We start from the raw sequence: 112251 nt of genomic DNA, 5'->3' as shown, positions 1-112251 counted from the left end.
CCACCGTCACCGCCACCCCAAGGTGTCACGATCATGGAGATGAGGGGGTAGCTGTCGCGGAACCAGAGCCGGGCGCGGTCGGAATCACCGCTCAACAGTGACGCGATGGCCAGCACATGGGTCATGATCTGGAACCCGTGCGAACTGAGTGCGAACTGCTCCAGATTTCCGTGGTCGTTCAGCATGAAATAGTCGAAGGCCGGTTGCGTCCTGTCCTCGATATGACGCTGGACCCGAAGCTGGGTCTGACGGTCCATGTCGCTCTTCAGGATGTCGTAGGCACGGGCCACGGTCTTCGCCAGCCGGATGTTCAGCAGGTCATTGCCGTCGTGGCCGGTGCGGCCCAGCGGGTTCTCCCCGATCAGGTTGTCGAGATAGAGCAGCGCCACCTGCGTCGCCTGCCGGCGAACCGCCTGCTGCCGATGCACCTTCGCGACCGCCAGGGCATCGTCGATCCTGCGCATGATCTGGCGAAGGGCGGAACGGCTGCCGTCGCTGCGCTGCCGGGCGAAGGCCTCGGCTTCCGGGGCCTCCTTCAGAAAGCGGCGGGCGACGGTCTCGAACACCTGCCATTGTGCCGGGGTCAGAAGCGCGGGGTCGAACCGACCGCTCGCAGGGTCCGCAGGCAGTGACCGCGGGCGCTTGCGTGCCTTGGCGCGGTCGAAGGCGTCCCAGACGGGCGGGACGGAGAGGTTTATTCCATCCTGTCGGACTTCGAAGATCCTCGGTGTGGACCAGCCTTCGGGATCGGCGACCCGGCTGCTCCTGTCGGGCAGGGGGCGACCGTAGGAATCCAGCCGTCGCACCTGCCAGGTATATCTGCCCGGTTCCATCGGACGGTCGGGCCGGAACGCGGTTGCCTGCGTCACGAACTGCATGTAGCGCTGGCCGTCGCGCGCGATCCGGACCTCGAAACTGTAGCGGTCCTGCCCCGAACGCCAGCCGAAGGCCGGTGGGTTCTCCAGCGCGACCAGATTGTCCTCCGGCATCTCCCGCATTTCCTTGCCACCCTGCGGGGTGATCCAGTCCTGCAGGCTGCGCGGCAGGGTCGGTGGATTCTGGTGCGGGTCGTACCAGCCGTCCGCGACAGCCGGGGCAGGGAGACCCGCAGAGAGACCGGCGGTCAGAGCCGTACCGACAACCAGATGCCGTAACAGGCTCCGCATCAGTTGTCTCCGCCGGACTCCGCCTCTGCGGCCGCGTCATTGGCTTGCACCAGCGCCGCAATGACCGTGCGCCGCCAGGTCTTCTCGGCTTCCGGCCAGAGCTGTTCCAGTGCCTGCTCCGGCGTGCGCGCGGCCCGATGGGCACGTTCGCTGATCAGGGCAACATAGGCGTTCGCCAGGGAGACGATCTGGGCCGGAACCAGCAGGTTGTCGCCACTGACCCCGTTCGGTCGACCACTGCCGTCCAGACGCTCCTGCATCTGACGCAGGGTCTCGACCACCGGTCCATCGAAGGGAATACCCTCCACTAGATCTGCGGAATGCAGGATGCTGTCGCGGACCTCGGCCAGTTCATCGGGGGTCAGCCCCTCCGTCTTGGTCAGGATCGCCGGATCGATGCGCAGCTTGCCCAGGTTCATCAGGCGTGCGGCGGTTTCCGCTGCCACGATCTGCGGTCTGGGCAGCTTCATGGCTTCGGCCATCCGCCGCGAAAGCCGTGCAACCCGATGCGAATGGTACGCGGCAAACTGGTCACGGGCGTCAATCAGATCGACCAGGACGTTGACCAGCGCATCAAGCTGTGCCGCCCGCGCTTCCCGCTCCACGACGATCTCGGTCAAGTTCTCGGCGACAATCAGCACGCCATCGTCATCCAGCGGCACATGAATGCGCTGGATCACGGAACGATTCGCCCCGGCCCCGTGGTCGTCCACGTACCGCATGGTCTGATGGCCTTCCCGCACCATGGCGTTGGCCGCATGCAGGGGGGCGCTGCCGCCGGGGCCGAGCAGGTTGATCAGCGGCATGCCCTCCGCCTCATTCGCCGGGATACCGATGTGGTCGAAGGCGGCGCGGTTGCCGAACAGTACCTTCTCCTCCCGGTCGACCGCTGTGATGCCGTTGGGGACAGCGTCTGCCACGTTGCGCAGCAGACGGCTCAGGCGGTCGGATTCCTTCAGTGCGACCGACAGGTTGCTCGCCGCATCCGCCAGCCGGTCGCTGATGGCGTGACGCCAGACGGCGACTACAGTGGCGGCTGCCAGCAGCAGCGCCAGCAACAGGGTGCCCGAGATCAGCCAGATGCGGCGAATGCCACCGGACAGGGCCTGGTCGCTCGGGATCTGCCGGATCAGTGTCCAGCCGGTACCGATGATCTGTCGGCTGACCGCCAGTACCTCATCACCGGCATAGCCGACGAAGCTGCCACTGCCGGCCGGCATGCCCTGCAGGGCGACCGCCGCCCGCTCGGCCATGGAGGCCGGGATCTGGCGCGTGAGCGGCGCGGCCCCGTCGTCGAGAGGACTCAGATAGCGGATATGGCTGTCGTTGAAATCTGTCAGGAAGGTCTCGGCACCGCTTGTCGTGTCGCCGGGTTGTTCCAGCCGATGAAAGAAGTCATCACCGAGCGGTCGGATGGCCACAAGCAGGCCGATCCCGCCATCGGTGCTGCCTTCGGGGGCGCTGATGGCACTGAACAGCGCGATCATGGCCGTGCCGTCACCCGCCGCGAACGGGGGCGAAACCCGGACCTGGCCGGGTCGCAGACTGTCCGGCAACAGGGATGTCGGATCAGGTGCGCCGGGGGTCTGGGCGACAATGTTGTTGCTGGCATCCAGCAGGATCAGACCACCCTGGGCAGACGTATCGTGGCCAGCCGTCGCCACCTGACCGCGCGGCGACAGGTAGCCGCCACGTTCTGCCTCTGACGTCATCAGCCCTTCGATATAGAGGCGGCTGCTGTCGGTTTCCTCCCGCGCCAGTTCCGGGTCGGCAAGGTCGACCAGATGGAACTGCACGGTGCGGTTTGCCGCCAGTCGGAGCACTTCGCCGCGACGTTCGTTGAGCCAGTCCTCCACGGCCGCCTTGCGACTGTCGGCCACCAGGCCCAGGCGGATCTCCCATTCGGCAGTCAGGCGGTCACGTTCACTGTCCGCGAACCAGACAATGCCCAGCACCGCCACGATCGCCACGAGCAGCAGCGCCACAAGGGCCCGCGCGGCGCGCCGACGCATCTGGCGCCGGTCACCGCCTATGGCATCGGAAATCGCGGAAACGCTTGTTTCGGTCATGACAGGTCCAGCCTGAAAGGTGCAGACCAGTGTAGCGCTAACCAATCATGCTGAACAAAGCGTTTACCAGTGAATGGTGATGGCGGTCAGGTGGCCGGACCTTTCAGTTCGACGACATTGCCGTCCGGGTCGGTGAGGTAGATCGACGGACCGGCGCCCTCCGCGCCGACACGTGTCCTGGTCTCGCCCACCGCCACACCGTGCGCCGCAAGGTGGTCGCGGATGGCCGTCTCGTCCCATGGATCCACGCGGACACAGAAGTGATCCATGTTCCGCGCCGCCGGGGTGGAGGCTTCCGGATCACGGCCAGGTACCAGGTCGATCATGCTGGCCCCGGCACGCATCTGGACCAGCCCCAGGCTCTCGACCGTGCGGGCGACTTCGCAGCCCAGGACATTGGTGTAGAAGTCGAGGGCGCGGTCCATCTCGCTGACGTGAAGGACAACATGATCGATCCTTGCGATACTCAGTGACATGAACGGGTTCCTCTTCTCGCTGCTGGTTGCAGCTTCTATCTGGTTCACGCCCGCCCGTCCGGCAATGGCGGAAGACATGCCTGACCGGCCCGCGCCGCCCGTATCGGGCCATGCGCTTGCGACCCCCGCTGTGCAGGAGATGCAGCGCGACAGCTTTGCCAATCCGGCACTGTTCTGGCTGGAGCGGGGGCAGAGTGCCTTCAGCCGGGTCGAGGGTGCGGCGAAGAAGGCCTGCGCGGACTGTCACGGCGCTGCTGATCTGCGCGGTGCCGCCACGACGTTTCCGAAGGTGGTGGATGGGGCGCTGACCGCGCTGGAGGGACAGATCAACCGCTGCCGGACGGTGCGCATGTCCGCACCTGCGCTGGCGCTGGGGTCGGAGGCCATGCTGTCGCTGATGCTCGCCGTGCGGGAACGCTCCGACGGGATGCCGATGGCCGTGCGCGTGGATGGCGCTGCCCGTCCCTACCTCGATCGCGGTCGGGCCCTCTATACCGAACGGCGGGGCCAGATGAACCTGGCCTGCTTCCAGTGCCACGACGAACGCGTCGGCCTGTGGTTGCGGGGGGAGCAACTGACGCAGGGTCAGACCAATGGGCTGCCCGGGTACCTGCTGCGCTGGGGAGAGGTCGGGTCGGTGCATCGCCGCTTCCGGTTCTGCGACGACCAGCGTCTGGCGGAACCTGGCGCACTCGGCTCCGACGATTATCTGGCGCTGGAGCTCTATGCCGCCTGGCGCGGCAACGGGCTGCCGGTGGAGGCGCTGGCCGTCCGGCGATAGCGGAATGGCCACTATCGCCGCAGCACCGATTCCATCCCGTGCGAGAACCATCTAATGTGCCCGGCAGCCACCGGCATCCGGGCCGGAAACCTGAGGGGGAGAGCAAGACCATGATGTTTGATCTGCGCGGCAAGACCGCCATCGTTACCGGTTCCACGAAGGGCATCGGCAAGGCCATCGCGGAGGCCTTCGCGAAGCAGGGTGCCAATGTCGTCGTCTCCAGCCGCAAGGCGGACGCGGTGGAGGCCGTCACCAAGGACATCAATGCCAACCACGCCGCAAATGGCGGCAGGGCCATCGGCATTCCGTGCAACATTTCCTACAAGGAACAGCTGGAGCAGCTGGTTGCGGAAACCCGCAAGGAATTCGGTCCCATCGACATCCTGGTCGGCAATGCGGCGGTGAACCCCTACTACGGTTCCTCGCTCGACATCCCTGACGATGCCTTCGACAAGATCATGAACGTGAACATCAAGTCGAACCATTGGCTGTGCTCGATGGTGATCCCGGAAATGATCGAGCGGAAGGACGGCGCGATCATCATCGTGTCCTCCATCGGCGGGCATCGCGGATCGAAGGTGATCGGCGGCTACTGCATCTCCAAGGCCGCCGACATGCAGCTGGTGCGGAACCTGGCCTGCGAGTTCGGCCACCACAACATCCGTGCAAACGCCATCGCGCCGGGCCTGATCAAGACCGACTTCGCCCGCGCGCTCTGGGAAGACCCGAAGTTCCGCGCCCGCTCGGAGGCGCAGGCGCCGCTGAACCGCATTGGTGAGCCTGAGGAGATCGCCGGCCTCGCCGTCTACATGGCGTCGAAGGAAGGCAGCTTCCTCACCGGTCAGACCATCAGCGTCGATGGTGGCGTGACCATCTCCGGCGGCTGAGGCCCCGACACGGCGCTCGCGGACCTGATCCGCGAGCGCCGCTGTCCGCAATGGGTCGGGCGGTACAGGCCTGGCTCAGATTTCCAGCGCGATCTTGCCGAAGTGCCGACCGGCCTGCTGGTGCGCCATGGCTTCCCGGATCCCGGACAGGGGGAAACTGTCGGAGATGACGGGATGGATGTCATGCGCCTCCATCGCCTTGTACATCGCCACATGCATTTCCCGGCTGCCGACGGTGATGCCCTGGATGCGGCTGTTGGTCATCAGCACGAAACCCATGTTGACCTCGCTCTTCTGCCCGGCGAGCACACCGATCATGGCAATGGTGCCGCCGATCCGCACAGCGCGGAGTGACTGGCCGAGCGTGCCAGCGCCGCCGACTTCCACCACCAGATCGACACCGGCACCGCCGGTCAGGCTCTTTGCTGCCTTGCCCCAGTCGGTGATGTCGCGATAGTTCAGCACCTGATCCGCGCCAAGCTCACGCAGCTTCGCGGCCTTGGCATCGGAGGAGGTCGTGGCGATCACCCGCGCGCTCATCGCCTTGGCGAACTGCAGCGCGAAGATGGAGACGCCGCCGGTGCCCTGGGTCAGGACCCAGTCGCCGGGCCGGATGCGACCCTGTTCCACCACGGCCTGCCAGGCGGTCAGCCCGGCGCAGACAGTGCTCGCAGCCTCGGCATCTGAAAGGAAGGTCGGTGTCCGCACCAGTCCATGTTCGGGAAAGCACTGGAATTCCGCTGCACAGCCCTGCGCCGATCCCCCCAGCGCGCGGGCCATGCCCTGTGCCGTCGGCTCCCCGCCCAGCCAGTCGGGGAAGAAGATCGGCGTCACCCGGTCACCGGGCTTGAAGGCGGTCACGCCTGCCCCGACAGAGGCCACTTCGCCCGCGCCATCGGACAGGGGGATCAGCCCGTCCTGCTTCTGCTTCGAGCCGTAGCCACCCTCCACCGTGATCAGGTCGCGGTAGTTCAGCGAGCTGGCGCGGATGCGGACCTTGACCTCGCCGGGTCCCGGCTCCGGCTCCGCCACGTCGGTGATTGTCAGATTGGCAATGCCGGGCGTCGTCAGCAGTGCAGCCTTCATGTTGTTGTCTCCCCGTTGTGGTGTTTGTCCATGGACCGCAAACGACTCAGTCAGCGCGCAAGTGACTCAAACCGTTTCCACGCCGCACCAGTCGGCCATGAACAGCGCTACCGTGCGCGTGACCTCCCGCGTCGAGCTGATGCTGACGCGTTCGTCGAAGCCATGGATATGTTCCGACACCGGCCCGTAGACAAGGGCGGGCGTGTCGTCATAGAGCACCGCCACGCGCGCATCCAGGTAGGCGGGAATGGTCGCATCGGTCAGGGCCACGTCCCGCACGCGCTGGTGCGCCGCGGCCAGGCAGGCCTCCGCATCCGAGCCAGGTTCCAGCGTATAGCCCTCCGCCGTGAAGCCATTGTAGGTGACGCTGGGCGGATGGTTGGACAGGAACGGATCGTCGATGCAGGCCGACCGCAGGGCCTGCTCGACGCGCTGCTTCGCCTCCTCCACCGAGGTGCCGGGATAGATGCCGGCCCGCACGTCGAAGCGGCACCACGCCGGGACGGAGGAAGCCCAGTCTCCGCCCGCGATCTTGCCGATGTTGATGGTGATCGGCTTGGCCATGTCCTCGAAATAGCGGTGCTCGCCCTTCTCCGCATTCATCTCGGTTTCCAGGCCCTGCAGGGCGTTGATCAGGCTGTAGGCGGCGATGATGGCGCTGGAGCCGACGGTGGATTCATAGACATGCGCCGGGCGGCCCCGCACCTCCACCTGGAACCAGAGCACGCCCACATTGGCGCGCACCAGGCAGTCGTGTGTCGGTTCCGTGATCAGCACCGCGTCGGCGTGATAGCCGCGTGTCAGACAGGCGAGAGCGCCGTTTCCGGTGCATTCCTCTTCGGTGACCGACTGCATGTAGACCGTCGCGGCAGGCTGCACCCCGGCCCGTTTCAGCGCATCCAGCGCGAACAGGTTGGCGGCGATCCCGGCCTTCATGTCGCCGGAACCACGACCATACAGCCAGTCGCCATCGATGCGCGGCTCATAGGGTGGGGCGGTCCACATGTCGAGGGGGCCGACAGGGACCACATCGACATGACCGTTCAGGATCAGGGACCGGCCGGTCTTCTGACGCGGGCGATGGGTGCCGACCACATTGACCGCATTGTCGTAGGAAACATTGACTGGGGAGAAGCCCGGATGATGCTCGATGTCGCCCACGTCGATGGTCCATCGGTCCATCTTCAGGCCACGGTCGGCAAAGGCGTCATGCAGGAAGTCCTGGGCGGTATGCTCCTGACCCCGCTGGGAGGGGAAGCGGACAAGGTCCTGCGTGAAGGCGATCTGCGCGTCGAAGCCGCGATCCACCTCCGCCACGATACGTTTCGCCAGTTCCTGGTCGACCATTGCACGCCTCCTCCGCGTCGATTGCCATTGTCTGTCGGCTGTGCCCATACTCACCGCCAGAGACATGTCGCGACAAGGGAGGAATCGCCATGGCTGCCCACAATCCGCGCACCGATCTGGCGACGCATGACGTCTTCAACCAGCCGCCGCCGCTGGAGGACTACAATCTCTGCCGCTCAGACCCGGCGCTGGTGGAAGCCCTGACGCGGGAAGGTGCGGCGGCGCACGCCGGGGCAGTCGATGCCTATGGTGCCGAACTGGGACTGTCGGAGACCCTGGAGCACGGCCGACTTGCCAATGTCTTTCCGCCGGTGCTGAAGACCCATGACCGCTACGGCCAGCGGGTGGACGAGGCGGAGTTCCATCCCGGCTACCACGCCCTGATGGCGCTGGGCATGAAGCATGGACAGCACTCCATTGCCTGGGAGGGCAAGCCCGGCGGTCACGTGGCTCACGCGGCCATGCTGTACATGATGTATCAGGTGGAGGCGGGGGTCTGCTGCCCGCTGACCATGACCTACGCCGTGAAACCCGCCCTGCAGCACCAGCCGGAGGCGACGGCCTTCTGGCAGGAAGGTGTGATGAGCCGGTCCTACGACAGCCGCTCCATCCCCGCCGCGCAGAAGTCGGGACTGACCATGGGCATGGCGATGACGGAGAAGCAGGGCGGGTCCGACATCCGCGCCAATACCACGCGTGCGGTGGCGCGCGGCCGTCAGGGGCCGGGGGAGATCTATGAGCTGACCGGCCACAAGTGGTTCTGTTCCGCCCCCATGTGCGATGCCTTCCTGACCCTGGCCTATACGGAGGAGGATGCCGGTGTTTCCTGCTTTCTGGTGCCGCGCTGGCGTCAGGACGGCAGTCGCAACGCCATCCAGCTTCAGCGCCTGAAGGACAAGCTGGGCAACAAGTCGAATGCCTCCAGCGAGATCGAGTATCACGGGGCCGAGGCGATGATGGTGGGGGAGGAAGGGCGCGGCGTCCGCACCATCATCTCCATGGTCACCCACACGCGGCTGGACTGCACCATCGGCCCGACGGCCCTGATGCGGCAGGCCGTGATTCAGGCCGGACACCATGTGGAGCACCGAATGGCGTTCCAGCGGAAGCTGTCGCAGCAGCCGCTGATGCGCAATGTCGTCGCCGACCTGTCGCTGGAGCAGGAGGCCGCGACCATGCTGTCCATGCGCCTTGCCCGCGCCTTCGACGAGGGCGCGAGCGATGAGCAGGCCGCAGCCTTTGCCCGCCTGGGCGTCGCGGTCGGCAAGTACTGGACCTGCAAGCGCGTCGGCGTGGTGGTGGGCGAAGCCATGGAGTGTCTGGGGGGTGCGGGCTATGTGGAGGAGACCATCCTGCCGCGCCTCTATCGTGAGTCACCGCTGAACGGCATCTGGGAGGGGTCGGGCAATGTCATCTGCCTGGACGTGCTGCGCGCCATGCAGCGGGAGCCGGAATCGGTGGAGGCCTTCGTGGCCGAGATCAGTGCCGCGCGCGGACGCGATACCCGCCTCGACCGGGCCATCGACGGTCTGATGGCGGAACTGGGACGGCTGGAGGATATCGAGTTCCGTGCCCGTGCGGTGGTGGAGCGGATGGCGCTGACACTGCAGGCCACGCTGCTGACCGCCCACGCGCCGACAGCCGTCGCCAACGCCTTCCTCGCCAGCCGCCTCGACGGCAACTGGGGCCACGCCTTCGGCACCCTGGAACCGGGTCTGGAGCTGCAGCCGATGATTGATCGCGCAACCCCCGTCGCGGCGTGAGGGGGCGACACGTCCTGCTGTCCGGCGACCGCGCCGCCGTTCAGATGCGGCGGGGCATCCCGGCCCAATAGGGTTCTCGGATCTTGCGCTTGAAGATCTTGCCCGAATCCTCGCGCGGCAGGGCTTCGTCGATCACCACCTTGCGGGGTACCTTGAACTTGGCCAGGTGCTGGCGCAGGAAGGACTGCACGTCCTCCGGTGCCAGGCTTGGGTCCGTGACCTCGATATGGGCGGCCAGGGACTCGCCGAACTCCGCGTCCGGAATGCCGAAGACGGCGCAGTCCCGCACACCGGGGCAACCGATCAGCACCTTCTCGATCTCGGCGGGGTAGATGTTCACGCCACCGGATATCACCATGTCGTTCTTGCGGTCGGCCAGGAACAGGCAGCCGTCCTCGTCCAGCCAGCCCATGTCGCCGTTGGTCAGGAAACCGTCGATTTCCATTTCCTTCCGCGCGGCATCACGCTTGTTGTAGGTGAAGTCGGTGCGGTTCGGGCGCCAGATGTAGACCTCGCCGATCTCGCCCGTCGGTACATCCTTGCCGTCATCGTCCAGGATTCGGATGACATTGCCCGCGATCGGCTTGCCCACCGTGCCGTGCTTGGACAGCGCCATCTCGCTGGTGACCACGGTGACGATGCCGTTCTCCGTCGAGCCGTAATATTCGTAGATCACCGGTCCCCACCAGTCGATCATCTGCTTCTTCGCATCCGGCGGGCAGGGGGCCGCGCCATGGATGACGTGCACCAGGCTGGAGACATCGTATTTCGCGCGAACCTCCGGCGGCAGGCGTAGCAGGCGGACGAACATGGTCGGCACCACATGCATGTGGGTCAGCTTCAGTTCGTCGATCATCCGCAGCAGGTCCTCGGCATCGAAGCGCGCCTGCAGGTAGATCGTGCCGCCACCGCGGGCCGCCGCCAGGCCATAGGCATTGGGGGCACTGTGGTACATCGGCCCGGTCATGGCACAGCGGATGCCGGAGGAATCGGCGGGAACGCCGAAGCCTTCGAAGACCATCTGCGTGGTCTGGGCCTGCGCGTCCTCGTCCATCGGATCACGCCGCACGCCCTTCGGGTTACCGGTGGTGCCGGAGGTATAGATCATGGTGCCACGGCTGGCAGGCGGCAGTTCGGTCCAGGGTTCCCGGTCGGCAATGAAGTCCGACCAGAGCACCGCGCCCTCCGGCAGGTCCACCGCTGCATTGACGCCATAGGCTGCCGCGATCTCGTCCGGTGTCGGCACCACGACGACCAGCACGCCATCGGGGATCGAGTCCTGGATCGGCGGCAGCAGGTCGGAATGGATCACCACCACCTTCGCGTCGCAGTCACGCAGGATGTAGGTGGCTTCCTCCGCCGTGTAATGCCAGTTGATCGGGGTGGCATAGGCACCAATCTGGGCGCAGGCGCCCGAGGCCTCGAAGAAGGGAAAGTCATTGCGCAGGTAAAGTGCGACGCAGTCGTCCAGGCCGATGCCTGATTCATGCAGCGCCCGCGCCGCCCTGGCCGTGTTCAGCGTCCGCTGTTCCATGGTCAGAACCCGGTTGCCGCTGATGATCTCTCCCGTCATGCCGATCCATCCTCCCCGATCGTGAGTGCCGTTTTCGCACAGCCTTGCCGCCGGACCTTGGATGGTCCGTATCAGGCAATGCACCCTGCCACGTTGTTCAGTCGTCCACCACGCTGAAACGACGGCTGTCGAAGACACGCAGCACTGCATCGAGGTCATGGCCCCGTTTCAGCACGCGGCCGTCGCGGGAGAGTACCTGAAAGGCACCCTGCTTGCGGTCCAGTTTCGGGGTCTTGGTGATGCGGAACAGCGGCGATTCGGCTGCGCGCTGGAAGACGGCGAATGTCGCCTGCTCCGGCCCGTGGGCGATGGCGTAGTCGCGCCAGTGGCCGTTCGCCACCATGTTGCCATAGACATTCAGGATGCGACCGAGTTCCCGCCGGTCGAAACAGACATCCATGGTGCCGGCGCTGTTTCCTGACTGTCTTGTTGCGCCCGGCACGGATGCACGTCCCCGCCGGGCTTCGGTACTGTAGTCGTCGAGATTGACCACCTCTCCCATCAGCAACCCCCTTGCAACAGTGTGAAGGAATGATGACAGGCCGGGCCGGGCAGGGGAAGGGGGCCAGCGGTTTGTCCTGTCACATTCGCTGTTCCGTCGGCGCGTCAGGGAATCGGCCAGGGTCTGCCGGCGCAAGAGCCGATATGCAGGGAAGGATCTGACGCAGGACTGGCTGGTTCAGCCGTTTGACCGGGCTGGCATCAACGCCCCGGCGGACCGCCGCCCCCGCCCCGCAGACCACGTGCGGGGGAATAGATCCACAGCGCCGCACCGGCGAACAGCACGAAGGCCAGCAGGGACCAGCCCAGGTGTGCGGGCGCCGCCTGCCAATAGAGCGAGAAGCGGATGAATTCCACCACATGGGTGAAGGGATTGATCTGGCAGATCCAGTAGAGCGTCTCGCTGGTTTCCTGCATCTTCCACAGCGGATAGAGCGCGGAAGACAGGAAGAACATCGGGAAGATGACGAAGTTCATGATCCCGGCGAAGTTCTCCAGTTGCTTGATGGCGGCAGCCAGCACCAGACCGAGGCTGCCCAGCATCAGCCCGCCCAGCAGCAGCGACGGCAGCACCGCGATCAGGCCGCTGACGGGCAGATCGACGCCAAAGGCCAGCGCGATCAGCAGGAAGGCGTAGACCTGCAGGATGGAGACGAAGGATCCGGCCAGCAGGCGGCAGAAGATCAGGTACCAGCGCGGCAGCGGCGTCGTCAGCAGCATCCGCATCGACCCCATTTCCCGGTCATAGACCAGCGACAGCGAACTCTGCATGCCGTTGAACAGGATCACCATCGCCGCCAGCCCGGGCACGATGTAGACCTCGTAGGGGATGTATGTCGTGTAGGGATCGATGATCGACAGGCCCAGCGCGGTACGGAATCCGGCGGCGAAGACGATCAGCCAGACCAGCGGGCGCACCAGTGCCGCCAGAAACCGCTCCCGCTGCTGGAAGAAGCGCAGGGTCTCCCGGATCAGGATTCCATGCATGCAGCGCAGCCAGTGATTGGTCATGCCGCCCCTCCCGCATCCTGCCGGGTCAGGCCCTTCAGCGGGGCCTGTGGCTTGCGTTCGGTCAGCTGGTTGAACAGCGTGGCCAGGTCGTCGCAGTCATGTTCGTCCAGCAGGGCACGCGCCTCCCCCTGCGTCCGCACCGCCCCCTGATGCAGCAGCACGATGCGGTCGCCGGCCCGGGCCTCGTCGATCAGATGCGTGGCCCAGAGAACGGTCGCCTGTCCGTCGCTGGCAAGGTCATGCACATCATCGACAATGCGCTGGCGGGTCGGAATGTCCAGACCGACGGTGGGCTCGTCCAGCAGCAGCACCTGCGGCTGGTGCAGCAGGGCGCGCGCGATCTCCAGCCGCCGCCGGTGACCGCCATTCAGCGCCCGCACCCGGTCTCTTCGCCGGTCACTCAGGGACAGGCGTTCCAGCTGCGCGTCGATGCGGCGGCTGGCGTCCTTGCCGCTCATGCCCCGCAGGCGGGCGAAGTAGCGCAGGTTCTGTTCGACGGACAGGTCGAGATCCAGCGTCTGGGCCTGGAACACGATGCCAAGCCCGGCCAGCGCGGCGCGGGGGGCGGTCGAAATGTCGTGTCCGGCGATGGCGATGCGCCCGGCCTGCAGGGGCAGCAACTGCGTAAGCAGGGTATAGAGGGTCGACTTCCCCGCCCCGTTGGGACCAAGCAGCAGGGCAAAAGACCCCTTCCGGACCTCGAAGCTGACGTCGTTCAATGCCTGCTTCGCGCCGTAGTGGTGGCTGACCCCGGCAATGGACAGGATCGGGGACATGTCCGGTGCCGGGCTCACAGCGTGCCGGACCGATGGCCCTTGCGCTGCACGATATTGGCAGGGGCCTCAAGGTCGGCGAAGCCGGCTTCCTGCTTTGCCATCTGGGCCTGGATGGCGGTCGGGACATCGTCGCCGATCAGCATCGCCGCGTTCCAGGTGGCGACATAGTTCAGCGCATCCGATACCGAGTGATCGCGGGCATAGTTCAGCATCTCCTTCACGCCTGCCATGGCGAGCGGGGAGCGGGCGGCGATCTGTTTCGCGACATCCATGACATGCGCCATCATGGCTGCCTGATCGTCAAAGACCTCGTTCAGCAGGCCATGGCGCATCGCCTCCGATGCGGGCATGCGCCGGCCGGTGAAGGCCAGTTCCCGCGCCACCCCCTGCGGGATCAGATGCGGCAGGCGCTGCAGCGTGCCGACATCGGCGGCCATGCCGATATTGATTTCCTGAATCGCGATGAAGGCATCGGCGCTGGCGTAGCGGCAGTCACAGGCGGTGATCAGGTCAACGCCGCCACCGATGCAGGCTCCGTGGATCGCGGCCAGCACCGGGACCTGGCAGCGTTCGATGACGTTGAATGTCTCCTGCATCTCCAGCACCGTGCGGCGCAGGCGATGCCGCTCCCGCGCCGGTTCGGCCTTGCTGTTCGACTGGAACAGCGTGGCGAAATCCTGCAGGTCGAGGCCGGAGGTGAAATGCCGGCCACGGCCCGAGATCACCACGCAGCGCACATCCGTCCGCTCCCCGATCTCCGCGAACACATCCACCATCTCCTGCCAGAAGGCCCGGTTCATGGCGTTCATCTTTTCCGGCCGGTCGAGTTCGACCAAGGCGACGTGATCGGTCACGGAAAGGACAAGGCTGGTGTAGGTCATGGCAGGACTCCGGCAGGCAGGTTCAGTCGATAACAACGGAAAGGCGCCCACAGCACAAGTCTGCGGACGCCCCCGGAAAAGGTTTCGCGATGCGGTGCGGGCGGTCTATTCGGCCGCCGCCACCCCGACCTCGCGCTCGACGAACTTCTTCGCGTCGAAGTCCTCGGCAACCTTGTTGTCATGTTCCAGCAGGGCTTCGGCATCGATCTCCGAATACTGGATCACGCCCATGTCGTTGTAGGCCTTGCGGACACCCTCGCCCCAGAGGCCGATGTCCTTCACGGTCGGCACGATGCGGGTGAACAGGCGCTGGCGGAACTGGCCCATGACCTCGCTCTTGTCGACGACCTTGGCGATCTCGGCCTGTGAGAAGCCGATATTCTCCCAGACCTCGGTCTGCAGGAAACGGTCACGCATGTGGTAGCAGGCTTCGACCACGAATTCCTCGCGCTCCTTGCGCTCGGCGTCGCTCAGTTGCGGATAGTAGTCGCGCAGTGCCAGCCGCCCGAAGGCCACGTGCCGGGCCTCGTCCTGCATGACATAGGCGTTGACGGCCTGGGCCAGCGTGTTGCCGGCCTGATCGCGCAGCCGCTGGAACGCGGCCAGCGCCAGCCCCTCGATCAGGATCTGCATGGTCAGATAGGTCATGTCCCAGCGACGGTCGGTCAGGCCCTGTTCCAGCAGGGTCTTCAGGCCGGGCGTGATCGGATAGGCAAGCTGCACCTTCTCGTGCAGCAGGCGGGAAAAGGCCTCCACATGCCGCGCCTCGTCCATCACCTGCGTCGCAGCGTAGAACTTGGAATCCGCATCCGGCACCGTGGCGACGATCTTCGCCGTGGCGATCAGGGCACCCTGCTCACCGTGCAGGAACTGGCTGATGGTGCCCGACTGCAGGTGACGGCGCACTTCCGCCTTGTTCTTGTCGTTCATCTTGTTCCAGGCGTCGGACCCGAAGATGGCAATGCTTTCGTCGGGCAGCGACATGGGGTTGTCCCAGTCCACTTCCTCCGACCAGTCAATGCGCTCCGCCGCATCCCACTGCTGCTTCTTGCCCTTGTCGTAGAGCTGCAGCAGCGTTTCCCGCTCGTCATCATATTCCCAGGTGAAATTGATCTCCGTGGCACCGTCGAAATGCCACTGGGTCTGCTCCACCGGAAGGGTGTAGAGATGCCTTGTCGCCATGATTGTCTCCCAGATTTGCAAGTTTCTTGATTGCCGTCATGCTGACCATCAAATGACTGCCGGTCAACAGTTCCGGAAGCCAGCCTTAACCCTTCATTCAGCTTGATCGAAGAGACTGCGACGCAACCGGGAGACCCCGTTCTCCATTGATCCGACAACCGCGTTCGCAGGGCATGATGGCAAAGATCAGCGAGGGACCGATCACTGACGACGGGCATGGGCTGATTCTGGAGGGACGTTACCTCATCCGGACGGACCAGCCCCTGTCCCAGCTGTCCCGGCCCGACGCCCAGGCCTGCATGGTGAAGGACAAGCAGGATCCGGATGCGGACCTGTTTGCCCTGCTGACTCCGCCGGACACCTTCGTGCGCCACGACATGGTCGCGGTGTTGCAGGAGAAGCCCCTGAAACGCATGCGCGGACCACAGGCGTCCGGCATCCTGCGCCAGGGCAATGGCAAGCATGTCGGGGCCATCGTGTTCAATCACCGGTCCGCAATTCCCGTCATGCAGGGCATGCCGAAAGTGCGCGAAGCGGACCTGATGGGCACGATCATTCCCGGGCTGATACCCGCGATGCAGGAACTGCAGCAACGCGGCCTGGTCCATCGCAGCATCCGGCCCGAGACCATCCTGCTGACCCGTGGCGGGGACATCCTGCTGGACCAGTGCCTGGTTGGCCTGCCGGGGATGTATCAGCCACCCGTGTTCGAACCCATCGGCATCCAGCTGGCCCAGCAGACGGGACGCGGTGACGGCCTGTCTTGTGACGACGTCTTTGCCTTCGCCGTCTCCGTTTTCCAGATGCTGACGGGCGAACAGCCCGCCAGGGGGATGAAGCCGGACGAGCTCTATGCCCAACGTGTCCTGCGCGGGTCGTACGATGTGCTGCTGAAGCGGCGCAAGTTCGCCACCGCCATCCAGGTGATGTTCGCGGGCAGCCTGCGCGACGAGGATGACCGGCGCTGGACCCATGATGACCTGAACCGCTGGATGAACGGCATCTTCGACATGCCGCGCCCGTCGGGCGGCGGTCGACGCGCCACGCGTCCCTTCATCTTCCGCGATGCCGAGTTCTTCTCGCCGCAGCTTCTCGCCCAGGCGATCCAGAAGAACCCGGAGGATGCCGTTGCCCTGATCCTGAACGGGCGTGTCGAGAAATGGCTGCGCAATATTCTGGTGGATGAGGCGGGGGCTGACATCGTTCGGCGTGGCCTGGAACTGGTTTCCCAGACGAAGTCGGTCACGAAGGAGGAGAAGGCGGATCTGGTCTGCCGATCCATTCTGGCGCTCGATCCGGGGGGACCGATCCGGTATCGCTCGGTCAACTGCACCAGCTCCGGTCTGGCTGGCGGTCTCTGGCATGCCTTCACGAGCAACGATGCGGACTGGCGCGATGACTTTGCGCGTCTGGTGAACTCTTCGCTGCTGGATGAATGGCTTCGGGTTGGCGGACGGGCGGTGCGTGCCGGGCTGCCGGCCAATATCCTGACGCGGATCCGTGCCGTCGCCAAGGAATCAGGTCGTGTCGGCTTCGGGGTTGAGCGGGTGCTCTACGAATTGCTGCAGCGCCAGCCCTGTCTCGGCCCGGAAGTCATGTCGGAGATGCCGCGCACGCCGGGCGAACTGATGTCGGCCCTGGATCGCAAGCTCTCGGACGATGCCGATGCGGACTTTGCGCTGGCCCAGCACTCGGCCGCTTTCCTGGCAGCGCATGACCGGCGGCTGGAACGCAGCCTGCGGACGATACCCAACGGTGACAAGGGTATCGACGGGCTGATCCGGGCGGCCCGGTTCATGGCTGAACTGCAGGAGATGCATCACCGGGTCCCGGTGCCGGGAATCACGCGGGCTTTCGCCAGCGCTCTCGGGCCGGTGACAAAGACGCTGCAGAGCAGGGTGCGGCGCATGGTGGTCGAGAAGAAGATCGAGAGCCTGGTCAAGCGCGGCGACCTGTCGGCCCTGCTGGCGGAACTGGACCTTCTCCGGACCCTGGACCAGGACAAGGCCGAGTTCGAGCAGGCGGTGGCCCAGTACAATCATCTGGAGCATGTCATCGCCCAGCTTTCTGAATTCGGTCCCGGACAGCGCGCACTGGCGATGCATCGCGGCTATCGCTACGCGCAGATGTTCAGCCTTTCGGTCTGCTTCCTGACAGTCTTCTACTTCTCGATGGAGGCGATCCTGTGAGTGCCGCGACAGCAGATGCCAATCCGAAGGCGAAGAAGGCCAAACGGGAGAGTGGCGGCAGGACCACGCTGCTGCTGATGTTCGGCTCCCTTCTGCTGCTGCCCGTCGCGCCGGCAACCTTTGCCCTGATGATGATCTACATGCTGCCGACCCTGCTGCTCGCCATGACCCGCATGCTGCGTGTGCCAGGGGCCATGGCGACGGTCTTCGGCATGAACCTTTCCGGTGCATTGCCCGGGATCGTGGCGCACTGGAGCGGTGACGGGACCTTCGACGGTGCATTCCGCCTGATGGTCGATCCTGAGTACATGCTGATCAACCTGGCCGCATGCGCCATCGGTTTCGCCCTGCTGTTCGCCGCGCCCTTCATTGCCCGGGCCTGGGTCGATATTGCCAGCGCCCGCCTGCGCTCCAGGGCGGTTTCGCAACGCAAGCGGCTGCTCGACGAATGGGGTGACGCGGTGCGCGGCGACCATCCGCCACCGGAGAAGTAGGGCAACACGCCAGGACCCCGTTTCAGCTGGCGTCCCGGCTCCACGGCAGTCACACCAGACGAAACCGGCCCGCGCTTCCGATGAAGCGCGGGCCGGGGCCGTTTCAGTACTGAAGCAGCGTCATTGCAACATCAGATTTGGCAGCCAGAGCGTGATCTGCGGGAACAGCACGACGAAGCCGAGGCCGACGAGCTGCAGCATCACGAAGGGGATGATGCCCTTGTAGATGTCCTGCATCTTCACTTCCTTCGGCGCCACGCCCTTCATGTAGAAGAGCGCAAATCCGAATGGAGGTGTCAGGAACGATGTCTGCAGGTTCACCGCCACAAGTATGGCAAACCAGTAGATCACCTGATCCTGCACCTGCTGGAAGGGCAGCCCCTCCAGTCCCAGATGTCCGGCGAACTCCGGTGCGAACGCCCGGATTACGGGGGAGAACACCGGAAGGATGATCAGTGTGATCTCAAGGAAATCGAAGAAGAAGCCCATGATGAACACGGTGAACATCAGCAGGAACAGCAGCGGCCAGGGACCGAGCTCCAGCCACTCGATGAACTCGATGATCAGGTCCTCGCCATAGACGTTGCGGAACACGGTCGAGAAGGCCGTGGCACCAACGAAGATGAAGAAGATCATCGCGGTCGTCAGGCCGGTCCGGTGACAGACCTCGCGCATCACACTCCAGCTCAGCGTGCGGTTGAACCAGGCCAGAACCATGCTGCCGAAGGCACCGATGCCGGCGGCCTCCGTGGGCGTCGCCCAGCCGGCAAAGATCGAACCCAGCACCATCATGATCAGGAAGATCGGCGGCACGAAGCCCTTCAGGATGCCACCGAAAATGGTGTTGCCTTCCTTTCGGCCTACCCACATGGCGACCACGAAGATCGCCAGGAATGCCAGCAGGCTCCAGTTGATCTGGTCCAGTCCGAGCTGTTCCAGCAGGTACATGGCAACCAGTATCGCGCCGACGTAGGCGAAGAAACGGATGACATTGGCCCGCTTCGTCGGATCCACCTGGATGAGTTCGTCAGGCAGCGGCGGTGCGCATTTCGGGTTCAGGGTGGCCCGCGTCATGATGTAGGCGAAATAGAGGCCTGACAGCAGGAGACCCGGCAAGACGGCACCGATGAACAGGTTGCCCACGGATACCGCCAGCAGATTGGCCATCAGCACCAGCATGATCGACGGCGGGATCAGGATGCCGAGTGTGGCGCTGGCGGCGATCGTGCCTGTCGCCAGCGCATGCTCGTAGCCGCGGTTGATCATCGTCGGCAATGCCAGCAGCGTCATCATCACGACCGAGGCACCGATGATGCCTGTGGTTGCGGCCATGATCGTGCCCATTGCGGTGATCGAGAGCGCCAGACCGCCGGGGACGCGTTTCAGCATCACCTGCAGGATGTGCAGCAGATCGGCCGCCACCTGCGACCGTTCCAGCATCGTCCCCATGAAGACGAAGCAGGGAATGGCGACAAGTATGGGGTTCTGGATCGCCCCGGACGCGCCATCGCCGCCCCAGACCCGGTTGATGACCTGGAAGAAGACCGCGAAGTCGATGATCTCCAGATAGATGCCGACCAGACCGAACAGCAGGGAAATGCCGCCGAGGGCGAAGGCGACAGGCAGGCCCGTGAACAGGGTCAGGGCCAGTGCCAGGAACATGTAGGCGCCGAGATAGTCGTACAGGTGGTCGTCAAGGAACCATTCGATGAATTCCATGGATCAGCGCTCCCCGGCCGGCTTGGCGAGGATGTCATCCTCCAGTGAAACCTTCGGCAATACGGTCTTGTCCGTGAAGTACTGGATCTCCTCCTCGGCGCGCGTGCTGTTCTCCTCCGAACCATAGAGAAAGACGATGGTTCGGATCAGCGTCGCAACGGCTGCGGCGAGCACCAGGACAAAGCCGATCGGCATGCAGCTCTTGATGACATAGCGCCAGGGGATACCGACAAGGGATTCGGACCCCTCACCCTGATGGTAGGACAGGGTCACCATGTCGACCGATTTCCAGATCATGAGGCAGAGGAACGGCACAGCCATGAACAGCAGCCCGAAGAGTTCGATCTTTGCCTGGGATCGGTGGCTCGCCATCTCGCGAAAGATGTCAACGCGCACATGGGCGTTTGTCAGGTAGCCGACGCCAAAGGCAAACATCAGCAGGATGCCGTGGATGTGCCACTGCATGTCCTGAAGGATGAAGGAGACCGAATAGCCGGTCTGGATCGTGATGTCCGCGGACCAGTGACGGATGATGTCGATCTTTCGCGTGATCACATCGAACATGATGATGAAGATAAGCGGCACGATCAGCCAGCTGACGGCGCGTCCGGTGGACCGCGCAAGCCTGTCAACGGCGTCTGCAAAATTGAGCATGTTAAGCGCCCCGTCCCTGTTCTATTCCGGTCATATCTTCCCCCCGAGGCGCAAGGGTTGCGCAGCAGGGACAAGTCGCCGGTTTCATTGGCAGAAGAAACGACCGGCGCGGGGCGCGCGCCGGTCGCGACAAGTCACGTGTCGCTGCGACCCGATCACGAGACCGGGTCGCAGGGCACGAAACATCTTACTTCAGGTAGCCGCGCTCGCCCCAGGCCTTGTAGCTCTCGTGGAACTCGCTGTAGCTGGCATAGAGACGCTTCACGTCCGGGTTGGCCGCCTGCTCTTCGGCAAGGACGGTGGTCCAGGCTTCACGAAGCTGGTCCAGCACCGCGTCGGGCCAGGTGACGTTCTTCACGCCATCAGCTTCGTTGGCCAGCATGGCCGCAGGCTGCAGGGCCTCACCCTCGGCCATTTCGACCGCGATGTTTGCCTTGCAGGCCAGGTCGAAGATTGCCTTCTTCTGGTCGTCCAGTTCATCCCACTTGCCCTGGTTGATCAGGACTTCGTTCGTGGTCGACTGCTGATGCCAGCCCGGATAGTAGTTGAACTTGGCGATCTGGTAGAAGCCAAGGGTCCGGTCGATGGCAGGCATCGAGAACTCGGTGGCATCGATCGTGCCCAGTTCAAGCGCCGGATAGATGTCGCCTGCGGCAAGCTGCTGCGTCGACACACCGAACTTCTGCATGACCTTCGCGCCCATGCCGAAGAAGCGCATCTTCAGACCCTTGAGCTCTTCCAGGCTCTTGATCTCGGTCCGGAACCAGCCCGACGTCTCCGGCGGGATCATGCCGCAGTAATTGTACTTGATGCCGTCGCGACCGTAGAGCTCCTCACCGATCTCGACGCCGCCGCCATACTGCAGCCATGCATTGAACTCCAGCGCACCCGGACCGAACGGCCAGGTCGAAAGGAATGCGAATGCGGAATTCTTGCCCTGGTTCGCGCCCGGCGTGCCGTAGCCCGCCTCGAACGCGCCCTGGCTGACCGGATCGTAGTAGGCATAACCACCGGCAAGCGCGCCCGGCTCGAACACCTTGATATCGAAGTCGCCGTCGCTGGCCTTGTTGACCCAGTCGGCGATGCGATAACCGACCGGGCCGATAACGGCCAGATTCTTGCCGAATGCCGAGTGCATCTTCCAGCGGACCTTCTTGGCCTCCGCGTCCCCAGCGGAGAACGACAGCGCCGCCACCGCAGCCAGTGCCATCACACCAGCAGATTTCATGATTCCGGATTTCATTATTGAACCCTCCCAGACTTGTTTTTTTTACGACCCAACTATTCCGGCTGAACAATGCTGTTTTGTCAAACTCCTATCGGGATGGATCGTTATTCAATGATCGGGAATTGCCTGTGTGACGGGCATCCGGCCATACTCCGCAAGGTGGTGCAGGGGAGGATCGGCGCATGCAGAACGGTTTCACGTGGGAGCCCACGCAGGAGTACATCGACAATGCGGAACTGACCCGCTTCGTCGAAAGGCTTGGCTGTCGCAGCGAGAGTGACTTGCTGGAGCGTGCCGCGGCGGAACCGGACTGGTTCTGGGACAGCGCGATTCGCGCACTGGATATCCGATTCGACCAGCCCTACACGCAGGTCCGCGATGTCTCGGACGGATTGCCCAACGCACGGTGGTGCGTCGGTGGAACGATGAACTTCTGCGACAATGTCCTGGACCGTCACCGTGGCACGGACGTCTGGGAAAAGCCGGCAATCATCTGGCACGGGGAAGACGACAGCCAGCGCACCCTGACCTATGCGGAGATGGATCGGCAGGTGCGCGAACTGGCTGCCGGACTGAACGCCCTGGGGATCGGCCCGGGGGATGCGGTCGGGATCTACATGCCCGTGCTGCCCGAGACGCCGGTCGCGTTCCTGGCCGTGGCGCGGATCGGTGCCATCATCTCTCCCCTGTTCTCGGGATTCGGCGCCGAAGCGATCGTGAAGCGGCTGAACGATGCGGAGGCGGTGGCCGTGATCACCGCCGACCAGGCCATTCGGCGCGGCAGCACCATCCCGATGAAACCGGTAATCGACAGCGCCGCCAGGGATGTGCCGACGCTGCGCCATACCATCGTGCTGCGCACCGGCGACGGGGATGTCGTCATGAACAGCGGCCGGGATGTCTGGTGGCATGACCTGGATGTCACGTCGGCTGACAGCACGCCGATGCAGATGGTCGATGCCGACCAGCCCCTGATGATCGCCTATACCTCCGGCACCACCGGCCGTCCGAAGGGGACGGTACTGACCCACTGCGGGTTCACGGTGAAGGGGGCGCTGGATTTCGGTGTGTCCTTTGATCTGAAGACCGAGGACAGGCTGTTCTGGTTCGCGGATTTCGGCTGGGTGACCGGTCCCTATTCGATGGCGGGAACCTTTGCCCGCGGTGCGACCTTCATCATTGCCGAAGGCGTGCCGGACTGGCCCGACGCGGGCCGTATCTGGCGGCTGGCCGCCGCGCACAAGGCGACCTTCTTCGGGATCGCGCCGACCGCGATACGGAGCCTGATGCGCCATGGCCCCGAACATGTCGCCGCGCATGACCTTTCAGCCATCCGCATCCTGGCATCCACCGGTGAGCCATGGACGGAGGAAGCCTGGGTCTGGTTCTCCGAGCATGCCGGTGGCGGGCGCTGTCCCATCATCAATGTCTGCGGCGGTACCGAGATCAGTGGCGGTTTCATCGCCGGAAACGTGCTGACGCCACAGCGCCCCTGCTCCTTCGCCGGACCCCTGCCGGGCATGGCGGCGGATATCGTGGATGCGTCCGGCAACAGCGTCGGACCGGGGGAGGTGGGTGAGCTGGTCCTGCGCGACGTGTCCATAGGCCTCAGTCGCGGCATCTGGCGCGACCCGGACCGCTTCATCGAGACCTACTGGTCCATGTATCCCGACATGTGGCGCCATGGGGACTGGGCCAGCCGGGATGCGGATGGCCTGTGGTACGTGCACGGCCGTTCTGACGATACGATCCAGGTTGCGGGCAAGCGGGCCGGACCGGCGGAGATCGAGGGGCTGGTCATGGCGACCGGCCTGATCGCGGAGGCTGCTGCGGTGGCCCTGCCCGACCCGGTGAAGGGGGAGGCCGTTCTGGTCGCCGCCATTCCCGCTGCGGGCGTGACCGTGGACGATGCTTTGGCGAGCCGCCTGTCGGTCGCCGTCACCGACGGTCTTGGCAAGGCGTTCAAGCCGGCCCGGATCCTGTTTGTCGATGATCTGCCCAAGACCCGGTCGCTGAAGATCATGCGCCGGGTGATCCGCGCGCTGGTCCTGGATGAGCCGCCGGGCGACCTCTCCGCCCTCAGCAACCCTGACGCCATCGACGCCGTGAAACGTGCGGCAGCCGGCTGATTTGCCGAAAAATCAGGCATTTCGGGCCGCGGCTGTCGCAATCAGGACAGAGTCCGCCTAGGCTCGGTGCCAGCCTGTTGGGCATGTTCCGGCAAGCGGGGCCCGAGATTTCCGCACCCGGGACGGTCAGGAGGCTCAGTGCCTGGCCCGTTTGAGGGCGAGGCGATGGGATAATCGAGAGGGAGGTCTTCAATGTCTGACATTGTACCTGATTCCGACTTCGAACCCGGACAACACAACGTGCAGATCATGGGACTGGATGTTCACAATCCGGTCTTCTTCGTGTCTGCGGTTCTGATTGTCGGGTTTGTCATACTGGTGCTGATGTTTCCGGCCGGATCGGCCGAGTTCTTCGGTGATCTGCGGCCCTGGCTGACATCGACCTTCGACTGGGTCTTCATGGGTGCGGCGAATATCTTCGTGTTGTTCTGCCTGTTTCTTGTGGTCTCGCCGCTGGGCAGGATCCGACTGGGGGGCAAGGATGCCAGGCCGGAGTATTCCTACACCGGCTGGTTCGCCATGCTTTTTGCTGCGGGCATGGGCATCGGCCTGATGTTCTTCGGCGTGCTGGAGCCCGTGAACCACTTCCTCAGTCCGCCGCTGGGGGTCGATCCGGCGGATACGGAGGCAGCCATGTCCATGGGCATGGCGGCGACGATATTCCACTGGGGTCTGCACCCCTGGGCGATCTATGCCGTGATCGCGCTGGCACTGGCCTTCTTCACCTACAGCCGGGGACTCCCCCTGACCATCCGCTCCGCCTTCTATCCGATCCTGGGGGAGCGTGTCTGGGGCTGGCCGGGCCATGTCATCGATACGCTGGCGGTCTTTGCCACCCTGTTCGGTCTTGCGACCTCGCTCGGCTTCGGGGCGGAGCAGGCAAGCGCCGGTCTGGATTACCTGTTCGGCATTCCCGCGACGGATCTGACCAAGATCATCCTGATCGCCGGTATCACCGCAGTGGCCCTGCTTTCGGTCCTGGCGGGACTGGATGGTGGCGTGAAGCGGCTGTCGGAACTGAACATGGTGCTGGCGCTGATCCTGATGCTCTTCGTCATCGTTGTCGGGCCGACGCTGTTCATCATCTCCGGCTTCTTCAACGGCCTCGTCGACTATGCGGTGGCGCTGCCAGAACTGAGCAACTGGGTCGGGCGCGACGACACAGGGTTCATGCATGGCTGGACCACGTTCTACTGGGCCTGGTGGATTTCCTGGTCGCCGTTCGTCGGCATGTTCATCGCCCGCGTTTCCAAGGGGCGGACGGTGCGTGAATTCATCATCTGCGTCCTGATCGTGCCGACCATTGCCTGCGTGCTGTGGATGAATGTCTTCGGTGGCACGGCGATCTGGCAACATGTGGAGAATGGCTACGGCGGCGTCGTGGACACGGTGACCAACTGGCAGCCGGAACTTTCGCTGTTCAAGATGGCGGAGGTACTGCCGCTGACCAATGTCGTGTCCTTCATCGGCATCGTGCTGGTGATCGTCTTCTTCGTGACCTCGTCCGATTCCGGTTCGCTGGTCATCGACACGATCACGGCAGGTGGCAAGATTGATGCGCCGGTGGCCCAGCGGGTGTTCTGGTGCGTCTTCGAGGGGCTGGTTGCCATCACCCTGTTGCTCGGCGGTGGCCTGGGATCACTGCAGGCAGCGGCGATCGCAACGGGCTTCCCCTTTGCGATCATCATGGTGGTGATGTGTTACTGCATCTACAGGGGATTGAGCGCGGAGCGAAAGCTCGGCCTCTGATCCGTTCCATGGACCAGCCGATCAGGGGTGCCGGTGGCGATCACCGGCACCCCTTCTTTCTGCGGGGCATCCGCCGATGGAAATCAGTAGGGCGCTTCGACCGGGCCCAGGCCGACATGCACGCTCTTGGTCCGCGTGTAGTACTCGATGGCCGCATGACCGTTCTCGCGCCCCAGACCTGACTGCTTGACGCCGCCGAAGGGCATCTCGATGGGGGTCAGATTGTAGGTATTGACCCAGACCGTCCCGGCCTGAAGCTGCGCCGCGACCCGGTGCGCGCGGCTCAGGTCATTCGTCATCAGTCCCGCCGCCAGGCCGAATTCGGTGGCATTGGCGCGGGCGATCACCTCGTCCTCGTCCTCGAAATCCAGCACCGACATGACGGGGCCGAAGATCTCCTCCTGCGCGATCACCATGTCGTCGCGGACTCCGGCGAAGACCGTCGGCCGCATGAAGGCACCACGGTCATAGATGCCGCCCGTCAGCCGTTCCCCGCCGGTCAGGACCTGCGCGCCCGCCGCCTTGCCCTGTTCGACATAGGCCAGCACCTTCTCCAGATGCGCGGCGGAGATCATCGCCCCGACATGGGTTGCCGGATCCTTCGGGTCGCCGACGATCATGGCTTCCGTCCGGCGCACAAGCTGTTCCAGGAAAGCGTCGCGGATGCTTGCGTGCACGAAGACGCGGGTGCCGTTGGTGCAGATTTCCCCCTGGGTATAGAAGTTGGCCAGCATGGCAGCCGAGACAGCGTCGTCCAGATTGGCATCGGCAAAGACGATCAGCGGCGACTTGCCGCCAAGCTCCATGGTGACGGCCTTCAGGCTGTCGGCGGCCCCGGTCATGACCCGCTTGCCCGTGCCGACCGAACCGGTGACGGAAACCTTGGCGATGCCGGGATGGGTAGCCAGGGCCGCCCCGACGGTCCCCGCGCCATTGACGACATTGTAGAGGCCCCGGGGGACACCGGCCTCATGAATGATGCCGGCCAGTTCCATCGCGGTCAGTGGAGTCATCTCGCTGGGCTTGAAGACCATGGCGTTGCCGCAGGCGAGGGCGGGCGCCGCCTTCCAGCTCGCGATCTGGATCGGGTAGTTCCAGGCGCCGATGCCGGCACAGACTCCCCATGGCTCGCGACGGGTGTAGATCAGCGTATCCGGCAGGTCGATGCTCTCCCCGCGAATGCTGCGTGCCACCCCGGCGAAGAAGCGGAAGCAGTCCGCCGCACTGTCGATGTCGGCCTCCGGCGCTTCCGAGATCGGCTTGCCCGTATCGGCGACTTCCAGTTCCGCCAGTTCCTGCCGACGGTCGGTCAGGGCGTCGGCGATACGGTTCAGGATCGCGGCCTTGTGGGCGCCATCCGTGGCCTGCCACTCCCGTTGGGCCGCGGCGGCGGCGGCAACAGCGCTGTCGATGTCATCCGCCGTTGCGGTGGAAACCGTCGCCAGCGTCTCACCGGTCGCCGGATCAATGCTCTCGAATGTGGTTCCGCCGCTGTCAGGCACTGCCTGACCGTCGATGAACTGACCGATCCTGCGCATTGTCGTCTCCCGTTCCATGTCGATGCAGCCATGCCGGGCCACCGCCGCCAAGGCAAGCGGATTGTGCAAAGAGGCTTTGACAACAAGGGGCGGGAAGCCGATGCAGGCGGAAACGGGCAGGGTCGTGCAGGCGAGACCTTGAAGGGGAGTGAGACCGGATGCGCATGGGTGCGTTGGAGTGGACGATGATGCTGGCGCTCTCGCTGCTCTGGGGGGCGACCTTCTTCTTCGTCGAGATTGCGCTGACCGAGGTCGGGCCCTTCACCCTGGTGCTGGGGCGGGTGGCCTGCGGTGCCACGGTCCTCTGGATTGTCGTGCTGGTCTCCGGTGTTGCCTTGCCGCGCACACTGGCCGACTTCCGGGACCTGCTGGTGATGGGCCTGCTGAACAATGCCATACCCTTCACGCTGATCTTCTGGGGCCAGACCTGGATCACCGGTGGTCTGGCCTCTGTCCTGAATGCCACCACACCGCTCTTCGTCGTGATCGTTGCGCACCTGCTGACACAGGATGAAAAGGCAACCGTCACGCGGACTGCCGGGGTCGTCCTGGGCATGGGGGGCGTCGCGGTGCTGGTGGGTCCGGATGCCTTTCACGGGCTTGACGGCAGCCTGATTGGCCAGATCGCGGTGCTCTGTGCCGCGCTCTGCTACAGCTTCGCCGGTGTGTATGGCCGCCGTCTGAAACGCTTTGCCCCGACGGTTTCCGGGGCCGGCATGCTGACGTCGTCCACCCTGATCATGCTGCCGGTCGCCCTGTTCGTGGAGGGGGTGCCGACGGCGGTGCCGGGCGTCGGCGTCCTGCTGGCCTGGGTGACGCTCGGGACGTTCTGCACGGCGCTGGCCTATATCCTCTACTTCCGCATCCTGGCCACCGCCGGGGCGACCAATCTCATGCTGGTGACCATCATGATTCCGCCGAGCGCCATGGCCCTGGGTGTCATCTTCCTGGATGAACAGGTCACGCCGTCCACCGCCGTCGGGTTCCTGCTGATCTTCGCGGGTCTGCTCTGTGTCGATGGCCGGGTCTTCGACAGGTTCATCCGGGCATGAACGTGCAGGACTGGAACAGGATCCGATCGGAGCTGGACCAACGCGGGTTTGCGCGGTTGCCGGGCCTGCTCGATACCGGGGAAACTGCTGCCCTGCGTCCCCTGTTTGCCGAAGACAAGCCATTCCGCAACCATGTGATCATGCAGCGGCATGGCTACGGACAGGGCAGTTACAAGTACTTTGCCTATCCGCTGCCGAAGGGTGTGGCCGACCTCCGACGCCACGCCTATGCCGAACTGGCGCCATTGGCCAACCAGTGGATGGACCGCATGGGAAAGGCCGAACGGTTCCCCGACAGGCACGAGGACTATCTGGCGGCCTGCCACCAGGCGGGTCAGGTGCGACCGACACCGCTGCTGCTTGACTACGGACCCGGAGACTACAATCGCCTGCACCAGGACCTGTACGGGGAGATGCATTTTCCCATCCAGCTTGTCGTCATGCTCAGCGCGCCGGACGCCTACAGGGGCGGGGCATTTGTCCTGACTGAAGCGCGCCCGCGCATGCAGTCCCGCGCGGAGGCAATCATGCTGGACGAAGGCGAAGGCCTGCTGTTTGCGGTCAATCAGCGGCCCGTGCCGGGCAAGCGCGGGGATTTTCGCGTGACCATGCGCCATGGTGTTTCCACCGTGACTGCAGGACACCGCCAGACCCTGGGCGTGATCTTCCACGACGCCCGATAGGGCCAGCGGTCGGGGGCCGGGAGCTTCAGTCGTCCATCCGCGCGCTGAGCGCCGCCAGCACGTCGGCGAACATTTCCGCTGTCAGCCGGTTGGTGTTCACGTTGTAGCGGGAGCAGTGGTAGCTGTCGGCCAGCAGCAATCCGTTCGGCAACAGATGCATCGCACCATGGCCGAAGGCATGATCCTTCTGCCGCAGTCCGAAGGTGCGGATCACGGCCTCATGGGCGAACCGGCCCAGCGCCAGCAGCGCCTGAAGGTTCGCCATTGCCGCGATCTCGGCCACCAGGTACGGGCGACAGGTCTTGGCTTCGTCCCCGGTCGGCTTGTTGGCCGGGGGAACGCAGCGCACCGCGTTGGTGATGCGGCAATCCGCAAGTTCCAGCCCGTCGCCGGGATGCGCGCCATAGGTCCCGCGTGCGAAACCGGCATCGATCAGCGACGGGTAGAGCAGGTCACCCGCATAGTCGCCGGTGAAAGGCCGAGCGGTCCGGTTCGCTCCCTTCAGCCCGGGGGCGAGTCCGACCACAAGCAAGCGTGCCCCGATATCGCCAAAGGCCGGGACCGGACCATTGTGAAAGTCGGGATAGGCAGCCTGGTTGTCCTGCCGGAACGCGACCAGACGCGGGCACAGGGTGCAGTCCGGGGCCGGTTCATGCGCGGTCATGGCCGGATGTCAGCTGACCAGTTCATCATCGTAGTCGTCGTCGTCCTCATCATCGCGGACGGTGCCGCGCGGGGCATCGTCACGGCGCGGATTCTGCGGGCGCACGAAGCCTTCCCGCCCGATCAGCGGCTGCAGCGTCTGCAGTTCGATGAAGCGGTCAGCCTGCCTGCGCAGCTCATCGGCGATCATCGGCGGCTGGGTCTTGATCGTGCTGACAACGGTGCAGCGCAGGCCACGGCGCTGCACGGCCTCCACCAGGCTGCGAAAATCGCCGTCGCCGGAGAACAGGACCGCGTGATCGATGAAACCGGCCATTTCCATCATGTCGATGGCCAGTTCGATGTCCATGTTGCCCTTGACCTTGCGTCGTCCGTCATGGCCGACGAACTCCTTCGCGGGCTTCGTCACCATCGTGAAACCGTTGTAGTCCAGCCAGTCGACCAGCGGGCGCAGGGGAGAATATTCCTGATCCTCCAGCAGCGCCGTGTAGTAGAAGGCGCGGACCAGATTGGTGTGCCTGGCGAATACCGTGCGCAGCTTCCGATAGTCGATGTCGAAGTTCAGGGTGCGGGCTGCGGCATAGAGATTGGCACCGTCAATAAAAAGGGCCACCTTCTCGGAAGGGTAAAATCCGAGGTCGAGATCAGACATTTGCAAAACCGTTTCAATGAATTATCCATGGCGCTCCGCGTTCCACCGGATCGCGACACCTGATGGCGCAATCGAGCCGGTTCAGGACCTTTGTCGGAGCTATCCCTGCATAGGCTGGAAGGCTTGGAAATGCCAGTGAAAACCACGCCTGACGGACAGGGTGAACGGGCTGCGCGCCGGGAGGACGGGATGATCTTGATAGGACTGGGTGGCAACCTGCCCCACCCCGACTACGGACCGCCGGAGAACACGCTGGAGGCAGCGCTGGAACGCCTGTCGGATCGTGGGGTTCATGTCGCGGCGCGATCGCGCTGGTACGTCACGCCGCCGTTCCCGCCGTCCATCTCGCCGCAGCCCTGGTACGTCAATGGCGTGGCCCGGCTGGAGACGGCGGAAGAGCCGGGGCGGCTGCTGCAGATCCTGCACGAGATCGAATGGTCGTTCGGGCGCGTGCGGCAGGAACGCTGGGCACCGCGCTGGATCGACCTGGATCTGCTGGCCCATGGCACCAGTGTTCTCAGCGCCACCGGTATCCATGGCGTGCCGCAGCTGCCACATCCGCGGATGGCTGATCGGGCGTTCGTGCTGCTGCCCTTGCGGGAGGTCGCACCGCACTGGCGGCATCCGGTCTCTGGCCAGACCGCAGCCGACATGCTTCAGATGGCCGACGCCAGTGGTGTGAGCCTGCTGGAAGCCGAAAAAGAAGTTGCAGGCGCGGCGGCGAGCCGTTAGAGACCCTGAACTTTCCAGAATTGCGCAACCTGTGCCGGAGGTGCCTTCATGGCCCGCGTTACCGTTGAAGACTGTATCGACAAGGTTTCGAACCGTTTCGATCTCGTGCTGCTGGCCGCCCAGCGTGCCCGCGCGATCTCGAGCGGCTCGGAAATTCTGGTCGAGCGCGACAACGACAAGAACCCGGTGGTCGCCTTGCGTGAGATCGCGGAGGAGAAGGTCAGCACCAAGGAACTCGGTGATGCCCTGATCGCCAGCTACCAGCGCCATGTGGAGCGCGACGAGCCGGAAGAGGACGACCTTGCCACACGCATGCGTCGTGAACTTGCTGCCCTGGCCGCAGGCGACCAGAGCGGCGGCTGATGACGCCGCATCGGGTGATGCGATAGGCTTCGCCCCATGATGCGCCAGATGCAGCTGGTGGAACGGGTCCTGAGCTATGACCCGAAAGCCCGCGAAGACCTGATCAACAAGGCCTATGTCTTTGCCGTGCGTGCGCACGGCAGCCAGAAGCGCGCGTCCGGTGATCCCTATTTCAGTCACCCGGTCGAGGTCGCCGGAATCCTGACCAACTACCGGCTGGATACCGAGACCATCGTCACCGCGCTGTTGCACGACACCATCGAGGATACGCTGGCAACGCCGGAGGAAATCGAGCGTGAGTTCGGTCCGCATGTGGCGCAACTGGTCGATGGCGTCACCAAGCTTTCCAAGATGGAACTGAAGTCGGATCAGACCCAGCAGGCGGAGAATTTCCGCAAGCTGCTGCTGGCCATGTCCGATGACATCCGCGTCCTGGTGGTGAAGCTGGCCGACCGGCTGCACAACATGCGCACGATCGGTTACCTGAAGCCGGAGAAGGCGCAACGGATCGCCCTGGAAACCCGGGAGATCTACGCCCCGCTGGCCGAGCGCGTCGGCATGAACGACATCAAGGAAGAGCTGCTGGACCTGTCCTTCCAGGTTCTGGACAAGAAGGCCTGGGACTCGATCGACGAGCGGCTGAAGCAACTGCGGCGCCAGGCAGGCAACCTGATCCTGCGCATGCAGCTCGCCTTGCAGGAGACGGTCAAGACGACCGGCCTGATCGCGGAGATCAAGGGGCGGGAGAAACGCCACTTCTCGATCTGGCGCAAGCTGCAGGAAAAGCGGATCACGTTCGAGCAGCTTGCCGATGTCTATGCCTTCCGCATCATCGTCGACGACGCGGATGCCTGCTATCGCATGCTGGGCGCGATCCATCAGCGCTATCCGATGGTGCCGGACCAGTTCGATGACTACATCTCGATCCCGAAGCGCAATGGCTACCAGTCGCTGCATACGGTCGTGCTGGGGCCGGAGGGGGTCCGGACGGAGATCCAGATCCGCAGCCGGGAGATGCATGAACGCGCCGAGTTCGGTGTTGCGGCGCACTGGCACTACAAGTCCGGTGGCGGCAAGGGATCGCAGCCGAGCGCGGAGCAGGAACGCTGGTTGCGCGAACTGCTGGAGATCCTGAACGAGGCATCGGATTTCGACGAGTTCCTGGAGAACTCGAAGCTGAACATGTACGCCGACCAGGTCTTCTGCTTCTCCCCCAAGGGACGGCTGATCCAGTTGCCGGCCGGTGCGACGCCGGTCGACTTTGCCTATGCGGTGCATACCGATCTGGGCGACACCTGTGTCGGGGCGAAGGTCAACGGTCGCGTTGCGCCGCTGCATGCCCAGCTTCGCAACGGCGACCAGATCGAGGTGCTGACCTCCACCGAGCAGTCGCCGCAGCCGCTCTGGGAGGAATTCGTCGTCACTGGCAAGGCCCGCAGCGCCATCCGCCGCGCCACGCGCCAGAGGGTGAGGGCGGAACATCAGGAGGTGGGGCGTCGGCTGCTGGACACCACGTTCCAGGCGGCGCGCCGCAGGCCCACGGCGAAGAACCTGAAGACCGTGCTGCAATCCCTGCGGCTTGATTCCCTCGGTGAGCTCTACGAGGGCGTCGGGACCGGCACGATTTCCTCCCGCGATGTCCTGGGTATGCTGTACCCGAGCGAACGCTCGCGGCGGCGCTCCCTGGCCCGCCCGAAGAAGACGGTTGCGAATGATGCCGTTCCCGTCAGGGGGCTGACGCCGGGCGTCGGTGTCACCTTCTCCACCTGCTGCCACCCGATCCCCGGCGACCGGATCGTCGGTATCAATGACGCGGGCAAGGGCATTCATGTCCATGCCATCGATTGCGCCACGCTGGAACTCTATCAGGACGTGCCGGAACGCTGGCTCGACGCTGCCTGGACCGGCGATGCGGCGGCGTCGCAGAATTACGTGGCGCGGATCGAGGCGGAGATCGCCAACCGCCGCGGCATGCTCAGTCGTACCACCAGCCTGATCGCGGAGCAGGACGGCAACATTGCCAACATCAGCACCAGCCGCCGCACCGACGACTTCTTCCGCATGGTGATCGACATCGAAGTGCGCGACGTGCAGCACCTGACGGACATCATCAGCGCGCTGGCGGGCGAACCCGGCATGTCACGGGTGGAGCGGGTGCGGGGGTAGGCGAGCGCCTGCCTGGCGGTACCGGCTACTGCGCGTTGCCGTTCAGCCACTTCGCCCGAACCGTGACGTCCTGCGCCTCGTACCCGAGACGGTCGTAGAACCCCAGCGCCGCAGTATTGTCGGTGCGCACCATCAGTTCGACCTTGGGGCAGCCCTGGCCGCGCAGGAAGTCCTCCGCCACCGCGACCAGCGCCCTTGCGATGCCCTTGCCGCGCTGCGCGGGGTCAGCGGCCAGATAGTACATCCAGCCACGATGGCCGTCGTAGCCGACCATCAGGGTCCCGGTGATGCGATCCGCGTCCCTGTGGATGAACAGTTCCGATGTCGCCGTATCCAGCGAACGCAGAATGTCCGCTGCCGGATCGTTCCAGGGCCGGGTCAGACCGCAGGCGGTCCAGAGGTCGATGACCTGATCGCGGTCGTCGGTCCGATAGGGGCGGATGGCACCGCTGTCCGTTGGCTCAGTTGACATTGACCGCGGTGCCGAGGGTAGGCCCGATCTCCGCGTTCAGCACCAGATCGGCAAAGCGGTCCAGGTCGGTGGGGTCGCGGTTCAGGATGACCAGCCCGGCGCCATTCTCCTTCGCCAGTCGCGGGAATCCGGCAGCGGGATAGACCACGAGGGACGATCCCAGAACGATGCAGAGGTCGGCGGCAAGCGTTTCGCGCTCCGCCCGCTCCATCTCCGCGATCGGCATGCTCTGTCCGAAGGAGATCGTGGCCGTCTTCACGATGCCGCCGCAGTTCCTGCAGTGGGGCAGGGTGCCGTCTGCCTCGAAGTGTTTGCGGATCAGGTCCAGTTCGTGACGCAGCCCGCAGTCCAGGCAGGTGGCATAGGTGGAGTTGCCATGCAGCTCGATCACCTTCTCGTCCGGCACGCCGCTGGCCTGATGCAGGCCATCGACGTTCTGGGTGATGATGGCGCTGGCCTTGCCGTCGCGGATCAGTTTCTCCACGGCCCGGTGGCCCCGGTTGGGTGTTGCACTGGCGAAGGTTTCCTCCATGGCGAACTTGCGCCGCCATGACTCGCGGCGCATGTCCTCCCGCGCTATGAAGTCGCCGAAGTCGATGGGCTGGTTCTTGGTCCAGAGACCGCCGGGACTGCGGAAATCGGGAATGCCGGACTCGGTGGAGATTCCGGCCCCGGTGAAGAACACGATCCGGTTGGCATCCCTGATCAGGGTCTGGAGCGCGGCAACATCGTCCGCACTGGCGAAACCTTCCATGGCCATGCCTCCCCCTTCCCGGAATTCTCCGGGACTACTTGCTGTTCTGGGCGCGCAGCCTGACCAGCAGGGCCTCGACATTGCCGCCATTGTTGGCAATGACGGCGCCGAATTCCGAGCGCTGGCTGATCGCCATGCTGACACCTTCCACCAGCACATCGACGATCTTCAGTTCACCGCCGCGATCCAGCACCCGCCAGTCGACCTTCACAGGCTCGCCCTGGGGCTGTTCGATCACCGAACTCACCATTGTCTCATTGTCGCTGATCGGGTTGGCGCCGGTGATGCGCAGGGTCTGGCCGGCATAGGAATTCAGACGGTTCGCATAGGTATTGATCACATAGTCCTCGAACAGGCTGACGTACTCGGTCTTCTGTTCCGGCGTTGCCACCCGCCAGTAGCGGCCAAGCACGATGCGGGCGACCAGTGGCAGATCGAAGCCCCTGGTGAACAGTTCCGCGAATTTCTGCGTCCGCGCGCTCGGGTCTGTATCCGGGTCTGCCAGGATCATGACCGCAGTCCCGCCCAGCCGCTCGACCATCTGTTTCGGCGATTCCGCAGACATGACCGGTGCGGTGGCAAACAGCGCGAAAGTCATGAACACCATTGCCAGCGGTCGAATGAGAGCATTTCGAGTCATGGTCCGATGATTCCCTGATCCGTTCTGGGCCGGATGAAACGTCGAACAGGTCTGTCAGGTCAAGGTCCGCGAGGCCCGGAGGCGTACCTGAGATCACTTGAAAAGCCCGGTACACCCGATCTGTCGCGCTGGAGCCACAGGATTGCTCTTGTGAATATAAAGAAATGTGCATATCCTGATTTCATGGCTGAACAGAAACATATCAGGCTCGACTCCGGAAACGTCACGCCGTCGCCCGCGCCGCTGGCACCCAGGACGGGTGGCAGCATGCCCATGGCGGATCTGGTGCTGGCGCTGAAGGCGGCGAGTGACGAGACCCGGCTGAAACTGCTGGCGCTCTGCCGCCGGTCGGAACTGACCGTGTCGGAACTGGTCTGGATCCTCGGCCAGAGCCAGCCGCGGGTTTCACGCCATCTGAAGCTTCTCTGCGACGCCGGCCTGCTGGAACGCGCGCGGGAAGGGGCCTGGGTCTACTACCGGCTCTCCCTCGACGGGGCGCACGCTGTTCTGGCCAGCGCGCTGGATGACCTGATCGAACAGGGCGACCCGGATCTCGCCACCGAGCTGGTGCGCCTGGACAATGTCCGCCAGCAGCGCGCCAGCCGTGCCCAGGACTATTTCAGCCGTAACGCCGCCCGCTGGGACGAAGTGCGAAAGCTGCATGTCAGCGAACGTGAGGTGGAGACCGCGCTGCATGCGGTGCTGGGCACCGACGACATCGACGACATGCTGGACCTTGGCACGGGCACCGGTCGGCTGCTCTCCGTCCTTTCCGGGCGGGTGGAACGTGCCGTCGGCGTTGATCTGAACCCTGAGATGCTGTCCATCGCCAGGGCAGCACTGGACACGCCGGAACATCAGCATGTGCAGGTGCGGCAGGGCGACATCCTGCGTCTGCCCTTCGCACCAGGCAGCTTCGATCTGGTCACCGCGCATCAGGTCCTGCATTTCATGGACGAACCGCGCCAGCTTGTCGCCATCGCGGCGTCGATGCTGCGGTCCGGCGGACGGCTGGTCGTCGTCGATTTCCTGCCGCACACGCAGGAGGACCTGCGCACTGAACACGCACACCGTCGCCTCGGCTTTGGCGACGACGAGATCCGGGCCTGGTTCACCGAGGCCGGCCTGACACCCGAACACACCCTTCACCTGCCGGGCAGGACGCTGACGGTCGGACTCTGGTCCGCCACCCGCGCTGCCGGGGATCAAGAGGCATGAGCATGTTGATGAAGAATGTCGCCAGCGGACCCGCGCTGGAAATCTCGCTGGAGTTCTTTCCGGCGAAGACCGAACAGGGGGCGGCAAAGCTGCCCCGCATCGCGCGGGAGCTTGCGACCACGGCACCGGCCTTCTTCTCGGTCACCTATGGTGCGGGGGGAACGACCCAGACCGGCACACTGGAGACCATCCAGGCCATCAGCGGCGCAACCGGCCTCCAGGGTGCCGCGCATCTGACCGCCGTGGCCCAGTCGAAGGCAACGGTGGACGCGGTGGCGCGTGACTATCTGGCTGCCGGTGTCAGCCGCATCGTCGCCCTGCGCGGCGATCCGCAGAACGGTGACACGACCTACCGCCCGCACCCGGAAGGGTACGCCAACGCCGCCGATCTGGTGGCCGGCCTGCGGCGGATCCATGACTTCGACATCTCGGTCGCGGCCTACCCGGAGGTTCACCCCGACTCCCGCGACAGCGCCGCTGATCTGGACAACCTCAAGTCCAAGTTCGACGCCGGAGCCAACCGTGCCATCACGCAGTTCTTCTTCGATGCGGATGCCTATCTGCGGTTCCGCGATGCGGCGACCGCGCGGGGCATCTGGCAGCCGATCCTGCCCGGCATCCTGCCGATCCGTGATCTGGAGCAGTTGCGGCGCTTTGCAGCCGGCTGTGGCGCGGTGATTCCGGACTTCGTCGTGCGCCGGATCGAGGCGGCGGGCGACAGCCGCAGGGATCGCCAGCGGGTCGCCGTCGATCTGGCCGCCGAACTGTGTCAGCGGCTGGCCCGGCACGGTGTTCCCGGCTTCCATTTCTATACCCTGAACCAGTCCGACATGGTGACGGAGGTCTGCCGCCGGATTGACGTGGCGCAGACCGGCGACCGGATCGCACTTTCCGGGACGGAGGCATCGGCGCGGGCATGAGTGATCTGATCGAGGCTCTGAAGAGCGACGTCCTGCTTTGTGACGGCGCCATGGGCAGCCGTGTGCAGGCCATGGGGCTGGACATTGAAGTCGACTACGGCGGGCAGGAAAACTGCACCGAGATCCTGAACCGGACCCGGCCCGACATCGTGCGGGAAATCCACCGTGGCTACGTCGAATCTGGTTCCGACATCATCCAGACCAATACCTTTGGCGCGTCGCCCATCACGCTGGGCGAGTTCGACCTGACGGATGAGGCATTCGATCTGAACCAGCGCGCTGCCCGGCTGGCGCGGGAGGTGGTGGACGAGGCGCGGCAGGCGGATGGCGTCCGCCTCTACGTGCTCGGCTCCATCGGTCCCGGCACCAAGCTGCCGAGCCTGGGCCATATCGCCTATGACGATCTCGAGGCGGCCTATCGCCTGCAGGCCGATGGGCTGATCTCCGGCGGGGTCGATGGCATTCTGATCGAGACCTGCCAGGATCCGCTGCAGATCAAGGCGGCGGTGAATGGCGCGAAGGACGCGCGCAAGGCTGCCGGTGTCGATGTGCCGGTGATTGTCCAGGTCACCGTGGAGACCACGGGGACGATGCTGGTCGGCGCCGACATTGCCGCCGCCGCGACCATCCTGAAGGCGATGAGCGTCGATGCCATCGGTCTGAACTGCGCCACCGGCCCGAAGGAGATGATGGAGCACGTCCGCTTCCTCTCGGAAAGCGTCGATGTGCCGATCACGGTGCAGCCGAACGCCGGACTGCCGGAGCTGATCGACGGGGAGACGGTCTATCCCCTGCGCCCGGACGAACTGGCCGAATGGCTGCGCCGCTTCGTCTCGGACTTTGGCGTCAATCTGATTGGTGGCTGTTGCGGCACCACGCCGGAACATATCCAGGCGCTGGACCGGATGCTGAGCGATCTCGGTCGCAACCGCCGTCGTCCGGAACCGGCCCCGCGCACGCCCGAATGGACGCCGTCCATTGCATCACTCTTCACCCAGACGCCGCTGCGCCAGGAAAATGCTGTGCTGGCCATCGGGGAACGCTGCAACGCCAACGGGTCGCGCAAGTTCCGGGAACTGCAGGCGGCGGAGAACTACGACGCCTGTGTCGCCATGGGCCGTGATCAGGAAGGCGAGGGCAGTCATGCCATCGACCTCTGCGCCGCCTATGTCGGGCGCGACGAGATCGCCGACATGACGGCATTGCTCTCGCGCATGCGGGGCAGCCTGACGGCACCGCTGGTGATCGATTCCACCGAACTGCCGGTGCTGGAACACGCCCTGAAACTCTATGGCGGCAAGGCGGTCATCAATTCCTTCAACTTCGAGGACGGGGAGGAACCGGCCGACGCCCGGCTGACCCTCGCGCGCCGTTTCGGGGCGGCCATGATCGCCCTGACCATCGACGAGGACGGCATGGCCAAGCGGGCCGAGGACAAGCTGCGCGTGGCGAAGCGGCTGCACGATGTCGCCGTGAACCGCCATGGGCTGCCGGCCAGTGACCTGATCATCGACCCGCTGACCTTCACCATCTGCACGGGCAACGAGGATGACCGTAAGCTGGGCCTCTGGACCCTGGACGCCATCGAGCAGATATCGAAGGAACTGCCCGACTGCCAGATCCTGCTGGGCCTCTCCAACATCTCCTTCGGCCTGAATGCGGCGGCGCGGCATGTGCTGAACTCGGTCTTCCTGGACCACGCGATGAAGCGGGGGCTGAACGCCGCGATCCTGCATGCGTCGAAGATCGTGCCGCTGCACCAGATCCCGGAGGCCGAGGTGAAGGCCGCGGAGGACCTGATCTTCGACCGCCGTGCCGAAGGCTATGATCCTCTGGAAGCCTTCATGGAACTGTTTCAGGACCGCAAGGTCGCCAAGACCGTGAAACAGCGGGCGGAGACGGTGGAAGAGCAGCTCAAGGACCGGATCATCGACGGTGACGGGCAGGGCCTTGCGGAAGATCTCGACACCGCCATGAAGACCCATCCGCCGCTCGACATCATCAACAACATCCTGCTGGGTGGCATGAAGGTGGTGGGTGAACTGTTCGGTGCGGGGAAGATGCAGCTGCCGTTCGTGCTGCGCTCCGCCGAGGTCATGAAGGCCGCGGTGGCGCATCTGGAACCGCACATGGAGAAGATCAAGGGGCAGGAGAAGGGCACCATCGTCCTCGCCACCGTGAAGGGTGACGTGCATGACATCGGCAAGAACCTCGTCGATATCATCCTGACCAACAACGGCTACCGGGTCGTCAACCTGGGGATCAAGCAGCCGCTGAACAACATCGTCGATGCGGCGAAGGCGGAGAAGGCCGATGCCATCGGCATGTCGGGCCTGCTGGTGAAATCCACCGTCATCATGCGCGAGAACCTGCAGCAGATGGCAGCAGAGGGGCTGGATATCCCGGTCATCCTCGGCGGTGCGGCGCTGACCCGGAAATATGTCGAGCAGGATTGTCTGGAGGCCTATGGCGGCCAGAGGGTTGCCTATGCCCGCGATGCCTTCGACGGGCTGAAGATGATGGACCTGATCGGCACCGGCACGTTCGACGACCATGTCGCATCCGCGTCGGAGACCCGTGCGGCGCGACCCTCCACCCGCAAGGCCGTCGGTCGCCCCTCCGAAGGTGTCACCCGGCCGGTGGACTTCGAGGAGATCAGCCTGCGGCGGGCAGAACTGCACCAGGATCACGTACCGCCGAAGCCGCCGTTCTGGGGCGGACGCCGGATCGATCACGTCGATCCCCGTGCGCTGCTGCCCTATCTGAACGAGACCATGCTGTACCAGTTCCAGTGGGGCTTCCGGAAGGCCGGGCGCGACCGGGAGGACTATCGGAAATGGGCGGAGCGTGAAGTCCGACCGATCATGCATCAGATGCTGGCGCGCTGCCGGGAAGAGAAGATCCTGACGCCGAAGGCGGCCTATGGATACTGGCCCGCCGCCAGCGAACGCGATGATCTGGTGCTGTTCGACCCGGAATCGGAGAAGGAAGTCGCCCGTTTCTCCCTGCCCCGGCAGAACCGGGAAGGGGGACTCTGCATCGCCGATTTCTATCCGGAGGCGGAGACGGGGCGCCGGGACGTGATCGGGCTGCAGCTCGTCACCATGGGCACCCGCGCCTCCGACGTGGCACGGGAATGGTTCGCGCAGGACAAGTATCAGGACTACCTCTACCTGCACGGCCTGTCGGTCGAAATGGCAGAGGCGATGGCCGAGATGGTCCATGCGCGCATCCGGTCCGAACTTGGTTTCGGGTCGGAGGACGCGACGGACCCGCACGCCCTGCTCAAGCAGGGCTATCGCGGCTCCCGCTATTCCTTCGGCTACCCGGCCTGCCCGAATCTGGAGGATCAGGCCGCTATCCTGGACCTCGTCGGCGCATCAGCCATCGGCGTGGAGGTGGCGGAGGAAGGCCAGCTGCATCCGGAGCAGTCGACTTCAGCGATTGTGGTTCTGCATCCGCAGGCGAAGTACTTCTCGGTCTGACCCGACGCTCCCACTCCTGCTCTGACGCTCGCGGACCTGATCCGCGAGCCCGGACGCCCACGTTTGCGCGGCACCATGGGTGCCCGGATCAAGTCCGGGCACGGCGTCGGTGGGATGGAGATGTGGTTCCCGACTTCGCCCCTTCGCGACGCTCGCGGACTTGATCCGCGAGCCCAGTCTCCCACGCTTGCGCGGCGCTGCTGGGTACCCGGGTCAAGCCCGGGCACTGCGAGGTGGAAAGTGGGACCGTCGGGTCATCCTCTCCACCTCTAACGACTCCCGAGGACCCGAGTTGCGGACCGCGAAGGGCCGCTACCGGTCCAGCAGCAGTTCGGCGAAGGTCTCCAGATCGCCCTCCGCCTTTGGCCAGACCATCAGGCCGGTGACGGGGCTGTCGTCCCAGGCGGCGAGTTGCTGGCGAATCCGATCCTTCGGTCCGACCAGCGCAATCTCGTCCACCAGTTCGTCAGGGACTGCGGCCACCGCCTCCCGCTTCTTGCCGTCCAGAAAGAGGTCCTGGATCTTGCGGGCGGCGTCGGCGTAGCCCATGCGGACGATCAGTTCGTTGTGGAAGTTGCGGTCCTTCGCCCCCATGCCGCCGATGTAGAGGGCGAGGTTCTTCTTCACCTCCAGCCGTCCGGCCTCCAGATCGTCCGTGATATGCAGCTTCATCGGATAGAGGATCTCGAACCCTTCCGGCCGGCTGGCGATGTTCTCCGCATAGACCTCCTGCCGCCAGGGTGAGTAATAGAGCGGATACCAGCCATCACAGGTCTCTGCCGCCATGGTGACGTTCTTCGGCCCCTCGGCACCCAGAAAGATCGGCAGATTGGCGCGCAGCGGATGGGTGATCGGTTTCAGCGGCTTGCCCAGACCCCAACTGCCGGGTGCGTCCGCCGGGTAGGGCAGCGTGTAATGGGGGCCGGGGCCGACCACCGGCTGCTGGCGCTCCAGCACCTGGCGGATGATCGAGATATATTCGCGGGTGCGGGACAGGGGCTTGGCGAAAGGCTGGCCGTACCACCCCTCCACCACCTGCGGACCCGAGACCCCGAGGCCGAGGATCATGCGACCCTGGCTCAGGTGATCCAGCGTCAGGGCATGCATCGCCGTGGCGGTCGGTGTACGGGCTGAAATCTGCACGATGGCCGTGCCGAGCTTGATGGTGCTGGTATGCGCGCCGACCCAGGCGAGGGGCGTCAGGGCGTCGGAGCCATAGGCTTCCGCCGTGAAGAATCCCCAGTAGCCCAGCTTCTCCGCCTGTTGCGCCGTGCCGATGATGTTGGCGGGCGGTTCCGCACCCCAGTATCCGGTCATCAGTCCCAGTTTCAGTGACATGTACCTGGCCCTCCCCGGCCGATTGCCGTTCTGTCGCGGCTCAGCGACTGCATTTCCTGCAGGCTGCAAGCTTGAATGCTGCACTGCACAGGCGTACGGTCCCGCCGCGCGGTGATGCCGCGTCGCGCCCGGTGCAAGGTCTGCGCGGGTGCGGTCCACGGACCATGGAGCAAGAACATGTCCATCCTCGCCTCTTCCCTCAGCCGCATCAAGCCATCGCCGACCATCGCGGTCACTGCCAAGGCCCGTGAGCTGAAAGCGGCGGGCAAGGACGTGATCGGGCTTGGTGCCGGGGAACCGGATTTCGATACGCCGGACAATATCAAGGAGGCGGCGATCGCCGCCATCCGTGAAGGCCAGACGAAGTACACGGACGTGGACGGCACGCCCGCGCTGAAGCAGGCCATCGTTGCCAAGTTCAAGCGGGAGAACGGGCTGGACTACGAAACCAGCCAGATCACCGTCGGCACTGGCGGCAAGCAGATTCTCTACAACGCGCTGATGGCGACCATGAACGAGGGTGACGAGGTCCTGATCCCGGCCCCCTACTGGGTGTCCTACCCGGACATGGTGCTGCTGGCCGGCGGAACCCCTACCTTTGCCTCTGCCGGCGCCAACGAGGGCTTCAAGCTGCGCCCCGAGGTGCTGGAGGAAGCGATCACGCCGAAGACCAAGTGGCTGATCATGAACAGCCCCTCCAACCCCTCCGGTGCCGGTTACACCCGTGACGAACTGGCGGCCCTGGGGGAGGTGCTGAAGCGGCATCCGCATGTCTGGGTCATGACCGACGACATGTACGAACACCTCGTCTATGACGACTTCGAGTTCACGACCATCGCCCAGGTGGTGCCGGAACTTAAGGATCGCACCCTGACGGTGAACGGTGTCTCCAAGGCCTATGCCATGACCGGCTGGCGCATCGGCTATGCCGCCGGTCCCGTGGAACTGATCAAGGCCATGGGCAAGATCCAGTCGCAGTCGACCTCCAATCCCTCATCGGTCAGCCAGGCCGCGGCGGTGGAGGCCCTGAACGGGCCGCAGGACTTCATCAGCGAACGCCGCAAGGTCTTCGAGCAGCGCCGCAATCTGGTCGTGGAAATGCTGAACGCGGCGGAGGGGCTGCACTGCCCGACGCCGGAAGGGGCCTTCTACGTCTATCCGTCCTGCGCCGGTTGCATCGGCAAGAAGACGCCGGAGGGCAAGGTGATCGAGACCGATACCGATTTCGTTACCTACCTGCTGGAAAGCGTCGGTGTGGCCTGCGTGCAGGGTGAAGCCTTCGGCCTCGCCCCGCATTTCCGCATCTCCTACGCGACCTCGACGGAAGCCCTGACGGAAGCCTGTTCCCGCATCCAGAAAGCCTGCGCCGCGCTGGTCTGAGGCCACTTTCCTCAAACGAGAGCTGCCACCCACAACGACGTCGCCGCCGGACTCGATCCGGCGGCCCAGCGGTGCTGCGCACAGGTGGGAGACTGGACACCCGGGTCAAGCCCGGGTGAGGCGTGGGATGGTGTGGAGATACACGTCAGGCCAGCCATGCCCGCCACCCACACTGACGTCGCCGCCGGACTTGATCCGGCGGCCCAGCATTGCCGCTCAGGTGTCAGAGACCGGATACCTGGGTCGAGCCCGGGTGCGGCGTGAGGTGGTGTGGCGGCGGCCCGATCGGCGGTACCCTATCCCTTCCGGCGCTGGTTGAGACCGATGTGGCGTCCGGCTTCCGGCGGGGGTGTCAGCTTGCCGTGGACTTCCGCAATTTCCGCCAGACGCTGCTGGACCACATCGGCCATGGGCGCGGTGCGGCGGGTGGCGCGGCTGACATGCAGCGACATCAGTTCGTTGGTGGCGGCGCGAAAGCCTTCCCTGCCGTGGATCATCTCGTGGATGTAATGGATGCGCTTCGCATCGTGGCCCAGCAGGGTGGTGCGGAACGTCAGCGGATCACCCTCCCGCACTTCCTGCAGGTAGTTGATGTGGGCCTCCAGCGAGAAGGTGCTGACCTGCTCCGCCTCCCGGTGGGCCGGGGTCAGGCCGCAGGCGTCGAGAAAGGCGTCGGTCGCATGGTCGAACACGACCATGTAATAGCCCATGTTCATGTGGCCATTGTGGTCGATCCACTCGGGCCGGACATGGTCGGTATGGATCTCGAAGGGTGCGGTGATAGGGATCATGCGCGTTTCTCCTTTTCCGCAGTCAGCGCGATACGACGGGCCTCCGCCTGTTGTGCAATCTCCCAGCGGCGGTCGTCGTCGGCACGGGACCATTCACCGATCTCGGCGCGGTTGCGGTAGCAACCGATGCACATGTCCCGACCGGGATCGAGAATGCAGACGGAGATGCAGGGGGAGGGGACGGTGGCGCGCGCCATCAGCCCTTGTCCATTCCCGCCTTCGCCCGCAGGCCGGAGATGGTGGCCGTGGGGGACAGCACGTCCGGGTCGATGCGGATCTCGATCAGGCTCGGTCCGCTTGCGGCCAGCCCTTTCTCCAGCGCGGGGAAGAAGTCTTCCGTCTTCTCCACCACGGTCCCGTCCATGCCATAGGCGTGGGCGATGGCGGCGAAGTTCGGGTTCTTCAGTTCCGTCGCGATCTCGCGGCCGGTGTAGTCCCGTTCCTGGTGCATGCGGATGGTGCCGTACATGCCGTTGTTCACGACGATGAAGACGATGGGCAGATCGTACTGCACGGCTGTCGCGAACTCCTGCCCGTTCATCATGAAGCAGCCGTCGCCGGAGAAGCTGATGACATGGCGGTCGGGGTGGGTCAGCTTCGCCGCCACGGCGGAGGGCACGCCATAGCCCATGGAGCCGGAGGTGGGGGCCAGCTGGGTGCGCCAGCGCTTGTGGCGCATGAAACGGTGCACCCAGGTGATGCAGTTGCCGCCGCCGTTGGTGACGATCGTGTCCGGGGGCAGGTTCTCGGAGATGTGGTGAATGATCTCCGCCAGTTGCACGTCACCGGCCATGGGGATCGGCGTGGACCATTCGAGGAACCGCTGATGCGCCTCCGCGATCACGCCCCTGTCCGCGCGGACAGCCATGCCCTCCACGGCGCGGGCGAAGGCGGCGGGGGTGGCGACCAGCCCCAGATCGGCCTGGTAGACCCGGCCGATCTCCTCCGGATCCGGATAGACGTGAATCAGTGTCTGCTTCGGGCGCGGAATGTCGAAGTGGCTGTAGCGTCCGGTGGTCATTTCCCCCAGCCGCGCGCCGACACAGATAACCAGGTCGGCGGTGGTGATGCGGCGCACCAGTTCCGGGTCAGGCCCGATGCCGGAGACGCCCATGTAGGCCGGTGCCGTATTGTCGATGAAGTCCTGACAGCGGAACGACGTGCAGACCGGCATGTCGTTGGCGGCGCAGAAGGCGGCCAGCCGGTCCGCCGTGTCCTGTGACCAGCGCGACCCGCCGACGATCATCACGGGCCGCTCCGACCCCGCCAGCATTTCCTCGAACCGTTTCATGTCCTCTGGCGTCGGTGCGATCTCCGGGGTGCGCCACGGGGTGCCGACCGCCGCCTCCACCGCGTCCCGCAGCATGTCTTCCGGCAGGGCAAGGGCCACCGGGCCGGGGCGGCCGGCTGTGGCATTGTGAAACGCGCGGCTGACATATTCCGGCACCCGGACCGCATCCTCGATCTGGCCGGTCCATTTGGTCAGCTGTTCGAACAGCCGCCGGTAGTCGATTTCCTGAAACGCTTCCCGATCCACCTGCTCCCGCGCTACCTGGCCGATGAACAGGATCATCGGTGACGAGTCCTGAAACGCGATGTGCAGACCGGGGGAGGCATTGGTGGCACCCGGGCCGCGGGTGACGAAACAGATGCCGGGGCGGCCCGTCAGCTTGCCATAGGCCTCCGCCATCATCGCCGCGCCACCTTCCTGGCGACAGGTGATCAGCCGGATGGAAGGCTGGTCGTAGAGGGCATCAAGCGCGGCGAGATAGCTTTCGCCGGGGACGCAGAACGCCAGATCCGCCCCGTGCTTCGCCAGGCTGTCGACCAGCAGTTGCCCGCCCGTCCTGTGATTCGTGGCCATGTGATGCGCTCCCCCCAAAGGCTGCTGCCCGTCCCGGACAGGCTGTTTGTCGGACGCTATGGTTTTCGGCCTGTCGGTGCAACATGCGACGGCCAGGGCGGGTCATGCCTGTCATCCACCGGAGGCAATTGACCGTATGCGGGTGACTGCTAGGTTCAGCCCAGACAACGGGGAGCGTGACGATGGGTTTCTTCAATTTCGAACCGGCCACATTACCGCCGGAAGCCGAGGCCTTGCGGCCCGAGGTGCGGGCCTTTCTGGCCGAGGCGCTGAAGGACAAGCGCCCCGTGGACCGGGCCTGGAACTGGATGGGCCACGATCAGGACTTCAGCCGCAAGGTGGGGGAGAAGGGCTGGCTCGGCATGACCTGGCCAACGGAGTATGGTGGCGGTGGCCGCACCTTCTTCGAACGCTATGTGGTCATGGAGGAGATGCTGGCCGCAGGCGCGCCGGTGCAGGCCCACTGGGTTGCCGACCGCCAGAGCGGTCCCCTGCTGCTGCGTTTCGGTACCGAGGAGCAGCGGAAGTTCTTCCTGCCGCAGATCATCAGCGGCAATGCCTGCTTCTGCATCGGCATGTCCGAACCGGACTCCGGCTCCGATCTCGCCGCCACGCGCACGAAGGCGGAGAAGGTCGACGGCGGCTGGAAGGTCAATGGCACCAAGGTCTGGACCTCCAGCGCCCATCTCGCCCACTACATGATTGCCCTGCTCCGCACGGACGCGGAGGACAAGCATGGGGGCCTGACCCAGTTCATCGTCGACATGAAGTCGCCGGGGCTGACCGTCAGCCCGATCATCAACCTGGCCGGCAACCACCATTTCAACCAGTGTGTCTTCGACGACGTGTTCGTGCCGGATGACCGTCTGGTGGGCAAGCCGGGCGGCGGCTGGAACCAGGTGGTGGCGGAACTGGCGTTCGAGCGCAGCGGGCCGGAGCGCTACCTGAGCTGCATCCAGCTGATCCTGGAATTGCTGGGTGTCGCGGCGCAGAGCCGTGATCCGGCGATGGTGGAGGAAGTGGGGCGCCTGTCGGCCCATGCCATGACGCTCCGCCGCATGTCCCTGTCGGTCGCGGGCAAGCTGCAGCGTGGCGAGAATCCCTCGCTGGAGGCCAGCGTGGTGAAGGATGTCGGCGGTGTGTTCGAACAGTCGATTCCGGAGATCGCCGCGCGTCTGGTGGAGGAGGAACCGACCCTGATGGGCGGCGACAACTTCCAGCAGGTGCTCGCGTTCCTGACCATGGAAGCCCCATCCTTCAGCCTGCGCGGCGGTACCCGAGAGATCCTGCGCGGCATCATTGCACGGGGGCTTGGCCTCAGATGAGTGAACTTCGCAATATCCTGACCGACAGCGTCAATGGCCTGTTCGGTGATCGCGTGACCCGCGAACTGCTCACCCGGTTCGACGAGACCGGTGACGATGGCGGCATCTGGGCGGAGGTCGAGGCCCAGGGCCTGACCCGGCCGCTGGTGTCGGAGGAGAACGGCGGTGTCGGCGGCGAATGGCGCGATGCGCATGTGCTGCTGTCCGCCGCCGGGTTCCATTCCGCGCCGGTCCCGCTGGCCGAGACCATCCTGGCGAGTTGGCTGGCGGAACGGGCCGGACTGCCGGTGCCTGAAGGCATGGCGACCATCATCGATGGCAGCGACGGCAGCCTCACCATCGCGGGCGACGGCGGCTCGGCGAAGCTTTCGGGAACCGTGGCCCGCGTGCCCTGGGCCTCGAAGGCGGAAACGGCCCTGGTCGTTGCCGCGCAGGATGGCGGTGTGATGGTCGGTGCGGTCCGCCTGTCGGACGCCCGTGACATCTCCGCCAGCCAGAACATGGCGCGGGAGCCGCGCGACGATGTCAGCTTCGACGGCGCGCCGGTGCGCGTGGCGCATCTGCCCAACGACCTGCCACGGGATGTCATCCTGCAGTATGGCGCGATGGTTCGCGCCGCCCAGATCGCCGGGGCGATGGACAAGGTGCTGACCCAGACGGTGCAGTACGCCAACGAGCGGACGCAGTTCGGCAAGCCGCTGGGCAAGTTCCAGGCGATCCAGCAGGAGCTGTCGCGCATGGCCGGCGAGGCCGCATCGTCCGGTGTGATCGCGGAGGCTCCCTTTGCCGCGCTGGACGCAGGGCAGAACCCGGAATGGCAGATCGCCGCCGCCAAGGCCCGTACATCCGAAGCTGCGGGTGTCGGGGCGACCGTCGGTCACCAGACCCATGGCGCCATCGGCTTCACCTATGAGCACAGCCTGCATTTCGCGACCCGCAGGCTCTGGTCGTGGCGCTCCGAGTTCGGCGGGGCCCGGTTCTGGGCACGCAGGCTCGGCACCCGTGCGGTGGACCGCGGGGTGGAGAATTTCTGGGCGGATATCGTTTCGGGCTAGGACAGGTGTTTCGGGCCAGGACAGGGCGCGCGGCTGTGATCCTTGGCGGCTGTGGTTACGGAGAATAGAGAAAGCATGGACAGTTTCGAATTCATCACCGTCACCCGCGATGAACGGGACGGGGGCACGATCGCCACGATCACGCTCGACAGGCCGACCAAGCTGAACGCCATGTCCACGGCCATGAACGGCGAACTGCAGGCGGCGGCCTATGATCTTGCCCGCGATGACAGCCTGCGGGCCGTCGTGCTGACCGCGGCCGGCAAGGCCTTCGTCGGCGGTGCGGATATCCGCGAGATGGCACAGCTCGACCGGCACACCGCGCGCACCTTCATCACCAACCTGCATCTGGCGATCGACGAGATCCGTCGCATTCCGGTGCCGGTGATCGGGCGCATCAACGGCTTCTGCCTCGGCGCCGGGCTGGAACTGGCCGCCGTCTGCGACTTCCGCGTCGCGGCGGAGGGCGCGAAGTTCGGCATGCCTGAAGTCCGGGTCGGCATGCCCAGCGTCATCGAGGCTGTCCTCCTGCCGCGCCTCATGGGCTGGGGCAAGGCGACGGAGATCCTGCTGACCGGGGACATGATCGATGCCGCCGAGGCCATGGTCTGCGGTCTGGTGCAGAAGGTCGTGCCGGCGGAGCAGCTTGATGTGCAGGTGGAGGCCTGGGTGCAGTCGATCATGCAGTCGGCCCCCGACGCGGTGCGGATGCAGAAGCGTCTGATCCGCAGCTGGCAGGACATGCCCATCGACGCCGCCATCAACGCCGCCATCGATGCTTTCGAGGAAAGCCACGCCGGCGAGGAGCCCCGCACCTATCTGACGCGGTTCCTGGGCGGCTGACCTGACGTCCCTGTCTCTGCCGGGGCAACCGGGGAGAGGATGCGATCAGGACCACGGGCTGCGCGAAAGGCCGCCGTCCCTGCGGCAATCCGACAGCAATCAGGCCCGCATCCGCCACACCGGGAAAAACCCCTTGTACAGGTCGCCACGCCCCGTCTATACCCGGCGGTGGAGAGGTGGCCGAGTGGCTTAAGGCGCTCCCCTGCTAAGGGAGTGGGGACTAATCCTCCCTCGTGGGTTCGAATCCCATCCTCTCCGCCATCAAGTCCTTGTTTTTGTTGATATATTTATGTTATCATGGGCCGCCTCCCGGAACCCCCGGCTTCTGCGGGGCTCCGCGCCTTGATACCCCCAACTGCGAACCCGAGAACGCTTTGGCGTGTCGATTCTCCACGCGCCCGGGTCGCTTTTCTCTACCGGCGTTTCAGCGGTTCGCTTTGGTGTTTGATTGTATGCGGCTCAGCTGAAGCCCAGCAATGCCCTCTGATCATCCCAGTGCAGCGGCAGGTCGATGCGCTTGATCAGCGTCTCGGCGGTGAGCTCCGGCGGCTGTCGCCCGTCAAGGATCGCCTCGGTGATGTCGGGTGCAAGGAATGCCAGCGGCAGGACCTGGCTGATGTAGCGGTCACTGACACTTTCTAATCGGGCGATGTCCGAGAGGGTAGCCACCCGGCCCTGCTTGAGGTCGTCGAACCAGGCATGGGCCTGCACGACGCAGCGGATGAGGCGTTGGTCCGGATTTGCCGGTGCCTCTCCCTTGTTGGGTCCATCAAGCACCAGCCGCATCTCGACGCCGCGCTTTCGGATGCAGGTCGGGATGTGGTGGGTGATTGTGGTGTCGGGCAGTTCGGTCATCGATGACAGGTCGAGCGTGATCTCGATCCGGTCGCTGCCGAGCACGACACGGTCCACGAGAACGTGAGGATGATTCCTGATTCCGATAGAGCTTGGATGGCTGGTGGCGTTCCCCGTGCCCGGGTTGGTGCTTTCGGAGACCTTGCCCAGTAGCGCGCCGATCCGGTCTGCGGGGATGCCGCTGTCCCGTGCAGCCTCTGCCAGCCGTGCCGGGTTGCTGATCAGTGCCGTGATGGCATCAGCGGTGATCCGCTCGATCTCCCGTGCCGGGAGTCTCCAGCCGCTATCGGTGGTGCTCTCCCCCACGGTGCCATTCACCAGGTGCCGTGAGACGTAATAGCGATAGCGCCTGCCGGACTTCACCGCATGACTGGGTGTCAGGGGACGGCCATCGGAATCGAACAGCTTGCCCATCAGCGGGCTGGGTTCCGTCCTGCGGGAGGGCATGCTGCGCTTCCGCCCCCGGTTGGAGATCAGCTTCTGCTGTACGGCGTCCCATGTGGTCAGGTCGATGATGGCTGGATGCAGCCCCTCGTGTATCTCGCCCTTGTGAGCGATGCAGCCAATGTAGAGCGGATTGCCCAGCAGCTTGTAGATGTAACCCCGCGACAGCGGACGCCCGCCACCTGACCGCTTCGATGCGGGTGCATCGTTCTCTATCGGCCCTTCCGCCTTGTCCTCGCTTTCACCAACTCCCCTGCGCCTGACCTTGGTGGTGAGCCCAAGGTCATCGGCAGCTTGCTTCACATGCCGGACATTCCCCAGTTCGAGATAAAGCTCGAAGACCTTTCTGACTGTTCCTGCTTCCTCCTCGTTGATGGTGAGGGTCCTGCCATCGGGCTCGTAGCCGAGCGGTACGAAGCCGCCCATCCACATGCCCTTGCGCTTGGAGGCGGCGATCTTGTCGCGGATGCGCTCTCCCGTGACCTCGCGCTCGAACTGGGCGAAGGACAGCAGCATGTTGAGGGTCAGCCTTCCCATGGAGGTGGTGGTGTTGAACTGCTGGGTGATGGAGACGAAGGAGACATCATGCGCATCCAGCACATCGACGATGCGCGAGAAGTCGGCCAGCGAGCGCGTCAGGCGATCGACCTTGTAGACGATGATGGTGTCGATCTTCTGTGCCTCGATATCCGCCAGCAGGCGGGCCAGGGCCGGGCGATCCATGGTGCCGCCGGAGAAGCCGCCATCATCATAGAGGTCGGGCAGCAGCTTCCAGCCTTCGCCGACCTGGCTGCGGACATAGGCCTCGCAGGCTTCGCGCTGGGCATGCAGGGAGTTGAAGTCCTGGTCCAGTCCGTCCTCGGTGGACTTGCGGGTATAGACCGCACAGCGCCGGACCGAGTTCTCGGTCCTTCTGCGTTTGCTTCCCTTGTCACCAGTGACAGTCATGTCTTCTGACCCTTCAGGCCGAAGAACCGGGGGCCGGACCAGCGGGTGCCGGTGATCTCGCGAGCGACGGCAGAGAGGGAGGACCATTCCCGGCCTCGGTACTGGACGCCCTTCTCGAGGATGATCACCTCGTGGGTGACGTCCTGCCAGTCACGCAGCAGGCGGGTGCCGGGCTTGATGGTCACGGCGGATGCGGAACGATGGTGATCGCTGGCAGACGTAGACGTCTTGCCATCACGCATGGACCTTGCCGCCCGTTCCAGCTGACGGACAAGGACAGCAGGCACTCCGCCCGCTGCTTCCAGCTGCGTCTCGTGTGCCACGGCACGCACGAGGATATTCCTGCGCATGTACTTCGGCGGTGGATGGCTGAAGGCCTCTTCCCAGCGTATGTGAAGCTCGGACTTGTCGAGACCGGACAGGGCATCGAGATCCTTGTGCGAGACCTTGCCCTGCCGCTTTGCCGACCGCCTGCTCACGGGATGATCCGGTAGACACGGCCACGGCCTTCCACCTTCTCCGACATCACTTTGAGCCCGAGCTTCTTGCGGACGATGCTGCTGATGGCGCCACGCACGGAGTGCTGTTGCCAGCCGGTGGCCTGCACCAGTTCGTCGAGGCTGGCACCACCGTCGCGTCGGAGCAGGTCGACCAGCAGGGACTGGCGGGTGCCTGGGCGGATGGTGTTCTTACCACCAGCTCGACCCGATGCTGCCCGCTCACTGGTCTCCGCGACACCAACGCAAGCGTGCTTGGTATCAGCATCTTGCGGAGGTTCTGCGCCAGAGGCGTCAGGCACGGAGCCACTGGGGGAGCCGGCTCCCACCTCTCCAGTGCTGGTACCCTCGTCATCGTCGGCATCGACACCGATGGCGTCCAGGCCAGCGCGGGTGATGGCGAGGGCAAACCTGTTGCCGTCCTTATCACTGCGCCAGACCCGGTCTTGGCCATGACAGGCACCAATTTGAACAGAACCGGTAGCATGCAATCCGGCGCTTGCTATTCCCTTCCCTTGCAGTGGGCGCTCTTCGACCAGACCCTTGCGAAGCAGGCTCGAGAGCACCGACGCGATGGCGCCTCCGTTGATGGTCAGGCAGTTGGGCAGTGGCAGGACGAAGCCACCCTCTGCCTGTGCGGCGTTAGACAGGATGACGAGCTGGGTGTCGGTGAGGTGGAACATGAGAGCCTCCCTGGGTCAGGGAGGCGTTTCGATCGGCGGGACCTCAGTGGTCAGCCGATACGCCTCCCACGACCCAGGGCCCTGCCGATCGGTCGGTCAGGGCCTGCACAGGGGAGGTCGAACGAGGGCTCAGGGGATGGTCAACTCCGCAGGCCAAGCAATGCTTGCCTGAGTGTGACAGTCCAGACCGAAATTCAGTTCGGTGAGACAGGCAGGGATGCTGATTTGCCAACAATGATTTGAGGTCACTCGGCAATCGGCACGTGAACCGCCCCGGGATTGCCGGAGGCCGTTTGGTTTGAGTTACGCCGCCACGCTCTGTTCGTCCAGCATGGCGTAGTATCGTTGTTCGGCTTCAGCAGGCGGGATGTTGCCGATCGGCTCCAGCAGTCGCCGGTTGTTGAACCAATCCACCCATTCCAGAGTGGCGAACTCTACGGCCTCGAACGATCGCCATGGTCCGCGGCGGTGAATCACCTCGGCTTTGTAGAGGCCGTTGATGGTCTCGGCGAGGGCGTTGTCATAGCTGTCGCCGACGCTCCCTACCGACGGCTCGATCCCAGCCTCGGCCAGCCGCTCCGTGTATTTGATCGAGATATACTGGCTTCCCCGGTCGCTATGATGGACCAGGCCACTGCGATGTGTAGGCCGTCTGTCGTGAAGCGCCTGTTCCAGGGCGTCGAGCACGAAGTTGGCGTGCGCCGTGCGACTGACGCGCCAGCCGACGATGTACCGGGCGAAGACGTCGATCACGAACGCCACATAGACGAAGCCCGCCCAGGTGGCGACGTAGGTGAAGTCGGAGACCCATAGCCGGTTGGGAGCCGGAGCCTGGAACTGTCGATTGACCTGATCGAGCGGGCACGGCGCCCCCTTGTCGCCGACCGTCGTCCGGATCGTCTTGCCGCGAATGACACCCTGAAGCCCGAGTTCCCGCATCAAACGAGAGACGGTGCAGCGGGCGACGTCATGGCCCTCGCGCTGGAGTTGCCGCCATACCTTCCGCACGCCGTAAACGCCGAAGCTCTCTTCGAAGACCCGGCGGACCTCGACCTTCAACGCGAGATCACGCCTCGCACGCTCAGACAGCAGCGACGGATCGCGTCGCCGGGCCAGGTGATCGTAGTAGGTGGAAGGGGCAATCGGCAGCATCCTGCAAATCGGCTCGACCCCGAACTCCGCCCGATGATCGTCGATGAAGGCGATCATCGCTTGAGTGGGCGGTCGAGCTCCGCCTGGGCGAAATATGCTGACGCCTTCCGCAGGATCTCGTTGGCCTGCCTGAGTTCACGGTTCTCCCGTTCCAGAGCCTTCAGCTTCTCGGTGATATCACTCGGGACGCCGGCGACAACCCCGTTATCGATCTCGGCCTTCTTGACCCATCCCGACAGCGTCCAGGGCGCACAGCCGATCTTGCCCGCAATGGAGGTGATCGCCGCCCACCGAGACGGATACTCGTCAAGGTGCTCCCTCACCATCCGAACGGCTCGCTCGCGCACCTCAGGTGAAAACTTGTTCGTCGTACTGCTCATGATGGCCCCTTCTTCTCAGGAGTTGGGGCCTCCGACAATCCCGGGGCGGTTCATTGTTGCGGATCGTCATATAGGCGACGCCAGGTCTCTTGGTGACTATGGAAGCGCGCGACCACGCGTTCTCGACGGCAACATCATCCGGTCCGGCAAATGCCGGAGCGCTCGCGATCACGAAAAGGAGCATCAGGTAAATCCACCTAATCTCCTTCAATGATCCAAGACAGCAAGCCATGGTCTCCAATCATCCCTTCACTGCGGCGACTTCCGTTGCGACCAGCGCCCTCAACTCTGCTTCCCCGAAGCGTTCAAGCGGCTTCCCATTGACAAAGAAAGTAGGTGTCTTCCGGACGCCAACTGTCTTCACATCAGCCAGATCCTGTTGAAGGACCCGTGTCGTCTGTGGGGCCTGCATCTGTGTCCGTGCCGTCTCTTGGTCCAAACCTGCCGAAATGGCCATTCTGTAAAGGACATCCGAGTTCATCTTGCCATGAGAAGCCCATTGCGGCTGGCTCCAGAGGATAAAATTCAGAACTTCCTCGAACTTGCCCTGAGCGCGTGCCGCTTCAAGGATACGGACGGCCACCTCGGATGTTTCACCATGAAGCGGCGTGTACCTGATGACGACTCGAACGGTATCGGCGTGCTCCTTCATGATATCTTTGACTATGGGATGAAAGGCGCGGCACGCTTCACAAGCCGGGTCGAAAAATTCTACAATTGTAACTGGCGCATCCTTCGGACCTAGAATCGGCGAATGCGGTCGGATGAGTGCCTGCGCGAATGTTGAATCGACTGTCGATACCTCAGCTGTTGATGCGGGCCTAGTGGCGTACCACGCTGCGCTACCGAAACCGGCTGCGCCCACGGCAAGAACAGATAAGATCAGTGCACGGCGGTTCATTCGGTTCTCTCCTTGAGCGAGAAAGTGGACAGCAGCGCTATCAGTGCAAAAGCAGCCGCCGCCAAGAGGGGAATCGGAATACCGAGGACGACTTGATTGTCATCAGTACATGATGGGCCGGAAGCAGTGCAGGGCTTGATGCTTTCCGGGATAACACCGACGTACAAGCCCAGATGCCAGAGGGCCACCACGCCGCCACCGATTGCCAGGACAATCCCGTAACGCCCGACCCGCGGATCTCGCCACCAGAGTCCCAGTCCGAGAACAATCACCAGAGGGAACATGAAGGCCCGCTGGAACCAGCACAGATTGCACGGTGTCTGGCCCAGGACTTCTCCGATGAATAGCACTGATAGCGAAGCGGCCAGCGCCACGATCCAGGCCAGAATGAGTGCGGTTTCTCCCGAAATTCGGCGCATGAGTGTCAAAGCCTCGCTTTCAGATCGGCAAGAATTTCCTCCGCCGCCGTGCCATAAGGCCACGAATCTGCAAACCCCGCCTGAGGATCAAACAACAGGAGATGCGATGTATGGCTCATTGTGTAGCCGCCCGGCGCAGAAGCTTCTTCAATCTTCTCGTAGAAGATCGGGAAAGTTTCGGCGGTGCTGGCAATCTGGTCCGGCGTACCTGTGAGCCCAACGATGCCGGCCCCAAACAAGGGCATAAACTCAGCCAGGGCTTCCGGGGTGTCCCGCTCAGGATCGATCGATATGAAGATTGGCTGCACATCGGAAGACTGATCTCCCAGACTTTCCATGACCGCAGCAACTTCGGCCAAGGTTGTCGGGCAGATATCGGGGCAATTGGCGAAGCCGAAAAACACCAGCATCCAGCGTCCCTGATAATCCTTCTCCGTTCGAACGACACCTTGATGGTCGGTCAGTTGAAATGCTGCGCGAAAAGCCGGTTCAGCAGCTTCTTCGCGTTTCTCAATCTGCCTTATCGTTTCCCATTGAAGAGCAATGAAAGCCAGGAGGGCGACACCCGCCAGAACCCACAGAGCCCTTCGAACTATTGAAAGTCGCATACCCGTTTGCCCAAACCCAATCCGCAATTGGATACTTGGATAAATGCTCTAGCAGCTAGAGGGTCAAGACGAAAAACACTACGGCTTCTCCAGCGCACATTTCTATAGTAGCTATAGATATCAGGAGGCTACCAATGCTCACCATCGGCAAACTTGCGAAGAAGACAGGAACCAAGGTTCAAACCATTCGCTACTACGAGCAGATTGAACTGATGCCGGAACCGGGAAGGACAGAAGGCGGTCAACGACGCTATGGGGACGCCGAGCTTGACCGCCTCTCGTTCATTCGTCACTCAAGGCAACTAGGGTTTTCGCTGGACGCCATTCGGGAGCTTCTGGATCTCAGCGACAATCCTGACCGGCCTTGCAACGAGGCCGATGCCATCGCACGCCGACAGCTCAAACAGGTCGAACAGCGACTGTCGCGCCTCGATGCCTTGCGTACGGAGCTGAAACGCATGGTTCGGGAATGCAGCGGCGGTCATACAAGTGATTGCAGGGTCCTCGAAGTGCTTCGTGATCACTCGGAATGCCTCACTGATCATCAGGATTTGAACGACTGAACACGGGGGCTGTCGAGCTGTTCCGTGTGCATTCGAACTCGCGGATGATCGATGAAACGCGGAGGCTTCATTTTTCTCTTGAACCTATAGTCACTAGAGCAATTACATTACCGCCATCGTCAAGAGAGGAGCGGTTCGATGAAGGTTCCACCGTTAGTTCAAGTTCTTGTTGCAGGAGCCTTTGCTTGGGGCCTGAGTGAAGGCCTGCCAGTCTGGCAGTTCGACGGCGCTCTGGTGACTGTTGCGGTCTGGATCGCCAGTATTGCGGGTGCCGGATTTCTGGCTATCGCACTGAACATCTTCCGTATTCACAAGACGACCTTTGATCCCCTGAACCCGTCCAAGGCTCAGAAACTGGTTGTGTCAGGTCTTTACCGCATAACCCGGAATCCGATGTATGTCGGAATGGCATTCCTGTTGTTGGGATGGTGTCTCTATCTTGGAGACGTAATTGCGTTTCTAGCAATTGCCTTGTTCGTGGTGTCCATGAATCACTTGCAAATCAAGGCCGAAGAAAGCGCGTTGCAGGACAATTTTGGCGACGACTACTTGCGGTACACGCAGCGCGTGCGACGTTGGCTTTGATGCTGGAGAAACGAAATGGCTAATTGTTGTGGAAATGACGCCAAGTTTGATGGCGTCTCGGATGATTATAAACGCAGGCTTTGGATCGTCATCGCGATCAACGCTATGATGTTCACAATCGAAATGATTGCCGGGCAATACGCGGAGTCACAGGCGTTGCAGGCCGATGCGCTCGACTTCCTGGGCGATACGCTGACCTACGGGATCTCACTTGCGGTCATTGGAGAGGTGGTTCGGTTCGTTTGAACAGTTTCGAGCCGTTTCTTAGGTGGATTTTCCGCTTGGTTATGCCGCCACCGGGATTGGTTGCAACTTGATGTGATATGCCTGATCGGGCGTTTGCCCTTCCAGCGATGAATGCGGTCTCCTTGTGTTGTAGAAGGCCAGGTATCGGTCGATGCCCTGTCGGGCGGCTGACACGCTTTCATAGGCGTGCAGATAGACCTCCTCGTATTTGACGCTGCGCCAGAGCCGTTCGACAAACACGTTATCGCGCCAAGCGCCCTTGCCATCCATGCTGATCTGGATGTCGGCGTCCTTCAGCGCCTTGATGAAGTCAATGGACGTGAACTGTGATCCTTGGTCCGAGTTCATGATCTCCGGCTTGCCATATCTGCGCAGGGCATCATTCAAGGCCTCCAGACACGGCGCTGTTTCCAGCGTCACCGACAGCCGCCAGGCCAGAACCTTGCGGCTGAACCAGTCCAGAACGGCGACCAGATAGACGAACCCTCGGGCCATGGGAATGTAGGTAATATCCATGGCCCAGACCTGATTGGGCTGCGTCACGGCCAGCTTGCGCAGCAGGTAGGGATAGATCCTGTGACCGGGCGCAGGCTTGCTGGTGTTCGGTCTGCGATAGAGCGCCTCAATGCCCATCGTTTTCATGCAGGTTGCCACGTGCAGCCGCCCGGCCGTGAAGCCTTCCTGCCGCAGCAACCCTTTCATCATACGGCTGCCCGCGAACGGGTAGTCCATGTGCAACTCGTCAATTCTGCGCATAAGCTTGAGGTCCGCCGCACTGGTCGGGCGCGGCGCGTAATACAGGCTGCCCCGGCTGATCCCGAGAAGCCGGGCTTGCCGTGTCAGGCTCAGCCTGTGGTCCGGGCCCGTCATTTCCTTGCGCTCGGCAACAGACCGGCCTTGTCGAGCGCGCCCTCTAAAAAATCGTTTTCCAGCGCCAGCTGGCCAATCTTCGCGTGCAGGGACTTTACGTCGATCTGCGGCTCTTTCGCGGCCTTTGGCGTGTCATCGAAGACACCCGTTACGCCCTCAAGCAGCTGATCCTTCCACTGCTTGATCTGATTGGGATGCAGGTCGAACTGCGTCGCCAGCTCGCTCATCGTCCTGTCGCCCTTCAGCGCCGCCAATGCGACTTTCGCTTTGAAGGCAGGGCTGTGGTTCCGCCTGGGTCGTCTTGTCATCTTCGCTCCTTCGTCCCGGCAACGCTGCCGGATTGGGAGCAGAAAATCCACCTAACTCAACTGTCCAGATTTGTCGGGCCACCTCTTGCTACTTCAAGTTCAGATCTTAGGGCTGACATGCGCGCTATCCTGAGATCAACCTTCGCCAGATGTGCCTTGGCGATTCTGGTCACATCCGCGCAGGGATGATGAATTTGTCCCGTAATATCGAGCAACACACGCACATCTTTTTGAGAGAACCCCATCTCGCGGCTATTCTTGATAAATCGAAGCAAGCCGAGATGGATCTGGTCATAGATCCGTGTGTTACCTGGCGACCGCCTTGGTTCCGGGAGCAGTCCAATTTTCTCATAATATCGGATGGTAGCGGGCTTGCATCCGGTTAATGCAGCAAGTCGTCCAATCGAAAATTCAGTAATGGACATCCTGCACCTTGTTCAAAGTACGCCAAACCATGATCATTGTTGTGCAATCATGGGCTGCATATCTGATCGATAAGTATCAAACACCAATTAGATATCCATGCCGTCAATCTATCACACGGTTGGTTCAGGATCGACATCCAGCTGCATTTGACGCCATTGGACCTGCATATACCAAGTGACGATGCCCTTGGTGCAATCGACGCAGACGATCGGGCGATACAAGCTGCAAAAGGGGTCAATTGTGTGATGCCACCAATTGACCTTCCTGTAAGTGGAAGGTATATTTGGGCTACATGATACGCTCTCTGCTCACGTTTGCACTGATTGCTTTGCTGATGGCACCTCAGTTTGTCACAGCGAAGGACCATCATGATGCGATGGTCGGTGCCGCAGGTTCCGAGACGCCACAATCCGATAGCCATACATGTGCAGAAATGGATACGGATTGTGGTCAGGCGGATATCGTACTCTGCTGTGACATGATCGTGGGCCACTGTACGACCGCGATGAGCGTTCCCGGATCTATGACATTCGCGAACTTGGCGGACGGCAGCTCCGGAAATCACCTTCCCGAAGACCTTGTTCTCGACGGTCAATCTCCATCATTTGATCCGCCACCACCGCGAGTTTGAAGCTTATTCCCACGCACTGGATTGCCTGAAGAGCGCACGCTCTTTCGGGCGGTATAAGCTTGAAACAACGCGAAAGAACCAAAGATCATGAAATTTTCCCGTAAGCGCAGAGGCCTTGTGGCCCTTGCCCTCTCCACGATGCTCGTTTCGGGCATGACTCAGACAACCTTTGCCGCTGGCTCGCATGACGGCGGACATGGCGACAAGAAATCCGAAAAATCAGAAATCGGTTACCCGGGAAAGGCGTCTGCCACGACCCGCTCGATAACCGTGGAAATGTATGACACCTACTACAAGCCTGAGAAGCTTGAGATCAAGGAAGGTGAGACAGTCCGTTTCGTTGTCGTGAATAAGGGAGAACTTGTTCACGAGTTCAATATCGGAACTCCGAAATCTCATGCGGAACACCAGCCGCAGATGATGGAGATGATGGAGAAGGGGGTGCTGGAGATTGACAGGATCCGTCATGACAAGATGCAGCACGGAGAGGGCGGCATGAGCCACGATCACGCCAACAGCGCGTTGCTGGAGCCCGGGCAGTCAGCGGAGATTGTCTGGACATTCGACACAGAGGCGAAGCTCGAGTTCGCCTGCAACGTCCCAGGCCATTATCAGTCCGGCATGGTCGGACCGATCAAGCTCAACGACTGACAGGTCGAATGGAGGCATCAACATGCGTATTCGCAATCTGACTGCCGCCATTGTGGCGCTGGGGCTTTCAGCCCCGGCGCTCGCTGGCGAGTACAATCTCACAGTTGATCGTGTGGAGATCGACACCGGGAACTTCACCAAGACGGGCATCGGCTACAACGGCGCAACGCCTGGTCCGGTTCTGCGGTTCAAGGAAGGTGAAGATGTCACCATCAACGTGACAAACAACCTGTCCGAGGACACGTCTGTCCACTGGCACGGCCTGATCCTGCCTTATCAGCAGGACGGTGTCCCGGGGATCAGCTATGACGGCATCAAGCCTGGTGAAACTTTTACCTACAGGTTTCCGATCGTGCAGAACGGCACCTACTGGTTCCACAGCCATTCAGGCTTTCAGGAGCCGGACGGAGCCTATGGCGCTCTTGTCATCGAACCAAAGGAGCGCGAACCCTACAGCTATGACCGCGAGTACGTGGTCCAGTTGACGGATGCGCATCCGCATTCGGGCGACCGCATCTTGCGCAACCTCAAGATGATGCCGGACTACTACAATCGAAAGCAACGCACGTTGCTCGATTTCTTCGATGACGCCGGAGAAAAGGGCCTCGACAAGGCACTCTCGGATCGGGGCGACTGGGGCGAGATGCGCATGATGCCGACTGACATCGAGGATGTTCACGGCTACACGCCACTGATCAACGGCAAGGGACCGGATCAGAATTGGACCGGTATGTTCAAGTCTGGCGAGCGTGTACGCCTTCGCTTCATCAATTCCTCGGCAATGACCTACTTCGATCTCCGCATTCCAGGGCTGAAGATGACGGTGGTGCAAGCGGATGGTCAGAATGTTCAGCCCGTGGTTGTCGATGAACTTCGCATCGCTGTCGCTGAGACATACGATGTGATTGTCCAGCCGACCGAGGACAGGGCTTACACCATATTCGGTGAATCGATGGGGCGCACCGCGTATGCCCGCGGAACGCTGGCCTCCCAAGAGGGCCAGACAGCAGAAGTGCCGGAGATGCGCAAGGATCCGTTGCTGACCATGGCGGACATGGGGATGTCCGGAATGAATATGTCGGGCATGGACATGTCTGATGGGGGCGGACACGGCGGCCATGGCTCTGGCGGTCACGACACCCTGGCTGCCATTACCGGCGAAAGCATGGACCATTCCAAGATGGGTAATGACATGCCGAAGAAGGACGGCGGGATGGACCACTCCAAGATGGGCCATGACATGCCGAAGAAGGACGGCGGGATGGACCACTCCAAGATGGGCCATGACATGCCGATGAAGGACGGCGGGATGGACCACTCCAAGATGGGCCATGACATGCCGAAGAAGGACGGCGGGATGGACCACTCCAAGATGGGTCATGACATGCCGAAGAAGGACGGCGGGATGGACCACTCCAAGATGGGCCATGACATGCCGAAGAAGGACGGCGGGATGGACCACTCCAAGATGGGCCATGACATGCCGAAGAAGGACGGCGGGATGGACCATTCGAAGATGGGCCATGACATGCCGATGAAGGACGGCGGGATGGACCATTCGAAGATGGGCCATGGCGCAATGGCCAAGGGCGCGGACCCATTCTATGCACCTGGCAGCGGTCTGACGCCGGAAGCTGCGAATGGCGGCAAGTTCCTGTCCTACGCAGATCTCAAGGCCCAGAACCCTCTCTACGTGGATCGCCCGCCTACTAGGGAGATCAAAATGGAACTGACGGGCAACATGGAGCGCTATATCTGGTCCATTAATGGTGTGAAGTACAAAGACGCAGACCCGATTGTATTGCAGTACGGAGAGCGTGTGCGCTTCAAGTTCATCAATGGAACAATGATGACGCATCCGATGCATCTGCATGGCATGTGGTCGATTCTCGACGTCGGCGCCGGCAAATGGAATCCGATCAAGCATGTCGTCAGTGTCGCGCCAGGCACTACGGTTTACATGGAGACAGAGGTCGATGCGCCGGGTGAGTGGGCCTTCCATTGCCATCTTTCCTATCACGCTGATACCGGCATGTTCCGCAAGGTGATTGTCGAAGGCGGACCATCTGACAAGGCAGCCTCTCTGTCTGCCGATGGGAAGGGCTGATTGATGCGGAAACTTCTGAAACTGGTAACTGGCGCGCTCGTTGCTCCAGCACTGTTCATTCCGGCCTCTGCATTCGCAGAGCCAATTGTCTGGGGTATCCAGGCCGAACAGGCCGAATATCGTATCAATGAAGGGTCGGATATCTTTGCCTGGGACTTCGACGCAATGGTGGGTAGGGACGAATTGAAGTTCGTCTTTCGAAGCGAGGCCGAATATGCCATTGCCGAAGACAGTTTCGAGACGCTGGAGAACCAGCTTCGACTGCAGACTCCAATCTCGGACTTCTTTGACGCCGTGGTTGGTGTGCGATTGGATACACCGGAAGGTCCCGACCGGATCCATGGTGTGATCGGTCTGCATGGGCTGACGAAGCAGTGGTTCGAAGTCGATGCTGATCTGTTCATCTCCGACAATCCGTCTGCGCGGTTCGAAGTTGAGTATGAAGGGCTGATCACGAACCGGATCATCTTCGTGCCCAGCATCGAACTGGATATCCCGTTCACGGATGATCCGGCGGTTGGCAATGGTGCTTTCGCCCCGACGCTCGAAGTGGGCGGACGACTGAGTTACGACCTCGTTGACCGTCTGGTCTCGCCCTATGTCGGCGTTCATTACGAACGGAAGTTTGGCGCGACAGCGGATCTGGCCAGGGCCGGAGGTGAGGACGCTGGTGCGGTGTTCTTCGTGATTGGTGCACGGTTTCTCTTCTGATTTGTTCAGCCCGGTAGCGCCCATCTGCTGCCGGGCTGCACAGCTCGTGAATGCCTACGTCTTTCACATCTTTCACATCAGAATTATTGAATCTGTTGCATGAACAATCTTGACGATGTTCTGCATTGGGCGATGACATTCATCGGGCTTCAGCTTGGTGATGGATCCCCAGTGTGGCTCCACCCTCTCTTACATGTTGTATTGATAGCTATGCCATTGGCGTTGGGGTTTCTGGCTGTTGCATTGACTGTGACAGGTATCCGCCGCCGCCTTCGCAATCGTCACATGGCACGACCTGGGCCAGATGGACTGCTATATCTCCCGACGAATGTATTCCGCTACATCATTTCGTATTCGCGAAAGGAACAGGTGGGCCTCGTACTCTTGGGGCTTCTGTCGATGCCAGTATTGTATGCAACACTGGAGCTGCCAAAGCTGATCATCAACAGTGCCTTGGCTGACGAACATGTGCCTGCGTCATTCATTGGTTACGATATCAGTCAGATTGAACACCTGTTCATTTTGTGTGGTATTTTCCTGATTGCAGTGATCGCAAACGGGTTCCTGAAATACATCATGAATGTCTTCAAGGGCCGTGTTGGTGAGCGGCTACTTCGTCGCTTGAGACTTCTGATCGTCCGGCTCTGGCGTCGTGGTCATGGCCCGACGCGACGGTCAGAGGTGATACCGCTGGTGGCGCAGGAAGTCGAACCCATTGGCGGGTTTGCATCAGACGCCTTCTCCCTGCCGATGTTTCAGGGCGGCACGTTCATTACCATTCTCGTGTTCATGTTTGCTCAGGAGCCGGTCCTTGGCGCTGCGGCGCTTGTCCTTCTGCCGGTTCAACTTTTGATCATCCCGAAGATGCAGCGCCGCCTCAATAGACTCTCCCGTCAGAGGGTGGCGGAGCTGCGGGCGCTTGGCGGTGTTCTGGGTGAGCAGGCTGCCAAAGTTGAAAGAGAAAGCACCGATCTGATTCTCGCGGCGGGATCCTTGCGGAAAATCGAAACCATTCGGATCAATATCCACAGGGCGAAGTTTTTTATGAAGGCTCTGAACAATTTTCTCACCGCTCTGACGCCGATATTTTTCTATTCGATTGGCGGCTTTCTTGTGATCAAGGGCAGCCTGACGCTTGGCGCTCTTGTGGCAGTACTCGCCGCATACAAGGACTTCTCGGCGCCGCTGAAGGAGCTCTTTGGCTACTACCAATCCATGGAAGACGTCCGAATACGCTACGAGGAGGTTCGGCGTTTTCTACTGCTCGGTGATGCCATGCATCGGGCAGACAGATTATGAATGATGCGCTCCGCTGTCCCCCGATCTTTGTTAGAGTTTTCCGCTTCTTGCTCCGCTCCAGAGCAAGGAGATGAAACCGAGTTTCATTGGCTTCAATTTCACAGTCCAGTCGCTGAATGGGCGACTCTTCGGCTGAATTGGGAGGGATCGTGGAATTCACCGCACTCGAGCTTGTTCTGCTGCCAGTTGGCCTCGGTCTGCTGGGGTTCATTGAGCCATGTACGATTGGCGGACATCTCCTGTTTCTTGATACCCAGAATGAACGGAGCCGCCGCGAAAAGATTCGCGCGTTACTGACGTTCGTTGCTGCCCGCTCCCTGATCACAGGGTTGTTTGGAGCGCTTGTCGCATTTCTCGGTCCAAATTTGATCGGCGCGCAGACCGGAGCCTGGCTTCTGTTCGGCGTAATCTACCTGATAGTCGGGCTGGCTTTGTTGCTCGGTAAGGGCGGCCTTATCAAACACAAGGTCGACCTTGCGCCCGCATCATGGAGACGCGCCAAGAGCCCATTCGTTCTAGGGTTGGCTTTCGGTTTGAATATACCTGCCTGTGCTGCGCCGATCTTGTTCGGATTGCTCGGATTGGCCGCGACTGTCGGCACAGTAGCAACCGGGTTTGCTATGATGTTTTTCTTTGGCCTCTTCCTTTCATCACCACTGGCTGTGTTCGCAGCCGTACCCCGATTTGCAGTCTGGCTTCAAAATCTGGGTGCACGATTGAAAAGGAATGGTTGGTTTGTTGGGGCCATCTTCGTTTTGCTCGGGGCCTGGTCCATCTGGTTCGGCATTTTTGTGGACCCAGCAAACTGGAGCGGAAAATGAGCACCCGTGGCCGGTTCAGAAGTGTTGCGACGGCAGGCATCACATTTCAGGCAGGGTCAGCCGCAGTTGATTCAGCAACCATCATGTCCGCACTGATCTTTCAACTGACAGGCAATCCCATTCTGGTCGGAGCCGTTACCGCGATCCTGCGATTTGGCTGGTTGTTTCCACAACTTTTTGTTGGCTTCCTGGCACAACGCAGTGGTGCCAGCATGCGCTATTATTTCATCGGCGCATTCGGACGTGCGGGGTGGATGGCGGCGCTGGCAGCGGTCCTTTTTTTTGGAGCCGGACTGCAGACACATCTGCTGGCCGTTCTTGTGATGTTGATCTGGACTGCATATGCATTCACTAGCGGAATAGTTGCGGTGCCTTACACTGATATTGTCGCGCGATCAGTTCCCTCGGAACTGAGAAGCCGTCTGCTGGCCACGCGCTTTTTCGGCGGCGGCCTCCTCGCATTGGCGGTCGTGGCCATTGCCGACCACGTGGTCGGGACCCTCGCCTTTCCCCTTTCCTATGCAGCAATCATCACAGTTGCCGCGGCTTTGATGTTTCTGTCGTCTGTCGTGTTTTCCGCAATGGGGGAGCCGCAGGCGGCTTCTGATAAGGCGAGCAGATCCACATTCTTCCAGTACCTGAGGGATGGCGTGACCGTGTTCCGAACTGACCTGAATTTTCGAAAATTCGTATACGCGCAATGGTGCGGTGGTGCCGTGCTGATGGCAATGCCTTTCTATGTCGTGCAGGCTGATTCCGTCGGAGTAAGCCTCGAGAACGTCGCGTTGTTGCTGGGCGCTCAAACCGCAGGCAGTCTCGGCTCAAATGTAATATGGGGCTGGTGGGGTGACAGGTTGGGCAAAGTCAGTCTGTTGAGAGTGGTCTCGATCGGGAGGATCCTGCCGCCCGCCGCTATTTTGATTCTTGCACCGGCTCAGTTTTTTGGACCCGACCAGATGCTGTTCCTGTTCGTCGGGACATTTTTTGTCCTCGGCGCGCTCGCCAATGGCCTGACCATCGCGGTTATCGGATTCCTGATGGAAATCTCACCCGACGACAGGCGTCCAGCCTATACCGGCTATTTCAATGCGATCACGGCACCGTCGTTCCTGTTGCCGCTGCTTGCGGGCATTATCATCTCGATGTTCGGACTATCCATCATTTTCATGATCTCCTTGGTGGCCGCGATTCTTCAGCTTTTCTTTCTGTTCAGAATCGCGACTAGGGAAGCCAGATAGACGGGGATGGCAGGCTGTTTAACCGATCTGCCCAAGAACCGGAAACGTGCCCAGTAGCCAGAACGCAAACGCCGAGAGGTATCCGCTCATCATCGCCACACCCACAATCACTACGACTAGGCCCGCTCCCTGATGGAGGCGACGGCCCACACGACCAACGGCACGCAACCGCCCGGCCAGTTTTTCCGTGAACACTGCGGCGACCAGAAACGGGACACCAAGTCCGGCGGAGTAGATAGCAAGCAAGATGATCCCCTCCACGACCGTTGCAGAGGCCGCGCTGGTCATCAGGATCGTCCCGAGTATCGGCCCAATGCATGGTGTCCAGCCAAACGCGAAAGCCAGACCGAGCACGTAAGCAGAGAACGGGCGTCCACCGGGTATCTGAAGGTGCAGGCGAAAGTCCCGTTGCAGGAAGCTACCGGATGCGACACCCAGCATGAACAGGCCAAAGAGAACAACGACCGCTCCGCTGACAATGTTCAGCTCATACTGATAAACAAGCAATGTGCGACCGAGCGCGGTCGCACTGGCTCCGAGTATGATGAATACTGTGGAAAATCCAAGGACGAAGCACAAACTGAGGCCAATCGCAGCAATCGTCTCTCTATTTCTTCCTCGCGTGGAAGCCGGGCCAGAGGATTGACCGGCGATATAGGAGACGTATCCTGGTATGAGTGGCAACACGCAGGGTGACAAAAAGGAAATGGAACCCGCCAGAAAGGCGGCCCCGATACCCAGCAATGTCAGCTCTGCCGTCATCTGGTTTCGTCATTCAGGCTGGCCACAGGCCTGAGTGCCCACCAGAAGGCCACGCCGGGTACCACAAGCCATTGTAGCAGTGGGCTGAGGCCTGTTCCGAACCATGGCATCACGGGCATGATCTCCCGGTAGGCCCAGGCTGACCGAACATCGATATTCAGCCATTCGCTGAAGATGGTGTAGGCGATCCCCATCGTCAATGTGGCGGCGATCACCGGTCTGACACCTTGTTGCGGCCAATCGTGCCGGCCCAAAGCCAGTAGCGACAATATGAGCGTGCTCGACGCGATCAACAGGTCACCGGCGGTGCAATGAACGGCTGCAAACGCATTCTCGCGGAAGGGGGAATCAGTCCAGATTGTGTATAGTGGAAGGTGCAGGAATTCCCACGCAAGATTGCCGATTGCACTGACGATGAAATAACGCCGCAGGCTTACCAGCCAATTTCGTCCGGATATCGGCGCATTCTCTTCGGCACGTGTATCGCTCTTCAAAACATGTTCCTCATTCTCTCCCAGAATCCTGGTTTGGATTGCAATTTCGGCGGCCAAACCCGATGGGAGAGACCGTTGACGTAGAGTAGGAGGTTCACGGGCTCGAAATTCAGCCCATGAAAATTCGCAGCCCATCGACCGCCACGATCGATCACATGAGTAACAACGCCGTGCACTTGCATTCCATCATCCATGACCTTGAATTTGTGCCCATATTGCTGGACGAGGGATCGCGTTTCCGCCTCATCCTGATCTGGCAATTTGGTTAGAAAGGACCAATTGACCTCATTCAATCCATGTAATTCACCAAAATTCATAACATTTTCAGCAATATCCCTTTCTGGATCAGTGGTAATAGTTATAAACTGAACCATATTTTTCATAGGTGTCTGGTTGATCATTTTCTGCACGTCGGCGATTTTCTCCGCGTGAAGCGGACAGATATCGGGACATCGGGCATATACAAAATGCAGGATCAGGATCTTGTCTGCGAGATCCCGTAGCGTCACGGGATTACCTCTCAGGTCAGCGAGTTGGAAGTCCGGCGCTGGTCTGTCGATGATCTGGAAATAATTCGATTTTGCTGTCAATTCAGCATCAAGAGACTCACCGGGATGATTTGCTGTCGCTTGGCCGGCAAATACCAGGAAAACAGCGACTAAGAGAATTGGGAAAAATTTTGATGGCATACGGATGCTCCCATGAAGCGAGCGCGTCTGCCGCCCCGGAAGGCGGCAGACGCTGGTTGGCTAATCAGCCCTTGTCATCAGATGAAGGATTGTCTGCCTTCATGTGATCGCTCATGGCCGACATCATTTTGTTACATTTTTCCATCATTGGTGCCATCTGCTGCATCATTTTCATCATCCCGGCCATTTCGCCTTCCTGCATGTCATTCTGCATCATGGACCCATGCTCCATCGTGCCACCGGGTGATTTTTCGGCACCGGCAATGGCGGAGACTGAGGCCATTCCTGCCATGGCCACAGTCAATGCGAGTACTTTAACGATCTTGAACATCATATTTTCCTTTCGAAGGGTTGGTGGTGGGTTGGCAGTTCACGAGTGAATGCTGCCTTTCGCCGACGGCTGATTGTCGGCTACGGGTTGATCAGAGCACTTCCTGTCTGAACAACCGCGCATACAAAGGCCCATCGCGCACATCAGAACGCAGGGCAACAAGCTGATAAGAATTGGCGCAATGCCAAACGCGATCAGCGAATTCTGGTATAGAAGGGAGATCAGGACAGTACCCGCGACACCAAGCAACGAAAGCCGTCGAGGCGACATTTGAAGCCGTGACCACCCTTTCAGGAAATTTCTTCTGAGCCGATCACTGGATTGATTGAGTTCCATCACTATTTCCTTCCTGCTCGCTCTGCCGCGATGGTTTTTTCGAAGAATGCGATCATTTCGGGTGTGTCCCACTCGGCTGGTCCGATTATTCGTGAGAGTTCCGCGCCGTCAGGGTCTATCAACAAGGTTACCGGTAGCCCGTAGGCCCCTAGATTCCGGGCCGATGCGCCCGTTTCATCGATGAGAAGCCGAAGGTGCTTCACTCCGATCTTGTCGAAAAATGCCCGCACCACCTTCGGGCCTGCCCGGTCTATTGAGAGGGCGAGAACCTCAAAATTCTCTCCTCCAAGTTTGCCCTGGAGTCTGTCCAGCGTAGGCATTTCGTGGCGGCACGGCGGACACCATGTCGCCCAGATGTTGAGCAGGATGACCTTGTCGCGCCAGTCCTCAAGTGTCAGGCGATTGCCCGTTTCGTCTGCAAAGACGATGGCGGGAACGGGCCGCTTTGCGTCGTGAAGCGGCATGGTTGTGGGTTCAGCTCCCGCTGAAACGGCGGTGAACAGAAGAAAAAATGATGCAAGAACGGATATTCTCATTGAGCCATTCCCTCCGAGCTTTCTCTCAGTCGTTCGACGAGTGGCAGGATTGTGTTCGTCAGTGCGTCAGGCGTGACAGGTCCGATATGCTTGTAGGCAATGCGACCGTCCCGACCGATCACGAATGTTTCGGGGACGCCGTACACGCCGAATTCGATCCCCACTCGCCCGTTGATATCTGCGCCTGTACGTGTGTAGGGGTCGCCGAGCTGCTCCAACCATGCTGCGGCGTCCTGAGGCTGGTCCTTGTAATTCAGTCCATGGATCGGAACGATCTGCTCTCGTGCCAGCCGCATGAACAGGGGATGCTCCGCACGGCATGCGGTGCACCAGGATGCAAACACATTGAGCAGGGCAACGTCCCCCTGAAGGTCACTACTTTGAAGACCCTGTGTGCGTCCGAGAACCGGAGGCAGATCAAAGACAGGCACAGGCTTGCCGATCAATGCTGATGGGATATTTTTCGGATCCAGGGTCAGTCCGACGCCCAATGCAGTGCCAATGACGCTGAAGATGAGTAGCGGAACGGCGAACCTCAGGTATTTTCCTGCAGGGGCGCTGTCTTCTTGTGGTTCCTGGAGGGTGGATTCAGTCATCACTGTCGCTCCGGCTTTCTGATCCGGATCGAAGGTACTTGATCAGAGCGGCTACACTGAGGCCCAGCACCAGGATGACTAGAATCCAGACCAGACCCATGCCCCACATCATTCCGCCCATATGTTCCATCATTTCACCTTCTCCCTGATTGCGGCCTGCCTGCGGGCCGTAATGTGTTTCGGCCAGCGGGACTTGATGTATGCAAGGACAGACCAGATCTCGTCGTCCGATAGGACGTCTCCAAAACCCGGCATGTCCGTGAGATATCCCGCAGGGGCATGTGCTGCCGTTCCGTCCCGCGTGATCGAGAACAGGATCGCGTCCGGATGATGCCAGGTGTGCCCGGTTTCATCGTGAGGCGGGGCCGGCAGTCGCCCATCCGGCTTGCGAGACCGCCAGTTCGGTTGTCCCTCCAGATTCGTGCCGTGACAGGACGCGCAATAGGCGACATATACCTCGGCACCACGTGCGACCTGTTGAGGGTTTTCATGATCAGCCTGACCAGCATGGCCCGGCCAGGCGGCCATCATCGAGACGCCGGCCAGCGTAGCGACAAGGGTGACACGCATATGGCCAGTCCCGATCATGGACGGTGGCATCGGCATCATTCGACAGCATAGATTCGCGGGGATTGAGAGCCGATTTCGTAGGTTGTGAAAGGCTCCGTCTTCCGGCCCGACATCCCGGGTGAACCCTGTGGCATGCCCGGCAGCGTGATCCCGACGATCTTCGGCTGCTCGCTGAGCAATCTTTCGACGCTTGCAACCGGCACATGGCCGCTGACGACATAGCCGTCAATCATCGAGAGGTGACAGCCTTCGAAATTCTCGGGAATTCCGGCCATTCGGCTGAGCTGTGCCAGTTCGTGGGTAGGCTTGACGGTGACGGTAAATCCGTTCTCGCGCAGATAGCTGGCATAACTCTCACAGCAGCCGCATTGCGGGTTCTTGTAGAGCGTTACATCGCGCGATGATTCTTCGGCATATGCCGGTGCAGTTGTCCAGATCAGCAGCCCGAGCAGAGCAAGTGAAAGGTGTTTGCGCATGATTGATTTCTCCTTTGATGCAGATCAGCTAACGCGTATGACGCCCATCATTCCGGCAGCCTGATGCTCGAGAATGTGGCAATGGAACATCCAGTCGCCCGGATTGTCGGCAACCAGGGCTATGTCGACCCGCTCCCGCGGGGCCATCATCACGGTGTCCTGCCATTCACGATGGCGGGTAGGTTCGCCGCTCCGTGCGATCACCCGGAACGAGTGCCCGTGCAGATGAATCGGATGATGCCAGGCCGTGGCGTTCGTCATGGAGATGATGTGGCTTCGGTCCTGCTCGAGGGTCAGGAACGGCTCCAGCACATGACCTTCAGCAGCAACGCCGTTGACGAACCAGACGCCTGAACCGCGCATCATGTTCATCATGCCGCCAGTCCGGCCTTCACCCATGCTGCCGCCCATATCCGACATGACCATCCGGCCCATCATGCCGCCGTTGAATACGACCTCATGCCTGATGGCGGTTTCGACTGAAGGCTCCGGAAGCCCGTTGGACGGCAACTCGATTGGCCAGTCTGGTGGGCTCGATCTGAGCGGCGCAGCCGCATAGGTCAGTTCCGTCAGTTGATACTCGAGCCCTTTGTAGAAGCGGTCGATGACGGCATTGCGGCTGCCGGGCCGGTCCGTCATGTCGAGAATGAGATCGACACGCATGGCCGGGCCAATGACGACCTGCCCGTTCGCCGGAGAATGCGGGCTGACCGGCTGGCCATCAAGCGCGATGACCATTGGCGCATGCCCTTCGAAATCGAGGGCAAATATCCGGGCATTGGCCGCATTGACCAGGCGCAGGCGAATTCGCTCGCCTGAGCGCACCACAAGATCACCGGGAGCGCGACCGTTGATAGTCACGGTGTTTCCGACCCTGCCATTGTGGCTCATGTCGTGTCGGTTGCCGAAGTCACCACGGATCGACCCATCCGGCCCCAGCCGCCAGTCGTCCAGCATCCAGGTCAGATCGCGATCGACCCGAACAGGATCGTGCTCTTCGATGATCAACGGGCCGTACAAGCCGCGCCCGACCTGCTCGAAGCTGCGCTGATGTGGGTGGTACCAATAGGTCCCCGCATCCACGGCATCGAATTCATACATGAACTTGCCACCGGGTTGGATGGGGGCCTGAGTCAGATAGGGCACCCCATCCATTGCATTGGGCACCCGAACTCCGTGCCAATGGACAGTGGTCGGCTCGTCAAGGTCATTGGTCACCGACACGCGAACGCGGTCACCCTGGCGAACGCGGAGTTCCTGACCTGGCACGCTGTTGTTGTAGGCCCAGACAGCTGTCTGGTCAGACGCAGCGGCGGTCAATCGGCTATGCCCCGGCGCAGCGCGCAGATCAAATTCCTTCACCGCAGCCTGCCGGGTAGTGGCCCTGAGGGATGGAGGCATGACCGCCACCCCCATGTTGGCCATGAGCAGCGACAACATGCTGCGGCGCGACAGCACCGCATCGCGAAATTGAGACATTTTCAGAAGAGTTCCCGAAGCGCGGCACCTGCGCGAAATGGGGCAGATTGCCGACATTCATCCGAACACCATCGCCCCTAGGCCAACGGTGCGTGAAAGACAGCCTGGCCGGATCGAAATCCGACTGGTGTCAGTTCAGGATGATTGCCTTCGGAGGGAACGGGTCGGGTGATGCCTGTCGACCGATTGAAAAATCAGGGACATCAAGAAATGCGACGCGGTGCATCGAGGGAATGTCTGATTCAGTCGCGGCAAACGCTATCATGTGGGAAGTGAAGCACATTTCACCGCACGACATCGTTGACGGACCGTCAACATCACAATCACCGCACTCGACCATGCCTGCGTGAACATCGGCGGTCGCCAGCATCTGCATTTTCATGCTGGCTGCAGCCGATACATTGGCAAAGGCAGCTGTGCCGAAGGCGGCAAGCAGGGCAAGAACCAGAATATGCGCCGTCATTTTCATGCGTCGATCTTTACCTGCAACATTGGCAGGTGTCCATTCACAACCCGAGGAACAGCGAGAGCGTTCTGCTTAACCAGCACAGCAGGACAGCCTTGCAATATCCTTGTCGAAGGTCTGTGCGGCCAGCTTCAGCCCTTCTACAGTCGTCAGGTACGGGAATATCATGTCAGCGAGATCAGCTACCGTCATGCCAAAGCGGATGGCCAGCATTGCCGTCTGGATGCTGTCGCTTCCCTCGGGAGCCAGGATGTGCGCACCCAGAATCCGGTTCGTTCCGGCATCGGCAACGAGCTTGATCAGGCCGCGTGTGTCCCGTGCAGCCAGCGCCCTGGGCAAGTATTCAAGAGGCAGCAGTGACGTGCGAACCTTTAGCCCCTTTGACATGGCGGCTTGTTCCGTGAGACCGACGCTCGCTACTTGCGGATCGGTGAACACGACCGAAGGCATCGTTGTCGCATCGTAGCGCCGCGCCACGCCGTTCACTGCATTCTCTGCGGCCAGCTTTGCACCATAAGCGGCCATGTAGACAAACTGGTCGCGCCCCGTCACATCGCCCGCCGCATAGATGCCCGCAACTGAACTCTGCATCTGATCATCCACGGCTATGCCGCCATTGCTCTCCTGCCTTATCCCGCGTTCCTTCAGTCCAAGCCCGTCGGTATTGGGTCGACGGCCGGTTGCGACAAGCACCCGCTCAGCGTTCAGTTCGACAAGGTCGCCGTCGCTGTCCACGCGCAAGGTCACGCCATCCCTTGATACCGCGATGTTCCTGTAGCTCCCGCCTTGCTGCACGATGATTCCTTCATCCCGGAAATACCCCGACAAGGCTGCGCCGATCTCTGGCTCGGCTTCGGGCAACAGGCGGCTGCGGCAGACAATCGTGACGCGCACGCCCGCACGAGCGAACATTTGTGCGATCTCCACGCCGATGTAGCCGCCACCAATGACCAGCAAGGACACCGGGAGATCCTGCAGTTCAAAGGCCGTTGTGCTGGTGAGGTAGGGAACGTCGCCAAGACCAGAAATCTCCGGGATCAATGGTTGCGATCCCGTCGCAATGATGGTCCGGGCAGCCCGAATGAACCTGCCGCTGACCTCTACCCCGCCTTCGACAATGCGGGCCGGGCCTTCGAGATAGTTGACGCCTTCATAGGCCGGAAGCAGGTCCGCGTATTTGGCCTGCCGCAACTCCTCCACCAGATCGTCTTTCTGTCGGATAACCGCCGACCAGTCCTTGATCACCGCCTTGCCTTCGATCCCGGCAAAGCGGCCGAGGTTTGCGCCGTACAAGCCTTCCATGGCGCGGATCAGGGTCTTTGAGGGAACACAGCCGACATTCACGCATGTACCGCCAAGGGTTCCGTGCCCAACGAGGGCAACGCGCGCACCGGCATCCGCCGCAGTGATTGCGGCCGAAAATCCGGCCGACCCCGCCCCGACAACAACCAGATCATAGCCTGCGCCCGCGGCGCGTGACGGGTCCATATTGACGATATTGTTCATCAGCGTTCCTGTCGTCTTTCCTGCGCATTGTCTGTCTCGCAGCACTCATCATTCTGTCGCTTGCTTCTGCGCCAGAGGGCATAGACCGTAATGGCCATAAAGATCGCGAGGGCTGGGAGCAGCACATAGTCCAGCCAGCCCAGCCAGGCCGACAATCCGGTCACACCAAGCAGGATGACCAGCACTGGCGTGAAGCAGCAGAGTGCGGTAACCACTGTCCCGCCAATCCCGGTCCTCAGTATCGTGCGATCATTCATGTCAGCCGCCTTCGGCAACCGCATTTGCCGGATACCCCGCATTGGTCGAAGCCCGGGCAATCTGATCCGGTGTCGTGATCGCCGGATCGAAGACCACCGCTGCGGTCTTTGTGTCGAGATCGATCTGCACTGACTCCACCCCTTCGACAGCTTCCATCGCCGTCCGAACCGTGATCGGGCAGAGCGCACAGGTCATGTTCTGGACCGCAAAGGTCCGCGTCTGCTGCGCAACAGAGGCGCTTTCAGCAGCGTTCGCCGTCATCGCGTTGGACAGGACATGGGCTCCCCCCAATCCGACGGCACCTATCGATGCCAATGCAACAAGAACAGCGGCAGTTCGTTTCATCATCATTGCTCCTAATAAAACAGGGGGGCCCAGTAATTGATCGTCGCGGCCAGCAGCACGATGGCTGTTGCCAGCCACAGGAGCGTCCTGGAAATCCGTCCCGAAGCCGGGCTTGCGCAATAGGACCCCGCCGCGCACGCCCGCCTTGGTCGGATGTAGACGTGCCAGAACCCGGCCCCGAGCATCAGGAGGGTTACGGCCACGAAGTACGGCTTGTAGGGTTCAAGCGCGGTGAGATTGCTCATCCACGCGCCGCTGATCCCGAGCGTCACAAATGCCAAGGGCACGATGCAGCACGACGAAGCGAGAAGGGCGCCGAGCAACCCCGCACCGGCCAGCAGGCCGCTGCGGCGACTCTCTATATCAGAGACTGTTCCGTCGGCCCCGTCAGACGGGGTATCGTGCGGTGTGGCGGGCATTTCTTGCTCTCTCGTTGTAGAATTCATAGCCGGATGGTAGGGTCTGTAGTCCCTACAGGCTCAAGAGAAATGTTGAACAAACCCGACGACCCTCTCGATCATGTGACCCGGAACGGCCTGGCACAGGCCGCCGGGACAAATATCGAAACCATTCGCTATTATGAGAAGATCGGCCTGATGCCGGAACCGAGGCGTGCCGAAAATGGATATCGTCTGTACGGCCAGGACGCACACAGAAGGCTCAAGTTCATCCTGCGAGGTCGTGAGCTGGGATTTACCATTGAAGAGCTGAAGGGGTTGCTGAGCCTCGTCGACGGCGGCGATTACAGCTGCGGTCAGGTTCACGCAATGACGGTCGAACACCTGGGTAACATTCGTGCCAAGATCGGTGATCTGATGCGACTGGAGCAGACACTCGCGGACATGTCGACTCAGTGTGAGGGTGGCGAAGTCCCTGATTGTCCAATCATCGACAAGCTATTCGCGAATATCGAAATCGGCAGTGGTTGATCCGGATCAGACTGCGTTTTCCTGTCGAAGTTCGCCGGCATCAAAACCGCGACAGGTCCATTTCATGTCAGCCATCGCAATCGCAGAAGCCGCCATATACCGGATATGATCAATGAGTCCTGAGCCTTGGTGGACCGTGACCCAAGACGCTGCTTAGCTGTCCCCGCTATTCACCCACCTCTGGAAGAACGCATCCGCCAGTCTGACCGCCTCGTCTCCTGGCCGCGTTGCCGGTTCCGGCCAGCGCTGCCGTGCCAACCCGAACTCCGCGTCGATCAGGGCACCGATCTCCCGTGGCATCCTGCCGTGCCCCATCTCGCGCGTCTGTGCCTTGCGGGCGAGCAGATCGTCGATGATCGCGGTGCTGTCCGCAGAGACATCGCTCTCCGCCACCAGGGTCCGGAACGCCATGGGCACGATCGCCGCGCCCGAATGCAGCCGCATCCAACGCAAGGCAAGGGCCGGGCGCAGGACATAGAACAGCTTCTTCAGCCGGACCTCTGATCCGTCGGCAAAGGCGGTCTCCCGTTGCCGTTCCCCCAGATGCAGGTAATGCATCGCGATGGCAGCTGGTTGTACCACCTGGTCGGCCAGGGCCAGCGCCTCAGCCCGGAAGTCTGCATCGCCGCGATAGACAAAGGGCGACATCAGCCATTCCAGCACCACGGCATTGCCCTTCAGCAGCAGCTTCAGGGTCTTCGCCAGATCCCAGCCGTTCACGTCGTAGATCGCGTCCGGCGGATACTCGATGACATCGCGCGGCGGATAGAGGCTCAGATAATCGGATTGCGGGCGGACATGGATGAAGCGGCAGTCATAGTCGCTGTCCGGCGATGGAAAACCCCATCCCCGGCTGCCACTCTCGATGGCCAGCAGAATGCGGACACCATGGTTCGCCTCGACCTCGTGCAGCTTTGCGTCGATTCCGGCAACGACAGCCGGGTCGAAGCCCGGGCCCAGGTGGCGCAGCTGTGCCATCGGAAAGTTCCTTGTCTCTTCTCGTGGATAAATGCCAACTACAACACCGGGAATGGCTTGGTCGCCCACGGAAGTCCAGCCGGGTTCGGATCTCTCGGCATTTCGGCCTGTCAATCTACCCGACCTTCCTCCAGACCGGGTGCCGTCAGCCCTCTTTCTCCTTTGGCCAGAGTTGTTCACCAAGCCGTTGCGAAGTCCGATCGACCAGGGCCCGTTGGGCTTCACTCAGCGTTGATGGCGGACGTTCGCGTTCGAGCCGCGCCATCTCCCTTTCGATCCGTGCCTTCAACTTTTTGCGGTCCTCGGCCATGAAGCCCATGAACACCGAGACTTCCTCGACCTCGCTCCACTGGAAGCGGCGGGGTAGGAGGTGGTCCATGAGTTGGGCAAACACCATCGCCGTGGGGACATTGCTCTTGTCTCCTGCTTCGGTTCTCGGGCGTTGTTTCTCGCTGAGCGCGGCCTGCATCATGCAGAGATCGCGCAGATCGGCCGTGTACGCGCAGTCGCGGAGATCCTCGCGGGTCTCGGGTCCATGGATCTCCGCCTCCCCGGTTCGGTAGTTGAGCACGATATCTTCCGGATGCGGCAGCAGGTCAGGCGGTGGCAGGCCCCGCTTCTGATGTTCGGCTATCTTCGCCTCGCCCTCGGCCTTCAGCTTCTCCAGACGCAAGAACCGTTTCAGGCGCAACTCAAGATACTGCTCCTCCTTCCGGTCCATGAGCTCGATGACAAAGCGCTGAGACAGGCGGTTGCCCTTGAGCGCGGACATGATCGATGAGCGAACCACCGCCTGTGTGGCCGGAAGCTGGACCTCCTGGCCGTTCTCCCGGAACGTCAGCAGACGATAGGCTTCCTGTTCGAGGAAGGTGTCGGCAGGGGCATCCGCCAGATGAATGGGTTCCGGCTTGGGCTTCTTCGGTCGTCCTCGTGGATTGCCGGACTTGCCCTTTTTGAACCGTGTTGACCGTGGTGGCTTGCGGAAGCCGACTTCGTAGCCGTCGCTGCTCATGCCGCGCTGGTCATGCCCGTTATCGGTGCGGTCATCTTCCCCTAACGGCGCATCGCGCTTCTGCGAACGACGATTGCGCACCGGGTGCCCCTGCTTGTGGTCCCGGTTACCGCTCATCTGCGTGTCTCCGTCTCGATATTGACTGCCAGTGTGACCGCTTCGTCGGCTTCGTCCGGTGGGAGCGTGTCGCCATCAGGGTTGGGGTCTGCCGTACCCGTCTCCGCCAGGCGATATTCCTCCACGTCCTCGAAACGCTCACCCGTCGCCTCCAGGGTGGCGTGCTTGCCGGTAAGGCGTTCCCAACGCCGCACGATGGTGTCGCAATAGGCCGGATCGAACTCCAGCAGCCGTGCCTTCCGACCAACCTGCTCTGCGGCGATCAGGGTCGTGCCCGAACCGCCAAAGCCGTCGAGCACGATATCGCCCCGCTTCGAACAGTCCCTGATCGCATCCGCCACCAGGGCGACCGGCTTGACCGTCGGGTGCATGGCCAGATCCGTGTCACGGCTGGCACCAAAGCTGTTGATGCCGGCATAGTCCCAGACATTGGTCCGGTAGCGACCCGTCTCGCCGAGACCGAAGCTGTTCACATGCGGACCCGTCCCCACCTTGAAGACGAAGACCAACTCATGCTTGGAGCGATAGAAGCTCCCCATGCCACCATTGGTCTTGTTCCAGACGCAGAGGTTCTTCAGTTCCGAGAAGACCGTGCGGCCCGCCGCGAGCAACTCCCCCATGTGCCGCCAGTCCATGCAGACGAAGGCGATGGCGCCGTCGCGACAGCGATCCGCCGCCGCTCCCAGCGTCCCGGTCAGGAAGGCGGTGAAGGCGTCCTCCGACATCTCGCCCGAGGCGAAGGCAAACTCCCGGTGGCGTACCTTGCCGAGCCCGGAGACATGACCATCGATTGCTACATTGTAGGGCGGGTCGGTGAAGACGAGATCGACCTGCTCCTGTTCCAGCAGCAGATCGTAGTCGGCAGATGAGCGGGCATCACCGCAGAGCAGGCGATGGCGCCCGCAGCGCCAGAGATCGCCCGGTCGGCTGATCGCTGTCTGCGGCAGTGGCGGGATATCGTCCTCCGGTGCCGCCGGTCCCGGTGTCTCCCGTTCGCTCGCCGCATCGAGGGTAAAATCGATCTCCGCCAGCGAGAAGCCGGTCAGTTCCACGTCGAAGTCGAGATCGATCAGTCCCTGCAGTTCGATCGCCAGCAGGTCCTGGTCCCAGCCCGCATTCAGGGCGAGCTTGTTGTCGGCCAGGATGTAGGCCCTGCGTTCGGCTTCGCTCATGTGCGAAAGACGCACCGTCGGCACCTCCGTCATGCCGAGCGACCGTGCCGCCAGCACGCGGCCATGGCCTGCGATGATGGTGTCATCATCGGCAATCAGCACCGGGTTGGTGAAGCCGAAGCGATCGATGCTGTCGGCGATCTGGCGGATCTGCCGTCGTGAGTGGGTCCGGGCATTGCCCTCGTAGGGGCGCAGCGCATCGATGCGGCGCTCGGTGATCGTGGATACGACCCGTTCCGGGCTTCTGCTCCGGGTCCGGTCGGACTGCTTCGCACCGCCTGCGCGGCGCTGGGTTCTGGAACTCATTCTCGGGTTCTCCGACATGGCGTTGGCTTGTACGGGGACACGAATGATCACGTTCTGTTCTCATCGCGCCCTTCATCCACGCATTCGCGATCCTTGCGGGAATGTCAAAGCGTTCTGCTGCAAAACCTGTGGAAGAACCCGTCTCGCATGCCTCGATTTCAGAACGCTCGAAGCCGCGAGCGTTTTAATGGCTCAAAACAGGCGTTCAAAAGGCGTTTTAGAGCGTTCAAGCGTTTTAGGAGCGTTCAGAAACCCTCCACCGATTTTTTGGGCGGTGGGGAGGATCGGGGTCGGAATCGGGGCCAATACCGCCAACGAAGGGCTGACATCAGGTGCGGAACCGGCGAATCATCGTGCGAATCAGTCTGTCTCGAGACCATGCAGACGGGGCAGAAGTGACCGACCGGGTGCCGTATCCGCACCAGATCGCGTTGCATGGTGGTGGATGCCGCATTTGACCGAGAGACATTCAACATCCCTCGCGGCAGAGCGAGCATCCGACGCTTCCGCCGATTGCAGCAAGGGCACATGGAGCATCACGGATGGTCGAGTGCCCGCAGGGATTCTGGCGGGAGGCTCGCAGCACAGAACCGCCGTACGACGGTTGCGGTAGACCTTGCGTACCGCTCCTGCAGGCCGTCCCGGGTCTGTCCCACAATGCGGCCATTCCGTCCCGCGTCATTTGATTTCCATCCCAGCTTGGCGCCACCCTGTCCCACCATCGTCCCGGTAAGGTGCGAACCTGTCCCGGTTTACCCTCGTGTCATCCCACTATCGTCCCACTAACGCGCAACCCCGTCCCGCTTCAGGCGCGTCCCATCCCGCATCCCGAAGTGCCTCGGCGTATGTCCGACCATGGCTGGTGGCTGTCCATTCCGGTGCACAGCGTCTGTTGTCCCCATGCGAGGTGCGCCGGAACCCGGCCTGCCGAGTGCGCAGTTGCAAGGTCCGTGGAAGCCGGTGTTGCTGCGGGCCAGGCGTGCATGGCGTTGTCAGGAACAGCGACCCGAGGCGCCCTTGGAGCCGCAGACTGACGCCTGTTCCGTGGGGGTTCGCTGCTCTTCGAAGCGGGGTTCCCTGCAAGCCTATCCAGATTCCCTGCTCGCGGATTCCAGCACCCTGTTCCGGCATCTGAATTCCCTGTTATTGGTCACAGGGAATTCGGGCGGAAAGAGGCTGTTTCTCAGGGGGTTACGGCAGCGGAAAGCGCTTCTCCACGGCCGAAAATGCCGAAAATTCCCTGTTCTTCCCTGTAAACAGGCAAACGGCACCCAGAGACGGGTTCGCAACTGACTACACGGACCGCCATTACCTCTATATCTTGATGAGTTTACTGGTTCATTCGCGGCGCAATATGCGCCAGTACCACTCCTGATCCTGCGTTGTGCGTCTGATTGGCTCGGTAGCATGGCTTTGTGGCCAGGCGATGGATGCGACCGGCGTGCGGTCAGGCGGCAATGTGATCCGGTCGAGATTCCCGGGGACACCTCCCACACGATCAGCAACGGGTCCCGTTCCGCTCCCATAGTGTCTGATGCTCGGGATGACGACAACGGACAGGGGGGGGCGGAAGGCCAACTTGCCTGAGTGAGGAACACTCTCGAAGCTGACGGATGTCGTCGAGACGGGGCGTACCGCGTTCTGGCAGTCGAATTGCATTGGCTGTAGGATCGAGTTCAACCATCACGGGGAATCCCTTCAATGCGTCAGATCGCATCTCTTGCCGCTGCCATCGTCCTGTTCTGCAGCATCAACACGGCACACGCGGAACTGGACCAGAGCCGCATGATCGCGTTGCAGTCCACGCTGCTTTCGTTTCTGGGCGAGCGGGAGTCGGATGGGCGCTACGTCATCTTCAATACGGACTCCGGCGAACTTCTGAAACTGTCTCCCGCCAGCCTGCATCCCAAGATCGTCCCGTTTCGCAACGGCTATTTCCTGTGCGCTGATTTCGTGGCGGATGGCGGAACGACATATGAGGTCGATTTCCTCGTGATGCCTGTCAGGGATGGCTTCGCGATCACGCAGACCCTGTTCGATTCACGCGATTCAATTCGCAAGACAATGGGCAAATAGCGTCCTTTGAAGAAACTCCTGTCCTCCCTTGCCGTACGGGTGACTGTTGTCTTTGCGGTGATGTTTCTGGCATTCGCCGGGGGGTTCCTGATCTGGTACGACCAGTTCCGCCGCGACGCGATGGAATCTGAAGTGGCGGCCCAGGTCGCTTCCCTCGGTCACCATCTGTCAACGGCGCTTTCCGAAGCCAGACGACACGAGGCGAATGCCGACGTCGTTCACCTGCTGCGTCTCGCGCAGGGATACCGGTCCATCCGGTGCGTGACCGTGCTGGATACCGACGGGGGGGTGCTGGTCGGCTGGCCGAACCGCGGCTGTGTCGAACGCCAGAGCAGGAAGAACGTCGATTTCACGCTGAAGCCGGACGGCGTCCTGAGGATCGATTACGGCGGCAGCTGGATTACCGAGACATTGCGGGAGGAGCGGCTGTTCGTGCTTGCGGCACTTGGTGTGTCCCTGGCAGGTGCACTGCTCAGCGCGTTGCTGGCCAACTATGTCATCGTGCAGCGGCGTCTGCGATCGGTACTGGATGTAACAGGGGGGACCAATCCGGATCTGACACGGCTCAGAAGGATTGCCGCCAAGCCGGACGAGATCGGCCAGATTTCCAGCGCCTTTCTGGACCGGATCGAAGCCGAGAGAGTGGCAGCCGAACGGGAGCAGGCAGCGCGGCTCGAAGATCAGCGTTCCGAGCGTGACCGGCTCATGTCTTCGATCTTCGACGCTCTTTCCGAGGGGCTGCTGACCCACGATCTGAACCTCAGGATCGTTGGCTGCAACAAGGCGGTCTGCGAGCAGTTCGGCTACACCGAGGAAGAATTCCTGCGGCTGCACGTGCGCGACCTGATGCCGGCCGATCAGTACGCGATCTACGAGAAGGTGTTCCAGGCCTACCTGGCCGGAGCGGTCGATCTGCCGGGCAGGCAGACCACCCTGACTGCGGTGCACAAGTCCGGCCGACGTCTGATGGGCGATATTTCCTTCAGCGAGACCCGGCTGGATGGCGAGCGGCTGTTCACAGGCGTTCTCACCGACCGGACCAAGGAACGGGAGGCACAGGAGACAGCGCGAATGCTGCAGGAGCGGCTGCTCGCGGCAATCGAGACCGTGCCTGACGGCTTTGTTCTCTTTGATGCGGAGGATCGCCTGGTCATCTGCAACCAGAAGTACCGTGAGATCTACGGAAATGCGCCGGAAATGATGGAGCCGGGCACGCGGTTCGAGGACGGGCTTCGCGCCGGTGTCGAGCGTGGCGAATATCTGGCAGCGGTCGGACGGGAGGAAGAATGGATTGCCGACCGGATGCATGCACACCGGAACCCGCCGGAAGACCCGATCGAGAAGCAGCTGGCCTCAGGGCGATGGATACGCATCACCGAACGTCGAACACCGGAAGGCGGCATTGTCGGTTTCCGAACCGACATCACGGAGATCAAGCAGCGGGAACTGGAACTGCAGATCGCGCAAACGCGCCTGGTATCGGCAATCGAGGCCGTGCCCGACGCTTTCGTCCTGTATGACGCGGACGACCGGTTGGTGATCTGCAACCAGAAATATCGCGATTTCTACGCAAACAGCGCGGACGTCATGTTGTCCGGCAACACCTTTGAACACATCATCCGTACCGGCGCCGAACGCGGACAGTACGCCGGGTCCGAATGGCGTATCGAGGAATGGGTGGCCGCGCGCCTGGCGCTGCACAGGAACCCACCGGAGGAACCGCTGGAGCAGCAGCTGGGCGACGGTCGCTGGCTGCGGATCATCGAACGGCGCACCCCGGATGGCGGCACCGTGGGTTTCCGGATCGATATTTCCGAGCTGAAACGCCGGGAGTTCGAGCTTCAGGAAAGCGAGAAACGCCTTCGGGCGACCATCGATGTGGCGCTTGACTGCGTGATCGTGATGGATGCCGAAGGCAAGGTGGTGACCTTCAACCCGGCGGCCGAAACGCTGTTCGGTTACCGTGCGGCGGATGTGGTCGGCAGGGAGATGGCTGATCTGATCATTCCCCGCGACATGCGGGAAGCGCACCGGAACGGACTCGCCCGCTATCTCGTCACCGGTGAAGGACCCGTGATCGGCAACCGTATCGAGATCGATGCGATGGATGCCTCCGACCGCATCTTCCCGATCGAACTTGCGATCAACGTGGTCGACAGCGGCGACGGGCCGGAATTCGTCAGCTACATCAGGGACATCTCGGAGCGCAGAAGCGCCGAGCAACGCGTGCAGGACATGGCCCGCCTGCCGAACGAAAACCCGGCACCGGTGATGCGTTTCGACGGACGCGGTGAACTGCTCTATGCCAACGAGGCCAGCGGGCCGCTGGCCAACCACCTCAATGTCTCGGTGGGTTCACGCCCGACCACTGCCTGGCAACAGAAGATCTACGAGACACTTGCCTCCAGTGTGCCAGCCAACATGGAAATCGGTGTGGGCGACATCCAGTACAGCGTGCTGTTGAGTCCCATCCCCGAGAAGCAGGAAGTCAACCTGTACGGGTTCGACGTGTCGAGCCTGAAGCGGGCCGAGGCGGAACTGATGCTGCAGCGCGACCGTGCCGAGGAGGCGAACCGCGCGAAGAGCCGTTTCCTGGCCATGATGAGCCACGAGATCCGGACACCGCTGAACGCGGTTCTGGGTGTTCTGGGCCTGCTCTCCGATACCGAACTGTCAAGCGAACAGAGCCGTTATGTCGTTACAGGGCGCACGTCTGCAGAGGCCCTGCTCACGGTCATCAATGACATCCTCGACTTCTCGAAGATGGAAGCCGGCAAGCTGGAACTGGAAATTTCGCCCTTCGATCCTGCGGACCTTGCGCGGGTGGTGGTGGAGGTGCTGTCGCCACGCGCCGTGGACAGGGGTATCGACCTCCGCCTCGAGGCGCCGTCGGATCTTCCGACGCCCCTGCTGGGAGACCCGGGACGGCTGCGACAGGTGCTTCTGAACTTCGGCTCCAACGCGATCCGGTTCACGGAGCAGGGCAGTGTCACCTTCCGGATCGGGACCGTCGGCGGTACGGAAAGCCGCCCCAGGCTCCGGTTCTCCGTGCGAGATACCGGCTCCGGCGTGCCGGAAGACCTTCGCGACCATATGTTCTCCGAGTTCTCCAGTTCGACCGGGGCAGGGGATGCCATGGGTGGTACCGGTCTCGGCCTCGCCATATGCCAGCGGATCGTGGAGACCATCGGCGGAGAGATCGGTTTCTCGACCGAGACCGGCACGGGAAGCGACTTCTGGTTCGAGGTCGAACTCGAGAAGACGGCGACGCCGGTTCGACCCGTTGAAGCGAGCCCGCAGGATGTGGCCGCCGACATGGATCGCCGACGCAACGTGCGCCTGCTGGTCGCCGAAGACAATCCGGCCAATCAGCTGGTCATACGCGTCATGCTGGAGAAGGCAGGGTTCCGGCTCGATATCGCCGGCAACGGTGAGGAAGCCGTGCGTGCCGTCCAGCGCCGGTCCTACGAGGCTGTGCTGATGGATGTCGGCATGCCGGTAATGGACGGCCTGAGCGCAACGGCGGCCATTCGGGCGCTGCCGGGTGAACGTGCTGATGTTCCGATCGTTGCCATGACGGCGCACGTCTTGGACAGCGAGAAGTCGAACATTCTCGCGTCGGGCATGGACGATTTCATCGCCAAGCCGATTGATCGTCAGCACCTCATCCGGACGATCGACCGTTGGGTCTTCAGGGATCAGGGCACTGAAGCGGTCGCGGCACCTGCTGCCACGGGCATTGGCGATCCTGTGCTGGACATCGATGTGATCGAGCGCCTTGCCGAAGAGACATCGGAGGCGGTCGTGCCCGAAATTGCCCGTGTCTTCTCCGAGCATCTGGAAGGCGCAATCCCCGAGTTCGAGACTGCACTGGACGAGAAGGACGTCGTGGCGCTGGACTCCGTTGCCCACCGGATCGGCAGCAGCTGTGGTTCACTGGGGGCGATGCGCCTGTTCCGGACCTGTCGGGCCATCGAAGCCGCCGTCGCCAACGGTGATGATGACAGTGCTCTTGCCATGGCGAGAGGCATCCGGCAACTCGCCGAGGCATCAGTCAGCGAGTTGCGGGAATATGTCAGAACGCGGTTCGGGACCTGATACCCAGCAATCTCGGCATCCAGGGCCAGCGGGCCGCGACCTGCTTCGCCCGCCGCAACAGGCCTTCCAGCGGCCGTTCCATGTCGCGTTCGTTCAGGACGATCCCGCCAACCCGTGCGCCCATCTTGGCAAGGCGCGTGATCACCGTCTCCAGCTGTCCTGCGTTCGTCATTCCCGAAAGTGCGGTCACGAAGGTCAGATGAAACCGGGCTGCAACCGCGCACCCGTCCAGCGCCCCGGTGCTCCGGCGGGCGGCAACCGGGGCACTGTCGGCAACGACCAGGTCGTAGTTCATGGACAGTCGGTCAAGCTCATCCGCGAGTTGCCCGCCGATCTCCGACCGGTTCGCATGGGCGGCGATCGCGGTATTGACGCAGGCGACATCCAGTTGCCGGCCTGGCACCGACCATGGGCGGGATATGAGAGTACCGACAATCTTGATCTCGTCAGCGGTATCCAGAGCCAGAACATGCTGGGTGAAGGGCACCAGGGGGTCGAGATCAAGGAACAGCACCCTTTGCCCTTCCAGTGCGGCCCGCTGCGCCAGCGCCCAGGCAAGGGTTGAGGAGCCTGTGCCACGGCCGGGGCCGGTCACCAGTACCCGCACCGGATGGCCATCTTTTGCTGCCTGGGCGATCTGTGCGCCCAGGTGGTCGAGCTCGGTATGATCCAGCGGGAAACTGGTCGGAGCGGGGAGGGTGATTGCCTGTCTGAAGATGCCCATCAGATTGCCCCCAGGATCGCGAAGATCGACACCACCTGGAACACGTCACGGACGCCGTTCATGAATATCTGCCAGTCACTCTGGCTGACGGAGGGCACATAGACCGTGTCCCCGGCGCGCACGACCGGCAGGTTCGAGAAATCGCCACCGCGTGCAAACTTAACCAGATCGAATGCGGTCGCCCGCGGCTCGCCATCCACGACCTGCACGACGACGATCTTCTCCTGCCAGGCGTCGGCAGAGGGCCCACCGGCCTCGGCGAGCAGGTCGAGGATCGTCATGCTGTCGTTGAACGTGTAGCGGCCCGGCGTGCGTACTGATCCCAGAACACGCACCATCCTGCCCGGGTCGGTTTCGGTGTAGTCCCGGTCCCTGTTCGGGACATAGATCACGTCGCCAGGAACAACCTGCGGCAGCAGCGACGGGTCACCGGTTTCGAAATAGAGTGCCAGGTCGACCTTCGAGACCTCGGAACCCTCCCGATTGCGGTGGCTGATCCGGATGTTGCGGATATCGGCAGTCGGCGTCGGTCCGTTGGCGGCAGAGATGATGTCCAGGAAATGCAGATTCGGATTGAAGGCATAGCGACCCGGCGCACCGACAGATCCCATCACGTAGATGGCACGTTCGCTGTCGAGACGGGTCCACTGGCTGCGGTTGTCACTGGGATCGCGGGGCAGTTCCGGCAAGGTCACGGTGTCGCCTGCCCGAAGGCGCGGCAGGTCACTCAGCGAACCGCCATTGTTGATGAAGCCCTGCAGGTCGAAGACCGTCGCCTGGGCCTGATCGCCGTTCTTCTGAAGGATACGGATCTGCGTCGCGTCGCCGTACTGGGTCGGACCGCCGGCGTGGGCGACCAGATCGAGCAGGCTCATCTCGTCTGACCATTCGTAGCGGCCGGGCTTGTTCACCTGGCCGATGATGCGGATGGCGCGGTCATTGCCGATCTTCAGCCAGGATTTCTCGAGCTGATCGGTCTTCTCCGGTACGAAGATCGCGTCGCCGGGACCGATTGACGGCACGGTGATGCCGGGACGTCCTTCGGTATAGCTCGCCAGATCGAAAGCGATGACCTCGCCGCTCGCCCGGATGACCCGCAACTGGCGGGTCTCGGCATAGCGGTTCGGACCGCCAGAGTTGGCCAGGACGTCAAAGAAGTTGGCGCCTTCGGTCATCTCATAGGACCCGGGCTTGGCGACCTCGCCCATGACATACACCGTGCGCACCCCGGCCTTCACCTCGTCCACATTGATCGGCACGTAGATGGTCGCGGCTTCCGTCAGGGTGGGCAGCAGGCTGGCGTCACCGGTGTCGAAGTATTTCTTCAGGTCGAAGACGATGGGCGACCCGTCATTGATGACACGGATCTTCTCGACACCGGCGTAACGGGTGAGGCCACCGGCACGCATGATCACGTCGACGACGGTCTGGTTGGACTTGAAGGAGAAGGTGCCCGGGTTCTGAACTTCGCCGAAGACCTTCACCGCGCCGGTTTCCTCACCGGCATCACCGGCGGCCGTCAGGGTGCGTGCATCGAACTCGACCTCGACATTGCCGATCAGCGGGGAGGAGGGGACGAACAGGGTATCACCCGACTGCAGCACGGGAATCGCGCTGGCATCGCCGGTGTCCAGGTAGCGTTTGTAGTCGAAGGTGCTGGTCGAACCGTTGCGGCGCAACTGAAACAGGTTCATCTGCGCGCCCTGGCGAAGACCTCCGGCCGCGGAGATTGCCATCTGCACGTTGCCGTTGGCGGGCAGGTCGACGTCCTTTGGTGTCTTCACGAAGCCCATGACCGACACCATCAGGCGGCGTTCCTTGATCAGGACCTTCAGCTGGGAGAGGTCGCGATAGGCGCTGGACAGCGCCAGATTGACACGACGGCGCGCGGTATCGGTGTCAATGCCGGCGAGCGGCAGCGCACCGACTTCCGGCAGCGTGACCATGCCGCGACTGTCGAGCTGGTAGGGCTGATCGAAGTCCGGCTCGCCCGGCAGGACGATCTGGATGATGTCACCTGCCGCCAGTACGGGTTCTTCAGCCAGCACCGGGCGGGCGAACAGAAGGGCCAGGATGGCCAGCATCGTGTAAATGGCTGTCGTGTGAAAACGCGTCATCTCGGGTGCTCCTCACCTTCGGGATCTGTCAGTCAGAGGGCGACGCCATTGCGCGGCTTGGCCGCCCGCGCGATGGCGTCTTCGATCCTCTGCATGCGTTCGTTCAGGGCGATCAGGTTGGCAGCGCCGTCGGCGTCCAGACCGCCGGCGATCTCGCGTCCGGCGCGAATGGCGAGACGTTCCGCCAGCACCAGCTCGGCAGGTGCCCAGCGCATCGCGCCGTCGTTGGTCAACTGCTCAAGCTTGCGCAGGCAGTTGGCGTGCCGGACCTGCAGGGCGATCTCGCCCTCGCTGGCTGCATCGATGATCGCGGCGGGGTAGGTGCGGGTGGAGATTTCCGCCGCGCCGCCGCCGTGCTCGGGCGGCCAGGTGACGGAACAGGCACCAAGGCCCACCGCCACACCGGCCAGCAGGAAGAACTTGCCCGGAGCCCTCATCTCAGGCTGCCTGGGCCGCGGCGTATGCCGCAACGGCCGGCCTGGCGCTGGTCTCGGTGGCCGTCTGCACATTCAGCGGACGCATCAGATTCAGACGCTCCAGCATGCGCTGCGGCTGGCCATGGACGCCCCGGATGACGAACTCCCCGCCGCGCATCTTCATGCGCTTGGCGATGTCAACCAGCAGCCCGAGGCCCGACGGGTCCATGAAGGAGACATCGGACAGGTCGATGGTGATGTGCTCGACAGAGATGTCCGTGATGGTTTCGACATGGCTTTCACATGCCAGGACCCCGATGGCGTCCAGCGGACCCTCGGGACGGAAGAACAGGGCACCTGGGGCGTCGAAGCGGAATTCAGTCATTGTCGGTCTCCTTGCGTGTTGGTTGAACCGACATTCGCAATGGCCGAGCCATGTTCGGATTTAAAGAAAATGTATATATTTCAATATGATATGGAGGGTGTGATATTGGCTATCACGCCGACCGCTGCGGAATGCAGTACCTATTGCTGCACTCTGGCCCACGCGTTCTGCAGTGCATGACGCAGCAGTTTCAGGCGGAGTGACGGCAATGCCATGTGGTCCTTCAGGCCGAATTCACCGGGGCGGCCGGGGAAGGCCAGCAGACCATCTCCGTTGCCCCCGAAGTTCCATGTGTCCTGGAAGATGTCGATGCCCAGCGGCACAAGCCGGTAGGTCTCGGTTGCCTCATAGTAGAGCAATCCGTCGACCCGGCCGGATATGGCACGCATGAAACGGAACAGCTGTGCCGCAGGGCGGTCGATCAGCAGATCCGCCAGACCGGTCGCCGGTCCTGCCAGTGGGACGGCATCGGGTACTTCGGCCCTGTTCGGACCGCAGGAACCCATGCAGGACAGATAGGTCCACAGACCGGTGTCGCGGTAATCGTGAAGACCGGGATGCCTGCGTGACTTCAGTCGATTGAAGACGGGCGCAAAGATGTCGACCAGTCCGTCGAGCCGCGCATCGCGGTCGGTGGTGACCATGACACGCACGCCCGGAGCGTGCTTGCGATAGAGGCGCAGATGGCGCGACAAGGCCTCGATATCCGTCGGTTCATCGGCTGCATAGACCCACGCCCGGCCTTCCAGTTCCTCGGCCAGAACCGTTCGCTGCAACGCTTTCAGATAGGCCACGGCATCGGGATAGCGGCTGGCGCGCGGGAACCCGACATGCCCGTTGATCGCGTGCGTCATGACGGTGTCGCGGAAGGAGCTGCCCGGCGGCCCGGCATCGAGATCGAGCATGCCGTTCCGTATCGGTGGAAACAGGACATAGCCCTGGATCGGCTGTATCCGATGCGCCTTCAGCAGGGCCGCGTAACCGGCAAGCAGTTCGGCCTCGGGGGGGCATCCGCCGTCCGGGCAGTGTCCTCTCGGCAGATTGGCCGGATTGATCCCGACGTGGAATGGCAGAGGCGCGCCGGGCCGGTCCTTGCGGATGACCTGACGTACCTGAACCTCCTGCGTGCCTTGCCGAAAGACGATCACCCGGTCCCGGTCGGATTTCCATTCGGCCAGCACCAGCCCGGAGGCGGCGCAGGTGGCGGCGGATCTCGGGACCAGTATCTCATGGAACGCGCCGGTCGCGGTGGCTTCATCGCTGGGGGTCACGGTGCGTATCGGCAGCATCTGCCAGAAGGTGACAGCGGCACCGACTGCCGTGATGGGCGTGCAGGGGCTGCCGATGGTGCTGAGGATGACAAACTGCATGTCGCCCCGGTGGGCCTTCCGGATTGTCGATTTCCGCCAGTCCTGGCTGAACGCGGGGCGCTCGACAGGATGCAGGACGGCCAGGGACTTCGCGCGCGCGGCGCTGGTGATCGACATCAGGGCCGCCAGCAGAGTGCCACCGAACAGGAGCCAGCGGGACATTCAGGAACGATCGTTTCCGATGCGGGCCGCGAGATCGCATGAGCCCGTCTCGGCAAAGGCATGGACCCGGGGTTCCGACGCCCGAAGCCCGGCAAGTGCCAGCAGCCGCCCGACGGTATATGCGGTGGCGGGGAACTCCTGACTGATGGTCCCGTCCAGCACATATCCCTGGACACCGGGCAGGAGGTCCACCGCCTCACCATTGCGGTGGAGCGACAGCAGCCAGATCTCGCCCAGACAGGCGCGGGCGACATACCGCTGCGCCTCATAGGGGCCACGGTTGCTGAGGGAGACTGTTTCGGCCAGCTCCGCAATCGAAGACGGCAGCGCGAGCGACGGGGCGGTGTCTGCCGGCACAGCAGAGGCTTTCAGGTAACCGCCTGCCACACCGAGCATGACGGATGCCAGAACCAGCAGGCTATGCAACGGGATGCGCATGTCGCCCTCCACGAAGACTGAAGAACGTGAGTGCGCCAACGGTGAATGCGGTCAGCAGCAGAACGATCTCCGCCCCGTCGCCATCGTGCAGCCAGTGATAGGCCTCCGGTGACCGGGCCATGATGCTCAGGCGCGCAACGTTGATCAGGACAACGGATGCACCGACCATTGTGGGGTACCAGAGTGGCGGCCTTGTGCCGTCTGCCATCAACCCGCGCGTCATCGCGAACCAGAAGAGCAGCGCGAGAGACAGATTGTTCCACGAACTGCATCCCGTCATCACGAACAGCCTGTGTCCGGACTCATGGACGACGACATTGCCTTCGATTCCGGCGATCAGGGTTGTCTGACTGGCGAGCCACCCCGCCAGGACGGCATCGAACTGCAGCAGCGGCTCGGCGAACAGGGTCGTCAGCATCCATGTCACCGGCGTTCGGGCACACAATGCAAGCGCGATGAGGAGACCCGCATGCGGAACGGCGGTGTTGCCGCGGTCCTGCACCAGCCGGGCAAGGAAGTAGATCGTTCCCGCAAGCCACGCGACCTGGGCAGAGGGCACGAGGCACAGGATGCTCACGAGCAGTGCCTGCCAGGCCGGGACCTGTCCTTTCGCTGCTGCCTGTCGCAGGCGAAAGGCAGCGAGACCCAGGGCGATCCAGACAACCGCGCTGACGCCGAACAGGTCCCCCGCCGCCAATGCCCATCCCTCATCGGCGACAATCGTCCGGGCTGAACCGACCATGGCGTTGAACGCCACGATGGAAAGCACAAGCAGATCGGAGACCCGGGTGGAAATTCTCATGGTGAGATCCTCACCGGTCCATGGCGGCGCGGTAGACCGCCAGCACATCGCCAAGACGTGCCTGCGCCGAATATCCTTCCATGATCCGCGCGCGCGCGTTCATCCGCATCTTGCGGCGGGTGTCTTCGCTGGCGTTCATGTGTGTCGCCAGGCGCCCGGACAGTTCATGCACATCGCCGGGCTCGGCGAGATAGCCGGTGACGCCGTCCTCGACAAGGCCGGGCAATCCACCAACACCGAATGCCGCGACCGGCACGCCGTGGGACATGGCCTCCAGCGCGGCCATGGGCAGGCCCTCCTGTCGTGAAGGCATGACCAGCAGGCCGAGGTCGGTCCAGCGATCAGCCATGCCGGGCACGCTGCCCACGACTTCCACGTTTCCCGGCGCCGATGCCCTGGTCTCGGCGTACATCGGGCCATCGCCGAACATGATGAACGGCATGTCAGCGTGGCGTTGGGCCAGCTCGAGGAAATGGTCGGGGCCTTTCTCCTGGCTCAGTCGGCCGACGAAGCCGATCTTCCGACCCGGGTTCCCGGGGCAGGGGGGCATTGCGACGAAGTTGTCTATGACGGTCGCGGTCCGGGGCAGGGACGCCGAGATCTCTGCCGAGACCGCGATGTTGGACGACCAGCGGGAGGTGAAGCGATCAAGCGCGGTGTAGGCGGCCAGTTTGCCGGTTCCGCGATCGCCATTGTGAAAGGTGGAAACGACAGGCAACCGGTGCCGTGGCCCGGTCAGCCGTCCCAGGATGCCGGCCTTGTATCCATGCGTATGAAGCAGGGTGGCGTGGTTGACCTTCAGCCATTGCGGCAGGCTGGCCCGCTCCCGTGTCAGTACGCGCACGGGCAGGCCGATGTTCCTGGCCTGGTCGTCCATCGGGTGTGGTCCGTGGTCGGCCAGGCGCAGGATGGTCGTGCGGACACCTGCGTTCAGCAAGGCCTGTCCGAGTACCAGGACATGCGTTTCGATGCCCCCGATTGCGCGGCTGTCCAGTGCCAGTACGACATGTTCCATGATGTGCGCCCCTTTGCGCATGAATGAACCTGTCGGTGGGATCGCAATCGGGGTGCCAGCCCTGGAGCCCGGAAAAGCTGCCTGACGGGGGATCAGGTACTGCATTTCGCAGCGGTCGACCACTGCAGCCGTTCAAATGGCAGTGGCAGCCGGACCCGTTCCGGCCTGGCCGGCCGCCGCACAATCCCGCGGAAAACCTCGACTCAACCGGTCTCCACGCCAACTGGCCAGCGGATTGCGGTCAGTGCGGCAGAAACCGACTGAGGAGCCGGACCATGTTTGACACACCACTTGAGATCGCCGTTGCCGCCAGCTCGGCACTGATCGTCTACCACCACGCCATCTATCCCAGGCTGGCCACATGGCTGGGCGACAACGGACCCGATACCCGGCCGATGCCCATCCGTAGCGCGCTGCCCCGGGTCACGGTTGTCATGCCCGCCTTCAACGAGGAACAGCACATCGCCGCGAAGATCAGCAACCTCGTCGGGCAGGACTGGCCGGCGGATCGGCTGCAGGTTCTCATCGGATGCGATGGCTGCACCGACGATACCGTCGAGATCGCCCGGCATGCGGCCTCCTGCCATCCGGATGTCTCGATCGGGGTCATCGATTTCAGCATCAACCGCGGCAAGGTCGCGGTTCTGAATGATCTCATCCGGCAGGCACGCGGGCAGATCATCGTCATTTCCGATGTCTCGGCACTCCTGCCGACAGACGCCATCAGCAGGCTGGCCGCCCATTTCGCGGACCCGTCAGTCGGCGCGGTCGGGGCCGGGTACAGCCCGGCCTGTGACACCACGGGCGGTGAGAAAGCCTATTGGGCCTATCAGAGCCGTATCAAGCAGGGCGAAGCACGGATCGGTGGTCTGATTGGCGCGCACGGCGCCTGCTACGCAATCCGGGCCGGGCTCTACCAGCCGCTGGGCCGGAGCGTGATCAACGACGACTTCCTGATCCCGATGCGGATTGCCCTGGGGGGATGGCGGACACTCTATGACGCTGACATCAGGGTCCGTGAGCTGCAGGCGTCGCCCGACAGCATGGACTTCAACCGCCGGGTCCGGATCGGGCGCGGCAATGCCCAGCAGCTTGCTGCCGTCCTGCCGCGCCTGTCCCTGCGCCGGGCAGGGCTGAGCTTCGCGTTCCTTTCCGGCAAGGGTGCACGTGTGGTCATGCCCTTCCTGATGCTGATTGCCCTCGCCGGATCGGCGATTGCTGCCGCTGCCGGGTCGGTGCCCATGACCATGCTGCTGGCCCTGCAGGCTCCAGCCTACCTGGCGGCGGCGCTGGCAACGCTGTTCCCGGCCCTGCGCCGGATCCGCAAGATCGAGGCGCTGCGTTATCTCGTGACGGGTCATGTGGCCTCGGCCATCGGCGCATTCCAGTTCCTCACCGGTCGGAAGCGGGGCGCCTGGCGCCGCGTCGCCGAGGCCTGAGAGGTTCCGTCATGACCATGCATTTCGTGATCAAGCCGGGGCGCAAAGACCTGCCCTTCAAGTCCCTGATGGCGGCTCTGTCCGGCCATCTCGCCACCGCGGACGGACTGGTCCGCATCGAACCTGTCACGGCGCAGAAACAGAGGAGCCTGCCATGATCGAAACCCATATGGACCGGGCGACACGGATCGGAAAGCGGAGTATCGATATTGCCGCCGCCGTCGTCGGCCTGACCCTGACCGCACCCCTGCTGCCGCTCATTGCGCTGGCAATCAAGGTCGAGAGCCCTGGCCCCATTCTGTTCCGGCAGGTTCGCGTTGGCCGGATGCTGGAAGACCGCACGGAGCTGTTCCAGATGATCAAGTTCCGCTCCATGCGTCAGGATGCGGAATCGGCCAGCGGTGCAGTCTGGGCCAGCAAGCGCGATCCCCGCATCACCCGCGTCGGCAACTTCATGCGCAAGACGCGGCTGGACGAAATTCCGCAGTTCATCAATGTCCTGCGCGGTGAGATGTCCCTGATCGGCCCCCGGCCGGAGCGGCCGGAGTTCTACAGCAGGCTGGAGGCTGCGATCCCGCACTACAGCAGCCGTACGTTCGGACTCAAACCCGGTATCACCGGGCTGGCGCAGGTCAGCCAGGGATATGATGAAACCATCGAGGACGTGCGCAGCAAGGTCATGTTCGACCATGCCTACGCCGTCCAGACCTTCCGTTTCAGCGACTGGTTGAGGAGCGATCTGCGGATCGTTGGCCAGACGCTGTCCGTCATGGCCCTGGGGCGCGGCCGATAGCTCCTCACACACCCCGACAGTCATGTCGGGGGCCGTGTCCCACAGCCGGCGGCGGGTCCTCTTGGCCGGAGACCCGCCGCCACCTCTGACCACAACCACGCATCTTTCCGCTGAGGAGCAGGATCATGACAATCACCCGAACCGCAAACTGGATACGCCGCCGCGAGGACCCGCTGGCGGACCGCCTCTACCGCCTTGTCAAACGCGCGCAGGTGCTCGACATGCCCGTGATGCCGGGCATCCACGCGACGCTCTATCACGCGCACCGCAGCCTGACGGGCATGCTGGGTGAGGTGACCCGGCGTCTCTACTGGACACCCATGTTCCGTTCCCGGCTCGACGGTACGTCGCGTCGGCTGCACATCGCCGGTGGCGGAATGCCCTTCCTGTCCGGCCCCGTGCGGATCACGATGGGTGACGATTGCCGCCTGTCCTCCGCCATGACCATTTCCGGTCGGGGGCGGAGCGCCGACCAGCCGCAGTTCATCGTTGGAGACAATGTCGGTATCGGCTGGCAGACCACGGTCGCCGTCGGGTCGAAGGTGGTCTTCGAGGACAATGTGCGGATCGGCGGGCGTGCCTTCTTCTCCGGTTATCCCGGCCATCCGGTGAACGCAACCGACCGGGCGGCGGGTCTGCCCGACACCGATGATCAGGTCGGCGACATCATCCTCCGCCGTGACGTCTGGCTGGGAACCGGCTGCACGGTGAATGCGGGGGTCGAGATCGGTGCCGGCACCATTGTCGCGGCAGGCAGCGTGGTCACGAAAAACCTTCCCGCGGGCGTTCTGGCAGGTGGCGTCCCGGCCCGCGTCATTCGCGAACTGGAACCCGCAGACAGGAGCCTGTCGTGATGGCTGCGCCGATGATCGTATTCGGGGAAGACTGGGGCGCGCATCCATCGAGCACGCAGCATCTGATGGCTCGCCTGGCAGCCGATCGCGAGGTGCTCTGGGTGAACTCGATTGGCCTGCGCCGCCCGAGACTGAACGCCGGAGACGCCCGCAGGCTGGTGCGCAAGGTTGCCTCCATGTTTCGCAAGGGTGAGGCAACGACGGCCCTGACCCCGCCCGAAGGAATCAGTGTCGCTTCGGCGAAGGCTGTTTCCTGGCCGGGTTCCCGGCTGGCGCGTCGGATCAATCGCCGGACAATCCCCGCCTCCCTGAAGCCCTTCACGGACCGGTTCGCTCCGGATCGACCGATTTTCTGGACGTCGCTGCCCAGTGCAGTGGATGTCATCGGACAGTTCAACGAGGCCGTCGTGATCTACTACGCCGGCGATGATTTCGAGGGACTTGCCGGTGTCGATCACAAGCCTGTCGGCGAGATGGAGCGCGAACTTGCAGACCGTGCGGACCTCATCATCGCGGCCAGTTCCACGCTGGCAGCCAAGTTTCCGCAGGCGAAGACAGTCATCCTGCCGCACGGCTGTGATCTGGAACGATTTGGCACGCCGGTGCCGCGTGCGCCGGATCTCCCGTCCGATCGCCCGGTGGCGGGCTTCTACGGCAGCCTTGCGGACTGGCTGGACTATGATCTGCTCCGGGATGCCGCCGTCGGATGCCCGGAATGGGATTTCGTCTTCATTGGCAATGTCTCGACGGACCTGCGGAAACTCTCACGGCTGACCGCCCTGCCGAATGTACGGCTGCTGGGTCCGCGTCCGCATGAGGCGCTTCCGTCCTATGTCCAGCACTGGCAGGCCTCCCTGCTGCCGTTCGTCGACAATGCACAGATCCGTGCCTGCAACCCGCTGAAACTGCGTGAGTACCTGGCCGCAGGCACGCCGGTCATCTCGACGGCGTTCCCGGCCCTGTCGCCCTATCGCGATCATGTCCGGACGGTCGCGACAGCATCGGAACTGACCGTCGCGCTGAGGGCTGCATTGTCGGACCTGCCCCCGACCCGTGCGGCACGGCAGGCGTCTGTCGCCGACGAGAGCTGGGACGCGCGTGCACAGGACCTGAAACGTCTGATCGACCGCGCCGCCGCTTGATCCTGCACCGCTGCAAATCGGGTCACCCGTTGCGCGATGCAGTGGGGGCGTCGCTGTTCTGATTCGTCAGTTTCTTTGATTTCAGTGGGTTAGCTGTCGGAACACGGCTTGCGATGTCAGGCACGTGTGATGAGGAGACCTGACATGATCAAAGCAGCATCGAGATTGCTGGCCGTCGCCATCCTTGGGATGACAACGACTGCCTGCGTCGGGATCAGCAAAGGCAATCCGCTGTCCCTTGTTCCGGCTTCCGAGCTGGCCCTGATCAAGAATTCCGCCCCGAAGAACGGCAAGAAGATCTCCGTCGAGGACATGCTGGCGAATGCGCGTGCATCGGACGGCAAGGGGGAGAAGACCGCGCCGACCGTCAGCAATCTGGACCTGGCCTGGGCTGGCGATTCCACCGAACCTGAGCCCGGCCATCTGATCAGCCTCGGCAACTTCGTTGCCGCCGCGCCAAAGACGAATGTCACTATTTCCTGCGCTTCCTCACCGGATGCCGAGGGGCTGAGGGCGCATCGCCGTGCGCTGGCCGTCAGGCAGGTGCTGAATGTGCTGGGCGTCCCCACCCAGGTGATACGCGATGCCGCTGTTCCGACCGGAACCCTCAGGCTGGTGCGCGGAGGCCGCGCGGCATGAAGGACGAATGGCGTGTTCTAATCCGTCTGTGGACCCAGACGGCATGGCGGCTGCGGTACCTGATCTGCGCCTTGCTGATCCTGCTGCCGATCATTGGCGGGGTCGCGAGCCAGCTCCGGTCACGGACCTACGAGACCCACATGTCGATCCTGATCCAGGAAGCGGCCAAGCATAATCCGTTTCTGGAGGACCTTGCCGTCGAGACCCGGGTGAAAGACCGGCTGTCGGCGCTCAACGCGCTGCTGCACAGCCGTCACATCCTGCTGGGCGTCGCAGTTGATCTGGAATGGGTGGATGACAGCAGCGACGACGCCACGCGAGAGCGTATCGTGCAGCAGCTGTCAGAGGCTGTCGGCCTTCGTCTGGTCGGCGATGAGCTGATCGAGCTCACCTATCGCCAGTCGTCGTCCGTGGATATCGACAAGGTGCTGATGGCCATTGCCCGGCGCTTCATGGAGAAGGTGCTGGCGCCTGAGCGGTCATCCATTGCCGGGTCGGTGGCCTTCCTGGAAAAGCAGCTCGCCGAGAGCGAGGCCGCACTTCTGGACGCCGAGGCCGCGCTCAGCGCACTCAGGTCCGAGAACGCCGACAACCTGCCGGATCTGCATGCCGGAAATGTCCGGCGTCTCGCGGACCTGAAGAGCGATCTTTCCCTGCGCGAGGTCGCGCTGGAGGGGGCGCGAGCCTCACTGGTCGACATGCAGCGCCGTCTGGCTGGGGCAAACCCTGTCGTCCTCAATATCGAACATCAGATCGTGCAGGTCCGCACGGAACTCGCGGCCATGAAATCGCGGTATACCGACAGCCATTCCGCTGTTGTGGCCGCTGAACGGCGCCTGTCCCGACTGGTCGCGGAGCGCGATGCCCAGGTCGATGCCGCCCGTCAGCTCGACCTTTCGCGGATTGAGGAAATCTGGGGCGCTGCCCTGCGTGGCACCGAACCGGAGAGCGGGTTGCAGCAGTTGCTGGTCAGCCAGGTCGAGGGGCTGCGCGCCGCACGCTCCAGTCTCGTGCAGATGGAACGACAGGTCGAAGTTCTTCGCGACGAAGTGCGGGTCATGGAACAGCAGACAGCGGGCTTCAGCGACGTACGGCGGGATCTGGAGCGGCTGGAGCGGGATGTAAGCGTGCGCCAGGACGTGCATGAGCGGTTGCTGAAGCGTGCCGGGATGGCGCGGGTCACCGGTGCACTGGGCCAGTTCGAAGCCCCGGAGCGCGTCAAGATCATCGATCTGCCGACTGTCCCTCAGCGACCGAAGGGTCTGCCGGCGCTGGCCTTCATCATTGCAGGACTGGTCGCGGCCATTGGCGCCAGCGTCGGCGCGGTCGCCCTGGCAGAGATTCTCGACAACTCGATCCGCACGGCCGCCCAGGCCGAGGCGTTGGGCCACCCGGTTGTCGCGGTGATGCCCAGGATTCCTTCTCTCACGAACGACATTCAGAACCTGTCGCAACTGCGACGGAAGGAGATTGCCGCATGAAGACCAACGTACAGATCGTGCAGCACATGCGGCCGGGCGGTATCGAGTGCCTGGCTCTGGATCTGCTCTCCACCCCCCCGTCAGGTGACCGGGGCCTGCTCATCAGCCTTGAAGGCACGATGGAGGAGGCGGTCGCCAACTGGCCGCGCTTGCAGCAGTACTCCGGTCGGCTGGTCTTTCTCGACAAGAAGCCCGGCACAAGCCTGCGCCTGATCTGGCGGCTGGCACGGCTGCTCTCGCGGGAGGGGGCGGATGTGGTCCATACCCATCACGTGGGTCCGATGATCTATGGCGGGATCGCGGCACGGCTGGCCGGTGTCCGTCGTCTGGTCCATACCGAACATGATGCGTGGCATCTGCAGGATCCGAAGCGTGCCCGGCTGGTTCGCCGGATCTGGAAACTGGTCAATCCCAGGCTGGTCGCTGATGCCGAACTGGTTGCGGATCAGGTGGCGCGGCTGGCGCGGATTCCGGTGGATGCGGTCATCCGCAATGGTGTCGATCTGCTGCGCTTCCGACCCGGTGGCCGGACGGCAGCCCGGGCCGCACTGGCGCTGCCGGCAAGGGTGCAGATCGTTGGACTGGCTGGTCGGCTGAACAAGGTGAAGAACCAGAGTGCCGCAATCCGCGCCCTGGACCAGATGGCGGACACTGCGGTGCATCTGGCGATTGCGGGTGACGGAGAGGAACGCGCCGCACTGCAGCAACTCGCGGATACCCTGGGTCTGTCCGACCGGGTCCACTTCCTCGGACACCTGGACGGCGTGGAACAGTTCTACCGTGCCATCGACTGTCTCTGTCTGCCTTCGCATTCCGAAGGGTTTCCCCTGACCCTGATCGAGGCTCAGGCCTGCGGACTGCCGGTCGTGGCGACCCGTGTCGGCGGTGTCCCGGAAGCTGTCTGCCCGGAAACGGGCCGGTTGGTGGAAGCTGGCGACATCGGGGCGCTGTCCGAAGCCCTGACCGCCGCGCTGCAGAATACCGACCCCTCCGTCGCCCGTCGCTTTGCCGAGAGCCGCGGGAGTCTGGACCGGATGCTGTCGGCCTATGGCCAGGTAATGGCCTGAGGTACCGGCATGACACTCGATCCCAAACTGCAGATCGCAACAGCGTTCAGCCTGGGCCTTCTGGCGCTTGCGGCGACCGTGGCGATGCCTCACCCGGTGGTCGCGCCTGCACTGGCCGTGCTGCCGGTCCTGATGATCGTCGCCATACGTCAGGCCTGCGTGCTTGGGATCCTGTTCGTCGCCTTTTCCTTCTTCCGCCTGCACGAGGTCGTGCCGCAACTGATGCCGCTGAAGCTGCCCCTGCTGCTGGCATTGGGCGTTCTGGGCACGCTGGTCTGGAACCTGGTGTTCCGCAGGACGACCACATACTGGGACGGCCTGTTCACACCTTTTCTCATCTTCTTCGGGCTGGTCACCATCGGGGTGTTCGCGGGCACGAACACCGGCAATGCCTTCGGTTACTGGAAGGATACATACGTCAAGATCGCGATCATGGTCTTTGCGCTGGCCTGGCTGCTGCGCAAGCCTGCGGACTTCTCGAAACTGCTGCTGGTGATGCTGGCATCTGCTGCACTGGTTGCGCTGGTGGCATTGCAGAACAAGGCTGCGGGGATCGGCCTGGTAGAGGGCACCCGGGTCACCATCGGGCGTGATATCGGCTCCATGCTGGGTGATCCGAATGACCTGTCGCTTGTCCTGCTGTTCGGCGCCGGGTGGGCACTGGCGGCGGCCGATACCGCCGGGCTGGGCCGCATGCTCCGGATCGGCGGCGTGGTGATCTTCGTGCTCATTGCCTGCGCCATTGTCGCCACCCAGAGCCGTGGCGGTCTGCTGGGCATTGCCGCTGTCATTGGTGTCTTTGCCTCCCGCCGGGTGAAATCGAAACTGCTGCTGGGTACAGCCGGGGTCCTGGCCATGGCGGTGCTGTTCGCGGTGGCCGGTATTGACGACCGGCAGTCCGGCGGCGCGCATGAGGAGGGCATCGACGAATCCGCGATGGGCCGGATCTATGCCTGGCAGGCGGCCATCGGCATGGCGCTTGCCAAGCCGCTGTTCGGTGTCGGCCTCGACAATTTCTACTTCAACTACTACCTCTTCAGCCCGCATTGGGACGGCAAGAACCACGCCGTGCATTCGACCTGGTTCGGCGTCATCGCAGAGACCGGCCTTCTCGGATTTGCTGCCTTCGCCACGATGGTCGTGACACTTGGTCTGTCCGCGTTCCGGGTCCGGGATACCCTGCTCGCGCGGTCCGACATACCCCCGGTCATGCGCGCAGCCGGCAGCGCCCTGGTCGGTGGCTTCACGGGGTTCTGTGTCAGCGGCACCTTCCTCACCCAGGGTTTCGTCTGGCCGATCTACGTCATGCTCGCGCTGGCCATCGCCTTGCGTCACTACCTGCGCAGCCATGGCGAACCGCAGTGGCTGACCGGCGCGGAATGCAGCGATCCGGCCGGACCGATTTCCAACTTTCTGAAAAACAAAGCAGTTTCCAGAGGCATGGCTCTTGCGCCACGACCCTGGACAACCAGTGGAGACAGGAAATGAAACGTCTGACGATTGCGGCTTCGGCGGTTGCCGGGCTCTTTGCGGCGACATCGGCGCAGGCCCAGCAGGTGCCGGAAGACATGACGAACATCGGTGTCGGCCAGGACATCCTGGAAACGGTCTCGCGGCAGTTGCCGGAGAGCCAGGCCGTGGGGGCCGAGTTTCTGAATGAAGCCTACTATCCCAGCCTTCGTCTGGATGACGCCTCCCATCTGGCCGTGACCTTTGTCAGCGAAGGCGCCGGGTATCGGAACTCGGTTGGCTATTTCACCTATCAGGACAACGCCTTCGACGGACTGACGTTCGGCGATATCGACATCAACGGGTCCGGAAATATCGGCTTTGCCGAGATGCAGTCCTCCGGTGCCGTCGATGACATGGGTGTCCTGTTCAGCAATTTCTCGGGGGCAGGGTCCGGGGGACTCCTTCAGGCAGGTGACACGACGGTCATCGGTGGCGGTAGCATCAACCTGACCGACGACAGCTGGACCATGACCGGCGACAAGATCTTCGAAGCGGGCACCAACGTCGGTTTCTTTCTGATCGCGAACGGCTGGAATGGCAGCGGCGTCAATGGCGTCGATAATCTCCAGGACCATCCGTCCTTTGCGAACGGCAAGAAGGGTAACGGCAAAGGCGTCGATAATCTCCAGGACCATCCGTCCTTTGCGAAGGGCAAGAAGGGTAACGGCAAAGGCGTCAGCGGCAAAGGCGTCAATAGTCTCGAGGACAATCCGACCTACTGGTCGATGGATTTCCTGAACCCGGAGAATGACGCGGACGCCACGGTCGATGATGTCAGCCGCAACACCCGGCACCTGGCAATGCTGAATGTTGTCGATGCCAACCAGGTGGTGGTCGGCTTCGAGGACCTTAACCGCCTTTCCGGCGACAATGACTTCAACGACGCCGTGTTCATCGTCCGCTCTGACCCGGCCGACGCCCTGCAGAATTCGAACATTCCCAAGGTCAGCGCCGCACCGGTCCCCGCCCTGGGCGCAGGTGTGGGGGGGTTGGCGATGGCCATCATCGTGGGCTTCGGCGCGGTCCGGCGCGGAAAGTCGGCGTGATGCTTCGCACCCTGTCCGCCAGACTGCCCCCGGGCCTGCAGCAGACCCTGCTGTATGCCTTCTCGATTCTGGTGGCGAAGGGGGTGTCTTTCGTCATGGTGCCGGTGTTCACCCAGTTCCTTTCGCCGGAAGACTATGGACGACTGGATATCCTGCAGACGCTTGCGGACCTGCTGTCCGTGGTCGTGGGACTTGGCCTGGCGGACAGCGTCTACCGGTTTGCCGGATCCGCCCGGGGCGAGGCCGAACGGCGGAAGGCCACGGCCTCGATCTTCGGGATCGCCATGGCATCCGGTCTCATCTTTCTGGCCGCCGGCCAGATCGCGGCACCATGGATCACCATCGCGTTGCCGGGCGGCATTGCCACCTCCGAGACGCGCCTGCTGCTGATCAGTCTGGCTGCCTCCGGCCTGATACTGGTGCCGCTGGCCTGGCTGCGCATGAACAACCGGGCCGGCATCTATGCGATTGCCAGTGCCGGACGCTCCGTGATCCAGGCAGGTCTGGCGACACTGATGCTGGTGCTGGGTTTCGGCGTCTGGGGTGTTCTGCTCGCCGGCATGATCGCCTGCATGGTGCTGGCAACGTCTCTTGCCCTCTATCAGTTGAGGCAGACTGGCATGACCATCGCTGCTGCCCGCACCCGGGAACATGTCGCCTTTGGCGGTCCCCTGGTGCTGGCCGGCGCTGCCGCCTTTGTGCTTGGCAGTTGCGACCGATGGATCCTGGCCGCCTTTGTGGGTGTCGAGGCAGTCGCGATCTACGCCGTCGCGGTGAAGTTCGCGCTGATCGTGGCGATGGCGGCACAGCCTTTCGAACTCTGGTGGCTGGCCCGAAGGTTCCCCATGCTGAACGGCCCCGACGGTGAGAAGCGTGTCGCGGTCGCGGCCGGCACGGGTGTCGTCTGGACCGTGCTCTGCGGTGTCGGTGTGGCCGCAACGGCCCCGACCGCCATTCGTCTGATGACGCCCGAGGCCTATCACGCGGCGGCTTCGCTGGCGCCATGGCTGTGCGGGATTGCCGTGCTGCATGCAGTGACGGGTATCCTGAACATCGGCATCTACTCAGGGCGCACCGGCTGGGACGCGTTCCGGGTCGAGGCCACCATCGCCGTCATCGCTCTCGCCCTCTACTTCCTGCTGATCCCGGAGCTCGGCGTGACCGGGGCGATCCTGGCCACCGCTGTCGCGCAGGTCGCACGGCTCTCGCTGGTGGTCTGGCTCGCGCAGAGGCGGCGGCGGTTGCCCTATCGCCTCGGGCGCCTGGGTCTGTTGTTGGCAATGGGCGGCGTCGCGGTCGCCGTCATCGGACAGCAGACGGATCCGCTTTCCGAAGTGCTCATGGGCACTCTGGCCCTGGGTATCATTGCAGGCTCCGGCCTGCTGCTCGGACTGGCCCCTGATGCGCTTGTCCGGAAACTACTTGCCCTGTTTCCGTTTCTCCCAGGCCATCTGCTTGCGGTAGATGGTCGAGGTTGAGATGTCCAGGGCCCGCGCCGCCTGTGTGATGTTGCCATCGAACTTCTCGATCGCGGCGTCGATGGCCATCATCTCCAGTTCCACGAGCGGACGGACGAGAATGTCCCGGGCATTTGCCGTCGTCGCTGCGTCCTGACCCGGAACGGCTGCCGGTGCAGCAGGCATCGGCTGCGGTGCGTAGGCGGCACCCGGGGCTGGCTGTGGGGCAAGGGGTTGCGGAACCGGTGCCTGCGGCAGGCGCGGCAGCATTTCAGGCGTCACGAGTTCTCCGTCATGCAGCACGACGATGTTGCGAACCACATTCTCCAACTGCCGCACATTGCCCGGCCAGGGATAGCTCTGGATCATGGCCATCGTGTCGTCGGTGAAATCCCTGAACGACTTCTTCTCCACCGCGCCATAGTCCCTCAGGAACCGCCGGGCCAGCATTGCCATGTCCGTTGCGCGTTCCCGCAGCGGCGGCATCTCGATGGGGACCACATGCAGCCGGTAGTACAGGTCTTCGCGGAACTTGCCACGCTGCACGAAGTCGAGCGGATCCTTGTTCGTGGCGCAGACGAACCGGATGTCCGTGGGACGGTCCCTGGAATCACCCACCCGCCGATAGGTGCCGGTCTGGATGAAGCGCAGCAGCTTGGCCTGCAGATCGAGGTCCATCTCGCAGATCTCGTCGAGGAACAGCGTGCCTCCGTTGGCCTCCTCCGCCGCGCCCACATGATCCGAGATCGCACCGGTGAATGCGCCCTTCCGGTGGCCGAAGATCGACGATTCCATCAGTTCACGGGGAATGGCCGCGCAGTTGATGGCAACGAAAGGTCCGTTGCGACGCTCGCCGGTATTGTGGATGGCGCTGGCACAGAGCTCCTTGCCCGTGCCGGATTCGCCGGTGATGAACACAGGCGCATCGGACCGGGCGGAGGCTTCGATCAGCGCGAAGACATTCTTCATCGCCGCCGACTCACCCAGGAATCCGGAAGGCCCCCGTTTCGGTTTCGCAGCACCGGCATCTGCCGTTGCGGCGGCATCCACAGGGTCCGAAGCAGGTGCAGCTGCCGCCCTCTGGCGACGGGCGAGTGTGGCCTCGCAGGCTTCCCGCAATTTCTTGGGGCTGCAGGGTTTCACGATGAAATCCATCGCGCCGAGGTGCATGGCATCGACCGCGGTCTTCACGGAACCCTGCCCGGTCAGCACGATTGTCGGGACCAGCCTGTCCTGATCCGTCATCTCGCGCAGCAGGTCGAGGCCATTGCCGTCCGGCAGGCGCACATCCAGGATCATGAGGCCGAACGAACTCTCGCCGATCAGCTGCCTGGCCTGCTTCAGGGTATCCGCCTTGGCAATGTTCCGGAAACGGGGCAGCAGCCCCTGTTCGTAGAGCATGGCACTGGCCGGATCATCCTCGACCATCAGGATGGGGGTGTTGTCAGTCATGTTCTGCTTCTAGGTCCACGGTCGACTCCGGTCAAATCAGATGCTGCCGGCCTGTTCCCCCGGGGACTCCGCACCTCTGCGTCAGCGCTGGGAAGCAGTTCCGTCATGCCCTGCGTTCGCCCCGCCCGGCACCGCAATCCCGGACGGTCCGCCGGGACGAGGTCGCCCGGACTCTAGAAGACCGGGGCAGTCTCGGCGACGTCCTTGTTCTGCATCATGGCATCGTACCAGGCGGCGAGGCCCGGGCGGCCTTCGCGCCAGTTGTCGTCGGCTCCGCGCCAGTTGGCGTAACCCAGTGCCGAGACGGCAGCAATGGTCGCCAGGTTGAAGGCGGCGGGCTGGCCGGCCAGGCGGGTTTCCAGCGCATCGTAGCAGCGGGCGATGCGGTCGGTCTCCGTCTTCAGGACCGTGGGCGACGGTACCCCGTCCTCCGCCAGCCGTTCCTTGCTGCGCTTGTAGGTCGCGTCCATCAGCACGGACGCAATACCCTCGATCTCGAGCTGCTTTGGGGAATAGTCCATCAGCTTGTTGGGGGCCTGCGCGTCGATATAGCGGCCGATGATCAGGGTCTCGCAAAGGCAGGTGCCATCGTCCAGCAGCAGGCCGGGGATCTTGGCGCTGGGGCCGGCGGCGACCAGGACGTTGCGGGCCTCCGGATCCTTCGAGACGTCCAGTTCCTCGATATCCAGGCCAGAGAAACGCGCGGCCAGCAGGGCGCGGCGCCCGTAAGGTGAATTGTGGGCGTGCAAGAGTTTCAAGTCGGTCTCCCCGGTTTCATGTGCTGCGCCGCTGGCTGGTATTGCGGCGGATCAGCCGAAAATGCTTCTGCGTCGCACGATAGATCGGCATGCCCGCAACGCCAGCGGAAAATGGCGACCCGGGCGTGCAGGGCGGCAATGCCACCGGACGGCGGGGCAGCCTAGTCGAACGTGATCACCCAGCGACCCCGACTGCCCCCGGCTTCCAGTGCCGCGTGGGCCTTGCCGGCGTCTTCCGGCGCCACGGTGCAGGCGACGCGCAGGGTCAGCTTGCCGGCGTCGGCTAGCTGCCGCAGCTGATCGAGCTTCTCGTATTCGCAATCATAATTGCGCACCCAGGTCTGGGTGAAGCGGATGTCCCGCACGGCCTCCTCGGGGCTGAAGCCGCGGATGGCGGTGAACACGCCGCCATCCCGGATCGCCGGAATCGCCGCCGCGTTCAGCAGTGCGCCGTCGGCCAGCCCATCGACGCCTTCGGGGAAATGCTTGTGAACCTCGGCGGCGAAGTCATCGCTGCGGGGCACAATGATGTCCGCGCCCAGCGCGCGCAGCAGCGCCTCGTCCTTTGGTGCCGCATCGGCAATGACCGTCAGCCCCTCCGTCTTCGCCAACTGGATGACATAGCCGCCATAGGCACCTGGGCCGCCGGTCACCGCCAGCGTCTGGCCGGGTTCTAGCCCCATCAGGTCAAGAGACAGGCGTGCGGTCAGCCCGTTCATCGGCAGGGTGCAGGCTTCCGCATGACTGGTGTCCTTCGGGGCCGCCACCACCGCCCGCTGGTCCAGCACGATCTGTTCCCGATAGCCACCGTGGGTCGCATCCGGAACCACCATCGCCATGACCCGGTCGCCGACGCGCACGCCGGTGGTCACGCCCTCGCCGATCTGGTCAACGAACCCCGCGATATCCATACCGGGCACATAGGGCGGCGGATCCTTCTTCTGCATCTTGGCCCGGCCGCCATTGCGTCCGACAACGTCGGTCGGGTTCACGGCAGCGGCGTGAACACGTACCCGCACCTGTCCCGGTCCGGCATGCACCTCCGGCACGTCGACCACCTGCAACACTTCCGGTCCGCCATGAACCATCAATCCGACTGCGCGCATGTCCTGCCCCTGTATGTCTGATTCTTCCCCGACGGTAGAGGGTAGGCAGATCACGGTGGCGGCGCCAGCAGATCATCAGACAGCCCCGGTGACCGCGGGCGACGACGGGGAGGGACGCTTCGACTGGTCTTGCTGAATGAACCGAAGTATTCTTGCCCCGAATGCCTGCCTGAAGTCCTCACAAGAACAAGAAGTCGCAACATGCAAGCAGAACAGGAAACAGCCCCGGCCTCGGCGCCGGTTCATCTGGAGGTTGCTGCCGCAACATTCAGCGATGTCGGTGCGGCCGTGCGGGCCGGACTGCGCGATTTTGGCCGACGCCCCCTGCTCAGCCTCTTCTTCGGCCTCGTCTACGCGCTGTTCGGCGCGGCACTGATCGCCGGTCTTGCGGCCAACAACCAGATATGGATCGTCATCGCCGCCGCGGTCGGCTTTCCGCTGGTCGCGCCCTTCCTGGCCGCCGGGCTGTACGAGATGTCCCGGCGCCTGAAACGTGATGAGCCGTTCACCGCCAGTGACATCTTCGGCGCCATCTTCAGCCAGCAGCGGCGGGAGTTCGGCTGGATGTCGTTCGTTGTCCTGTTCGTCTTCTGGATCTGGGCCTATCAGGTGCGGCTGGTGCTGGCCCTGACCATGTCCAGCCAGGCCGTCCATTCGCTTGATCGTTTCCTGGGTGCACTGTTCACGACCAGTGAAGGCCTGACATTCCTGGCCGTGGGCACGGTGGTCGGGGCGGTGCTCGCGACCATCCTGTTCTCGATCACGGTGATCGCGATGCCGCTGCTGCTGGACAAGCGGGTCGATGTCGTCACCGCGATGATCACCAGCGTGAAGAGCGTGCTCCAGAGCCCGGCGGTCATGCTCGGCTGGGGCGCAATGGTGGGGGCGCTGACACTTGTCGCCATTGCACCGCTGTTCATCGGCGTGATCGTGATCTTCCCCGTGCTCGGACACGCAAGCTGGCACCTTTACGAACGGCTGGTGTCGGAGCAGTAAGCGGGACGGGTCGAGGGCTTGAAAGCCTACGACTTTGCCGCAAACTCGATCGGCTTCGCCCATTGCACCAGAACGACGCAGCCGTCCGTTGACCAGACATTGTGGCTGCTGCCTGCCGTGTTCACGATCAGGGTGCCTGTCGGATAGTGGCCGTTGTCGTCCGTCTGGCTGCCTTCCAGTACCAGCACGGTTTCCGGGGCCGGGTGGCGGTGGGCCGGGACGGTGGCGCCGGGCTGGTAGCGCAGCACGGCCAGCGCCGGTTCGCCCTCCAGGATCTTCGCGATCTCGATCCCTTCGCGGAACGGGGCGAAGTCGAGGCTGTTCCAGCCGCCGTTGAGCATGTCGGGCACATTGAAGGGAGCGGTCATCTCTGGACCTCCTGGGTCAGGACACGGGGGACAGGGCGCTGGCGATCAGCTCGACTGGAGCCGTCCATCCGACGATGGCCCCCTGCGCACGGATCATGTCGAGGGTCGCGCGCTTGAACTCCGGAAAGTAGCTGGCCGTGGCGTCCTCCGCCAGCAGGCAATCGAAGCCCCGGTCGTTGGCCTCCCGCATCGTGGTCTGGACGCAGACCTCCGTCGTGACACCCGCAAGGATCAGTTGCGTGATCCCGCGTTCCGCCAGCAGGTCGCCGAGGCCGGTGGCGTAGAAGGCACCCTTGCCGGGCTTGTCGATGACAGTTTCGTCGGGCAGGGCGGCTAGTTCGGAAACGATCTCCGCCCCCGGCTCGCCCGCGATCAGGATGCGGCCCATCGGGCCCGGATCGCCGATGCGCAGTGCCGGATCGCCCCGGTCCCGCTTGGCGGGCGGACAGTCGGAGAGGTCGGGCCGGTGGCATTCGCGGGTATGGATGATGGTCAGCCCGGCGGCACGGGCAGCATCCAGCAGGGCGCGCACGGTGGGGACGATGGCCTGCACCAGCGTAACGTCGTTGCCGAGCGCGGCGCCGAAGCCCCCCGGCTCCAGGAAATCGCGCTGCATGTCGATGACGATCAGTGCCGAGCGGGCCGGATCGAGCGGGAATTCAAACGGCTCTGCCGCAATCATCTTCATCAGGCGTGTCCTGCCATGTGCTGGCCGATGACGGCGATATCGGCCTCCGCCGCCGGGGTTTCGTGAACGATGCTGCCCTCCGACATCACCAGCACCCGGTCGGAGAGTTCCAGGATCTCGTCCAGGTCCTCGCTGAGCAGCAGGACCGCCGCACCGGCATTGCGGGCGGCGACGATGCGGGAGCGGATGGCGGCCACGGCGGAGAAATCCAGACCGAAGCAGGGGTTGGAGACCAGCAGCAGATCCACGTCCCCCGTCAGTTCCCGGCCCAGCACCGCACGCTGCACGTTGCCGCCCGACAGGGTCTGGATCGGGCTGTCGAGGGATGCCGTCTTGACCTGGAACCCCGCCACCAGCTCCGCCGCGCGCCGACGCATCGCCTTGCGGTCGAGCCAGAAGCGGTGGCCATCATCCGGCGTCGTGTCGAAGGTGCGGAAGGCCAGGTTCTCGGCCACACTCATGCGCGGGGCGCAGGCATTGCGCAGTGGTTCCTCCGGCAGGCAACGGACCCTGTGGGTCTGGGATTCCTCCCGGGTCGCGTGAAACGGGGCACCCGCGACCTCGATCCGGCCATCGGAGACGGGGCGCTGTCCGGTCAGGATCTCCATCAGTTCCATCTGGCCATTGCCCGAGACACCGGCGATACCGACGATCTCCCCGCTGTGCACGGTCAGACCGTCGATCCGGATCGGCAGCAGGCCGGAGCGGTCCAGTGCCCTGATGCCGGACAGTTGCAGGACCGGCGCGCCGCGCTCTCCGGCCCGGTCCACGTCGCGCGCCGGCGGCTGGCCGCCGACCATCATTGCCGCCATGTCATCGTGACTGAGGTCCGCCACCTTGCCGCCGCCCGCATATCTGCCGCGCCGCAGGACGCTGACATCGTCGGCGAAGGCAGTCACTTCCCGGAACTTGTGGCTGATCATCAGCACGGTCAGTGCACCGGACTCGGTCAGTTGCCGGACGTGCCCCAGCACCTCGTCCGCCTCCGCCGGGGTCAGGACGGAGGTGGGCTCGTCGAGGATCAGGAAGCGTCGTCCCAGATAGAGCTGCTTCAGGATCTCCAGCTTCTGCTTCTCACCGGCGGCGAGGCGGCTGACCGGCTGGTCCAGCGGCACGGTGAAGGGCATGCGCTCCATGAACTCCGACAGGGCCGCATGTTCCTTGCGCCAGTCGATGATGCCGGGGGTGTCGTCGCGGCTGATCACCAGGTTCTCCGCCGCCGTCAGGGCCGGGACCAGGGTGAAATGCTGGTAGACCATGCCCAGACCCAGCGCATGTGCGGCCTTCGGGTCGGGCACGTCGACTTCCCTGCCGGCCACCATCATCGCGCCGGCGGTCGCGTGATAGAATCCCATCATGCATTTCACCAGCGTGGACTTGCCCGCACCATTCTCCCCCAGCAGGGCATGGAAGGAGCCGGGACGGACGCGGATCGACACGTCGTCCAGCGCCGTGAACGACCCGAACCGCATGGTCAGGCCGACCGTCTCCACCCCCACGGCGGGGCTTCTGTCGGACGGGGTGGTCACGGCAGCTGGCTGATGAAGGTGGCGC

At 62.9% G+C, this 112251-nt stretch carries 108 protein-coding genes, 1 tRNA gene, 2 pseudogenes and 1 other annotated feature (2 of these 112 only partly in view); of the genes and pseudogenes, 44 read left to right on the top strand and 67 right to left on the bottom strand.

Translation table 11 applies throughout. The annotated features are described in order from the left end of the window. From QGV54_RS13290 to QGV54_RS13280, 3 genes are all read right to left on the bottom strand, one after another. Positions 1-1166, bottom strand: partial view of a heparinase II/III family protein gene (locus QGV54_RS13290; RefSeq protein ID WP_281016363.1) — the 5' end (the start) only. 1318 nt of this gene lie to the left of the window's left edge; the window shows 1166 of its 2484 coding nt (coding positions 1-1166); the start codon lies at positions 1164-1166; its stop codon lies beyond the left edge, outside the window. After that, entirely contained in the window at positions 1166-3235 is a 2070-nt protein-coding gene (locus tag QGV54_RS13285) for an HD domain-containing phosphohydrolase (protein ID WP_281016364.1), read from the bottom strand. The genes QGV54_RS13290 and QGV54_RS13285 overlap by 1 nt, the downstream gene beginning before the upstream one ends. A gap of 86 nt (positions 3236-3321) precedes the next feature. Next, complete coding sequence (locus QGV54_RS13280; protein WP_281016365.1) at positions 3322-3711, bottom strand: VOC family protein; 390 nt, start codon at positions 3709-3711, stop codon at positions 3322-3324. Here QGV54_RS13280 and soxA point away from each other — a divergent pair. Next, a complete protein-coding gene (gene soxA, locus QGV54_RS13275) occupies positions 3710-4492 on the top strand; it encodes a sulfur oxidation c-type cytochrome SoxA (RefSeq protein ID WP_281016366.1) in 783 nt (260 codons plus the stop codon). The genes QGV54_RS13280 and soxA overlap by 2 nt on opposite strands. Before the next feature lie 110 nt (positions 4493-4602). After that, positions 4603-5379 carry an SDR family oxidoreductase gene (locus QGV54_RS13270; RefSeq protein WP_281016367.1) on the top strand — a complete coding sequence of 259 codons (777 nt, stop codon included), beginning with the start codon at positions 4603-4605 and terminating at the stop codon, positions 5377-5379. A 75-nt stretch (positions 5380-5454) separates the two neighbouring features. Here QGV54_RS13270 and QGV54_RS13265 read toward each other — a convergent pair whose 3' ends face one another. Continuing rightward, positions 5455-6465, bottom strand: coding sequence for an NAD(P)-dependent alcohol dehydrogenase (locus tag QGV54_RS13265; RefSeq protein WP_281016368.1), 1011 nt, complete (start codon positions 6463-6465; stop codon positions 5455-5457). A 66-nt stretch (positions 6466-6531) separates the two neighbouring features. Beyond that, entirely contained in the window at positions 6532-7812 is a 1281-nt protein-coding gene (locus QGV54_RS13260; RefSeq protein ID WP_281016369.1) for an ArgE/DapE family deacylase, read from the bottom strand. An 89-nt stretch (positions 7813-7901) separates the two neighbouring features. Between QGV54_RS13260 and QGV54_RS13255 the strand changes: the two genes are divergently transcribed. Beyond that, entirely contained in the window at positions 7902-9575 is a 1674-nt protein-coding gene (locus tag QGV54_RS13255) for an acyl-CoA dehydrogenase family protein (protein ID WP_281016370.1), read from the top strand. A 40-nt stretch (positions 9576-9615) separates the two neighbouring features. Here QGV54_RS13255 and QGV54_RS13250 read toward each other — a convergent pair whose 3' ends face one another. The 6 genes from QGV54_RS13250 to QGV54_RS13225 form a co-directional block, all read right to left on the bottom strand. Continuing rightward, a complete protein-coding gene (locus QGV54_RS13250; RefSeq protein ID WP_281016371.1) occupies positions 9616-11148 on the bottom strand; it encodes an acyl-CoA synthetase in 1533 nt (510 codons plus the stop codon). Between the two features lie 97 nt (positions 11149-11245). Beyond that, on the bottom strand, positions 11246-11650 hold the full coding sequence (locus tag QGV54_RS13245) for a DUF2794 domain-containing protein (protein ID WP_281016372.1): 405 nt from the start codon (positions 11648-11650) through the stop codon (positions 11246-11248). 200 nt (positions 11651-11850) lie between these two features. After that, the gene (locus tag QGV54_RS13240; RefSeq protein ID WP_281016373.1) at positions 11851-12660 is read right to left on the bottom strand and encodes an ABC transporter permease; all 810 of its coding nucleotides are present in this window, start codon (positions 12658-12660) and stop codon (positions 11851-11853) included. Beyond that, positions 12657-13436 (bottom strand): ATP-binding cassette domain-containing protein, encoded by a 780-nt coding sequence (locus tag QGV54_RS13235; protein ID WP_281016374.1) that lies wholly within the window; start codon positions 13434-13436, stop codon positions 12657-12659. The genes QGV54_RS13240 and QGV54_RS13235 overlap by 4 nt, the downstream gene beginning before the upstream one ends. Positions 13437-13450: 14 nt before the next feature. Continuing rightward, positions 13451-14317, bottom strand: a complete 867-nt coding sequence (locus tag QGV54_RS13230; protein ID WP_281016375.1) for a crotonase/enoyl-CoA hydratase family protein — start codon at positions 14315-14317, stop codon at positions 13451-13453. 105 nt (positions 14318-14422) lie between these two features. Then, positions 14423-15499 carry a ferritin-like domain-containing protein gene (locus QGV54_RS13225; RefSeq protein WP_281016376.1) on the bottom strand — a complete coding sequence of 359 codons (1077 nt, stop codon included), beginning with the start codon at positions 15497-15499 and terminating at the stop codon, positions 14423-14425. 176 nt (positions 15500-15675) lie between these two features. On the opposite strand from QGV54_RS13225, the gene QGV54_RS13220 reads away from it, so the two are divergent. Further along, positions 15676-17688, top strand: coding sequence for a hypothetical protein (locus tag QGV54_RS13220; RefSeq protein ID WP_281016377.1), 2013 nt, complete (start codon positions 15676-15678; stop codon positions 17686-17688). Beyond that, positions 17685-18182 (top strand): hypothetical protein, encoded by a 498-nt coding sequence (locus QGV54_RS13215; protein WP_281016378.1) that lies wholly within the window; start codon positions 17685-17687, stop codon positions 18180-18182. The genes QGV54_RS13220 and QGV54_RS13215 overlap by 4 nt, the downstream gene beginning before the upstream one ends. A gap of 120 nt (positions 18183-18302) precedes the next feature. On the opposite strand, the gene QGV54_RS13210 is transcribed toward QGV54_RS13215, so the two are convergent. The 3 genes from QGV54_RS13210 to QGV54_RS13200 form a co-directional block, all read right to left on the bottom strand. After that, entirely contained in the window at positions 18303-19901 is a 1599-nt protein-coding gene (locus QGV54_RS13210) for a TRAP transporter large permease subunit (protein ID WP_281016380.1), read from the bottom strand. Between the two features lie 3 nt (positions 19902-19904). Then, complete coding sequence (locus tag QGV54_RS13205; protein ID WP_281016381.1) at positions 19905-20555, bottom strand: TRAP transporter small permease subunit; 651 nt, start codon at positions 20553-20555, stop codon at positions 19905-19907. Between the two features lie 187 nt (positions 20556-20742). After that, positions 20743-21783, bottom strand: a complete 1041-nt coding sequence (locus QGV54_RS13200) for a TRAP transporter substrate-binding protein (RefSeq protein ID WP_281016382.1) — start codon at positions 21781-21783, stop codon at positions 20743-20745. A gap of 182 nt (positions 21784-21965) precedes the next feature. Here QGV54_RS13200 and QGV54_RS13195 point away from each other — a divergent pair, with 182 nt between their 5' ends. After that, positions 21966-23912: an AMP-binding protein gene (locus QGV54_RS13195; protein WP_281016383.1), complete on the top strand. Its 1947-nt coding sequence runs from the start codon at positions 21966-21968 to the stop codon at positions 23910-23912. Between the two features lie 192 nt (positions 23913-24104). Further along, positions 24105-25661: a BCCT family transporter gene (locus tag QGV54_RS13190; protein WP_281016384.1), complete on the top strand. Its 1557-nt coding sequence runs from the start codon at positions 24105-24107 to the stop codon at positions 25659-25661. 83 nt (positions 25662-25744) lie between these two features. Here QGV54_RS13190 and betB read toward each other — a convergent pair whose 3' ends face one another. After that, positions 25745-27199, bottom strand: a complete 1455-nt coding sequence (gene betB, locus QGV54_RS13185) for a betaine-aldehyde dehydrogenase (protein ID WP_281016385.1) — start codon at positions 27197-27199, stop codon at positions 25745-25747. A gap of 164 nt (positions 27200-27363) precedes the next feature. Between betB and QGV54_RS13180 the strand changes: the two genes are divergently transcribed. Together QGV54_RS13180 and QGV54_RS13175 are read left to right on the top strand one after the other, a co-directional pair. Beyond that, complete coding sequence (locus QGV54_RS13180) at positions 27364-28251, top strand: DMT family transporter (RefSeq protein WP_281016386.1); 888 nt, start codon at positions 27364-27366, stop codon at positions 28249-28251. Continuing rightward, positions 28248-28934, top strand: coding sequence for a 2OG-Fe(II) oxygenase (locus QGV54_RS13175; protein WP_281016387.1), 687 nt, complete (start codon positions 28248-28250; stop codon positions 28932-28934). Before QGV54_RS13180 ends, QGV54_RS13175 begins: the two co-directional genes overlap by 4 nt. A gap of 25 nt (positions 28935-28959) precedes the next feature. Here the strand turns inward: QGV54_RS13175 and QGV54_RS13170 are convergent, their stop codons facing one another. Beyond that, positions 28960-29598 carry a uracil-DNA glycosylase gene (locus QGV54_RS13170; protein WP_281016388.1) on the bottom strand — a complete coding sequence of 213 codons (639 nt, stop codon included), beginning with the start codon at positions 29596-29598 and terminating at the stop codon, positions 28960-28962. Between the two features lie 9 nt (positions 29599-29607). Next, positions 29608-30249 (bottom strand): NYN domain-containing protein, encoded by a 642-nt coding sequence (locus QGV54_RS13165; RefSeq protein WP_281019959.1) that lies wholly within the window; start codon positions 30247-30249, stop codon positions 29608-29610. A gap of 189 nt (positions 30250-30438) precedes the next feature. On the opposite strand from QGV54_RS13165, the gene folK reads away from it, so the two are divergent. The 3 genes from folK to QGV54_RS13150 are packed head-to-tail and all read left to right on the top strand — an operon-like array spanning position 30439 to position 33510. Further along, a complete protein-coding gene (gene folK, locus QGV54_RS13160; protein WP_281016390.1) occupies positions 30439-30981 on the top strand; it encodes a 2-amino-4-hydroxy-6-hydroxymethyldihydropteridine diphosphokinase in 543 nt (180 codons plus the stop codon). Between the two features lie 48 nt (positions 30982-31029). Further along, on the top strand, positions 31030-31344 hold the full coding sequence (gene rpoZ, locus QGV54_RS13155; RefSeq protein WP_348637606.1) for a DNA-directed RNA polymerase subunit omega: 315 nt from the start codon (positions 31030-31032) through the stop codon (positions 31342-31344). Positions 31345-31380: 36 nt separating this feature from the next. Then, on the top strand, positions 31381-33510 hold the full coding sequence (locus QGV54_RS13150) for a bifunctional (p)ppGpp synthetase/guanosine-3',5'-bis(diphosphate) 3'-pyrophosphohydrolase (protein ID WP_281016391.1): 2130 nt from the start codon (positions 31381-31383) through the stop codon (positions 33508-33510). A gap of 25 nt (positions 33511-33535) precedes the next feature. Here the strand turns inward: QGV54_RS13150 and QGV54_RS13145 are convergent, their stop codons facing one another. From QGV54_RS13145 to QGV54_RS13135, 3 genes are read right to left on the bottom strand one after another with little or no spacing between them, the layout of a single operon-like run. Beyond that, positions 33536-33982 carry a GNAT family acetyltransferase gene (locus QGV54_RS13145; protein WP_281016392.1) on the bottom strand — a complete coding sequence of 149 codons (447 nt, stop codon included), beginning with the start codon at positions 33980-33982 and terminating at the stop codon, positions 33536-33538. Further along, positions 33972-34736: a Sir2 family NAD-dependent protein deacetylase gene (locus QGV54_RS13140; RefSeq protein WP_348637697.1), complete on the bottom strand. Its 765-nt coding sequence runs from the start codon at positions 34734-34736 to the stop codon at positions 33972-33974. The genes QGV54_RS13145 and QGV54_RS13140 overlap by 11 nt, the downstream gene beginning before the upstream one ends. A gap of 34 nt (positions 34737-34770) precedes the next feature. Beyond that, a complete protein-coding gene (locus QGV54_RS13135; protein WP_281016394.1) occupies positions 34771-35334 on the bottom strand; it encodes an ABC transporter substrate-binding protein in 564 nt (187 codons plus the stop codon). 225 nt (positions 35335-35559) lie between these two features. Between QGV54_RS13135 and QGV54_RS13130 the strand changes: the two genes are divergently transcribed. The 3 genes from QGV54_RS13130 to metH are packed head-to-tail and all read left to right on the top strand — an operon-like array spanning position 35560 to position 40999. After that, positions 35560-36594, top strand: coding sequence for a metalloregulator ArsR/SmtB family transcription factor (locus tag QGV54_RS13130; protein WP_281016395.1), 1035 nt, complete (start codon positions 35560-35562; stop codon positions 36592-36594). Further along, a complete protein-coding gene (gene metF / locus QGV54_RS13125; protein ID WP_281016396.1) occupies positions 36591-37514 on the top strand; it encodes a methylenetetrahydrofolate reductase [NAD(P)H] in 924 nt (307 codons plus the stop codon). Before QGV54_RS13130 ends, metF begins: the two co-directional genes overlap by 4 nt. Continuing rightward, positions 37511-40999 (top strand): methionine synthase, encoded by a 3489-nt coding sequence (gene metH, locus QGV54_RS13120; RefSeq protein ID WP_281016397.1) that lies wholly within the window; start codon positions 37511-37513, stop codon positions 40997-40999. Before metF ends, metH begins: the two co-directional genes overlap by 4 nt. 312 nt (positions 41000-41311) lie before the next feature. On the opposite strand, the gene QGV54_RS13115 is transcribed toward metH, so the two are convergent. After that, positions 41312-42337, bottom strand: coding sequence for an LLM class F420-dependent oxidoreductase (locus QGV54_RS13115; protein ID WP_281016398.1), 1026 nt, complete (start codon positions 42335-42337; stop codon positions 41312-41314). A gap of 177 nt (positions 42338-42514) precedes the next feature. Between QGV54_RS13115 and QGV54_RS13110 the strand changes: the two genes are divergently transcribed. Next, positions 42515-43717 carry an aspartate transaminase gene (locus QGV54_RS13110; protein WP_281016399.1) on the top strand — a complete coding sequence of 401 codons (1203 nt, stop codon included), beginning with the start codon at positions 42515-42517 and terminating at the stop codon, positions 43715-43717. Positions 43718-44013: 296 nt separating this feature from the next. On the opposite strand, the gene QGV54_RS13105 is transcribed toward QGV54_RS13110, so the two are convergent. From QGV54_RS13105 to QGV54_RS13095, 3 genes are read right to left on the bottom strand one after another with little or no spacing between them, the layout of a single operon-like run. Continuing rightward, positions 44014-44508, bottom strand: a complete 495-nt coding sequence (locus QGV54_RS13105) for a thioesterase family protein (RefSeq protein ID WP_281016400.1) — start codon at positions 44506-44508, stop codon at positions 44014-44016. Further along, entirely contained in the window at positions 44505-44705 is a 201-nt protein-coding gene (locus QGV54_RS13100) for a DUF1289 domain-containing protein (protein WP_281016401.1), read from the bottom strand. The genes QGV54_RS13105 and QGV54_RS13100 overlap by 4 nt, the downstream gene beginning before the upstream one ends. After that, on the bottom strand, positions 44705-46372 hold the full coding sequence (locus tag QGV54_RS13095) for a thiamine pyrophosphate-binding protein (protein ID WP_281016402.1): 1668 nt from the start codon (positions 46370-46372) through the stop codon (positions 44705-44707). The genes QGV54_RS13100 and QGV54_RS13095 overlap by 1 nt, the downstream gene beginning before the upstream one ends. A 182-nt stretch (positions 46373-46554) precedes the next feature. Here QGV54_RS13095 and QGV54_RS13090 point away from each other — a divergent pair, with 182 nt between their 5' ends. From QGV54_RS13090 to QGV54_RS13075, 4 genes are all read left to right on the top strand, one after another. Beyond that, positions 46555-47697: an acyl-CoA dehydrogenase family protein gene (locus QGV54_RS13090; protein ID WP_281016403.1), complete on the top strand. Its 1143-nt coding sequence runs from the start codon at positions 46555-46557 to the stop codon at positions 47695-47697. Next, on the top strand, positions 47694-48752 hold the full coding sequence (locus QGV54_RS13085; protein WP_281016404.1) for an acyl-CoA dehydrogenase: 1059 nt from the start codon (positions 47694-47696) through the stop codon (positions 48750-48752). Before QGV54_RS13090 ends, QGV54_RS13085 begins: the two co-directional genes overlap by 4 nt. A gap of 75 nt (positions 48753-48827) precedes the next feature. Further along, positions 48828-49595 carry an enoyl-CoA hydratase gene (locus QGV54_RS13080; protein ID WP_281016405.1) on the top strand — a complete coding sequence of 256 codons (768 nt, stop codon included), beginning with the start codon at positions 48828-48830 and terminating at the stop codon, positions 49593-49595. Positions 49596-49765: 170 nt separating this feature from the next. Continuing rightward, positions 49766-49856 (top strand) — tRNA-Ser (locus QGV54_RS13075). Between the two features lie 198 nt (positions 49857-50054). Here QGV54_RS13075 and QGV54_RS13070 read toward each other — a convergent pair. The 8 genes and pseudogenes from QGV54_RS13070 to QGV54_RS13040 all read right to left on the bottom strand — a co-directional run bounded on the left by QGV54_RS13070 (position 50055) and on the right by QGV54_RS13040 (position 56482). Next, positions 50055-51842, bottom strand: a complete 1788-nt coding sequence (locus QGV54_RS13070) for a recombinase family protein (RefSeq protein WP_281019958.1) — start codon at positions 51840-51842, stop codon at positions 50055-50057. Continuing rightward, positions 51839-52321 carry a DUF2924 domain-containing protein gene (locus tag QGV54_RS13065; protein ID WP_281019957.1) on the bottom strand — a complete coding sequence of 161 codons (483 nt, stop codon included), beginning with the start codon at positions 52319-52321 and terminating at the stop codon, positions 51839-51841. The genes QGV54_RS13070 and QGV54_RS13065 overlap by 4 nt, the downstream gene beginning before the upstream one ends. After that, entirely contained in the window at positions 52318-53022 is a 705-nt protein-coding gene (locus QGV54_RS13060; protein WP_281019956.1) for a DUF3489 domain-containing protein, read from the bottom strand. The genes QGV54_RS13065 and QGV54_RS13060 overlap by 4 nt, the downstream gene beginning before the upstream one ends. Before the next feature lie 303 nt (positions 53023-53325). Beyond that, positions 53326-54554, bottom strand: a protein-coding gene (locus tag QGV54_RS13055; protein ID WP_281019955.1) for an IS3 family transposase whose coding sequence is annotated in 2 segments (ribosomal slippage) — positions 53326-54263 and positions 54263-54554 — 1230 coding nt in all. Because the reading frame shifts where the segments join, the coding sequence is not laid out codon by codon here. Then, positions 54157-54273 (bottom strand) — a sequence feature (AL1L pseudoknot). Its footprint overlaps the gene before it by 117 nt. A 46-nt stretch (positions 54555-54600) precedes the next feature. Then, positions 54601-54738: pseudogene (locus QGV54_RS19840) on the bottom strand (copper chaperone PCu(A)C); the annotation flags it as partial. A gap of 57 nt (positions 54739-54795) precedes the next feature. Beyond that, positions 54796-55455, bottom strand: coding sequence for a thioredoxin domain-containing protein (locus tag QGV54_RS13050; RefSeq protein WP_281019582.1), 660 nt, complete (start codon positions 55453-55455; stop codon positions 54796-54798). Continuing rightward, entirely contained in the window at positions 55452-55874 is a 423-nt protein-coding gene (locus QGV54_RS13045) for a disulfide bond formation protein B (RefSeq protein WP_281019954.1), read from the bottom strand. Before QGV54_RS13045 ends, QGV54_RS13050 begins: the two co-directional genes overlap by 4 nt. 5 nt (positions 55875-55879) lie before the next feature. Beyond that, a complete protein-coding gene (locus tag QGV54_RS13040; protein ID WP_281019584.1) occupies positions 55880-56482 on the bottom strand; it encodes an SCO family protein in 603 nt (200 codons plus the stop codon). Between the two features lie 134 nt (positions 56483-56616). On the opposite strand from QGV54_RS13040, the gene QGV54_RS13035 reads away from it, so the two are divergent. The 3 genes and pseudogenes from QGV54_RS13035 to QGV54_RS13025 all read left to right on the top strand — a co-directional run. Next, entirely contained in the window at positions 56617-57045 is a 429-nt protein-coding gene (locus QGV54_RS13035; RefSeq protein ID WP_281019585.1) for a helix-turn-helix domain-containing protein, read from the top strand. A 138-nt stretch (positions 57046-57183) separates the two neighbouring features. After that, positions 57184-57630 (top strand): isoprenylcysteine carboxylmethyltransferase family protein, encoded by a 447-nt coding sequence (locus QGV54_RS13030; protein ID WP_281019953.1) that lies wholly within the window; start codon positions 57184-57186, stop codon positions 57628-57630. Positions 57631-57645: 15 nt separating this feature from the next. Continuing rightward, positions 57646-57867: pseudogene (locus QGV54_RS13025) on the top strand (cation transporter); the annotation flags it as partial. 48 nt (positions 57868-57915) lie between these two features. Here the strand turns inward: QGV54_RS13025 and QGV54_RS13020 are convergent. Both QGV54_RS13020 and QGV54_RS13015 read right to left on the bottom strand, forming a co-directional pair. After that, positions 57916-59054 (bottom strand): IS3 family transposase gene (locus QGV54_RS13020; protein WP_281015974.1). Its coding sequence is split into 2 segments (ribosomal slippage): positions 57916-58790 and positions 58790-59054, totalling 1140 coding nucleotides; the frame shifts between segments, so codons are not numbered across the junction. Between the two features lie 56 nt (positions 59055-59110). Beyond that, entirely contained in the window at positions 59111-59479 is a 369-nt protein-coding gene (locus QGV54_RS13015; protein WP_281019951.1) for a MerR family transcriptional regulator, read from the bottom strand. A 719-nt stretch (positions 59480-60198) separates the two neighbouring features. Between QGV54_RS13015 and QGV54_RS13010 the strand changes: the two genes are divergently transcribed. From QGV54_RS13010 to QGV54_RS12985, 6 genes are all read left to right on the top strand, one after another. Further along, positions 60199-60762 (top strand): cupredoxin domain-containing protein, encoded by a 564-nt coding sequence (locus QGV54_RS13010; protein WP_281019586.1) that lies wholly within the window; start codon positions 60199-60201, stop codon positions 60760-60762. Between the two features lie 22 nt (positions 60763-60784). Further along, complete coding sequence (locus QGV54_RS13005) at positions 60785-62869, top strand: copper resistance system multicopper oxidase (RefSeq protein ID WP_281019587.1); 2085 nt, start codon at positions 60785-60787, stop codon at positions 62867-62869. A gap of 3 nt (positions 62870-62872) precedes the next feature. After that, on the top strand, positions 62873-63580 hold the full coding sequence (locus tag QGV54_RS13000; RefSeq protein WP_281019588.1) for a copper resistance protein B: 708 nt from the start codon (positions 62873-62875) through the stop codon (positions 63578-63580). 99 nt (positions 63581-63679) lie between these two features. Further along, positions 63680-64879, top strand: a complete 1200-nt coding sequence (locus tag QGV54_RS12995; protein ID WP_281019589.1) for an ABC transporter transmembrane domain-containing protein — start codon at positions 63680-63682, stop codon at positions 64877-64879. A 149-nt stretch (positions 64880-65028) separates the two neighbouring features. Continuing rightward, positions 65029-65700 (top strand): cytochrome c biogenesis protein CcdA, encoded by a 672-nt coding sequence (locus QGV54_RS12990; RefSeq protein WP_281019950.1) that lies wholly within the window; start codon positions 65029-65031, stop codon positions 65698-65700. Further along, positions 65697-66938 (top strand): MFS transporter, encoded by a 1242-nt coding sequence (locus QGV54_RS12985; protein WP_281019591.1) that lies wholly within the window; start codon positions 65697-65699, stop codon positions 66936-66938. Before QGV54_RS12990 ends, QGV54_RS12985 begins: the two co-directional genes overlap by 4 nt. A gap of 18 nt (positions 66939-66956) precedes the next feature. Here QGV54_RS12985 and QGV54_RS12980 read toward each other — a convergent pair whose 3' ends face one another. The 15 genes from QGV54_RS12980 to QGV54_RS12910 all read right to left on the bottom strand — a co-directional run bounded on the left by QGV54_RS12980 (position 66957) and on the right by QGV54_RS12910 (position 76201). After that, positions 66957-67700 carry a cytochrome c biogenesis protein CcdA gene (locus QGV54_RS12980; RefSeq protein WP_281019949.1) on the bottom strand — a complete coding sequence of 248 codons (744 nt, stop codon included), beginning with the start codon at positions 67698-67700 and terminating at the stop codon, positions 66957-66959. After that, positions 67697-68194 (bottom strand): hypothetical protein, encoded by a 498-nt coding sequence (locus QGV54_RS12975; protein ID WP_281019948.1) that lies wholly within the window; start codon positions 68192-68194, stop codon positions 67697-67699. The genes QGV54_RS12980 and QGV54_RS12975 overlap by 4 nt, the downstream gene beginning before the upstream one ends. Beyond that, on the bottom strand, positions 68191-68883 hold the full coding sequence (locus QGV54_RS12970; RefSeq protein WP_281019594.1) for an SCO family protein: 693 nt from the start codon (positions 68881-68883) through the stop codon (positions 68191-68193). The genes QGV54_RS12975 and QGV54_RS12970 overlap by 4 nt, the downstream gene beginning before the upstream one ends. Positions 68884-68947: 64 nt before the next feature. After that, positions 68948-69214: a hypothetical protein gene (locus tag QGV54_RS12965; RefSeq protein WP_281019595.1), complete on the bottom strand. Its 267-nt coding sequence runs from the start codon at positions 69212-69214 to the stop codon at positions 68948-68950. Between the two features lie 338 nt (positions 69215-69552). Further along, positions 69553-70086, bottom strand: coding sequence for a TlpA disulfide reductase family protein (locus QGV54_RS12960; RefSeq protein ID WP_281019947.1), 534 nt, complete (start codon positions 70084-70086; stop codon positions 69553-69555). After that, a complete protein-coding gene (locus QGV54_RS12955; protein ID WP_281019946.1) occupies positions 70083-70682 on the bottom strand; it encodes a DsbE family thiol:disulfide interchange protein in 600 nt (199 codons plus the stop codon). The genes QGV54_RS12960 and QGV54_RS12955 overlap by 4 nt, the downstream gene beginning before the upstream one ends. Further along, complete coding sequence (locus tag QGV54_RS12950; protein ID WP_281019599.1) at positions 70675-70815, bottom strand: hypothetical protein; 141 nt, start codon at positions 70813-70815, stop codon at positions 70675-70677. Before QGV54_RS12950 ends, QGV54_RS12955 begins: the two co-directional genes overlap by 8 nt. Beyond that, positions 70812-71213 (bottom strand): c-type cytochrome, encoded by a 402-nt coding sequence (locus tag QGV54_RS12945; RefSeq protein ID WP_348638786.1) that lies wholly within the window; start codon positions 71211-71213, stop codon positions 70812-70814. Before QGV54_RS12945 ends, QGV54_RS12950 begins: the two co-directional genes overlap by 4 nt. Positions 71214-71287: 74 nt before the next feature. Next, positions 71288-71728 (bottom strand): DUF411 domain-containing protein, encoded by a 441-nt coding sequence (locus QGV54_RS12940; RefSeq protein ID WP_281019601.1) that lies wholly within the window; start codon positions 71726-71728, stop codon positions 71288-71290. 24 nt (positions 71729-71752) lie between these two features. After that, on the bottom strand, positions 71753-73207 hold the full coding sequence (locus QGV54_RS12935; protein WP_281019944.1) for a multicopper oxidase family protein: 1455 nt from the start codon (positions 73205-73207) through the stop codon (positions 71753-71755). A 130-nt stretch (positions 73208-73337) separates the two neighbouring features. Then, positions 73338-73676 carry a hypothetical protein gene (locus QGV54_RS12930; RefSeq protein ID WP_281019943.1) on the bottom strand — a complete coding sequence of 113 codons (339 nt, stop codon included), beginning with the start codon at positions 73674-73676 and terminating at the stop codon, positions 73338-73340. A gap of 69 nt (positions 73677-73745) precedes the next feature. Next, positions 73746-75179 (bottom strand): mercury(II) reductase, encoded by a 1434-nt coding sequence (gene merA, locus QGV54_RS12925; protein WP_281019942.1) that lies wholly within the window; start codon positions 75177-75179, stop codon positions 73746-73748. Then, positions 75179-75436, bottom strand: a complete 258-nt coding sequence (merF, locus tag QGV54_RS12920; RefSeq protein ID WP_281019941.1) for a mercury resistance system transport protein MerF — start codon at positions 75434-75436, stop codon at positions 75179-75181. Before merF ends, merA begins: the two co-directional genes overlap by 1 nt. A gap of 1 nt (position 75437) precedes the next feature. Next, positions 75438-75860 carry a cation transporter gene (locus tag QGV54_RS12915; protein WP_281019940.1) on the bottom strand — a complete coding sequence of 141 codons (423 nt, stop codon included), beginning with the start codon at positions 75858-75860 and terminating at the stop codon, positions 75438-75440. Next, entirely contained in the window at positions 75794-76201 is a 408-nt protein-coding gene (locus QGV54_RS12910; RefSeq protein WP_281019939.1) for a mercuric transporter MerT family protein, read from the bottom strand. The genes QGV54_RS12915 and QGV54_RS12910 overlap by 67 nt, the downstream gene beginning before the upstream one ends. A 72-nt stretch (positions 76202-76273) precedes the next feature. Here QGV54_RS12910 and QGV54_RS12905 point away from each other — a divergent pair, with 72 nt between their 5' ends. Further along, a complete protein-coding gene (locus tag QGV54_RS12905) occupies positions 76274-76711 on the top strand; it encodes a helix-turn-helix domain-containing protein (protein WP_281019938.1) in 438 nt (145 codons plus the stop codon). Positions 76712-76864: 153 nt separating this feature from the next. On the opposite strand, the gene QGV54_RS12900 is transcribed toward QGV54_RS12905, so the two are convergent. The 3 genes from QGV54_RS12900 to QGV54_RS12890 form a co-directional block, all read right to left on the bottom strand. Further along, positions 76865-77689, bottom strand: coding sequence for a nucleotidyltransferase domain-containing protein (locus tag QGV54_RS12900; protein ID WP_281019609.1), 825 nt, complete (start codon positions 77687-77689; stop codon positions 76865-76867). 145 nt (positions 77690-77834) lie between these two features. After that, positions 77835-78818 (bottom strand): DUF5681 domain-containing protein, encoded by a 984-nt coding sequence (locus QGV54_RS12895; protein WP_281019937.1) that lies wholly within the window; start codon positions 78816-78818, stop codon positions 77835-77837. Next, the gene (locus QGV54_RS12890; RefSeq protein ID WP_281019936.1) at positions 78815-80296 is read right to left on the bottom strand and encodes a DNA methyltransferase; all 1482 of its coding nucleotides are present in this window, start codon (positions 80294-80296) and stop codon (positions 78815-78817) included. Before QGV54_RS12890 ends, QGV54_RS12895 begins: the two co-directional genes overlap by 4 nt. A gap of 1701 nt (positions 80297-81997) precedes the next feature. Between QGV54_RS12890 and QGV54_RS12885 the strand changes: the two genes are divergently transcribed. Together QGV54_RS12885 and QGV54_RS12880 are read left to right on the top strand one after the other, a co-directional pair. Next, positions 81998-82372 (top strand): hypothetical protein, encoded by a 375-nt coding sequence (locus tag QGV54_RS12885; protein WP_281019935.1) that lies wholly within the window; start codon positions 81998-82000, stop codon positions 82370-82372. A gap of 6 nt (positions 82373-82378) precedes the next feature. Further along, complete coding sequence (locus tag QGV54_RS12880; protein ID WP_281019934.1) at positions 82379-86470, top strand: PAS-domain containing protein; 4092 nt, start codon at positions 82379-82381, stop codon at positions 86468-86470. Here QGV54_RS12880 and QGV54_RS12875 read toward each other — a convergent pair. The 8 genes from QGV54_RS12875 to QGV54_RS12840 form a co-directional block, all read right to left on the bottom strand. After that, a complete protein-coding gene (locus QGV54_RS12875; protein ID WP_281016414.1) occupies positions 86448-87194 on the bottom strand; it encodes a hypothetical protein in 747 nt (248 codons plus the stop codon). The genes QGV54_RS12880 and QGV54_RS12875 overlap by 23 nt on opposite strands. Next, entirely contained in the window at positions 87194-89311 is a 2118-nt protein-coding gene (locus QGV54_RS12870) for an SLBB domain-containing protein (protein ID WP_281016415.1), read from the bottom strand. Before QGV54_RS12870 ends, QGV54_RS12875 begins: the two co-directional genes overlap by 1 nt. Positions 89312-89343: 32 nt before the next feature. Further along, a complete protein-coding gene (locus QGV54_RS12865) occupies positions 89344-89748 on the bottom strand; it encodes a hypothetical protein (protein ID WP_281016416.1) in 405 nt (134 codons plus the stop codon). Position 89749: 1 nt separating this feature from the next. Further along, positions 89750-90112: an STAS domain-containing protein gene (locus QGV54_RS12860; RefSeq protein WP_281016417.1), complete on the bottom strand. Its 363-nt coding sequence runs from the start codon at positions 90110-90112 to the stop codon at positions 89750-89752. 140 nt (positions 90113-90252) lie between these two features. Continuing rightward, complete coding sequence (locus QGV54_RS12855; protein ID WP_281016418.1) at positions 90253-91644, bottom strand: glycoside hydrolase domain-containing protein; 1392 nt, start codon at positions 91642-91644, stop codon at positions 90253-90255. Continuing rightward, positions 91645-92082: a hypothetical protein gene (locus tag QGV54_RS12850; protein ID WP_281016419.1), complete on the bottom strand. Its 438-nt coding sequence runs from the start codon at positions 92080-92082 to the stop codon at positions 91645-91647. Next, positions 92063-92884 carry a hypothetical protein gene (locus QGV54_RS12845; protein ID WP_281016420.1) on the bottom strand — a complete coding sequence of 274 codons (822 nt, stop codon included), beginning with the start codon at positions 92882-92884 and terminating at the stop codon, positions 92063-92065. Before QGV54_RS12845 ends, QGV54_RS12850 begins: the two co-directional genes overlap by 20 nt. A gap of 10 nt (positions 92885-92894) precedes the next feature. After that, positions 92895-93899 (bottom strand): glycosyltransferase family 4 protein, encoded by a 1005-nt coding sequence (locus QGV54_RS12840; RefSeq protein WP_281016421.1) that lies wholly within the window; start codon positions 93897-93899, stop codon positions 92895-92897. Positions 93900-94174: 275 nt separating this feature from the next. Between QGV54_RS12840 and QGV54_RS12835 the strand changes: the two genes are divergently transcribed. The 11 genes from QGV54_RS12835 (at position 94175) to QGV54_RS12785 (ending at position 105350) form a co-directional block, all read left to right on the top strand. Further along, on the top strand, positions 94175-95338 hold the full coding sequence (locus QGV54_RS12835; RefSeq protein ID WP_281016422.1) for a glycosyltransferase family 2 protein: 1164 nt from the start codon (positions 94175-94177) through the stop codon (positions 95336-95338). An 11-nt stretch (positions 95339-95349) separates the two neighbouring features. Next, positions 95350-95496 carry a hypothetical protein gene (locus QGV54_RS12830; protein ID WP_281016423.1) on the top strand — a complete coding sequence of 49 codons (147 nt, stop codon included), beginning with the start codon at positions 95350-95352 and terminating at the stop codon, positions 95494-95496. Beyond that, the gene (locus tag QGV54_RS12825) at positions 95493-96131 is read left to right on the top strand and encodes a sugar transferase (RefSeq protein ID WP_281016424.1); all 639 of its coding nucleotides are present in this window, start codon (positions 95493-95495) and stop codon (positions 96129-96131) included. Before QGV54_RS12830 ends, QGV54_RS12825 begins: the two co-directional genes overlap by 4 nt. Positions 96132-96256: 125 nt before the next feature. Continuing rightward, a complete protein-coding gene (locus tag QGV54_RS12820; RefSeq protein WP_281016425.1) occupies positions 96257-96985 on the top strand; it encodes an acyltransferase in 729 nt (242 codons plus the stop codon). Further along, a complete protein-coding gene (locus tag QGV54_RS12815; protein ID WP_281019933.1) occupies positions 96985-98127 on the top strand; it encodes a glycosyltransferase in 1143 nt (380 codons plus the stop codon). The genes QGV54_RS12820 and QGV54_RS12815 overlap by 1 nt, the downstream gene beginning before the upstream one ends. A gap of 144 nt (positions 98128-98271) precedes the next feature. Further along, on the top strand, positions 98272-98766 hold the full coding sequence (locus QGV54_RS12810) for a hypothetical protein (RefSeq protein ID WP_281016427.1): 495 nt from the start codon (positions 98272-98274) through the stop codon (positions 98764-98766). Then, positions 98763-100247 carry a hypothetical protein gene (locus QGV54_RS12805; RefSeq protein ID WP_281016428.1) on the top strand — a complete coding sequence of 495 codons (1485 nt, stop codon included), beginning with the start codon at positions 98763-98765 and terminating at the stop codon, positions 100245-100247. The genes QGV54_RS12810 and QGV54_RS12805 overlap by 4 nt, the downstream gene beginning before the upstream one ends. Beyond that, positions 100244-101314 (top strand): glycosyltransferase, encoded by a 1071-nt coding sequence (locus QGV54_RS12800; protein WP_281016429.1) that lies wholly within the window; start codon positions 100244-100246, stop codon positions 101312-101314. The genes QGV54_RS12805 and QGV54_RS12800 overlap by 4 nt, the downstream gene beginning before the upstream one ends. Before the next feature lie 9 nt (positions 101315-101323). Then, the gene (locus QGV54_RS12795) at positions 101324-102802 is read left to right on the top strand and encodes an O-antigen ligase family protein (RefSeq protein ID WP_281016430.1); all 1479 of its coding nucleotides are present in this window, start codon (positions 101324-101326) and stop codon (positions 102800-102802) included. Further along, on the top strand, positions 102799-103872 hold the full coding sequence (locus QGV54_RS12790; protein ID WP_281019932.1) for a DUF4114 domain-containing protein: 1074 nt from the start codon (positions 102799-102801) through the stop codon (positions 103870-103872). The genes QGV54_RS12795 and QGV54_RS12790 overlap by 4 nt, the downstream gene beginning before the upstream one ends. Further along, entirely contained in the window at positions 103872-105350 is a 1479-nt protein-coding gene (locus QGV54_RS12785; RefSeq protein WP_281019867.1) for a lipopolysaccharide biosynthesis protein, read from the top strand. Before QGV54_RS12790 ends, QGV54_RS12785 begins: the two co-directional genes overlap by 1 nt. On the opposite strand, the gene QGV54_RS12780 is transcribed toward QGV54_RS12785, so the two are convergent. From QGV54_RS12780 to QGV54_RS12770, 3 genes are all read right to left on the bottom strand, one after another. Then, a complete protein-coding gene (locus QGV54_RS12780; protein WP_281016432.1) occupies positions 105291-106781 on the bottom strand; it encodes a sigma-54 dependent transcriptional regulator in 1491 nt (496 codons plus the stop codon). The two genes, QGV54_RS12785 and QGV54_RS12780, sit on opposite strands and share 60 nt — an antisense overlap. A gap of 173 nt (positions 106782-106954) precedes the next feature. Further along, positions 106955-107539, bottom strand: coding sequence for a glutathione S-transferase family protein (locus QGV54_RS12775; protein ID WP_281016433.1), 585 nt, complete (start codon positions 107537-107539; stop codon positions 106955-106957). A 161-nt stretch (positions 107540-107700) separates the two neighbouring features. Beyond that, entirely contained in the window at positions 107701-108645 is a 945-nt protein-coding gene (locus tag QGV54_RS12770) for an NADP-dependent oxidoreductase (RefSeq protein ID WP_281016434.1), read from the bottom strand. Between the two features lie 201 nt (positions 108646-108846). Between QGV54_RS12770 and QGV54_RS12765 the strand changes: the two genes are divergently transcribed. Continuing rightward, entirely contained in the window at positions 108847-109641 is a 795-nt protein-coding gene (locus QGV54_RS12765; RefSeq protein WP_281016435.1) for a DUF2189 domain-containing protein, read from the top strand. A gap of 26 nt (positions 109642-109667) precedes the next feature. On the opposite strand, the gene QGV54_RS12760 is transcribed toward QGV54_RS12765, so the two are convergent. The 4 genes in view from QGV54_RS12760 to QGV54_RS12745 are tightly spaced (at most 53 nt apart) and all read right to left on the bottom strand, a layout consistent with a single transcriptional unit that may run on beyond the window. Continuing rightward, on the bottom strand, positions 109668-110009 hold the full coding sequence (locus QGV54_RS12760) for a cupin domain-containing protein (protein ID WP_281016436.1): 342 nt from the start codon (positions 110007-110009) through the stop codon (positions 109668-109670). A gap of 16 nt (positions 110010-110025) precedes the next feature. Continuing rightward, on the bottom strand, positions 110026-110697 hold the full coding sequence (locus QGV54_RS12755) for an isochorismatase family cysteine hydrolase (protein ID WP_281016437.1): 672 nt from the start codon (positions 110695-110697) through the stop codon (positions 110026-110028). Beyond that, positions 110697-112169: an ABC transporter ATP-binding protein gene (locus QGV54_RS12750; protein ID WP_348637698.1), complete on the bottom strand. Its 1473-nt coding sequence runs from the start codon at positions 112167-112169 to the stop codon at positions 110697-110699. Before QGV54_RS12750 ends, QGV54_RS12755 begins: the two co-directional genes overlap by 1 nt. A gap of 53 nt (positions 112170-112222) precedes the next feature. Next, positions 112223-112251 carry the 3' end of an isochorismatase family cysteine hydrolase gene (locus tag QGV54_RS12745; protein WP_281016439.1) on the bottom strand. 649 nt of this gene lie beyond the right edge of the window, so 29 of the gene's 678 nt are visible here — the last part of the coding sequence; its start codon lies beyond the right edge, outside the window; its stop codon occupies positions 112223-112225.

The sequence above is a fragment of the Minwuia sp. IMCC3060 genome, from assembly GCF_029909435.1.
Classification (GTDB): Bacteria; Pseudomonadota; Alphaproteobacteria; order Minwuiales; family Minwuiaceae; genus Minwuia.
The sequence above is the reverse complement of the archived record's forward strand: the minus strand, read 5'-3'. Positions and strand labels throughout refer to the sequence as shown.

Excerpts from the sequence above, each read along its gene's own strand:
- QGV54_RS13285 (WP_281016364.1), bottom strand. The coding sequence starts at position 3,235 with ATGACCGAAACAAGCGTTTCCGCGATTTCCGATGCCATAGGCGGTGAC.
- soxA (WP_281016366.1), top strand. The coding sequence starts at position 3,710 with ATGAACGGGTTCCTCTTCTCGCTGCTGGTTGCAGCTTCTATCTGGTTC.
- QGV54_RS13280 (WP_281016365.1), bottom strand. The coding sequence starts at position 3,711 with ATGTCACTGAGTATCGCAAGGATCGATCATGTTGTCCTTCACGTCAGC.
- QGV54_RS13270 (WP_281016367.1), top strand. The coding sequence starts at position 4,603 with ATGATGTTTGATCTGCGCGGCAAGACCGCCATCGTTACCGGTTCCACG.
- QGV54_RS13265 (WP_281016368.1), bottom strand. The coding sequence starts at position 6,465 with ATGAAGGCTGCACTGCTGACGACGCCCGGCATTGCCAATCTGACAATC.
- QGV54_RS13260 (WP_281016369.1), bottom strand. The coding sequence starts at position 7,812 with ATGGTCGACCAGGAACTGGCGAAACGTATCGTGGCGGAGGTGGATCGC.
- QGV54_RS13255 (WP_281016370.1), top strand. The coding sequence starts at position 7,902 with ATGGCTGCCCACAATCCGCGCACCGATCTGGCGACGCATGACGTCTTC.
- QGV54_RS13250 (WP_281016371.1), bottom strand. The coding sequence starts at position 11,148 with ATGACGGGAGAGATCATCAGCGGCAACCGGGTTCTGACCATGGAACAG.
- QGV54_RS13245 (WP_281016372.1), bottom strand. The coding sequence starts at position 11,650 with ATGGGAGAGGTGGTCAATCTCGACGACTACAGTACCGAAGCCCGGCGG.
- QGV54_RS13240 (WP_281016373.1), bottom strand. The coding sequence starts at position 12,660 with ATGACCAATCACTGGCTGCGCTGCATGCATGGAATCCTGATCCGGGAG.
- QGV54_RS13235 (WP_281016374.1), bottom strand. The coding sequence starts at position 13,436 with ATGTCCCCGATCCTGTCCATTGCCGGGGTCAGCCACCACTACGGCGCG.
- QGV54_RS13230 (WP_281016375.1), bottom strand. The coding sequence starts at position 14,317 with ATGACCTACACCAGCCTTGTCCTTTCCGTGACCGATCACGTCGCCTTG.
- QGV54_RS13225 (WP_281016376.1), bottom strand. The coding sequence starts at position 15,499 with ATGGCGACAAGGCATCTCTACACCCTTCCGGTGGAGCAGACCCAGTGG.
- QGV54_RS13220 (WP_281016377.1), top strand. The coding sequence starts at position 15,676 with ATGGCAAAGATCAGCGAGGGACCGATCACTGACGACGGGCATGGGCTG.
- QGV54_RS13210 (WP_281016380.1), bottom strand. The coding sequence starts at position 19,901 with ATGGAATTCATCGAATGGTTCCTTGACGACCACCTGTACGACTATCTC.
- QGV54_RS13205 (WP_281016381.1), bottom strand. The coding sequence starts at position 20,555 with ATGCTCAATTTTGCAGACGCCGTTGACAGGCTTGCGCGGTCCACCGGA.
- QGV54_RS13200 (WP_281016382.1), bottom strand. The coding sequence starts at position 21,783 with ATGAAATCTGCTGGTGTGATGGCACTGGCTGCGGTGGCGGCGCTGTCG.
- QGV54_RS13195 (WP_281016383.1), top strand. The coding sequence starts at position 21,966 with ATGCAGAACGGTTTCACGTGGGAGCCCACGCAGGAGTACATCGACAAT.
- QGV54_RS13190 (WP_281016384.1), top strand. The coding sequence starts at position 24,105 with ATGTCTGACATTGTACCTGATTCCGACTTCGAACCCGGACAACACAAC.
- betB (WP_281016385.1), bottom strand. The coding sequence starts at position 27,199 with ATGCGCAGGATCGGTCAGTTCATCGACGGTCAGGCAGTGCCTGACAGC.
- QGV54_RS13180 (WP_281016386.1), top strand. The coding sequence starts at position 27,364 with ATGGGTGCGTTGGAGTGGACGATGATGCTGGCGCTCTCGCTGCTCTGG.
- QGV54_RS13175 (WP_281016387.1), top strand. The coding sequence starts at position 28,248 with ATGAACGTGCAGGACTGGAACAGGATCCGATCGGAGCTGGACCAACGC.
- QGV54_RS13170 (WP_281016388.1), bottom strand. The coding sequence starts at position 29,598 with ATGACCGCGCATGAACCGGCCCCGGACTGCACCCTGTGCCCGCGTCTG.
- QGV54_RS13165 (WP_281019959.1), bottom strand. The coding sequence starts at position 30,249 with ATGTCTGATCTCGACCTCGGATTTTACCCTTCCGAGAAGGTGGCCCTT.
- folK (WP_281016390.1), top strand. The coding sequence starts at position 30,439 with ATGATCTTGATAGGACTGGGTGGCAACCTGCCCCACCCCGACTACGGA.
- rpoZ (WP_348637606.1), top strand. The coding sequence starts at position 31,030 with ATGGCCCGCGTTACCGTTGAAGACTGTATCGACAAGGTTTCGAACCGT.
- QGV54_RS13150 (WP_281016391.1), top strand. The coding sequence starts at position 31,381 with ATGATGCGCCAGATGCAGCTGGTGGAACGGGTCCTGAGCTATGACCCG.
- QGV54_RS13145 (WP_281016392.1), bottom strand. The coding sequence starts at position 33,982 with ATGTCAACTGAGCCAACGGACAGCGGTGCCATCCGCCCCTATCGGACC.
- QGV54_RS13140 (WP_348637697.1), bottom strand. The coding sequence starts at position 34,736 with ATGGAAGGTTTCGCCAGTGCGGACGATGTTGCCGCGCTCCAGACCCTG.
- QGV54_RS13135 (WP_281016394.1), bottom strand. The coding sequence starts at position 35,334 with ATGACTTTCGCGCTGTTTGCCACCGCACCGGTCATGTCTGCGGAATCG.
- QGV54_RS13130 (WP_281016395.1), top strand. The coding sequence starts at position 35,560 with ATGGCTGAACAGAAACATATCAGGCTCGACTCCGGAAACGTCACGCCG.
- metF (WP_281016396.1), top strand. The coding sequence starts at position 36,591 with ATGAGCATGTTGATGAAGAATGTCGCCAGCGGACCCGCGCTGGAAATC.
- metH (WP_281016397.1), top strand. The coding sequence starts at position 37,511 with ATGAGTGATCTGATCGAGGCTCTGAAGAGCGACGTCCTGCTTTGTGAC.
- QGV54_RS13115 (WP_281016398.1), bottom strand. The coding sequence starts at position 42,337 with ATGTCACTGAAACTGGGACTGATGACCGGATACTGGGGTGCGGAACCG.
- QGV54_RS13110 (WP_281016399.1), top strand. The coding sequence starts at position 42,515 with ATGTCCATCCTCGCCTCTTCCCTCAGCCGCATCAAGCCATCGCCGACC.
- QGV54_RS13105 (WP_281016400.1), bottom strand. The coding sequence starts at position 44,508 with ATGATCCCTATCACCGCACCCTTCGAGATCCATACCGACCATGTCCGG.
- QGV54_RS13100 (WP_281016401.1), bottom strand. The coding sequence starts at position 44,705 with ATGGCGCGCGCCACCGTCCCCTCCCCCTGCATCTCCGTCTGCATTCTC.
- QGV54_RS13095 (WP_281016402.1), bottom strand. The coding sequence starts at position 46,372 with ATGGCCACGAATCACAGGACGGGCGGGCAACTGCTGGTCGACAGCCTG.
- QGV54_RS13090 (WP_281016403.1), top strand. The coding sequence starts at position 46,555 with ATGGGTTTCTTCAATTTCGAACCGGCCACATTACCGCCGGAAGCCGAG.
- QGV54_RS13085 (WP_281016404.1), top strand. The coding sequence starts at position 47,694 with ATGAGTGAACTTCGCAATATCCTGACCGACAGCGTCAATGGCCTGTTC.
- QGV54_RS13080 (WP_281016405.1), top strand. The coding sequence starts at position 48,828 with ATGGACAGTTTCGAATTCATCACCGTCACCCGCGATGAACGGGACGGG.
- QGV54_RS13070 (WP_281019958.1), bottom strand. The coding sequence starts at position 51,842 with ATGACTGTCACTGGTGACAAGGGAAGCAAACGCAGAAGGACCGAGAAC.
- QGV54_RS13060 (WP_281019956.1), bottom strand. The coding sequence starts at position 53,022 with ATGTTCCACCTCACCGACACCCAGCTCGTCATCCTGTCTAACGCCGCA.
- QGV54_RS13050 (WP_281019582.1), bottom strand. The coding sequence starts at position 55,455 with ATGAACCGCCGTGCACTGATCTTATCTGTTCTTGCCGTGGGCGCAGCC.
- QGV54_RS13045 (WP_281019954.1), bottom strand. The coding sequence starts at position 55,874 with ATGCGCCGAATTTCGGGAGAAACCGCACTCATTCTGGCCTGGATCGTG.
- QGV54_RS13040 (WP_281019584.1), bottom strand. The coding sequence starts at position 56,482 with ATGCGACTTTCAATAGTTCGAAGGGCTCTGTGGGTTCTGGCGGGTGTC.
- QGV54_RS13035 (WP_281019585.1), top strand. The coding sequence starts at position 56,617 with ATGCTCACCATCGGCAAACTTGCGAAGAAGACAGGAACCAAGGTTCAA.
- QGV54_RS13030 (WP_281019953.1), top strand. The coding sequence starts at position 57,184 with ATGAAGGTTCCACCGTTAGTTCAAGTTCTTGTTGCAGGAGCCTTTGCT.
- QGV54_RS13015 (WP_281019951.1), bottom strand. The coding sequence starts at position 59,479 with ATGTCCATTACTGAATTTTCGATTGGACGACTTGCTGCATTAACCGGA.
- QGV54_RS13010 (WP_281019586.1), top strand. The coding sequence starts at position 60,199 with ATGAAATTTTCCCGTAAGCGCAGAGGCCTTGTGGCCCTTGCCCTCTCC.
- QGV54_RS13005 (WP_281019587.1), top strand. The coding sequence starts at position 60,785 with ATGCGTATTCGCAATCTGACTGCCGCCATTGTGGCGCTGGGGCTTTCA.
- QGV54_RS13000 (WP_281019588.1), top strand. The coding sequence starts at position 62,873 with ATGCGGAAACTTCTGAAACTGGTAACTGGCGCGCTCGTTGCTCCAGCA.
- QGV54_RS12995 (WP_281019589.1), top strand. The coding sequence starts at position 63,680 with ATGAACAATCTTGACGATGTTCTGCATTGGGCGATGACATTCATCGGG.
- QGV54_RS12985 (WP_281019591.1), top strand. The coding sequence starts at position 65,697 with ATGAGCACCCGTGGCCGGTTCAGAAGTGTTGCGACGGCAGGCATCACA.
- QGV54_RS12980 (WP_281019949.1), bottom strand. The coding sequence starts at position 67,700 with ATGACGGCAGAGCTGACATTGCTGGGTATCGGGGCCGCCTTTCTGGCG.
- QGV54_RS12970 (WP_281019594.1), bottom strand. The coding sequence starts at position 68,883 with ATGCCATCAAAATTTTTCCCAATTCTCTTAGTCGCTGTTTTCCTGGTA.
- QGV54_RS12965 (WP_281019595.1), bottom strand. The coding sequence starts at position 69,214 with ATGTTCAAGATCGTTAAAGTACTCGCATTGACTGTGGCCATGGCAGGA.
- QGV54_RS12960 (WP_281019947.1), bottom strand. The coding sequence starts at position 70,086 with ATGAGAATATCCGTTCTTGCATCATTTTTTCTTCTGTTCACCGCCGTT.
- QGV54_RS12955 (WP_281019946.1), bottom strand. The coding sequence starts at position 70,682 with ATGACTGAATCCACCCTCCAGGAACCACAAGAAGACAGCGCCCCTGCA.
- QGV54_RS12950 (WP_281019599.1), bottom strand. The coding sequence starts at position 70,815 with ATGATGGAACATATGGGCGGAATGATGTGGGGCATGGGTCTGGTCTGG.
- QGV54_RS12945 (WP_348638786.1), bottom strand. The coding sequence starts at position 71,213 with ATGATGGCCGCCTGGCCGGGCCATGCTGGTCAGGCTGATCATGAAAAC.
- QGV54_RS12940 (WP_281019601.1), bottom strand. The coding sequence starts at position 71,728 with ATGCGCAAACACCTTTCACTTGCTCTGCTCGGGCTGCTGATCTGGACA.
- QGV54_RS12935 (WP_281019944.1), bottom strand. The coding sequence starts at position 73,207 with ATGTCTCAATTTCGCGATGCGGTGCTGTCGCGCCGCAGCATGTTGTCG.
- QGV54_RS12930 (WP_281019943.1), bottom strand. The coding sequence starts at position 73,676 with ATGAAAATGACGGCGCATATTCTGGTTCTTGCCCTGCTTGCCGCCTTC.
- merA (WP_281019942.1), bottom strand. The coding sequence starts at position 75,179 with ATGAACAATATCGTCAATATGGACCCGTCACGCGCCGCGGGCGCAGGC.
- merF (WP_281019941.1), bottom strand. The coding sequence starts at position 75,436 with ATGAATGATCGCACGATACTGAGGACCGGGATTGGCGGGACAGTGGTT.
- QGV54_RS12910 (WP_281019939.1), bottom strand. The coding sequence starts at position 76,201 with ATGCCCGCCACACCGCACGATACCCCGTCTGACGGGGCCGACGGAACA.
- QGV54_RS12900 (WP_281019609.1), bottom strand. The coding sequence starts at position 77,689 with ATGGCACAGCTGCGCCACCTGGGCCCGGGCTTCGACCCGGCTGTCGTT.
- QGV54_RS12895 (WP_281019937.1), bottom strand. The coding sequence starts at position 78,818 with ATGAGCGGTAACCGGGACCACAAGCAGGGGCACCCGGTGCGCAATCGT.
- QGV54_RS12890 (WP_281019936.1), bottom strand. The coding sequence starts at position 80,296 with ATGAGTTCCAGAACCCAGCGCCGCGCAGGCGGTGCGAAGCAGTCCGAC.
- QGV54_RS12885 (WP_281019935.1), top strand. The coding sequence starts at position 81,998 with ATGCGTCAGATCGCATCTCTTGCCGCTGCCATCGTCCTGTTCTGCAGC.
- QGV54_RS12875 (WP_281016414.1), bottom strand. The coding sequence starts at position 87,194 with ATGGGCATCTTCAGACAGGCAATCACCCTCCCCGCTCCGACCAGTTTC.
- QGV54_RS12870 (WP_281016415.1), bottom strand. The coding sequence starts at position 89,311 with ATGACGCGTTTTCACACGACAGCCATTTACACGATGCTGGCCATCCTG.
- QGV54_RS12865 (WP_281016416.1), bottom strand. The coding sequence starts at position 89,748 with ATGAGGGCTCCGGGCAAGTTCTTCCTGCTGGCCGGTGTGGCGGTGGGC.
- QGV54_RS12860 (WP_281016417.1), bottom strand. The coding sequence starts at position 90,112 with ATGACTGAATTCCGCTTCGACGCCCCAGGTGCCCTGTTCTTCCGTCCC.
- QGV54_RS12855 (WP_281016418.1), bottom strand. The coding sequence starts at position 91,644 with ATGTCCCGCTGGCTCCTGTTCGGTGGCACTCTGCTGGCGGCCCTGATG.
- QGV54_RS12850 (WP_281016419.1), bottom strand. The coding sequence starts at position 92,082 with ATGCGCATCCCGTTGCATAGCCTGCTGGTTCTGGCATCCGTCATGCTC.
- QGV54_RS12845 (WP_281016420.1), bottom strand. The coding sequence starts at position 92,884 with ATGAGAATTTCCACCCGGGTCTCCGATCTGCTTGTGCTTTCCATCGTG.
- QGV54_RS12840 (WP_281016421.1), bottom strand. The coding sequence starts at position 93,899 with ATGGAACATGTCGTACTGGCACTGGACAGCCGCGCAATCGGGGGCATC.
- QGV54_RS12835 (WP_281016422.1), top strand. The coding sequence starts at position 94,175 with ATGTTTGACACACCACTTGAGATCGCCGTTGCCGCCAGCTCGGCACTG.
- QGV54_RS12830 (WP_281016423.1), top strand. The coding sequence starts at position 95,350 with ATGACCATGCATTTCGTGATCAAGCCGGGGCGCAAAGACCTGCCCTTC.
- QGV54_RS12825 (WP_281016424.1), top strand. The coding sequence starts at position 95,493 with ATGATCGAAACCCATATGGACCGGGCGACACGGATCGGAAAGCGGAGT.
- QGV54_RS12820 (WP_281016425.1), top strand. The coding sequence starts at position 96,257 with ATGACAATCACCCGAACCGCAAACTGGATACGCCGCCGCGAGGACCCG.
- QGV54_RS12815 (WP_281019933.1), top strand. The coding sequence starts at position 96,985 with ATGGCTGCGCCGATGATCGTATTCGGGGAAGACTGGGGCGCGCATCCA.
- QGV54_RS12810 (WP_281016427.1), top strand. The coding sequence starts at position 98,272 with ATGATCAAAGCAGCATCGAGATTGCTGGCCGTCGCCATCCTTGGGATG.
- QGV54_RS12805 (WP_281016428.1), top strand. The coding sequence starts at position 98,763 with ATGAAGGACGAATGGCGTGTTCTAATCCGTCTGTGGACCCAGACGGCA.
- QGV54_RS12800 (WP_281016429.1), top strand. The coding sequence starts at position 100,244 with ATGAAGACCAACGTACAGATCGTGCAGCACATGCGGCCGGGCGGTATC.
- QGV54_RS12795 (WP_281016430.1), top strand. The coding sequence starts at position 101,324 with ATGACACTCGATCCCAAACTGCAGATCGCAACAGCGTTCAGCCTGGGC.
- QGV54_RS12790 (WP_281019932.1), top strand. The coding sequence starts at position 102,799 with ATGAAACGTCTGACGATTGCGGCTTCGGCGGTTGCCGGGCTCTTTGCG.
- QGV54_RS12785 (WP_281019867.1), top strand. The coding sequence starts at position 103,872 with ATGCTTCGCACCCTGTCCGCCAGACTGCCCCCGGGCCTGCAGCAGACC.
- QGV54_RS12780 (WP_281016432.1), bottom strand. The coding sequence starts at position 106,781 with ATGACTGACAACACCCCCATCCTGATGGTCGAGGATGATCCGGCCAGT.
- QGV54_RS12770 (WP_281016434.1), bottom strand. The coding sequence starts at position 108,645 with ATGCGCGCAGTCGGATTGATGGTTCATGGCGGACCGGAAGTGTTGCAG.
- QGV54_RS12765 (WP_281016435.1), top strand. The coding sequence starts at position 108,847 with ATGCAAGCAGAACAGGAAACAGCCCCGGCCTCGGCGCCGGTTCATCTG.
- QGV54_RS12760 (WP_281016436.1), bottom strand. The coding sequence starts at position 110,009 with ATGACCGCTCCCTTCAATGTGCCCGACATGCTCAACGGCGGCTGGAAC.
- QGV54_RS12755 (WP_281016437.1), bottom strand. The coding sequence starts at position 110,697 with ATGAAGATGATTGCGGCAGAGCCGTTTGAATTCCCGCTCGATCCGGCC.
- QGV54_RS12750 (WP_348637698.1), bottom strand. The coding sequence starts at position 112,169 with ATGCGGTTCGGGTCGTTCACGGCGCTGGACGACGTGTCGATCCGCGTC.